This is a genomic window from Pseudomonas sp. B34(2017) (assembly GCF_002112915.1).
Lineage (GTDB): Bacteria > Pseudomonadota > Gammaproteobacteria > Pseudomonadales > Pseudomonadaceae > Aquipseudomonas > Aquipseudomonas pharyngis.
Window position 1 is genome coordinate 395,519 of record NZ_NEJA01000003.1, and the last position, 114,183, is coordinate 509,701.

Here is a 114,183-nt window from a genome sequence, read left to right on the forward strand (position 1 = left end):
GTGCTGGTGGCGGGGCAGCCGCAGAGCAAACCGGCGCTGGCGATCGTCAAGCTGATCGTGGTGCCGAGCGGCCCGGATGCGGCGGATGATTATCTGGTGGAGCATGCGGTGCCGGGTGAACTGGTGATCTGCAGCGACATTCCACTGGCCGACCGGCTGGTGAAGAAGGGCGTTGCAGCGCTGGACCCGCGCGGCAAGGAGTTCGACGCGCAGAACATGGGTGAGCGGCTGGCGACACGCAACCTGTTCACCGACCTGCGTGAGCAAGGCCAGGTCACTGGCGGCCCGGCGCCGTTCGGTGACCGCGAGAAGCAGGCGTTCGCCAATGCGCTGGACCGGATCCTCACCAGGCTCGCCCGCAAAACCTGAACATTGATCGTTCCCACGTCGAGGCGTCGAACCGTCTGCGTGGGAATGCCTCTCGGGACGCTCCGCGTCCCAGCCTCACCACCGATGCAAAGCAGACGCGGAGCGTCCAAGGCTGCATTCCCACGCGGAGCGTGGGAACGATCACGGTCTCAGGTCAGGCGTCGTTTTCGTGAGTCAGCTCTAGCACCCGATCCACCAGTTTGTTGATCCCTGAAGCCGCCTCGCTGATCGTCTGCGCCAGCATGTACGCCGGAGTGGTCACCAGTTTGCGCGCCTTGTCTTCAATGATGTCGGTCACCGCGCAGTCTTCGTGGTTGGCGCCCATCTTGTTCATGGCGGCGGCGGTGTTGGCGTCGTTGCCGATGGTGCAGGTCACGCCGGGGCCGTAGATTTTCGCGGCCAGCGCCGGCGAAATGCAGATCAGGCCCACCGGTTTGCCCGCTTCGGCAAAGGCTTCGGCCAGCGCCAGCACTTGCGGCTGCACGGTGCAGCCGGCGCCTTCGATGGCGAAGTTCGACAGGTTCTTCGCCGCACCGAAACCGCCTGGCACGATCAGCGCATCGAAGTCCTCGACATCGGCCTCACGCAGATCCTTGACGTTGCCCCGGGCGATGCGAGCCGATTCCACCAGTACGTTGCGCGACTCGGGCATTTCTTCACCGGTCAGGTGATTGATCACATGCAATTGCGCGATGTTCGGGGCGAAGCACTGCACCTGGGCGCCGCGCTGGTCGAGGCGCAACAGGGTAATGACGCTTTCGTAGATCTCGGCGCCGTCGTAAACGCCGCAACCGGACAGGATCACTGCAACTTTTTTGCTCATGGGTTTCTCTCCAGATTCATGGCGCTAAATGTCCTCTAATTTGTCGTTCGTTGCCATAGGATCAAGCCGCGGCTACACCTAGGATCTGAGCTACAGATTCCGACCAGGGCGCGTCATGAACTTCATCCTGTATGCGGTACCGTTTTTCTTCGTGTTGATTGCGGCGGAGCTCATCGCCGACCGCTGGCGCGGGGTGAGCAACTATCGCCTGGCCGATGCGGTGAACAGCATCAGCACCGGGGTGTTGTCGACCACCACCGGCCTGTTGACCAAGGGCGTGGGCCTGGTGACCTATGCGTTTGCCCTGGAGCATCTGGCGCTGGTCAGGTTGCCTGCGGACAGCGTCTGGGTCTGGGTGTTTGCCTTTGTCTTCTATGACTTCTGCTATTACTGGCTGCATCGCATGGGCCATGAACGGAACATTCTCTGGGCGGCGCATTCGGTGCATCACCAGAGCGAGGACTACAACCTTTCCACGGCCTTGCGCCAGACCAGCACCGGGTTCCTGCTGAGCTGGATCTTCTACCTGCCGATGGCCGTGCTCGGGGTGCCGCTGCTGGTGTTCGTCAGCGTTGCGGCGCTGAATCTGCTGTATCAGTTCTGGGTCCATACCCGGCACATTCCCAAGCTCGGCTGGTTCGAGTGGTGCTTCGTCACGCCGTCCAATCATCGGGCCCACCATGCACAGAACGCTCTCTACATGGATCGCAACTACGGCGGGGTGTTCATTATTTGGGACCGACTGTTCGGCTCGTTCCAGGAGGAGGACGACAACGAGCCGGTGATTTTCGGCGTGACCACACCGCTGGGGAGCTGGAATCCGTTGTGGGCCAACCTGCAGTTCTACGCCCAACTGTGGGACGACGCGCGCCGGGCCGAGCGTACGTGGGACAAGATCCGGATCTGGTTCATGCGCACCGGCTGGCGTCCGGCGGACGTTGCGGCGAAGTACCCGATGAACAAGCCGGACCTGAGTCAGTTCCGCAAATTCGAAGTGCCGCTGGACAGCCGTCAGCAGTGGTACGTGGGGTTGCAGTTCGGCGTGTATGTGGCGCTGGGCAGTTATCTGATGAATCTGGAACACAGTCTGCCCACCGGAGCATTGCTGCTCGGCTGGGGCGCGGTGGCGTTCGGTTTGTTCGTGTTGGGCGCGGCCCTGGAGAATCGCCCGTGGGCGGCGAAGCTTGAAGTGTTGCGGCTGGCATTGAACCTGCCGCTGGTGTGGCTGGCGCCGCTGGTCGGACTCTGGCCGGCCAGCCCGGGGATATGGGTCGGCCTGCTCAGTTACAGCCTGCTCAGCGGCATCGGGCTGTATGGCTGTCGCCAGCGACTTACTCGGCTGGCGTCTTAGGATCGGCGGTGTTGGTCATTTCGGCTTTGTGCCGTTCGGCCTTGGCCAGCAGCTCGGCCTGTTCTTCCTCGTAAACCTTTTTCGCCAGCCGGGCATTCTTGAACCGGCGGCGCAGCCATAGGCCCAGGCCGAGCACCAGCAGCGCGCCCAGCACCCACAACTCATACTTCTTGATGCTGCCGAGCATGCCTTCGAGCACGGCGCCGAAATGGTAAGCAGCGGCGGCCAGGGCGGTGGCCCAGATCGCGGCGCCGATACCGTTGAGTAGCAGATAACGTCCCGGCGGATAGCCCGAGAGGCCGATTGCCACCGGCATCACCGTGCGCAGGCCGTACACGAAGCGAAAGCTCAAGACCCAGATGTCCGGGTGCTTGCGGATGTGTTCCAGCGCGCGGTCGCCCATCATCTGCCAGCGCGGCTTGCGCGCCAGCAGCTTGCGCCCGTGCTTGCGGCCCAGGAAGTACCACAGCTGATCGCCGGCATAGCTGCCGAAGAACGCCACGACCACCACCAGTTTGATGTCCATGTATTCACGGAACGCGAGGAAGCCCGCGAGCACCAGGATGGTTTCGCCTTCGAAAAACGTCCCGAGAAACAGGGCAAAGTAGCCGAAGTCATGCAGAAATTGTTGGAGCATTGTCTGGGTGCTGGCGAAATGAACGCGCAGCCTAACCCTTCGGACACATTCAGGAAAGTGTCGAAATGTGTCTCGACGTGAACATTTCCTACACGGACAATGGAAAGCGACTACCTGTCGCAGGGGTGCACATAACTGTCATACGACCGTCATAATGGCCATCTATAACTGTCACGCTCGCCCGTTTGCGCGGGCTCAGGAGTCTGCCGTGAGCTTTACCCCAGCCAACCGTCTGTTCCCTGCCACCCGCCTGCGTCGCAATCGCCGTGATGATTTTTCCCGGCGGCTGGTACGTGAGAATGTGCTGACGGTCGATGACCTGATCCTGCCGGTGTTCGTGCTCGATGGTGAAAACCGCCGCGAAGCCGTGGCCTCGATGCCGGGTGTCGAGCGCCTGACCATCGACCTGCTGCTTGAAGAAGCCGCCAAATGGGTCGAACTGGGGATTCCGGCGCTGGCACTGTTTCCGGTTACCCCGCCCGAACTCAAATCCCTCGATGCCGCCGAAGCGTGGAATCCCGAAGGTATCGCCCAGCGCGCCACTCGCGCCCTGCGTGACCGATTCCCCGAGCTGGGCGTGATCACCGACGTCGCCCTCGACCCGTTCACCACTCACGGTCAGGACGGCATTCTCGATGAAGAAGGCTATGTGCAGAACGACATCACCGTCGATGCACTGGTCAAGCAAGCCTTGTCCCATGCTGCTGCGGGCGCCCAGGTGGTTGCCCCGTCGGACATGATGGACGGCCGCATCCAGGCCATCCGCGAAGCGCTGGAGCTGGCCGGTCACGTCAATGTGCGGATCATGGCCTACTCGGCCAAGTACGCCAGTGCCTATTACGGCCCGTTCCGCGATGCGGTGGGTTCGGCCGCGAACCTGGGCAAGGCGAACAAGGCCTCCTATCAGATGGACCCGGCCAACAGCGACGAAGCGCTGCACGAAGTGGGTGCGGACTTGTCTGAAGGCGCGGACATGGTCATGGTCAAACCCGGCATGCCGTACCTGGACATTTTGTTCCGGGTAAAAGATGCCTTCAAAGTGCCGACCTTCGTCTATCAGGTCAGCGGCGAATACGCCATGCACATGGCGGCGATCCAGAATGGCTGGTTGAGCGAAGGCGTGATCCTCGAATCCCTGACCGCCTTTAAACGTGCCGGCGCTGATGGCATCCTGACTTACTTTGCTGTCCGTGCCGCTCAATTGTTACGAGAGCAGAAATAGCCCTCCCAGGAACATTCGATGAATACCGAAGGACTCACTGAAGTTGCCGTAAAAGAAGCTCAACCCGTGGTCGAGCAGATTACCGAAACCCCGCCGGAACTGGAGCCTGCGCCACCCGCGCCGGCAACCGAGCCTGCCGCGGCGGTTCCGGCGATCGCGATTCCCGGCCTGGATGACAGCAGCCTGTACATCCACCGTGAATTGTCGCAACTGCAGTTCAACATCCGCGTGCTGGAACAGGCGCTGGACGAGTCCTACCCGTTGCTGGAGCGGCTGAAGTTCCTGCTGATCTTCTCCAGCAACCTCGACGAATTCTTCGAAATCCGCGTCGCCGGCCTCAAGAAGCAGATCACCTTCGCCCGTGAACAGGCCGGCGCCGACGGCCTGCAACCGCACCAGGCCCTGGCCCGGATCAGCGAGCTGGTGCACGGTCACGTAGATCGCCAGTACGCGATCCTCAACGACATCCTGCTCCCGGAGCTGGAAAAGCATCAGGTGCGTTTCATCCGTCGTCGCCACTGGACGACCAAGATCAAAACTTGGGTCCGCCGCTATTTCCGCGACGAGATCGCGCCGATCATCACTCCGATCGGCCTCGACCCGACGCACCCGTTCCCGTTGCTGGTGAACAAAAGCCTGAACTTCATCGTCGAGCTCGAAGGTATCGACGCCTTCGGTCGCGACTCCGGTCTGGCGATCATCCCGGCGCCGCGTCTGCTGCCGCGGATCATCAAGGTGCCGGAAGAAGTCGGCGGCCCTGGCGACAACTATGTGTTCCTGTCGTCGATGATCCACGCCCACGCCGATGACCTGTTCCAGGGCATGAAGGTTAAAGGCTGCTACCAGTTCCGTCTGACTCGAAACGCCGACCTGGCGCTCGACTCCGAAGACGTCGAAGACCTGGCCCGCGCCCTGCGTGGCGAGTTGTTCTCCCGCCGTTACGGTGATGCCGTGCGCCTGGAAGTCGCCGACACCTGCCCGAAACACCTGTCGGACTACCTGCTCAAGCAGTTCAACCTGAGCGAGACCGAGCTGTATCAGGTCAACGGTCCGGTAAACCTGACGCGTCTGTTCAGCATCACCGGTCTGGACAGCCATCCTGAGCTGCAATACACGCCGTTCACGCCGCAGATCCCGAAACTGCTGCAGAACAGCGAAAACATTTTCAGCGTGATCAGCAAGCAGGACATCCTGCTGCTGCACCCGTTCGAGTCGTTCACCCCGGTGGTCGACCTGCTGCGCCAGGCCGCCAAGGACCCGCACGTCCTCGCCGTGCGCCAGACCCTGTACCGCTCCGGCGCCAACTCGGAAATCGTCGATGCGCTGGTGGACGCCGCGCGTAATGGCAAGGAAGTGACGGCGGTCATCGAGCTGCGTGCGCGCTTCGACGAAGAATCCAACCTGCAACTGGCCAGCCGCCTGCAAGCGGCGGGCGCGGTGGTGATCTACGGCGTGGTCGGCTTCAAGACCCACGCCAAGATGATGCTGATCCTGCGCCGCGAGCAGGGAGAGATCGTGCGTTACGCGCACCTCGGCACCGGTAACTACCACGCCGGCAACGCCCGCCTGTACACCGACTACAGCCTGCTGACTTCCGACGACGCCTTGTGCGAAGACGTCGGCAAACTGTTCAGCCAATTGATCGGCATGGGCAAGACGCTGCGCATGAAGAAGCTGCTGCATGCGCCGTTCACCCTGAAGAAGGGCATGCTCGACATGATTACCCGCGAGACGCAATTTGCGCTCGACGGCAAGCCGGCGCACATCATCGCCAAGTTCAACTCGCTGACCGATCCGAAGATCATCCGCGCGCTGTACAAGGCCAGCCAGTCCGGCGTGCGCATCGATCTGGTGGTGCGCGGCATGTGCTGTCTGCGTCCGGGCATCGCCGGGGTTTCGCACAACATTCACGTGCGCTCGATCATCGGTCGCTTCCTTGAGCACACCCGGGTGTTCTACTTCCTCAACGGTGGCGAGGAGCAGATGTTCCTCTCCAGCGCCGACTGGATGGAGCGCAACCTCGACAAGCGCGTCGAGACCTGCTTCCCGGTGGAAGGCAAGAAGTTGCTGACCCGGGTCAAGAAAGAGCTGGAGCTTTACCTGACCGACAACACCCACAGCTGGAGCCTGCAATCGGACGGTCGCTATATCCGCAACACGCCGACCGGCAACCAGAACCCGCGCAGTGCGCAGGCGACTTTGCTGGAGCGGTTGGGCAGCCCGATTCTGCCGGTGAGCAGCTGACCGCAGGTTTCATAGCTATAAAAAAGGCGATCCATCCGGATCGCCTTTTTTGTGCCTGCCCGTTACTCAATGAACGGTCAGGACAATCCCGACCCGCGTCAGCCACTCGGCCTCAAGCCCGAAATCCGCCTGGGTCAGCTGGTTTTCATCCAGCCAGTTCTCCGGGAATTCCACGTCGAGGTGGTTGCCATTTGCATGCAGTGTCACTTGCGGCATCGCCTGGGTGCCACGGATGTGGTGGAACAGGATGGCGAAACGCAGCAGCACGCACAGGCGGATCAGCTTGTCGCCGTCGTCGCCGAACTCGGCGAACTTGTCCTTGGGGATGTTGCGACGGTGGCCGCGCACCAGCAGGGCGAGCATTTGCTGGTCTTCGCGGGAGAACCCGGCGAGGTCCGAGTGTTCGATCAGGTAGGCGCCGTGCTTGTGGTAGTGATAGTGCGCGATGTCGAGCCCGACTTCGTGCACTTTCGCCGCCCAGCCCAGCAGTTCGCGCCAGATGCCGTCGTCCAGCTCCCAATCCACGGCCACTTGATCGAAGGCGTGCAAGGCTTTGCGCTCGACCCGTGCGGCCTGTTCCTGATCGACGTGGTAGCGCTCCATCAGCGAGGTCAGGGTGCGTTCGCGCACGTCTTCGTGGTGATGTCGGCCGAGCAGGTCGTAGAGCACGCCTTCACGCAGCGCGCCTTCGCAGTGATCCATTCGTTGCAGTTCGAGGGCGTCGAAGATCGCTTCGAGAATCGCCAGACCGGCCGGGAAGATCGCCCGACGATCCGGCTTGATGCCTTCGAAATCGATCTTGTCGACATCGCCGAGCTTGAACAGACGGCGCTTGAGCCACGCCAGGCCTTCGGCATTTACCTCGCCGGTGCCATGACCGCCGGCCTTCAGCGCCAGACCGATGGCGCGGATGGTGCCCGAGGAGCCAATGGCTTCATCCCAGGTCAGGCGATGCAGGGCGTGTTCGATGCTCATGATTTCCAGGCGCGCCGCCGTGTACGCCTGGGCGTAGCGGGCCGGGGTGATCTTGCCGTCCTTGAAGTAGCGTTGGGTGAAGCTCACGCAGCCCATTTGCAGGCTTTCGCGCAGCAGCGGTTCGAAACGCTGGCCGATGATGAATTCGGTACTGCCGCCGCCGATGTCGGCGACCAGACGTTTGCCCGGAGTGTCGGCGAGGGTGTGGGACACGCCGAGGTAGATCAGGCGGGCCTCTTCACGGCCGGAGATGACTTCCACCGGATGGCCGAGGATTTCTTCGGCGCGACGGATGAATTCGCCACGGTTGCGCGCCTCGCGCAGGGCGTTGGTGCCGACGATCCGCACGGCGCCCAGCGGCATGCCATTGATCAGTTGGGCAAAGCGCTTGAGGCAGTCGAGACCGCGCTGCATGGATTCTTCGTTGAGCTGACGCTCATCGTCGATGCCGGCGGCCAGCTGAACTTTTTCTCCGAGCCGTTCGAGAATACGGATTTCGCCGTTCTGGGCCTTGGCCACGACCATATGGAAGCTGTTGGAGCCCAGGTCGATCGCGGCGATCAGGGACAGATTCTTGGCTTGGGATTGCGGCATGGTCTGGGGGTCTCGGTCGATAACCCCGACATCGTGCCACGATCAAACGCTGCCGCCAACGCGCATGGTTCAAACCCTTGATCCTGCGCATAAAAGCCAGGGACCGTTGCGCACTCAACGACGCTGATCGTTCCCACGCTCTGCGTGGGAATGCCTCAACGGACGCTCTGCGTCCGCTTTTGGGACGCGGAGCGTCCCGGGCTGCATTCCCACGCGGACGGTTCGACGCCTCGACGTGGGAACGATCGGGTAGCAGGCTGTTTCAGGCAGTCGCTTCCACGGTGCCAATAAAGTTCGCCAGCTCCGGCGTCTGCGGATCGGCAAACAGCACTTTCGGGTCACCCACCTCGTGCACCTTGCCCTGGTGCATGAACACCAGTTTGTCCCCGACCTCCCGGGCGAAGCGCATTTCGTGGGTGACCATGATCAGCGTCATGCCTTCCTTCGCGAGCTGGCGGACCACGCTGAGCACTTCGTTGACCAGCTCGGGGTCCAGCGCCGAGGTGATCTCGTCGCACAGCAGCACCTTCGGCGACATCGCCAGCGCCCGGGCAATCGCCACGCGTTGTTGCTGGCCGCCCGAGAGGCGTTCCGGGAACGCGTCGAACTTCTCGCCCAGGCCGACGCGCTCCAGCATCTGCCGCGCCAGTTCTTGTGCCTTGGCCTTGGGCACTTTCTGCACCACCTGCGGCGCGAGCATCACGTTCTCGCCGACGGTCAGGTGCGGAAACAGATTGAACTGCTGGAACACCATCCCGACTTTCTGCCGCAGGCTGCGCAGGTCGGCGCGGGCGGCGTCGAGGTATTCGCCGTCGACTTCGATCACGCCGTCGTTGATCGATTCCAGACCGTTGAGGGTGCGCAGCAGGGTGGACTTGCCCGAGCCGCTGCGGCCGATGATCGCCACCACCTGGCCTTCCTCGACGCTCAGGTCGATGCCTTTGAGCACGTGGTGATCGCCGTAATATTTATGCAGGGCAGAAATTCTAAGCAGAGGCATGCAGTCTCCTTTCCAGGTAGCGCGCACTGAGGGACAGGGGGTAGCAGAGCAGGAAGTAGCCCAGGGCGACGAGGCCGTAGACCATGAACGGTTCGAAGGTGGCGTTGGCGAGCATGCCGCCGGTCTTGGTCAGCTCGGTGAAGCCGATGATCGAGGTCACGGCGGTGCCCTTGACCACTTGCACCGAGAAACCCACGGTCGGCGCCACGGCAATTCGCAGCGCCTGCGGCAGGATCACGTAGCGCAATTGCTCGAGCGGATTCAGCGCCAGGCTCGACGAAGCTTCCCACTGACCGTGGGGAATCGCCTCGACGCAGCCGCGCCAGATCTCCGCCAGATAAGCACTGGTGAACAGCGTCAGGGCAATCGCCGCCGCCATCCACGGCGAAATTTCCACCCCGGCCAGGGCCACGCCGAAGAACACCAGAAACAGCTGCATCAACAGCGGTGTGCCTTGGAACAGTTCGATCCAGGTGCGGGCGATGCTGCTGGGCAGCGGGTTTTTCGAGATGCGCATGATCAGGATCAGCAACCCGACGATCCCGCCGCCGATGAACGCCACCAGCGACAGCGCCAGTGTCCATTGCAGGCCGGTCAGCAGATTGCGCAGGATGTCCCAGAACGTGAAGTCGCTCATTGGCTGCTCCTTGCGCTGCTTTTAGACAGATAACGCCGACCGAGCCAGTTCAACAGCTGACGGATCAGCAACGCCATGCACAGATAGATGAGGGTGGTCAGGGCGTAGGTTTCAAAGGCGCGGAAGTTGCGCGACTGAATGAAGTTGGCGGCGAAGCTCAATTCTTCGGTGGCAATCTGCGAACACACCGCCGAACCGAGCATGACGATGATGATCTGGCTGCTCAGCGCCGGCCAGACCTTGCCCAGCGCCGGCAACAGCACCACGTGGCGGAACGCTTCGAAACGGCTCATCGCCAATGCCGCTGCGGCTTCCAGCTGCCCGCGCGGAATCGCCTGGATACCGGCGCGGATGATTTCGGTCGAGTACGCACCGAGGTTGATCACCATCGCCAGCACCGCCGCCTGCCACTCGGAAATCTGCACGCCGAGGGACGGCAGGCCGAAGAAGATGAAGAACAGCTGCACCAGAAACGGCGTGTTGCGGATCAACTCCACATATACGCCGAAGATCGCCGAGAACGGGCGGATGTTCCACGCCCGCACCAGCGCCCCGACGATGCCCACGCCAACCCCGAAGAGTGCGCCGATGGCCGTCAGCTCAAGGGTGAACAGCGCCCCGCGCAAGAGCAGGTCGGTGTTTTCCACCACCGGCAAAAAATCGAACTGATAGGCCATGAAAGTCTCCCGCGTCGCCGGTCAGAGGTCGGCCGGCAGCGGCTCTTTGAGCCAGGTCTGCGCGTTCTTTTCCAGCGCGCCGTCAGCCTTGGCGGTGGTCAGGATCTCGTTGACCTTGCCCAGCAGCGCCGGCTCGTTCTTGTTCACGCCGACGTAGACCGGCGAATCCTTGAGCTTCACTTTCAGCGCGGGGACGCGTTTGGGGTTCTTTTCACTGATCGCGACCATTACCACGTTGCCGCTGGCGATCAGGTCGACCTGACCTGCGAGGTAGGCGGCGATGGTCGAGTTGTTGTCTTCGAAGCGTTTGATGGTCACGCCTTCCGGGGCGACCTTGGTCAGCTCGATGTCTTCGATGGCACCACGGGTGACGCTGATGGTTTTGCCCTTGAGATCGTCGAGGGTGCTGACCGCTGCGTCCGGCGGGCCGAACACGGCGAGGTAGAACGGCGCATAGGCGCGGGAGAAATCGATGACCTTCTCGCGCTCGGGGTTCTTGCCGAGGCTGGAAATCACCAGGTCGACCTTGCCGGTGGTCAGGAACGGGATGCGGTTGGTGCTGTTGACCGGGGTCAGTTCGAGTTTGACCTTGAGCTGCTCGGCCAGCAGTTTCGCGGTGTCGATATCGAGGCCGCGCGGCTTCATGTCCGGGCCGACCGAACCGAACGGCGGGAAGTCCTGGGGCACGGCAACTTTCAAGGTGCCGCGTTTGACCACGTCATCCAGACCGTCGGCATGGGCGGGGGTCTGGCTCAGCATCAGACCGGCAAGCAGGGCGGCGAGGAGGGCGCTGTAACGCTTCGTCATGGACAATCTCCGGATCGGCGGGAAGTGAATTCTGCGTTCGGACAGAGCACGGGCCGTGCCAAGACAGGGGTTCGGCGTCGCAAAGCCACGGGTTTGGCGGGTTTGTTCGGTCTTACTGGTCTGAACAGTCAGGTCGGATTTCGCACTGCGATAGCGCATCGACGCGCACCGTCGAACCCCGCTGGGGCACGACTTGCCTGATGCCTCGAATAGCTTTACAACTGGCCGCACCTTGGCCTGGTCCGTCTGGAAAACCATGAACTCGATCTCCCGCGCCGTACCCGAAGTGGCGCTGCAAGCGATCCGCAAACTGATTACCGAGCAGGGCTTCGGCCCCGGCGATGCGCTGCCCTCGCAACGGGATCTGGCGGTTCAGCTGGGCGTCAGCCGCGCCTCGTTGCGTGAGGCGTTGTCGTCCTTGAGTGCGCTGGGTGTGGTCAGCATTCAGCCGGGCAAAGGCGTGTTCGTGCAGGCGCCGGTCGAGTTGCCTCGTGGCGAGGGCGCACCGGCCTGGCCGTTCGCCGCCCAGGCTTCGCCGCTGGAAATCTTTCAGTTGCGCTATGCGCTGGAAGGGTTTGCGGCCGGTCTGGCGGCGGTGACGTTGAGCACGTTTGATCTGGACGAACTGGAAGACAACGTCGCCGCCATGCGCGAGCAACTGCGCGCCGGCGACTTCGAGGCAGCGGCGAAACTGGATTTCGAATTCCACCGGCGGATCCTGCTGGCCAGCGGCAATCAGGCGATGCTGAGCATCCTCACCGCCAGCGCCGACATCTTTCTGGAGAGCCAGAAACTACCGTTCATCCGCGCCGAACGGGCCATGGAAACCTGGCAGGAACACCGCAAGATCCTCCGCGCCCTTGCCCGCCGGGCCTCCGCTGCCGCGCAGAAGGCCATGCAGGAGCACGTGCGCAATGCGGCGCTGCGTACCGGAATCGCCTTCATCGCCCCCGCCGGCGCGTGACTTGAGCTATACCCAAACTCATCGAGTGCCATAGCAAGACTCAATCATCTGCGGCTTCCTGAACAAGGGAAGGGCGGCTATGATGGGCCACGTTTTTTTGCTTACAACCTGGAGAATTCCATGAGCAGCGATCTGATCAAACACGTTAGCGACGCTAGCTTCGAAGCCGACGTACTCAAGGCCGAAGGCGCTGTCCTGGTCGACTACTGGGCTGAATGGTGCGGCCCTTGCAAAATGATCGCTCCGGTTCTGGACGAGATTGCAGAGACTTACAAAGGCAAGCTGACCGTTGCCAAACTGAACATCGACGAAAACCAGGAAACCCCTGCCAAGCACGGCGTACGTGGTATTCCGACCCTGATGCTGTTCAAGAACGGCAACGTGGAAGCGACCAAGGTCGGCGCTCTGTCGAAGTCGCAACTGGCTGCTTTCCTCGACGCCAACATCTAAGCGTCGCGGTAAAGTTGTCCTCAAAAAGCCCCGCAAATTGCGGGGCTTTTTGCGTATTCAGGGCTAGACGCTCCGAAACTCAGGTGGTACATTCGGCCCCGCACTGGTTTCTCCACTGCCCCCTGCTAGCCGTCGCCGACGCACTTCCTTTCGAATAAGTACGCGATCCTGTCGCCTTCTCCGCGGCGCGGCCTCATTAAGCCAAAAGCTTAATTTCCCCCCTCCATAAATGATTACGTCATTCCTATATGAATCTGACTGAACTCAAGCAAAAGCCGATTACCGAACTGCTCGAATTGGCCGAACAGATGGGCATAGAAAATATGGCCCGTTCGCGCAAGCAGGACGTGATTTTCTCCCTGCTGAAAAAGCACGCTAAAAGCGGTGAGGAAATCTCCGGTGATGGCGTGCTGGAGATTCTCCAGGACGGCTTCGGCTTCCTGCGCTCCGCTGACGCTTCCTACCTCGCCGGCCCTGACGACATCTACGTTTCGCCGAGCCAGATCCGCCGTTTCAACTTGCGCACCGGTGACACCATCGTTGGCAAGATCCGCCCTCCGAAGGAAGGCGAGCGTTATTTCGCCCTGCTCAAGGTCGACACGATCAACTTCGATCGTCCTGAGAACGCGAAAAACAAGATTCTCTTCGAGAACCTGACCCCGCTGTTCCCGACCGTGCGCATGAAGATGGAAGCCGGCAACGGTTCCACCGAAGACCTGACCGGTCGTGTGATCGACCTGTGCGCCCCGATCGGCAAAGGCCAGCGTGGTCTGATCGTTGCACCGCCGAAAGCCGGTAAAACGATCATGCTGCAGAACATCGCAGCGAACATCGCCCGTAACAACCCTGAAGTTCACCTGATCGTGCTGTTGATCGACGAGCGTCCGGAAGAAGTGACCGAAATGCAGCGCACCGTGCGCGGCGAAGTGGTTGCCTCGACCTTCGACGAGCCGCCGACCCGTCACGTGCAAGTGGCTGAAATGGTGATCGAGAAGGCCAAGCGCCTGGTCGAACACAAGAAGGACGTGGTGATCCTGCTCGACTCCATCACCCGTCTGGCCCGTGCCTACAACACCGTGATCCCGAGCTCCGGCAAGGTGCTGACCGGTGGTGTCGATGCCCACGCCCTGGAGAAACCGAAGCGTTTCTTCGGCGCCGCGCGAAACATCGAAGAAGGCGGCTCGCTGACCATCATCGCCACCGCGCTGGTTGAAACCGGCTCGAAGATGGATGAAGTGATCTACGAAGAGTTCAAGGGCACCGGCAACATGGAACTGCCACTGGACCGTCGTATCGCCGAGAAGCGTGTGTTCCCGGCCATCAACATCAACAAGTCCGGTACCCGTCGTGAAGAGCTGCTGACTGCCGACGACGAACTGCAGCGTATGTGGATCCTGCGCAAACTGCTGCACCCGATGGACGAAGTCGCGGCCATCGAGTTCCTGGTCGACAAGCTGAAAACGACCAAGACCAACGACGAATTCTTCCTGTCGATGAAGCGCAAGTAACATCGTCGGTTGATTCAGAAAATGGCGTCCTTTCGAGGGCGCCATTTTTTTGCCTGTTTTTTGTCCGGCCGATAGGAGGTTTGCGATCTGGTAAGGTCAGTGACTGGGCAAAACAAGAAGCAGCGTTCGATGCTGTACAAAAAATAACCATCTGATTGGCATTAAAGATTTATGAGCACACTCGCTTATCGAAGGGATATCGACGGCTTGCGGGCAGTCGCGGTGATAGCCGTGGTGCTGTTCCATTTTGGCGTCCCTGGGTTTACCGGCGGTTTTGTCGGTGTGGACGTGTTTTTCGTGATCTCCGGTTACCTCATCACCTCGATCATCTGGAACCAGCGCCAGGCCGGCCGGTTCAGTTTCGTCGAGTTCTGGTCGCGGCGTGCGCGGCGGATCCTGCCGGCGCTGTTTGCGATGATCATCGCGGTGCTGGCGGTGGGCTGGTTTCTGATGGCGCCCAAGGACTACGAAGAACTCGGGCGCTCGGTGCGCTATCAGGTGCTGTTTGTCTCGAACATCCTGTTCATGCGCCAGGACGGCTACTTCGATGTCGCCTCGGATCTCAAACCGCTGCTGCACACCTGGTCACTGGCGGTAGAGGAGCAGTTCTACATTGTCTTCCCGCTGTTGCTGACCCTGATGTCGAGCCGCTTGAAGCACTGGCGGCTGGCGCTGTTCGGCGTGCTGCTCGTTTCATTCGGGTTGAGCGTCTGGGCGGTCCACCACCATCCGGAAAAAGCCTTCTTCCTGCTGCCGATGCGCGCATGGGAGCTGCTGGCGGGGGCGATGCTGGCGATCGCACCGAAGCATGCCTGGCGCCTCAAGCCGATGGCCGCGCAACTGTTGAGCCTGCTCGGCATGGGCCTGATTCTGTTGGCGGTGTTCGGTTTCGACAAACGTACGCCGTTCCCCGGTGCGGCCGCATTGCTGCCGGTGCTTGGCGTGGTGCTGTTGATCATGGCCAACGGTCATCGCCAGACCTGGGTAGGTCAATTCTTGAGCAGTCGGGTCATGGTCGGTCTGGGTCTGATTTCCTATTCCTGGTACTTGTGGCACTGGCCGGTGTTCGTGTTTTCCAGCTACGCCAGCGTCGACGAGCCGAGCGCCTTCGACAGCGCCGGGTTGATCCTGCTGACCCTGGTGCTGGGCTATCTGTCGTGGAAATTCGTCGAGACGCCGTTCCGCGAGCGGCGCTTGCTGGCCGGACGTCGGCAGATTCTGATCGCCGGTGCGTTCGGCGTGCTGATAATCGGACTGGCCGGGCAAACCCTGCGCTGGACCGACGGCCTGCCGTGGCGCCTGTCCGATCAGGCATTGCAATACGCCAAGGGGCGCGAGTGGCGGCCGGAGTTGATGGCATGTCTGGCGGACGACAAGACCCCGGATGACAAGTTGTTCTGTCATTACGGTCTGCAGAACCAGGCTTCGCGAGCGCTGGTCTGGGGCGACAGTCATGCCACGGCGTTGATTCCGGTCTTCGATGATGGTGCGCAAGCCCATGGCGTCAGTGTGATCCTCGCCAGTTCGCCGGGGTGCATACCGGTGGAAGGTCTGGAGCATGACGCCCGCTGCGCGCGGTTCAACCAACGTGTGGTGCAGGCAATCAAACCGCAAACCGTCAGTGATGTGGTGCTGGTTGCGCGCTGGAGTCTGTATCTCTATGGCGATGCCAGAGGTGATCTGGGCCATGTCTTGAGAACGCCTGACGGGCACTACGACCGTGCCGTCGCCGAGCAGCGTCTGGCTGACGGTCTGCGCGCGCGAGTGGCGCAATTGCGTGCGGGCGGGCATCGGGTCTGGCTGGTGAAAGAGGCGCCGTTGCAGGCTTTCAGTCCGCCGTACCGTCTGACGCGACTGGCGATGCTGGATCGTCCGGTGGATGACGTCGGGCTGAATGTCGCCGAACACCAAAAGCGCCAGGCCTTCATCAGTCAGCTGTTCGCCGAGCTGGCGAAAGACCCGGCGGTACGCGTGGTCGATCCGGCGCCGAAGCTGTGCGATGAAAGCGGTCTGTGCCGTGCCGAGCTCGGTGGGTACTCACTGTACACCGATGACAATCACCTGTCGGAGGTCGGCGCGCGTTTCGTTGCGCCGATCCTCGAACCGCTGTTTGTCGACCTGCAGGCCAGGGCAAATCTGGGAAAAGGTCAGGCGAATGCAGCCAAGTAAGCAGTGACGGGCTGCCAGCGACCGGCATAGCAGGTAGGATGTACGCCTATTTTGAGGGTGCCATCGTCAATGAAATTCAAGGATCTTCGGGATTTCGTGCAGCAGCTTGAGCAGCGCGGAGAGTTGAAACGCATCCAGATTCCCGTTTCGCCGGTGCTGGAAATGACCGAGGTGTGCGACCGCACACTGCGGGCCAAGGGCCCGGCGCTGCTGTTCGAGAAGCCGACCGGTTACGACATCCCGGTGCTCGGCAACCTGTTCGGCACTCCCGAGCGGGTGGCCATGGGCATGGGCGCCGAGTCGGTCAGCGAGCTGCGCGAAATCGGCAAGCTGCTGGCGTTCCTCAAGGAACCGGAGCCGCCGAAGGGTTTGAAGGACGCGTGGTCGAAGCTGCCGATCTTCCGCAAGATCATTGCGATGGCGCCGAAAGTCATCAAGGACGCGCCGTGCCAGGAAGTGGTCATAGAAGGCGACGACGTCGATCTGGCGATGCTGCCGGTGCAGACCTGCTGGCCGGGCGACGTGGCGCCGCTGATCACTTGGGGCCTGACGGTCACCAAAGGTCCGAACAAGGATCGCCAGAACCTTGGCATCTACCGTCAGCAAGTGATCGGCCGCAACAAGGTCATCATGCGCTGGCTCAGCCACCGTGGCGGTGCGCTGGATTTCCGTGAGTGGTGCGAGAAGCACCCGGGCCAGCCGTTCCCGGTGTCCGTGGCCCTCGGTGCCGATCCGGCGACCATTCTCGGCGCCGTTACTCCGGTGCCGGACAGCCTCTCCGAATACGCCTTCGCCGGTCTGCTGCGCGACAGTCGCACGGAGCTGGTGAAGTGCCGTGGCAACGACCTGCAAGTGCCGGCCACTGCCGAAATCATCCTTGAAGGCGTGATCCATCCGGGCGAGATGGCCGACGAAGGCCCGTACGGCGACCACACCGGTTACTACAACGAAGTCGACAGCTTCCCGGTGTTCACCGTCGAGCGCATCACTCACCGGATCAAGCCGATTTACCACAGCACCTATACCGGCCGTCCGCCGGATGAGCCGGCGATTCTCGGCGTGGCGCTGAACGAAGTGTTCGTGCCGATCCTGCAGAAGCAGTTTCCGGAGATCACCGACTTCTACCTGCCGCCGGAAGGCTGCTCGTACCGCATGGCCGTGGTGACGATGAAGAAGTCGTATCCGGGCCACGCCAAGCGCGTGATGCTGGGTGTCTGGTCGTTTTTGCGACAGTTCATGTACACCAAGTTCGTTATCGTCACCGACGACGACATCAACGCGCGTGACTGGAACGACGTGATCTGGGCCATCACCACGCGCATGGACCCCAAGCGCGACACGGTGATGATCGACAACACGCCGATCGACTACCTCGACTTTGCCTCGCCGGTGTCGGGACTCGGCTCGAAGATGGGCCTGGACGCCACCCACAAGTGGCCGGGCGAAACCACTCGCGAGTGGGGCCGCGTCATCGTCAAGGATGATGCCGTCACTCAACGGATCGATGCCATCTGGAATCAGTTAGGAATAGATTGATGCGTGTAACCCTGCAGCCCTCCGGAGCGGTGCTCGAGATACAGCCCGGAGAGCGGATTCTCGATGGTGCGCGGCGCCTGGGCTACGAATGCCCGCAAAGCTGTCGCAACGGCAATTGTCACGTGTGCGCGGCGCTGCTGGTGGAAGGCCGGATCGAACAGGCCGGCAAGGTGCACGACCACGGCGAGTTCTACACTTGCATAGCGGAGCCGCTGGAAGACTGCATCGTGCTGTGGGATGGCGTGCTCGCGCTGGGAGAACTGCCGGTGCGCAGCGTGTCGTGTCAGGTCATCGAATGCCGGGACGTCGGTGGCGATACCTTTCGTGTGCGTCTGCGGGCGCCGGCCGGCAAACCGCCGCGCTACCACGCTGGCCAGTATTTGATGATCGAGCGCGAGAACGGCGAGAAGTCGGCGTTCTCCATGGCCTCGGCGCCCCACGGCGGGCGCGATCTGGAAATCCATGTGCTGGCGCGCGAATCCAGTGCGCTGAGCCTGATCGATCAGCTCAAGCGCAACCCGATGGTGCGGGTCGAACTGCCGTTCGGCGACACCCATCTGGCGGAACTGCCGGACGGGCCGCTGGTGCTGATCGCCGCCGGCACCGGCATGGGTCAGATCCACAGCCTGATCGAACATTGCCGGGCTTCGGGCTTCAAACATCCGGTGCACTTGTATTGGGGCGTGCGTCGTCCGGAAGATTTCTACGAAATCGAACATTGGGACGAATGGCTGAAATTGCCCAATCTGTTCCTGCACAAAGTCGTCAGTGACCAGTGCGGCTGGGAGGGGCGCTGCGGGATGTTGCACGAAGCGGTGTGCGAGGATTTCCCTGATCTGAAACCGTTGCACGTCTATGCCAGCGGCTCGCCGGCCATGGTCTACGGCACGCTGGATGCGCTGGTGGAAGCGGGGATGGATGCCCATCAGATGCGTGCGGATGTGTTTGCTTACGCACCCCGCGCCTGAGTCCGTTATAACTCTTCATATAGCCGATCGGTATTTATGTAATTGCATAAATGCCGGTAGGTTATATATCAAACAGGCAATCAATTAAGAACTGTGCCATGGCACTCAAATTGCCTTAAAACATATGTGCCTTATTGTTACAGCGGTGCGTTCTATTAAGTAATTCTTCACCCGCGGGGAGCTGAACGCTATTCGCCATGAGCGCCATTGAAAACGCTTTTCTGAACCTGGCTTACCCTCCGCGGCTCGATCTTGGGCCGCAGCTGACGCACGAACAACTTCTCGCATCCATGCAATCGACCATGGCGCGCCACAAGGGCGGGCCGGTGTGGCTGTTCGCCTACGGTTCGCTGATCTGGCGGCCGGAATGCACAGCCGTGGAGCGGATGCGTGGGCGCGTGCATGGCTATCACCGTGGCTTGTACTTGTGGTCCCACGAGCATCGCGGCACGCCGGAAATGCCAGGTCTGGTCTTTGGTCTGGATCGTGGCGGCTCGTGCAGCGGCTTCGCCTACCGGTTGCCGGAAGACAATCTGGACAGCGCGCTGTATGCGTTGTGGAAACGCGAAATGCCGTTCCCGTCCTATCGGCCACACTGGCTCAACTGCCGACTCGAAGATGGCAGCCAGGTTCAGGCGTTGGGATTCGTATTGGAGCGACACCTGCCCAGCTATGCCGGCAACTTGCCGGATCATGTGCTGAGCCAGGTGTTCGAAAGCGCTTGCGGGCGGTACGGCACGACTCGCGATTATGTCGAGCAGACCGCTCTCGCCCTGCGCAGCCACGCCATGCCAGACCGGAATCTGGAGGCGCGGCTCAAGCGCTGTAAGTCAAAGGCTGATCAGGCGACTGCTTCGCGGCTCTGACTGGCGACTTGCTTGTGCCACAGGGTCGGGGCCAGGAAGGCCATCGACAGCAGGCAAGCGCCCACCAGCAGCACGAAACCGCCATCCCAGCCGAAGTGGTCCACGGTGTAGCCCATCGCTGCACTGGCCGCGACCGAACCACCCAGATACCCGAACAGACCGGTGAAGCCTGCGGCAGTGCCGGCGGCTTTCTTCGGCGCCAGTTCCAGCGCCTGCAGGCCGATCAGCATCACCGGGCCATAGATCAGGAAGCCGATGGAGAACAGAGCGATCATGTCGATGGTCGGGTGGCCGGCCGGGTTAAGCCAATACACCAGGGTCGCGACGGTCACCAATGCCATGAACACCATACCGGTCAGGCCACGGTTGCCACGGAAGATCTTGTCCGACATCCAGCCGCACAGCAGCGTGCCCGGAATCCCCGCCCACTCGTAGAAGAAATAGGCCCACGAGGTTTTATCCACGGTGAAACCCTTGGCTTCTTTCAGGTAGGTCGGCGCCCAGTCCAGCACGCCGTAGCGCAGCAGGTAGACGAAGACGTTGGCCATGGCGATGTACCAGAGCATTTTGTTGCGCAGCACGTATTTGACGAAGATTTCCTTGGCGCTGAATTCGTCTTCGTGGCTGGCGTCGTAGCCTTCCGGGTAGTCGTTCTTGTACTTCTCGATTGGCGGCAGGCCGACCGATTGCGGGGTGTCACGCATGGTCACGAAAGCGAACACCGCTACTGCCAGCGCCACGGCGGCCGGGACGTAGAACGCTGCGTGCCAGTCGTTGAACAGGCCCATGCCGATCAGGAACAGCGGGCCGATCAGACCGCCACCGACGTTATGCGCCACGTTCCACACCGACACCACGCCGCCACGTTCCTTCTGCGACCACCAGTGCACCATCGTGCGTCCGCTCGGCGGCCAGCCCATGCCCTGGGCCCAACCGTTGATGAACAGCAGGATGAACATCATGGTCACGCTGGAGGTTGCCCAAGGCGCGAAACCGAAAATGAACATGACCCCGGCCGATACCAGCAGGCCGAACGGCAGGAAGTAACGCGGGTTGGAGCGGTCGGACACCAGGCCCATGAGGAACTTGGACAGACCGTACGCGATGGCGATTGCCGACATCGCCAGACCCAGATCGCCACGGCTGTAGCCTTCGTCGATCAGGTACGGCATGGCCAGCGAGAAGTTCTTGCGCAGCAGGTAGTAACCCGCATAGCCAAAGAAGATGCCGGCGAAGATCTGCCAACGCAGGCGTCGGTAGGTGCTGTCGATTTTTTCTTCAGGCAATGGAGCCTGATGTGCGGCAGGACGAAAGAAAGCAAACATTCAAGAGCTCCAGATTTCTTGTTTTGACTGCGGATGCGAATGTTACAGTTTCGTTACCGAAAATAGCACCGCTTCCCATCGGCAAAACAGTGGAAATGTTGGATGTCGCACGTTCCTTTATGAACATGTCGCTCAGATATAAGTGCAGGGCGTTGTGGGAATGGTTACCTCCGCAGCTTCCTGCCGGGTTTCAGGATTTTGCAGGACGCAGGTTTGAGAAATGTCCTGCGAGCAATGCAGAAGGTGCTTTCTGTTTGAGGCTGCCGGCACATTTGCAGCCTGGAATGTTCTGAGGGGCGATCCGGAAGTGGGCATCAATTCCGGGTCGCCCGAGCAGGTCAGCGCACTTGCACCACAACCTTGCCTACAGCCTTGCGCTGCCCGAGATCATTGATCGCCTGCGCGGCATTGCCCAGCGGATAGACCTGCGACACCAGCGGCTTCAGCTTGCCCTCGGCAAACCAGCCGAACAATTGCTGGAAATTCGCCGCGTTGTCCTGCGGCTGGCGCTGGGCGAAGGAGCCCCAGAACACGCCGAGTACCGCAGCGCCTTTGAGCAGGGCGAGGTTGACCGGCAGTTCGGGAATGCGGCCGCTGGCGAAACCGACCACCAGCAGGCGGCCGTTCCAGGCGATGGCGCGGACAGCCTGATCGAAAAGGTCGCCGCCGACCGGGTCGTAGATCACGTCGGCGCCCTGGCCGTCGGTCAGGCGCTTGATCTCGTCCTTGAGGCTGGTTTCGCTGTAGTTGATCAGTTCGTCTGCCCCGGCAGCCTTGGCCACCGCGAGTTTTTCCGCGCTGCTGGCGGCGGCGATCACCCGCGCGCCCATGGCTTTGCCGATTTCCACGGCGGCCAGGCCAACGCCGCCGGAGGCGCCGAGTACCAGCAGGGTTTCGCCTGGTTGCAGATTGCCGCGCTGCTTGAGGGCGTGCATCGACGTGCCGTAGGTCATGCTGAAGGCGGCGGCGGTGTTGAAATCCATCGATGGCGGGATCGGCAGCACGTTGTAGCCCGGCACTGCGACCTGCTCGGCGAAGCTGCCCCAGCCGGTCAGTGCCATGACCCGGTCACCGACTTTCAGGTGACTGACCTTTTCCCCCACCGCGCTGACCACGCCGGAGGCTTCGCCACCCGGCGAGAACGGGAAGGGCGGCTTGAACTGGTACTTGCCCTCGATGATCAGCGTGTCCGGGAAGTTGACCCCGGCGGCGTGCACGTCCAGCAGGATTTCGTTCTTCTTGGCGACAGGACTGGCGACGTCTTCCAGCACCAGCGATTCGGCAGGGCCGAAGGCTTTGCACAGCACGGCTTTCATCAGGGCTATTCCTTTGGGAGTGATGGCCGATAAGTGTAGGTGTGGCAGTCAACGGGTCAACGAGCATGCCCGGCCCTGATAGTCCGCCATAAGCTTGTGCTTGCGCGGCGGGTCGTTATGCTAGGCCGCAAACCGGATAAGGAGCGAATTGTGAAAGCGTGGATCATGTTGTTGCTGGCCCTGTCTCTGCCTGTGGCAGCGCTGGCCGAAGAAGCCAAAGAGGGCGAGGCGCCGAAGGTCAACTACATCACCCTGAGCCCGCCGTTCGTGGGCAACTACGGGCTGGATGGCACCCCGAAACTCAAGGTCTACAAGGCCGACGTGGCACTGCGGGTGACCGGCGAAGAGGCGACCAAACTGGTCAAGGCCAATGAACCGCTGATCCGCAATCAGCTGGTGGCGCTGTTCACTCAGCAGACCACCGATGCGATGGGCAGCATCGAGGGCAAGGAAAAACTGCGTCAGGAAGCCTTGAAACAGACCCAGCAAGTGATGAACGACGAGACCGGCAAGCCGGTGGTTGAAGACCTGTTGTTCAACAACCTGATCATTCAGTAACAACTTTGCTGTCCGGCCCGGCCCCTTCGCGAGCAAGTCGAATCGTCGCACCGCAGCTCCCATAGGTATTTCTGGTGGTCACAAATTATGTGTTCACTAAAAATCCCTGTGGGAGCTGGCTTGCCAGCGAAGGCATCTTGTCAGGCGAAGGATGATTCAGGGTTTGAGCGCCATCACCGCCGCCCACTGCTCGGCGGTCACCGGCATCACCGACAGCCGCGAACCCTTTTGCACCAGCGGCATCTCGGCCAGCGCGGTCTGCTGCTTCAGATAATCCAGCTTCAAGACCCGGTTGAATGTCTCTACGTGGGCGACATCGATCGCGCTCCAGGCGTTTTTCTCCGGCGTGGCTTTCGGATCGAAGTAATGGCTTTCCGGTTCCAGTGCGGTGGGATCCGGGTACGCGGCTTCGATTATTTTGCCGATTCCGGCAATCCCCGGCTCCGGGCAGCTGGAATGGTAGAAAAAGAATTCATCCCCGACCGCCATGGCCCGCAGGAAATTGCGCGCTTGATAGTTGCGAACCCCGTCCCAGCGCGCTTTGCCGAGCTTTTCCAGGCCCTTGATCGAGAGCTCGTCGGGCTCGGATTTCATCAGCCAGTAGGCCATGGTGTGTGCTCCTCAAGCGGTCATTGGGCAGGTTGTCCGGCAATTTTATGACAAACCGACGGTCGGTTGACGTCAGCATTTGCGCGACGGTTCACGTTGTCGCAAAATGCCGGCCTTTAAAGCTTGACGCTGCTGCACGGCCTACGAATGGAAACCGCTGCTGTCATCGTGATGATGTGCCTTGAGGGGGGCAATCGATGAAACGCAAACCGGATTTGCTGTGGACTTTGGTAATTTTGTTCGGTCTGGGCGTCGTGACCACCGGTTATGCGCAAAGTCTGTGGGCCAACAAGGCCGATGCACCGATTGAAGTGGCGCAACAAGTACAACAGTCGACAGCCTTCAAACGCTGAAACTGCTTTTTCGACGCCGCTGATCCGCGCGGCGTCTATCCCGCGAAATACCACGCCTTGTCTGTCACCGTTCCCTGCAACGGCACATCCCAGCTCGCTTGCGCGAGACGTTCGACTTTCTGACATTCATGGGCCAGTCCCAATAGCGTCGGCTTGCGCCAGTTCTGGCGTCGGGCCAGATAGGCCAGGCTGCGATCGTAGAATCCGCCGCCCATGCCCAGGCGCCCGCCGACATCGTCGAATCCCACCAGTGGCAACAACACCAGATCCAGTGCCCAGACCTTGCGCTGACGGGCCAGATTGGCGCGCGGCTCAAGAATGCGGAAACGGTTGGGTTTGAGCTTTTCGCCGGGGCGGATCTGCTGAAAGACCATTTTGGTCCGTGGCCAGGCACTGAGCACCGGCAGGTAGGTTTTCTTGCCGCGACGCTGGGCAGCGCTGAGCAACAGGCGCGGGTCGATTTCACCGTCGGTGGGCAGGTACAGGGAAATGTGTTTCGCCCGGCGAAAGTGCGGGTCTTGTGCCAGTTGTTTATACAGGCCTTCGGCGGCCTGGCGTTGTTCGCTTCGCGTCAGCGAGCGGCGGGCCTTGCGCAACAGGCGGCGCAGTTGGGGGCGGGGCAGCAACGCGGGTTCGGTCATGGTTCGGCTTCGGCAGGGTGGGACGAAAACGTACGCATAAAAAATCCGATGCCGGCATGCACCGGCATCGGATTCGAATCAGGCTCCCCGGATGAGCCGCTGTCGACTTAGCCCTTGAACCCGAGAGTTCAAGGTGGAGGATGCAGTAGGCTTTAAGGCTTTCCGTCTGGCGGACATGCACACCAGCCCAACGTGCAACCCCCAGGGTAGTGCAAATCGGCTCAGGGACATCGTCAACTGGCAAGCACCCCAGGGAGTGCGGCGAGTATAACTCAAGCGGCCTGGCGAATCAGCCCTTGCTGATGTCCGGATCGTCGGCCAGCACCAGATCGACACGATCGAGCAAGTCTCGCACCTGTTCACGGGTCGAACCGCTGGCCTGGATGTCCGGGCGCTCTTCTTTGTGCAAGAGATCGTGGGTGATGTTCAGCGCGGCCATCACGGCGATGCGGTCGGCGCCGATGACTTTGCCGCTGCTGCGGATCTCGCGCATCTTGCCGTCCAGGTAGCGGGCGGCGCTGATCAGATTGCTGCGCTCTTCCTGGGGGCAGATGATCGAATACTCTTTGTCGAGGATCTGCACGGTAACGCTATTGCTTGAACTCATGAGTCTTGCTCCAGGGCCTTGAGGCGCGAAATCATCGATTCGACCTTACGCCGGGCGATTTCGTTTTTTTCAATGAGGTGCGCGCGTTCCTCGCGCCAGGTCTTTTCCTGAGCAAGTAAGAGTGCATTTTGACTCTTTAGTTGCTCGACTCGGGTAATCAGCAGTTCGAGTCTGGCCATCAGCGCTTGCAGGTCGGTGTCTTCCATTGTGTCCACTGATTCGGTCTGATGGGTTTGGCTGGCGGACAGCCTTTAATGGTCTTGGCGAGTCTGTCGATGTAGGATACAAGGCCTTCATTCTAGACATAGCGCCGTCTGGCGCCTAGCTGCCCATGCCCATTCAGAATTCCCCGTACCAAGGCTTTGCCACCCTGCTGAACTCCAGCGGTCACTCCGTTTCGCCTGCCGAACTGCACGGCCTGTTGCTGGGCCGCAGTTGCGCTGGCGCCGGCTTCAATGCCGAAGAGTGGCTGATCGATGCCGCCGAGCTGCTCGAGAGTGAGCCGCAGGACAACGTCCGCAACGCGCTGATCGGTCTGCAGGAAATGGTCAAGAGCGAACTCACCGGCGATGACGTCACCGTGGTTCTGCTGTTGCCGAACGATGACACGCCTCTGGCCGAGCGTGCCGCCGCGCTGGGCGAATGGTGCCAGGGCTTCCTCACCGGGTTCGGCCTGAACTGCCGCGACAGCAGCATGCTGAGCACCGAGGCCACGGAAGTGTTGCAGGATCTTGCAGCGATCTCCCAGGTGCAAGACGCACTGGAAGAATCCGAAGACGGCGAAAGCGACTATATGGAAGTCATGGAGTACCTGCGTGTCGCTCCGCTGCTGCTGTTCTCCGAAACCAAAAAGGCCGACGTGCCGCCAGCGGCCAAGCCGTCGCTGCACTGATCGCGTGCCAGGGAAAGCCATCTGCCCATGATCCATATCCCGAAAGCGGAATACGCCCGGCGCCGCAAGGCGCTGATGGCGCAGATGGAACCCAACAGTATCGCGATCCTGCCGGCCGCCGCGGTCGCCATCCGCAACCGCGACGTCGAGCACGTCTATCGCCAGGACAGCGACTTCCAGTACCTCAGCGGTTTCCCCGAGCCACAGGCGGTCATCGTCCTGATGCCCGGTCGCGAACACGGCGAGTACGTGCTGTTCTGCCGTGAACGCAACGCCGAACGCGAACTCTGGGACGGCCTGCGCGCCGGCCAGGAAGGCGCGATCCGCGATTTCGGCGCCGATGACGCTTTCCCCATCACCGACATCGACGACATCCTGCCGGGCCTGATCGAAGGCCGCGACCGGGTGTATTCGGCCATGGGCAGCAACCCGGAATTCGACCGCCACCTGATGGACTGGATCAACGTGATCCGCTCCAAGGCGCACCTCGGCGCCCAGCCGCCGAACGAATTCGTTGCTTTGGATCACCTGCTGCACGACATGCGCCTGTATAAATCGGCGGCAGAAGTGAAGGTGATGCGCGAGGCCGCGCGGATTTCCGCCCAGGCCCACATCCGGGCGATGCAGGCCAGCCGGGCCGGGCTGTACGAGTACAGCCTCGAAGCCGAACTGGATTACGAGTTCCGCAAGGGCGGGGCGAAGATGCCGGCCTACGGTTCGATCGTCGCTGCCGGGCGCAACAGCTGCATCCTGCATTACCAGCAGAATGACGCGCTGCTCAAGGACGGCGATCTGGTGCTGATCGACGCCGGTTGCGAGATCGACTGCTACGCCAGCGACATCACCCGCACCTGGCCGGTCAACGGTAAGTTTTCCGCCGAGCAGAAAGCGATCTACGAACTGGTGCTGGCTTCGCAGGAAGCGGCATTCGCCGAAATCGCTCCGAACAAGCACTGGAACCAGGCGCACGAAGCCACGGTTCGGGTCATCACCACCGGGCTGGTGAAGCTGGGGTTGTTGCAGGGCGAAGTCGACGAGTTGATCGCCTCCGAGGCCTACAAGGCGTTTTACATGCACCGCGCCGGTCACTGGCTCGGGATGGATGTGCATGACGTCGGCGAATACAAGGTCGGCGGCGAATGGCGGGTGCTGGAAGTCGGCATGGCGCTGACCGTGGAGCCGGGCATCTACATCGCCCCGGACAATCAGAACGTAGCGAAGAAATGGCGCGGCATTGGCGTGCGCATCGAGGATGACGTGGTAGTGACCAAGAGCGGTTGTGAAATCCTGACCGGCGGCGTGCCGAAAACCGTCGCCGAGATCGAAGGCCTGATGGCGCAAGCACGGACCTGCGCGGCATGAGTCGGGTCAATCTGGCAATCATCGGTGGCGGTCTGGTCGGCGCCAGTCTGGCGTTGGCCTTGCAGGCCGGGGCCAAGGCCCGTGGCTGGAAGATCGTGCTGATCGAACCGTTCGCCCCCGGTGACACCTGGCAGCCAAGCTACGACGCGCGCTCCTCGGCGCTGTCCTTCGGCTCGCGGCAGATTTATCAGCGGCTGGGCGTGTGGCAGGAAATCTCCCGCCGCGCCGAGCCGATCAAACAGATTCACGTGTCCGACCGTGGTCGGTTCTCCACTGCTCGCCTGTCGGCGATGGAAGAGGGCGTCCCGGCGCTCGGCTATGTGGTGGAAAACGCCTGGCTCGGCCAGTGCCTGTGGCAGCACCTCGACAAAGACGTGATCAGTTGGCGCTGCCCGGCGGAAGTTTCCCGCATGGAGCCGCTGCCCGACGGCTATCGGCTGACCCTCAACGATGAAACCACGGTCGAATGCGATCTGGCGGTGCTCGCCGATGGCGGCCGTTCCGGTCTGCGCGAGCAACTGGGCATCAACGTGCGCAAGCGCCCGTACAACCAGAGCGCGCTGATCGCCAACATCACCCCGAGCGAAGCGCACAACGGCATGGCCTTCGAGCGCTTCACCGACGAAGGCCCGATGGCCCTGTTGCCGCTGCCGGAAAACCGCTGCGCGCTGGTCTGGACCCGTCTGGGCATGGACGCGCAACGTCTGGCCGACCTGAGCGAGCGTGATTTCCTCAGCGAGCTGCAAGGTGTGTTCGGCTACCGTCTCGGCACTCTGAAACAGGTTGGCGCGCGGCATCTGTATCCGCTGTCGCTGGTGGAGGCGGAAGAGCAGGTGCGTTCGCATCTGGCCGTTCTCGGCAACGCCGCCCACAGCCTGCATCCGATTGCCGGGCAGGGTTTCAACCTGTCCCTGCGCGATGCCGATGCGTTGGCCGCCGCGCTGTTGGCCAGCGACAAACCGCTGGGGGATTTCGCCACGTTGCAGGCCTATCGCGAGCGTCAGCGCCTCGATCAGGACCTCACCGTCGGTTTCTCCGATCAGGTCACGCGCCTGTTCGGCAGTACCCAGCCGCTGGTATCGCTGGGGCGCAACATCGGCCTGCTCGGCCTTGATCTGCTGCCGCCGGCCAAACGCTGGTTCGCCCGTCAGGCCATGGGACTGGGGACGCGGCCGGATGCGTGAGTGGCTGATCAAACAGTTTGGCAAGGCGCGGCTGATGCGCTGGATCATGACGTTTTACCCGCCGTACTTCGGCGCCGGTGTCCGGGTGCAGCACATCAGCGATGACTTTCGTGACATCCGGGTCTCGATGGGCCTGGGCTGGTACAACCGCAATTACGTTGGCACCCAGTTCGGCGGCAGTCTGTATTCGATGGTCGACCCGTTCTTCATGTTGATGCTCATGGAAAACCTCGGCTCGCGGTACATCGTCTGGGACAAGGCTGCCGACATTGATTTCATATCGCCGGGCAAAGGCCCGGTGTTCGCCCGGTTCAACATCGACGACACCCTGCTCGGCGAGATCCGTCGGCAGACCGCCAGTGGCGAGAAATACCTGCCGCAGTTGCAGGTCGACATTCATGACGGCGCCGGCAACCTGGTGGCGCGGGTCGGTAAAACCCTTTACGTGCGGCTCAAGCCGCCAGCGAGACAGGCTTAAAGCATGGAAATGCGCGCGGATGTGCTGATTGTCGGAGCCGGAATGGTCGGCAGTGCCCTGGCGCTGGCGTTGCAGGGCAGCGGGCTGGAAGTCCTGTTGCTCGACGGCAGCCCGCTGAGCGTCAAACCCTTCGACGGCGATGCGCCGTTCGAGCCGCGGGTGAGCGCGCTGTCGGCGGCCAGCCAGCGGATCCTCGATCGCCTCGGCGTATGGGACGGCATCGTCAACCGACGCAGCAGCCCGTACACCGACATGCACGTCTGGGACGGCAGCGGCACCGGCCAGATTCACTTCTCGGCCAGCAGCGTGCACGCCGATGTGCTCGGCCACATTGTCGAAAACCGCGTGGTCCAGGATGCCTTGCTCGACCGTCTGCACGATTGCGACCTGGGTCTGCTGGCCAACGCGCGGCTGGAGCAGATGCGCCGTTCCGGTGACGACTGGCTGCTGACCCTGGCCGACGGCCGCACTTTGCGCGCGCCGCTGGTGATCGCGGCGGACGGCGCCAATTCTGCCGTGCGCCGTCTGACCGGTGTCGCCACCCGCGAATGGGACTACTTGCACCACGCCATCGTCACCAGCGTGCGCAGCAGCAAGCCGCACCGTATGACCGCGTGGCAGCGTTTCACCGATCACGGGCCGCTGGCGTTTCTGCCGCTGGAGCGTGACGGTCAGCAGGACTGGTGCTCGATCGTCTGGTCGACCACGCCGAGCGAAGCCGAACGGCTGATGGCGCTGGATGAGGCGGATTTCTGCCGCGAGCTGGAGCGCGCGTTCGAAGGTTGCCTCGGCGAGGTCATCAGCGCCGACCCGCGCCTGTGTGTGCCGTTACGTCAACGCCACGCCAAACGCTACGTGGCCGAAGGCCTGGCGCTGATCGGCGATGCCGCGCACACCATTCACCCGTTGGCGGGGCAGGGCGTGAATCTCGGCTTCCTTGACGCCGCGGTGCTGGCTGAAGTGCTGCTGCAAGCGCACGAACGCGGCGAACGCCTGGCGGACGTGAAAGTCCTGAGCCGCTACGAACGCCGGCGCATGCCGCACAATCTGGCGCTGATGGCGGCGATGGAAGGCTTCGAGCGGTTGTTCCAGGCCGATCCGCTGCCTCTGCGCTGGTTGCGCAACACCGGACTGAAAATCGTTGAGCAGATGCCTGAGGCCAAGGCGTTGTTCGTGCGTGAAGCATTGGGTCTGACCGGCGACTTGCCGGCCTTGGCCAAGGCCTGACAAATGTTGTGCAACATCTGGTAACTCCTTGGGAAAGTGTTCGATTGAGCTGGTAAATGTGAGTCCTTATCATTTGGGCCACTTTTCCCGACCGAGAGACCGCTCCCATGTTGGCATCCAAGCGTGTTCTGACCGCACTGGCCCTGACCCTGATCGGCAGCACCGCCGCCCAGGCCGCCGACGAGGTGGTGGTCTACTCCTCGCGTATCGATGAGCTGATCAAGCCGGTGTTCGATGCCTACACCGCCAAGACCGGGGTGAAGATCAAGTTCATCACCGACAAGGAAGCGCCGCTGATGCAGCGGATCAAGGCCGAAGGCGAGAACGCCACCGCCGACCTGCTGCTGACCGTCGATGCCGGCAACCTCTGGCAGGCCGAGCAGATGGGCATTCTCCAGCCGTTCACCTCGAAAACCATCGACACCAACATTCCCCTGCAATATCGCTCGTCCAGCCACGCCTGGACCGGCCTGAGCCTGCGCGCACGGACCATCGCCTACTCCACCGAACGGGTGAAACCGGGCGAACTGACCACCTACGAAGCACTGGCCGACAAGAACTGGGAAGGTCGCCTGTGCCTGCGCACGGCGAAGAAGGTCTACAACCAGTCGCTGACCGCCACCATGATCGAAGTCCACGGTGCCGAAAAGACCGAGAAGATCCTCAAGGGCTGGGTCAACAACCTGTCCACCGACGTGTTCTCCGACGACGTCGCGGTGCTGGAAGCGATCAACGCCGGCCAGTGCGACGTCGGCATCGTCAACACCTACTACTACGGTCGCCTGCACAAGCAGAAGCCGGAACTGCCGGTGAAACTGTTCTGGCCGAACCAGGCGGATCGTGGTGTGCACGTCAACCTGTCGGGCATCGGCCTGACCAAACATGCGCCGCACCCGGAAGCGGCCAAGGCTTTGGTCGAGTGGATGACCACGCCTGAGGCGCAGAAGATCTTTGCCGACGTGAACCAGGAGTTCCCGGCCAATCCAGCGGTGAAGCCTTCGGAAGAAGTGGCGGCGTGGGGACAGTTCGTGGCTGATACGCTGCCGGTTGAAGTGGCGGGCAAGCGTCAGGCTGAAGCGATCCGGATGATGGATCGGGCGGGTTGGAACTGAGTCATTCCTGACAGCACTGTTTGATCGTTCCCACGTCGAACCGTCTGCGTGGGAATGCAGCCCTCGGCGCTCTGCGTCGCATCATCGACAGCGTGACGCGGAGCGTCACAGAATGTGTGCCCACGCAGAGCGTGGGCACAATCATTTGAACGAGACTGTTTCCTTGGCCCACCCCGCCCAACGCCGCTGGTACCCCATCGTCTTCGCCATCGCCGCGTTGGTGCTGCTCCCCCTCAGCGTGCTCCTGCTCTCATGGCAAACCATCGATCACCAGATCTGGTCGCACCTCTGGGAAACCCAGATGCCACGCCTGCTGGGCAACACCCTGACACTGGTCTTCGGCGTAGGCATCGGCGTAACCCTGCTGGGCGTAAGCCTCGCCTGGCTCACCAGCCTTTGCGAATTCCCCGGCCGCCGCTGGCTCGACTGGGCGCTGATGCTGCCGTTCGCAATCCCGGCCTACGTGCTGGCATTCGTCTTCGTCGGACTGCTGGACTTCGCAGGCCCCGTGCAAACCCTGCTGCGCGAATGGTTCGGCAGCGGCCTGCGCCTGCCGCGAGTGCGCTCCACCGGTGGCGTGATTCTGGTGCTGGTGCTGGTGTTTTATCCCTACGTTTATCTATTGGCGCGTACTGCGTTCCTGGCTCAGGGCAAGGGCCTGATGGAAGCGGCGCGAGTGCTCGGTCAGTCACCGTGGCAAGCGTTCTGGCGCGTGGCATTGCCGATGGCGCGGCCGGCCATCGGTGCTGGTGTGGCGCTGGCGCTGATGGAAACGCTGGCGGATTTCGGCGCGGTATCGGTGTTCAACTTCGACACCTTCACCACCGCGATCTACAAGACCTGGTACGGCTTTTTCAGTCTGCCCAGCGCTGCGCAACTGGCCAGCCTGTTGCTGCTGGTGGTGATGTTGGTGCTGTACGGTGAACGTCGCGCGCGCGGCGCCAATCGGGCGAGTAACGAGCGGCCACGGGTCAAGGCGCTGTATCACCTGCGCGGGCCCAAGGCCTGGGCGGCGACCGGCTGGTGCGGTCTGGTGTTCGCCTGTGCATTTGTCATTCCGGTGCTGCAACTGGTGGTCTGGTTCTGGCAGCGCGGGCGCTTCGACCTGGATGAGCGCTACGCCGGGCTGATTCTCCATACGCTGTATCTGGGCGGCATGGCCGCGTTGATCACAGTCAGCGTGGCGATGTTGTTGGCCTTCGCCCGGCGTCTGGCGCCGACCCGGACGATCAATTCGGCGGTCGGTCTGGCCAATCTCGGTTATGCCTTGCCAGGCTCGGTGCTGGCGGTGTCGATCATGCTCGCGTTCAGTTATCTGGACCGGGAGCTGGTGATTCCGCTGTCCGGCTGGCTCGGCGGTGCGGGCAAACCGCTGCTGCTGGGCAGTCTGGCGGCGTTGCTGCTGGCGTATCTGGTGCGGTTCGTGGCGGTGGCCTATGGTCCGCTGGAAAGCAGTCTGGCGCGTATACGGCCATCTTTGCCTGAAGCGGCACGTAGCCTGGGTGTCAGTGGGCCGCGACTGTTTTTCAAAGTGTATCTGCCGCTGTTACTGCCCGGCACGCTCAGCGCGGCGTTGCTGGTGTTCGTCGATGTGCTCAAGGAAATGCCCGCGACCCTGCTGATGCGCCCGTTTGGCTGGGACACACTGGCGGTGCGGATCTTCGAAATGACCAGCGAAGGCGAATGGGCAAGGGCGTCGTTGCCGGCGCTGACCCTGGTGCTGGTCGGTCTGTTGCCGGTCATCGGACTTATTCGCCGTTCGGCGCATCGAAACACTTAGTCGTCAGTCCTGAATCATGCGGCTACAATGCGCGGCATTCGGTGCGGTCCGTCTGACAGACCCTGTCGCTGAAATCGGCTGAAAGCCCTTTTTTACAGGGCTTTCCGATCCGTGCAGCAGCGCTCCGCACCTTCGCCACGCCCGGAAGGAGAAACCCATGGGACAGCGTACGCCTCTGTATGACCTGCATCTCGCCCTCGGCGCGAAGATGGTCGATTTTGGCGGTTGGGACATGCCCCTGCATTACGGCTCGCAGGTCGAGGAGCACCACGAGGTGCGTCGCGATTGCGGGGTGTTCGATGTTTCCCACATGACCGTGATCGATGTCACCGGCCCCCAGGCCAAGGCCTGGCTTCAGCATTTGCTGGCCAATGACGTCGAACGCCTGCACAGCCCCGGCCGTGCGTTGTACAGCACCATGCTCAACGAGCGCGGCGGCATCGTCGACGACATGATCGTTTACCGCCTCGAAGACGGTTATCGTCTGGTGGTCAACGCCTCCACTCGCGATCAGGATCTGGCCTGGATGCAGGCACAGTTGGGCAGCTTCGATGTGCAAATGCACGAACGCTCCGAGCTGGCGATGCTTGCCATTCAAGGCCCCCATGCCCGGCACAAGATTGCCGAACTGGTGACCCAGTCCCGCGCCAACCTGATCCAGATGCTCAAGCCTTTCGAGGGCCACGTCGACGGCGACTGGTTCATTGCGCGCACCGGCTACACCGGTGAGGACGGTCTGGAAATTGCCCTGCCGGCCGATCAGGCCCCCGGATTTTTTAACGATCTGGTGGGCGCCGGTATTTCCCCCATTGGCCTCGGCGCTCGCGACACGCTGCGGGTCGAAGCCGGCATGAACCTTTACGGTCAGGACATCCACCAGGACGTTTCGCCACTGGCCTCGAACATGGCCTGGAGCATCGCCTGGGAGCCGGCCACGCGTCGGTTCATCGGTCGCGATGCGCTGGAAGCGGAAAAAACCGCCGGCGTGGAGCACAAACTGGTCGGTCTGGTGCTTGAGGAACGCGGGGTTTTGCGGGCTCATCAGGTGGTTCGTATCGCTGATGTTGGCGAAGGGGAGATCACCAGTGGTAGTTTCTCTCCTACGCTTAGCAAGTCGATTGCCCTGGCGCGTGTACCGATGGCGACTGCCGACCGCGCCGAAGTGGAAATCCGTGGCAAGTGGTATCCGGTACGCGTGGTCAAACCGACCTTCGTACGCCATGGTAAAACCCTGATCTAAACCTTTTCCGGCGGGCACGACCGCTGACAATTTCTTGAGGACACCGAGCATGAGCAACATCCCAGCTGAACTGCGTTTTGCCGAAAGTCATGAATGGGCGCGCCTTGAAGCCGACGGCACCGTCACTGTGGGCATCAGCGATCACGCCCAGGAAGCGTTGGGTGATGTGGTGTTCGTTGAACTGACCGAAGTGGGTAAGGTTTTCGCCGCCGAAGACCAGGCCGGTGTCGTTGAGTCGGTGAAAGCCGCTTCCGATATCTACGCTCCGATCAGCGGTGAAGTGATTGCCGTCAACGAAGAGCTGAGCGGCTCGCCGGAGCTGTTGAACTCTGATCCTTACGGTGCCTGGATCTTCAAGCTCAAGCCAAGCGACAAGGCCGAGCTGGACAAGCTGCTTGACGCTGCCGGCTACAAGGCTGCCATCGGCGAATAAGCTGCACGCCAGCCCCCAAAGCCCCGACCCGTCGGGGCTTTTTTCTGCCCGGGACTTTGGCTTTCGGGGTGGCTGCTATGCTGGTTTGACCGTGTTGCATTGACGCTGAGCCGCCAGCCAAGAGAGAGCCCGTCATGTCCCAGTTGCCATCCCTGAGCCAGTTACGCGATCCCCATGCCTTTCTGCGCCGCCACCTCGGCCCCGATGCCGCCGAGCAACAGGCGATGCTCGACAGCCTCGGCCTCGGCAGCCGGGTCGAACTGATCGAACAGACCGTGCCGCCGGGCATTCGCCTCAACCGCGAGCTGGACCTGCCGCCGGCGCTGGACGAGCAGGCAGCGCTGGCCAAACTGCGTGGTTATGCCGAACAGAACCAGGTCTGGACCAGCCTGATCGGCATGGGCTACCACGGCACCCTGACCCCGACCGTCATCCTGCGCAACGTGCTGGAAAATCCCGGCTGGTACACGGCTTACACGCCTTATCAACCGGAAATCGCCCAAGGCCGGCTCGAAGCGTTGCTCAACTTTCAGCAATTGACCATCGACCTCACCGGCCTTGAGCTGGCCAACGCTTCGCTGCTTGATGAAGCCACCGCCGCCGCGGAAGCCATGGCCCTGGCCAAGCGCGTGGCGAAGTCGAAAAGCAATCTGTTCTTCGTCGACGAAAACTGTCATCCACAAACCATTTCCGTGGTGCAGACCCGCGCCGAAGGCTTCGGCTTTGAGCTGATCGTCGACGCTGTGGATAACTTGAAGCAGCACCAGGTATTCGGCGCACTGCTGCAATACCCCGACACCCACGGCGAGATCCGTGACCTGCGACCCTTGATCGATCACCTGCACGCGCAGCAGGCGCTGGCCTGCGTGGCGACCGACCTGCTGAGTCTGTTGCTGCTGACCCCGCCGGGCGAACTGGGTGCCGATGTGGTGTTCGGCTCATCCCAGCGCTTCGGGGTGCCGATGGGTTACGGCGGCCCGCACGCGGCGTTTTTCGCCAGTCGCGAGGAATACAAACGAGCGATTCCCGGGCGGATCATCGGCGTGTCGAAAGATGCCCGTGGCAACGTCGCGCTACGCATGGCCCTGCAAACCCGCGAGCAGCATATTCGTCGGGAGAAGGCCAATTCGAACATCTGCACTGCCCAGGTCCTGTTGGCCAACATCGCCAGTTTCTATGCGGTCTATCACGGCCCGGAAGGACTGAAACGAATCGCCCAGCGCGTGCACCGGCTGACCTGCATTCTCGCCGCCGGGCTCGAACGCCATGGCATCCAGCGCCTCAACCAACACTTCTTCGACACGCTGACGCTGGACGTGGGCGGGGCGCAAACCGCGATCATCGAAAGCGCCCGGGCCGCGCAGATCAACCTGCGCATCCTCGGTCGTGGCCGACTGGGTCTGAGCCTTGACGAGACCTGTGATGAAAGCACCGTGGCCAGACTGTTCGATGTGCTGCTGGGCGCCGATCACGGGTTGAACGTCGCTGATCTCGACGCTGAAACGCTGGCCTCCGGCATTCCCGACGCGCTGCAACGCAGCACGCCGTACCTGCGTCATCCGGTGTTCAACGCCCACCACAGCGAAACCGAGATGCTGCGCTACCTCAAGCAGCTGGAGAACAAGGATCTGGCGCTTAACCAGTCGATGATTCCGCTGGGTTCCTGCACCATGAAACTCAATGCCACCAGCGAGATGATCCCGATCACCTTGCCGCAATTCGCCAACCTGCACCCGTTCGTGCCCCAGGAGCAGGCGGTCGGTTACACGCTGATGATCGAAGAGCTGGAGCGCTGGCTGTGCGCGATCACCGGGTTCGATGCGATCTGCATGCAGCCCAACTCCGGCGCCCAGGGCGAGTACGCCGGGTTGCTGGCGATCCGCAAATATCACGAGAGCCGCCAGCAGGGTGGGCGCGACATCTGCCTGATTCCTTCTTCGGCCCACGGCACCAACCCGGCCTCGGCGCAGATGGCCGGGATGCGCGTGGTGATTGTCGAGTGTGACGACGCCGGCAACGTCGATCTGGAGGACTTGAAAGCCAAGGCGTCCGAGGCCGGGGCCAAGCTGTCGTGCCTGATGGCGACCTACCCGTCGACTCATGGTGTGTACGAGGAAGGCATCAGCGAAATCTGCGAAGTTATCCACCAGCACGGCGGCCAGGTGTACATGGACGGCGCCAACCTCAATGCCCAGGTCGGGTTGGCGCGGCCGGCGGACATTGGCGCCGACGTGTCACACATGAACCTGCACAAGACCTTCTGCATACCCCACGGCGGAGGCGGGCCGGGCATGGGGCCGATTGGTGTGCGTGCGCATCTGGCGCCGTTCGTTGCCAACCATCCGGTGGTGCCGATCGACGGGCCGCAACCGCAGAACGGAGCGGTCAGTGCCGCGCCGTGGGGCAGTGCGAGCATTCTGCCGATCAGCTGGATGTACATCGCGATGATGGGGCCGCAACTGGCGGATGCCAGCGAGGTGGCGATCCTCGCGGCCAATTATCTGGCGCAGCATCTATCCGGTGCTTTCCCCGTTCTGTACACCGGCCGCAACGAGCGGGTCGCCCACGAATGCATTCTGGATCTGCGGCCACTCAAGGCTGCCACCGGCATCAGCGAGGAAGACGTCGCCAAGCGCCTGATGGATTACGGCTTCCACGCGCCGACCATGTCATTCCCGGTGCCAGGCACCTTGATGGTCGAGCCGACCGAGAGCGAGTCCAAGGCCGAACTGGATCGCTTCATCGGCGCGATGCTGAGCATCCGTGCAGAAATCACCGAGGTGCAGAACGGCAACTGGCCGGCCGAGGACAACCCGCTCAAACGGGCGCCGCATACCCTGGCCGATATCACCGGCGTGTGGGAGCGGCCGTACAGCATCGAGCAGGGCATCACGCCGGATGCACACACCAAGGCGCACAAGTATTGGCCGGCGGTGAACCGGGTGGATAACGTCTACGGCGACCGCAACCTGTTCTGCGCTTGCGTGCCGGTGGACGATTACCGCTGATCAGCGGGCAAAAAAATGCCGCTCATGTAGAGCGGCATTTTTTTTGAGCCTCTTATTCCGACGCCACGGCATTCTTCGCCAGGATCGCGTTCGCCAGTTCCATATCGGTGGCCTGCAGGCCCGGGTTGTCGGCGCGGACTTTCTGCATCGCCGCTTCCAGGTACGGGCCACGGATACCGCCGTCGCTGGCGACGAAGCTGCCCGCGTCGTCCTGGGCGGCAACGATCAGTTTGTGATCCTTGAAGGTCAGGTAGGTCGAGCCGGTGGTGGCACCGGACGAAATGACGTTACGCCAAAAGCTGTCGGCCATCGCTGAACCAACAGGGAGGGACAGCAAGGCGAGGGTGGCGACAGCAAGTTTGAGACGCATGTTGGGTGACTCCACTGGTGTTGAATAACCGCTTGGATCGCCGTTTCCCCGATCCGGTTCCGTGAGCGGCTATTTCTGCTCGCTCTGTGGTGTCACCCGCAATACTTCTTCAAGAGTTGTCAGCCCCGCCGCGACTTTCTGCGCGCCGGACAATCGCAGGCTGCGCATGCCTTCCTTGAACGCCTGCCGACGGATCGCGGTGAGATCGGTGTCGGGGCTGATCAAGGCCTTGAGGCTGTCGCTCAGTTGCATGATTTCGTAGACCCCGGCGCGCCCGTGATAACCGGTGTCGCGACACTCCAGGCAACCGATGGCCCGTTGCGCATTGCCCGGCAGCGGCGCCTGCCACGGCCGGGTCAGGGTTTGCCAGTCTTCTTCATCAAGAGTCAGCGGCGCCTTGCAGTGCGGGCACAGGGTTCGCACCAGTCGTTGCGCCATCACACCGAGCACGGTGGCCTTGATCAGGTAATGCGGCACGCCGAGTTCCAGCAGACGGCTGATGGCGCTCGGCGCGTCGTTGGTGTGCAGGGTCGAGAGCACCAGGTGCCCGGTCAGCGCCGCCTGGATCGCCATTTCGGCGGTTTCCAGGTCGCGGATCTCGCCGATCATGATGATGTCCGGGTCTTGTCGCATCAGCGCGCGCACACCGGCGGCGAAGGTCAGGTCGATGTTGTGCTGGACCTGCATCTGGTTGAAGGCCGGCTCGACCATCTCGATCGGGTCTTCGATGGTGCAGAGGTTGACCTCCGGGGTCGCCAGTTTTTTCAGCGTGGTGTACAGCGTGGTGGTCTTTCCGGAACCGGTCGGGCCGGTGACCAGGATGATGCCGTTGGGCTGGCGGGTCATGTCCTGCCAGCGGCGCAGGTCGTCGGCGGAAAAGCCAAGTTGATCGAAATCCTTGAGCAGCACCTCCGGGTCGAAGATCCGCATCACCATTTTTTCGCCGAACGCGGTGGGCAGGGTCGACAGCCGCAACTCGACTTCACCGCCGTCCGGAGTCTTGGTCTTGACCCGGCCGTCCTGGGGTTTGCGTTTCTCGGCGACGTTCATCCGGCCAAGGCTTTTCAGGCGGCTGACGATGGCCATCGTCACCTGCGGCGGGAATTGATAGACGTTGTGCAGCACGCCGTCGATGCGAAAACGCACCGTGCCTTGTTCGCGCCGGGGTTCGATGTGGATATCGCTGGCCCGTTGCTGGAAGGCGTACTGGAACAGCCAGTCGACGATGTTGACGATGTGCGCATCGTTGGCGTCCGGCTCCTGATCGCTGGCGCCGAGGTTGAGCAGTTGCTCGAAGTTGCCGAGGTTGCCGCCCTGCGCATCGGCATTGCTGGCGCCGCTGACCGATTTGGCGAGGCGGAAGAACTCGACGCTGAAACGCTGAATGTCCGCCGGGTTGGCCACCACTCGCTTGATCGGCAATTTGAGGACGTGAGTCAGATCCGCCTCCCAGCCGCTGACATAGGGCTGGGCGCTGGCCACGGTCACCGCGTCGCGGTCGACCGACACCGCGAGGATCTTGTGGCGCTGCGCAAAAGCATAGGACATCAGCGGCGTGATGGCGGCGACGTTGATCTTCAGCGGATCGATTCGCAGGTACGGCTGGCCGGCCTGCTGCGCCAGCCACAGGGTCAGGCTTTCCAGGTCGAGGTGTTTGCCCGGACGGCTGAGATCGTCCAGTTGCTGGCTGGCGATGAATTCCAGCGGGTGCTTCTGGCCGTGGGCGGCATGCCGGCGCCGGGCATTCAGCGCCTGCTCGGCCGAGTCCTGGCTGATGAAACCCTGGGCGACCAGTTCACGCAGTACCTCATTGAGATCCAGCCAGCGGTCCTGAGTGGCGAGTTGAACGGACATGCGGGCTCCTTTTGAACGACAGTGCGCAAAGGATAGTCGTGGCCCCGCCGACCGTTGGGCCACTACCCGACGAAGACGTTTCGGTTCTTGTCAGCCGGCCGCCTGTGCCGGCGCATCCCACGCCGCTTCGGGGTTTTGCAGGTCCACCGAGCAGACGCTGATCAGGTTACGAAGTTTTTCCGCGATCACCTGGGCGCGGTGCCAGCTCAGGCCACCCATGACGATGTCGATCGACAGCAAGTCGTCCAGCCGCTGGACATTGAGCTGTTCCGGGGTGAGGCACTGCAAGGCGAACAGGTTCAGCACCCGCACCAGCAAATCCGGCTCGGCCTCGGCCAGGATCTGGTACTGCGCAAGGCAATGGGCGTTGCTGGCGTTCCACACATCGGCACGGGGCGCAGGGGTGTTGACGGCTTCGAGGTGTGGCATGACAGGTCTCCGGAATCAGTGGAGGAATTTTTACATTCGATGCCGGGCATTTCTTATCTAAGATGAGCCGATTACGCTATTGATCGGGTAGATCAATTCGGGTTTGGCTGAATTTGAGGATTATTTATGCACAGCGAGCTGGACAGCTACGACCGGCGCATTCTCGCCCTGCTGCAAGAGGACGCTTCCTTGTCCAGCGCACAGATCGCCGAACAGGTGGGCCTGTCGCAATCGCCGTGCTGGCGGCGGATTCAGCGGATGAAGGAGGAGGGGATCATTCGCGGCCAGGTGACCTTGCTCGATCGCAAGAAAATCGGTCTGAACACGCAGATTTTCGCCGAGATCAAACTCAACGCCCACGGCCGTTCGAACTTCACTGAGTTCACCGAGGCGATTCGCGGCTTTCCCGAAGTGCTGGAGTGTTACGTGCTGATGGGGGCGGTGGATTTTCTGTTGCGGATTGTCGCGGCGGACATCGAGGCGTATGAGCGGTTCTTTTTCGAGAAGCTGTCACTGGTGCCGGGGATTCAGGAAGTGAACTCGATCGTGGCGTTGTCGGAGATCAAGTCGACGACGAGTTTGCCGGTACTGCGTTGATTGCGCGGTGATGATCGTTCCCACGCTCCCGCGTGGGAATGCCTCAATGGACGCTCTGCGTCCGCTTTGGGACGCGGAGCGTCCCGGGCTGCATTCCCACGCAGACGGTTCGACGCCTCGACGTGGGAACGATCACACAGCTGGCTTGCCAGCGATGGCGGTGTTACATGCGCAGCAGCATTTTCCAGGCACGGTTCTGGTAAACCGCAATCGCCTGATGCTTGCGTGCATCGAGCAGTTCGTCGGTGATGGTCGGTTCGTTGGCCAGTTGCGCCAGTTTGTTCAGCTCGCCGTACAGACGATCCATTTCCGGGATCTCCAGCACGTTGCGCGCGTGGTGCAGCCAGACCTGGATGCGTTCGATGCGCGGCAATTGCTCGGCCAGATCTTCCGGCTGCTGCTGATAACGCTGCAGTTGCAGCGAAGTGGCTTCTTCGCCCAGCAGGCGCGGCAGCCAGCTTTGCAACTGCGCGGCACCCTGACGATTGCCACGGGTGTTGCGGTCAGCCGTCCAGGTACGGGCCAGCAACCAGCGCGAAGCGTTCAGCGAGAACAGGCCCCAGCGCGGGTCTTCCAGTTCTTCGAGGAACTGCTCCGGCGCGGCCTTGCGCACGTCTTCGTCTTCGATGCCGACTTGTACCAGCGGGCGCCAGTCTTCCAGCAGGGCATCGAGGGCAACGCGCAAGTCGTGGGTCGACGGACGCGGTGCGGCCTGGCCGAGGCTGCTCAGCAGGGCGCGCATTTCCGCGAGGTTCTCGACCCAGTCCTGCAGCAGGCGCCAGTGGCCGTTGAAGCGATACTGTTCGGCCAGACGCTGGCTGCTGCCGAGCAAGTGCCAGGCCAGGGCGGCGAAGGCGTCGTCCAGCGGGGTTTCAGTAGTGATGGCCGGCGCCGGCAGGCTCAGCGAGTAGCTGTTGGCGTCGTACAGGCGATAGCCGCGCTCGGCCTTGCTGATGTCGCACGGCATCAGGGCCAGGGTTTCGGCCAGTTCGGCGGCCAGTTCCAGCAGCGCGGCAGGTTCGCCTTCGCGCAGTTCCAGTTCCAGCTCGCAGATTTCTTCTTTCTGTTTGCCGACTACCACGTGGCCCAGGTCCAGCGCGGCTTCGATGACCACTTTGGTCTTGCCACGGCCCCAGGCGATTTCGGCACGCTCGCGGACGAAATCGGTGGTGAAGATCGGCTTCAGGGTTTTCTTGTCCAGCTCGGCGAGGGACTCGGGCCAGCACTCGCCGTCGAGTTTCTTCACGTCGAGCTTGGCTTTGGGCAGGTTCCAGTCGTACTCGTTACGCTCGGACAGGCCGGCGACGCTCTGGCCACGGGTCTTGAGGGTCTGAATGACTTCTTCGCCGTCCTTGCGCAGGCGCAGGGCAACCTTGGCCCGGGCCAGGTCACGCTCAGGCGTGTCGAAGTACTGATTCATCAACTCACGGCGTTCCCAGCCACTTTTGTTGCGTTTTTTCAGGAGAGGGTGCTCGCGCAGGGCGGCGAGGGTTTCGCGGCTGACGCGGAGTTTGATTTCGGTTTCTTTCTGCATGGCCGGAAAATCCAGGATCGGGAGCGCAGCCGGGGGAATGTGTGGCTGCCAAGGCCGTGCAGTGTACAGGACTGAACCTTCCTACGCTTTGCGGCGGTTTATTCTCGGCGCCGGATGGTTCTATGATGAACCTCAATCCGGGAGTTGGAGTCAGCGATGCCTTTGCCGTCCATGCAAGACCAGTTCGCTGCACTGATCGCCGCGCCGTCGGTCAGTTGCACCCAGCCGGGCCTCGACCAGTCCAACCGGGCGGTGATCGATCTGCTCGCGGGCTGGCTCGGCGACCTGGGTTTCAGCTGCGACATCCAGCAGGTCAACCCCGGCAAATTCAATCTGCTCGCCAGTTTCGGCAGCGGCCCCGGCGGGCTGGTGCTGGCCGGACACAGCGACACGGTGCCGTACGACGATGCGCTGTGGAAAACCGACCCGCTGAAACTCACCGAAGTCGACGGCCGCTGGGTCGGCCTCGGCAGTTGCGACATGAAGGGCTTCTTCGCCCTGATCATCGAAGCCGTGCAACCGCTGCTCGATCAATCGTTCAAGCAGCCGCTGCTGATCCTCGCTACCTGCGATGAAGAAAGCTCGATGTCCGGTGCCCGGGCGCTGGCCGAAGCGGGGCGACCGCTGGGCCGGGCGGCAGTGATCGGCGAGCCGACCGGGCTCAAGCCGATCCGCATGCACAAGGGCATCATGATGGAGCGCATCGATATCCTCGGGCAGAGCGGCCATTCGTCGGATCCGCGCCTGGGGCACAGTGCACTCGAAGCGATGCACGATGCCATCGGCGAACTGCGCGGCCTGCGCCTGCTGTGGCAGCGCGAATTCAACAACCCGCAGTTCAGCGTGCCGCAACCCACCATGAACTTCGGCTGTATCCACGGGGGCGACAACCCGAACCGCATCTGCGGCCAGTGTTCGCTGGAATTCGATCTGCGGCCGTTGCCGGGGATGGACCCGAACGTCTTGCGCAGCGAGATCCTGCGCAAACTCAACCCGGTCGCCGAGCGGCATAAAGTGAAGATCGATTACGCGCCGCTGTTTCCCGAAGTGCCGCCGTTCGAGCAGGCCGAAGACGCGGAACTGGTGCGAATTGCCGAAAAACTCACCGGCCACAAGGCCGAAGCGGTAGCGTTCGGCACCGAAGCGCCTTATCTTCAGCGCCTTGGCTGCGAAACCATCGTACTCGGCCCCGGCGACATCGGCTGTGCGCACCAACCGGGCGAGTACCTCGAAATGTCACGTTTGCAGCCTACCGTGCATCTATTGCGGCAGTTGATCGAACATTACTGTCTCAAAGCTGTATAAATTGCCCAAACACCCACCCGTATTCATGAGGAGAGCGCGCGTGTCGCCAAGCCTGTTCCGACGATAACCATCAGCCCGCTGTGCGTTTTCCGTTCTGCCCTTTTTCCGGCTGCTATTTATTACAGGCCCAGGTTCATGCCCGAATACGTCAATTGGCTTCGCCACGCGTCTCCTTATATCAATGCTCACCGCGATTGCACCTTCGTTGTCATGCTTCCGGGCGACGGCGTGGAGCATCCGAATTTCGGCAACATCGTCCATGACATCGTATTGCTGCACAGCCTCGGCGTGCGGCTGGTGCTGGTTCACGGTTCCCGTCCACAGATCGAAACTCGCCTCGCCGCACGCGGGCTGACCCCGCATTACCACCACGGCATGCGCATCACCGATGCCGCGACGCTGGAGTGCGTGATCGACGCGGTCGGCCAGTTGCGTATCGCCATCGAAGCGCGGCTGTCGATGGACATGGCCTCCTCGCCGATGCAGGGCTCGCGCCTGCGGGTGGCCAGCGGCAACCTCGTGACGGCGCGGCCGATCGGCGTGCTGGAAGGTGTCGACTATCACCACACCGGCGAAGTGCGCCGGGTCGACCGCAAAGGCATCAACCGTCTGCTCGACGAGCGCTCCATCGTGTTGCTGTCGCCGCTGGGTTATTCGCCGACCGGTGAAATCTTCAACCTGGCCTGTGAAGACGTCGCCACCCGCGCCGCCATCGATCTAGGCGCCGACAAGCTGCTGCTGTTCGGCGCCGACCTCGGTCTGATCGACGAAAACGGCAAACTGGTGCGCGAGCTACGTCCGCAGCAAGTGCCGGCGCATTTGCAGCGTCTGGGCAGCAACTATCAGGCGGAACTGCTGGATGCCGCCGCCGAAGCCTGTCGTGGCGGCGTGGCGCGCAGCCATATCGTCAGTTATGCCGAGGACGGCGCGCTGCTGACCGAACTGTTCACCCGTGACGGTGGCGGTACGCTGGTGGCCCAGGAGCAATTCGAACTGGTACGCGAGGCGGCGATTGAAGACGTCGGCGGCTTGCTCGATCTGATCAGCCCGCTGGAAGAGCAGGGGATTCTGGTGCGTCGCTCGCGCGAAGTGCTGGAGCGCGAGATCGAGCAGTTCAGCGTGGTCGAGCGTGAAGGGATGATCATCGCCTGTGCGGCGCTGTATCAGATTGCCGATTCGGATGCCGGCGAGCTGGCGTGCCTGGCGGTGAATCCTGAGTATCGCCATGGCGGTCGCGGCGACGAACTGCTCGAGCGCATCGAGACCCGTGCCCGGGCGCAAGGCCTGAAAACCCTGTTCGTTCTCACCACCCGCACCGCCCACTGGTTCCGCGAGCGTGGCTTCGAACCAAGCAGCGTCGAACGTCTGCCGGCGGCTCGGGCTTCTCTTTATAACTATCAGCGCAATTCGAAGATCTTCGAAAAGTCTCTGTGATGTGACGCCCTCATCGCGAGCAGGCTCGCTCCCACAAAGGTTCACCGAGCCTGTGGGGGAGCGAGCCTGCTCGCGATAGCGTTTATTCGGCTACAAACTTCGCACTGACATACGGCGAGTAGTCAGGCAAAACGCTTTCGACCTTGCCCTGCTCCTTCAAAAACTTCGCCGTCTCACCAATCGCCTTCGCCGTGCCGCCGTCCAGCAGCGCCGTGGTCTGTTGCGCCTTGGCGTCCGGGAACGCCGAGCCCGCGAGCAATTCCGGAACGTCGGCAGGATTGGCACCGGTCAGTTTGGCGATTTTCTGTACAGGTACGGAATCGGCTGTCCAGCTGTCTTTATGGGCGGCGTAATCAGCGAACGAGTCCAGAGTCACCTTGGCGAATTTGGCCACGGCTTCAGGATGCTTCTCGGCAAAGTCCTTGCGCGCTACCCAGACTTCAAAGGTCGGCGCGCCCCACTGGCCGACCTGCGCGGCATCGGTCAGGGTCTTGCCGGTTTTGCGGATTTCACCCAGCGCCGGCGACCAGACAAAGGCGCCGTCGATGTCGCCACGTTTCCAGGCGGCCGCGATTTCTGCGGGTTGCAGGTTCACCACTTTGACTTTCGAAGTGTCCAGGCCCCAGTGCTTGAGCGCGCCGAGCAGGCTGTAGTGGGAGGTGGAAACGAACGGGGTGGCGATGGTCTTGCCGATCAGGTCTTCGGGCTTGTTGATACCGCTGCCGTTGCGCACCACCAGCGCTTCGGCGGCATTGATCTGCGCCGAGACGATAAAGGCCACGATTGGCAGATTGCGCGAAGCGGCGGCCGCCAGCGGGCTCGAGCCGAGGTTGCCGATCTGCACATCGCCGGAGGCGATGGCTGTCACAACTTCCGGGCCGCTGTTGAACCGACGCCAGTCGATTTTCTCGCCGATGGCCTTCTCGTACACGCCGTCGGCCTGGGGGACTTTGCTTGGGTCGATACCGGTCTGGTAGCCCACGGTGAGGTTGGCGGCATGGGCTGAAAAAGAAATCAGCGCCGACACACAAACTGTAACAAATTGACTAGATAGTGCGCGTTTGGCCATCATGGCGTCGCCTTTTCGATAGGGTTTGACGAATCGGGGTTGCGTCAAAGCTAATCGATCTAAAAAAAGGCTAACAAATACCATTTAGTAATGAGCTTAGTCGCCGATACGCTGTATCCCGGTGCAGATGGCAATTGGCTGGCCATATAGCCGAATGGTATGAAAAAGAATGAATAAATTCTTTTTGGGTTTATCAGGAAGTCTTTACCCTGCAGGGACCAAATCACTGCGATTAGACCTTGGTCGTAGACATACAAGGTTACGATTGACTTGTCAGTCACGGTCTGGCGCTAATCGCGCATCTTAGGATCCAGGGGCATCAGACCCCGGACCAGGAACACAAGAATTAGAAACGAGAGGAGCGAAACATGAACAAGTCCACCTTGGCCCTGGCCGTGGCCGTAGGGGTTTTGGCGCAGCAGGCAGGCGCCGCCGGTTTCATCGAAGACAGCAAGGCCACTCTGGGTCTGCGTAACTTCTACATCAACACTGACAACCGCGATGGCGCTGGTGCCAACAAGAACGAAGAGTGGGGCCAAGGCTTCGATCTGCGTTTCATCTCCGGCTACACCCAAGGCACCGTAGGCTTCGGTATTGATGCCATCGGCCTGCTGGGCGTGCGTCTGGATTCGGGCGGCGGCACCAACGGCAACAGCGGCACCGCTTACGGCGGCACTGTGTTCCCGAGCGAGTCCAACGGCAAAGCAGTGGACAACTTCTCCAGCCTGGGTCTGACTGCCAAAGCCAAGATCTCCCAGACCGAACTGAAGCTGGGCACCCTGCAGCCGAAAAACCCGGTGATCGTGACCAACGACGGTCGTCTGCTGCCACAAACCTGGCAGGGCGGTCAGATCACTTCCGGCGAAATCAAGGACCTGACCCTGGTCGGTGGTCAGATCGAAGCCGTGAAAGGCCGTAACTCCAGCAACAACGAAAACTTGTCCATCGGCGGTGCAAACACCCGTGGCACTGGCTTCCGTGACAGCAACAAATTCATCTATGCCGGTGGCGACTACAAGATCACCAAAGACCTGACTGCCCAGTACTACTACGGCAACCTGGAAGACTTCTATAAGCAGCACTTCCTGGGTCTGGTACACAACTGGGCCATCGGCCCGGGTGTCTTGAAGTCTGACTTCCGTTACTTCAACAGCTCCGACGACGGCAAGAACGGCACTGATCCGGCCTACTACAGCAGCGGCAACTACACCGGTTTCCGTTCCGGTCGTGGCGAAGTCGACAACAACCTGTACAGCGGCCTGTTCCTGTACACCGTTGAAGGTCACACCTTCGGTGGCGGTTACCAGGTTTCCAACGGCAGCTCCGACTTCCCTTGGCTGAACCAGGGCGACGGTTCGTCGAACTACACCATCACCGACATGCAGATCCAGAAGTTCGGTCGTGCCGGCGAGAAAACCTGGCAGGCCCGCTACTCGTATGACTTCGCTAAAGTCGGCGTACCTGGCCTGACCGCTGGTGTGGTTTACCTGAAAGGCGATTCGATCGACACCGTTGGCACCAACGGCCGCGAAAACGCTTCGAACCGTTCCGAGTGGGAACGCGACTTCACCATCGGTTACGTCGTACCGGAAGGTCCGTTCAAGAACGTCGGCCTGATGTGGAAAAACGCTGTATGGCGCACCGACCTGCCGAACACCCGTTCGCAGGACGAAAACCGCCTGATCGTCAGCTACTCGATCCCGCTGCTGTAATAGCGCGCTCCTGCATTGATGTAAAAAAAGCCCCGTCCGGCATCGCGCCGGACGGGGCTTTTGCGTTTTCGGGTCCGGCTCACCCCCGTAAGCCTTTCCCGATGTTCCCCTCTTTACAGCAACTCAAGGCCTTCTCGAACCTTGAGGGCGATGTTCGTCGCGATGCTGCGGGGCGTCCAGTGAACAGATGTTTAATATTCAATAAAGATATAGATATCTAGTTATTTATTCTTTTTCAGAAGAACGAATCACAAGCTACAGTTGAGGTCTCCAACAACTCATCAGGAGCCGCACCATGAGCCTCAGACTTGGCGATATCGCCCCCGATTTCGAACAGGATTCCAGCGCCGGCAAGATTCGTTTCCACGAATGGCTGGGCGATAGCTGGGGCGTGCTGTTTTCCCACCCGGCAGACTTCACCCCGGTGTGCACCACCGAGCTGGGCTTCACCGCCAAGCTCAAGGACGAGTTCACCAAACGCGGCGTGAAGGCCATTGCACTGTCGGTCGACCCGGTGGATTCGCACCACAAGTGGATCGAGGACATCAACGAAACCCAGAACACCATCGTCAACTTCCCGATCCTGGCCGATGCCGATCGCAAGGTGTCCGATCTGTACGATCTGATTCACCCGAACGCCAACGACACCCTGACCGTGCGTTCGCTGTTCGTGATCGATCCGAACAAGAAGATCCGCCTGACCATCACCTACCCGGCGAGCACCGGGCGCAACTTCCACGAGATCCTGCGGGTGATCGATTCGCTGCAGCTCACCGACAACTACAAGGTAGCCACCCCGGCCAACTGGCAGGACGGTGAAGAAGTGGTGATCGTGCCGTCGCTCAAGGACGAAGACGAAATCAAGCAACGCTTTCCGAAAGGCTACCGCGCGGTGAAACCGTACCTGCGCCTCACCCCACAGCCGAACAAATAACCTATCTCGGATCGTTCCCACGCTCCGCGTGGGAATGAATACATGGACGCTCCGCGTCCACTGTGACGCAGAGCGTCACGGGCGGCATTCCCACGCGGACGGTTCGACGCCTCGACGTGGGAACGATCAGTCACTAGGAACCACGATGCAGGGTTTCAGGCCGTTTTCACGGCCTGTTTTTTTTGCCGCAAGAAAGGGAAATGCATATCTCCATAAAGAATAACCAAATGAATAAATATGATTTATGGATATATAAATCAGCTGGTAAGGTCACTCACATCGAAGCGAGATCGCAACCCGCGAATCGCCTGTAACGCGCAAGGAATTTTCTGAATGCTGGTCGTCTCACTCGGTGGCAGTCCCAGTCAACGTTCCCGCTCAGGGGTGTTGCTGGAACGCTCGCAACGCTGGTTGCAGCAGCAAGGGGTGGAAGTGGTGAGTTATCAGGTGCGGGACTTCCCGGCCGAAGACCTGCTTCACGCCCGCTTCGACAGCCCGAAGGTGCTCGACTTGCTGCAACAGATTGAAAACGCCGATGGCCTGCTGATCGCTACGCCGGTGTACAAGGCGTCGTTTTCCGGTGCCCTGAAGACCGTACTGGATCTGCTGCCCGAGCGTGCGCTGAACCACAAGATTGTTTTACCGATGGCTACCGGCGGCAGCATCGCTCACATGCTGGTGGTCGATTACGCCCTCAAACCGGTGCTGTCGGCGTTGAAGGCCCAGGAAATGCTGCAAGGGATTTTTGCCGAGGACAGCCAGATCGCCTACGGCGAAGGCAGCGCCCAGGCGCAGTTGGCACCGGCGCTGGAGCAGCGGTTGCATGAAGCGCTGGACCAGTTTGTCAGCGCCATGGCCCGCCGGCCGAAGCCGCTGGAGCCGGGGCTGCTGAACGAACGTTTGTTGAGTGCTCGCTGGAGCATTTGAGCCACACCGAAACTTGAAGTACTCACCTTACTCAGCCGCCAACGGCCAAGCAGGTGCAGCCACAACCCAACAGCAAAAAGGAGAGCGCTATGCGCACTGTATTTTTGCGTCGTGGTCTGGTCGCTCTGTTTGCTGCGGCTGTGTCCTTCGGCGCCATCACTCAAGCTCAAGCCGAGACGCTACGAATCGGTTACCAGAAGTACGGCACGCTGGTGCTGCTCAAAGCCAAGGGCACCCTGGAAAAGCGTCTCGCCGCCCAAGGCGTTGACGTGCAATGGACTGAATTTCCCGGCGGCCCGCAACTGCTGGAAGGCCTGAACGTCGGTTCGATCGACTTCGGCGTCACTGGCGAAACCCCGCCGGTCTTTGCCCAGGCGGCCGGTGCCGATCTGCTCTACGTCGCCTACGAGCCACCAGCGCCGAACAGCGAAGCGATCCTCGTGCCGAAAGATTCGCCGATCAAATCGGTGGCGGATCTCAAGGGCAAGAAAGTCGCCCTGAACAAAGGCTCCAACGTCCACTACCTGCTGGTGCGTGCGCTGGAAGATGCCGGCCTCAAGTACACCGACATTCAAACCGTATTCCTGCCGCCGGCGGATGCCCGCGCCGCGTTCGAACGTGGCAGCGTCGACGCCTGGGTCATCTGGGACCCGTACCAGGCCGCCGCCGAGAAGCAACTGCAAGCGCACACCCTGCGTGACGGTAAAGGCATCGTCGACAACCACCAGTTCTACCTGGCGACCAAACCCTACGCACAGAAAAATCCCGAGGTGATCAAGACCCTCGTGGAAGAAGTGCGCGCCGTCGGTGAGTGGTCCAAGGCCAACCCGGAAGACGTGACCCAACAGGTGTCGCCGCTGCTCGGCCTGCCGGCAGACATCACCCTGACCTCGGTGAAGCGCCAGGGCTACGGCGCGCTGTTCCTGACCCCGGAAGTGGTCGCCGCGCAACAGAAAATCGCCGACACCTTCTACCAGCTCAAGCTGATTCCCAAGCCGTTGAGCATCAAGGACGTGATCTGGACCCCACCGGCCGCTGTGGCCCAAAGCTCGGTCACCCAAGCCCAGTAAATCGAATCCCCAAGGAGACCACTCCATGAGCCTCAACATCTTCTGGTTCCTGCCAACCCACGGCGACGGCCATTACCTTGGCACCGCCGAAGGCGCCCGCGCCGTCGATCACGGCTATCTGCAACAGGTCGCGCAAGCGGCGGATCGCCTGGGCTTCGGCGGCGTGCTGATTCCCACCGGCCGCTCCTGCGAGGACTCGTGGCTGGTGGCGGCATCGCTGATCCCGGTGACCCAGCGTCTGAAATTCCTTGTCGCCCTGCGCCCCGGGATCATTTCCCCGACGGTGGCGGCGCGTCAGGCGGCAACGCTGGATCGGTTGTCCGGCGGTCGTGCGCTGTTCAACCTGGTGACCGGTGGCGATCCGGAAGAGTTGGCCGGCGACGGTCTGTTCCTCGATCACGAAGCGCGCTATCAGGCCTCGGTGGAATTCACCCGGATCTGGCGTCGGGTGCTGGAAGGCGAAACCGTGGATTACGACGGCGAGCACATCAGCGTGAAGGGCGCCAAATTGCTCTATCCGCCGATCCAGCAACCGCGTCCGCCGCTGTATTTCGGTGGCTCGTCGGAAGCCGCGCAGGATCTGGCCGCCGAACAAGTGGAAATGGTCCTGACCTGGGGCGAGCCGCCCGCAGCCGTGGCCGAGAAGATTGAACAGGTGCGCGCCAAGGCCGCCAAGCTCGGCCGCACCGTGCGCTTCGGCATTCGTCTGCATGTGATCGTGCGGGAAACCAATGCCGAGGCCTGGCAAGCGGCAGATCGCCTGATCTCGCACCTGGACGACGACACCATCAAACGTGCCCAGGCTTCGCTGGCGCGGTTCGATTCGGTCGGCCAGCAACGCATGGCTGCGCTGCACGGTGGCAGTCGCGACAACCTCGAAGTCAGCCCGAACCTGTGGGCCGGCGTCGGTCTGGTGCGCGGTGGTGCCGGGACGGCGTTGGTCGGCGACGGCCCGACCGTGGCGGCGCGCGTTAAGGAATACGCGGATCTGGGCATCGATACTTTCATCTTCTCCGGTTATCCACACCTCGAAGAATCGTATCGGGTGGCCGAACTGCTGTTCCCGCACCTCGACGTCGAGCGCCCGGAATTGCCGAAAAGCGCCGGTTACGTCAGCCCGTTCGGGGAGATGGTGGCCAACGACATTCTTCCCAAAGCCGCGTCCCAGAGCTGAGGCGCCGCCATGAAGAAATTTATCCACAGCCTCGCGCCCTGGGCGTTGCCGGTGTTGTTGCTGGCGGTGTGGCAGTTGTCGGTGTCGGCCGGTTGGCTGTCGACGCGGATTCTGCCGGCGCCGGTGGCGGTGATCGAAGCCGGCGTGAGCCTGGTACGCAGCGGCGAAATCTGGACGCACCTGGCAATCAGCGGCTGGCGCGCCGCGCTGGGCTTCACTATCGGTGGCAGCATCGGCCTGGTGCTGGGGTTCATCACCGGCCTGTCGAAGTGGGGTGAACGCCTGCTCGACAGCTCGGTGCAGATGATCCGCAACGTGCCGCACCTGGCGCTGATTCCGCTGGTGATCCTGTGGTTCGGCATCGACGAGTCGGCGAAGATTTTCCTGGTGGCATTGGGCACCTTGTTCCCGATCTACCTCAACACCTATCACGGCATCCGCAACGTCGATCCGGCGCTGGTGGAAATGGCGCGCAGTTATGGCCTGTCCGGTTTCAGCCTGTTCTGGCAGGTGATTCTGCCGGGCGCGCTGCCTTCGATTCTGGTCGGCGTGCGCTTCGCCCTGGGCTTCATGTGGCTGACGCTGATCGTGGCGGAAACCATCTCCGCGAGCTCCGGCATCGGTTACCTGGCGATGAACGCCCGCGAGTTCCTGCAGACCGACGTGGTGGTGCTGGCGATTCTGCTGTACGCGGTGCTCGGCAAACTGGCCGACCTCGCGGCCCGTGGACTTGAACGTGTGTGGCTGCGCTGGCATCCGGCGTATCAAGTGGCGAAAGGAGGTGCGGCATGACCGCTCAACAACCTCCACGCCTGCTGCGCGGGATTCCGCTGGCGGTGCGCAACCTGCAAAAGACTTTCGGCTCGCGGCAGGTACTGCGTGACATCGATCTGCACATTCCGGCAGGGCAGTTTGTCGCCGTGGTCGGGCGCAGCGGATGCGGCAAGAGCACATTTCTGCGCTTGCTCGCCGGCCTCGATCAACCCACTGGCGGCGATCTGCTCGCCGGTGCCGCACCGCTCAGCGATGCGCGGGATGACACCCGGTTGATGTTCCAGGAAGCGCGGCTGCTGCCGTGGAAAAAGATCATCGACAACGTCGGTCTCGGTCTCAAGGGCGACTGGCGTCCGCAAGCCTTGCAGGCGCTGGATGCAGTAGGCCTCGCCGATCGCGCCAATGAATGGCCGGCGGCATTGTCCGGTGGGCAGAAGCAGCGCGTGGCGCTGGCCCGGGCGCTGATCCATCAACCGCGTCTGTTGCTGCTCGACGAGCCGCTGGGCGCACTGGATGCGCTGACCCGGATCGAGATGCAGCAACTGATCGAGCGTCTCTGGCAACAGCACGGGTTCACCGTGTTGCTGGTGACCCACGACGTCAGCGAAGCGGTGGCGATTGCCGACCGGGTGATTCTGATCGAGGACGGCGAAGTCGGCCTCGACCTGCAAGTGGAGCTGCCGCGTCCTCGGGTGCGTGGCTCCCATCGCCTGGCCGCGCTGGAAACCGAAGTGCTCAACCGAGTGTTGTCCCTGCCCGGCGAGCCGCCGGCGCCGGAACCCGTTTCACCCTTGCCTACGCAACTGCGTTGGGCGCAATGAAGCAGCTGCGAGCAGCAAGCTACAAGCTGCAAGTAGAAGCTCAGTGCTTTTGCTTGCAGCTTGAAGCTCGCAACTTGCGGCTTATTTCGACCTCAGGAGAAATATCATGACTATCAAAGCCATCAACGTACGCAACCAGTTCAAAGGCGCGATCAAGGAGATCGTTCTCGGCGACGTGCTGTCGGAAATCGACGTGCAGACCGCTTCCGGCATCGTCACGTCGGTGATCACCACCCGTTCGGTCAAGGAGCTGGAACTGGAGGTCGGCAGCGAAGTGATCGCCTTCGTGAAGTCCACCGAGGTGTCCATCGCCAAGTTGTAAGCCTGTGAGTAAAAAACAACCCCGAAGGGTGTGAGCCCTTCGGGGTTTTTTGTTGATCGCTGATGTTGGTCGTTCCCACGTCGAGGCGTCGAACCGTCCGCGTGGGAATGCCTCTGGGGACGCTCCGCGTCCAGTGACGCGGAGCGTCACGGGCTGCATTCCCACGCAGAGCGTGGGAGCGATCATCGCTAGAGAATCCGTTTGGGCAGATAGGGCGGCAGATACAGCCCGATATAGGCATCAAACACCCGCATGCCTTCCTCGGCCATGCGCGGGGTGATCTGCCCGTGCTGCTGCACCGAGCGGGCGTAGACGCGGTCGCCCAGTTCCATGGCCAGTGCGAACACATCGACGTCATCCGGCAGTCGCGGCAGTTCGAAGTGATGATCGAACAGCTTGTGCATCAGGTCGCCGAGTTCGAGGTCGTGCTGGCGGTCGGCCTGGGTGACTTCGGTGAGGCCGTGCTGCGCGAGGATCAGTTGGCGGGCGGCGGCATCCTCGCCATAGATCTCCAGCATCCGCTCTTCGACCAGCCGCGACAGGTCGCGCCAGTCGCGCAGGGCATCGTGATCGATCGGTGCTTGCAGGCAGGCACGGAAGGCCGCGTGCACATCCGCCGTCAGCGCTTCGAGCAGCGCCGGAACACTGGCGAAGAAGTGGTAGACCGAGGAGGGCGGAATCTGTGCGCGCTCGGCCACGCTGTAGATCGACAGGCTCGCCACGCCCTCGGCGGCCAGCAGCGTGCGCGCGGCGTCGAGTATCGAATCGATCCGCGCCTGACTGCGGGCACGAGGTTTGCGAACGGGGGCGGGACGCGTCATGAAAGTCTCCTGCGGGGCAGCGGGCATTGTACGAGCCGGCTCTTGCGTTGTCTTGTCGGCCGCCATCGCTGGCAAGCCAGCTCCCACAGGTATCTGTGTCGAACACAAGATTTGAGTACACAACAGAACCCTGTGGGAGCTGGCTTGCCAGCGATCCGCCGCAGGCGGCCATAAAAAAACGCTGCGGGCTGATGAAGCCGGCAGCGCTTTTTATTCCTGCAATCCGCTTAAACGGTATGCAGGTACCAGTTGTACTCGAGGTCGGAGATGGAGTGTTCGAACTCCTCCAGCTCGCTCTCTTTACAGGCGACGAAGATATCGATGTATTTCGGATCGATGTACTTGGCCATCACCTCGCTGTCGTCCAGCTCGCGCAGGGCATCGCGCAAGTTGTTCGGCAGGCTCTGCTCGTTCTGCTCGTAGCTGTTGCCTTCGGTGGGAGGCGGCGGCTCGATCTTGTTGGTCAGGCCGTGATGCACGCCCGCCAGCACCGAAGCCATCAGCAGGTACGGGTTGGCGTCGGCGCCGGCCACGCGGTGTTCCAGACGGACCGCGTCGGCGGAGCCGGTCGGTACGCGCAGGGCCACGGTGCGGTTGTCCAGGCCCCAGCTCGGCGAGTTCGGCACGTAGAACTGTGCGCCGAAACGACGGTAGGAGTTGACGTTCGGGCAGAGGAAAGCCATCTGCGCGGGCAGGGTCTCGAGCACACCGCCGATCGCGTGACGCAGCGCGGCGTTCTGCTCGGGATCCTCGCTGGCAAAAATGTTTTTGCCTTCTTTGTCGAGAACCGAAATGTGGACGTGCAGACCGTTGCCTGCCTGGCCCGGATACGGCTTGGCCATGAAGGTGGTGTCCATTTCATGGTCGTAGGCGATGTTCTTGATCAGACGCTTGAGCAGGACCGCGTAGTCGCATGCCTTGATCGGGTCGGCGACGTGGTGCAGGTTCACTTCGAACTGCGCCGGGGCACTTTCCTTGACGATGGCGTCGGCCGGGATGCCTTGCTCTTTGGCGCCTTCCAGAATGTCCTGGAGGCAGTCGACGTATTCGTCGAGGTCGTCGATCAGGTAAACCTGGGTCGAATGCGGGCGTTTGCCGGAGATCGGCGAGCGTGGCGGCTGAGGGCGGCCGTTCACGTTTTCCTGGTCGATCAGGTAAAACTCGAGTTCGAACGCGGCGCAGATGGTCAGGCCGAGCTCGTCAAACTTTGCAACAACTTGACGGAGCACTTCGCGCGGGTCGGCGAAGAAAGGGTCACCTTCCAGTTCGTGCATGGTCATCAACAGTTGCGCGGTCGGGCGCTTCTGCCATGGCTCGTTGCACAGGGTATCGGGGATTGGATAGCAGATACGGTCGGCGTCGCCGATGTCCAGGCCCAGGCCGGTGCTTTCCACCGTGGAGCCATTGATATCCAGAGCAAATAGAGAGGCCGGCAGGTTGATGCCTTTCTCGTAAACCTTGTGGAGGCTGGTGCGTTCGATGCGCTTGCCGCGCACCACACCATTCATATCCGCAATCAGAAGGTCAACGTACAGAACCTCAGGATGTTCCTTAAGGAACGCGTTCGCTTCGTTAAGCTGAACGGCACGCGGGGGTACCGACATGATGCAACACCTTTGTTGTTAAAAATATCAATCATTGATCTTTTCTGGTTTCAGTCAACCCGAACGGCCTGCCGAAGTCAAGCGAGGCCTTTTGTGCCCTGAAAAAGCGCCGCGAGGGCGTTTATGGGGCACTTTGGGGCATTTTTTTATCCGTGAAGGACGCGCCACCCGCAGGCTTGAGCAGGCCGTGTTGTATTTTTTACGGGGGTGTTGTGTAAAAAAATGAACAAGGCTAAGCTCCGATCAAACCCATAACAGCAATAATACCGGGGTGCTTCATGTCTCGCCTGCCGTTAATCGGCGTCACCGACTGCTCTTTGCAGTCCGGTCTGCATGCTTACCACATCAGTGGCGACACGTCCGTCCGCAGCGCGGCCAGCAAGGCCTGCAACGTGTCAGCGATCTCCAGATCCATGGCAGATCGAGCGGCAGCGTCCGATATTCTGGACGTGTGCGAAGGCATCCTCTTTAGCGGTTCTCCTTTCAATATAGATCTCTTTCCCTCTCCCGGCCCGCACCGCGCCCGTCGTCGTGCCCGTGATTCTGCACGCCCGGGATGTGCACAGGAAATGCAACGCCAGCGTAAAGGGCAGGTAAGCTCCTCCTTCATTGTCTATGCGCGGTGCCGGGCGTAAGCCGGCACTGCGCGCAAGCAAGGCCCTTTAACGCGACGCCTGGTGCGTCAAACATTGCCTGACATCTGTCAGGAGACTCAGCCCAGAGGCATTTATGAGTAACAACCTCGACCAGCTCACCGATTGGTTGAAAGACCACAAGATCACAGAAGTCGAATGCATGATCGGCGACTTGACCGGCATTACCCGGGGCAAGATCTCGCCGACCAACAAATTCATCGCCGAAAAAGGCATGCGCCTGCCAGAGAGCGTTCTGTTGCAGACCGTGACCGGCGACTACGTCGAAGACGACATCTATTACGAACTGCTCGACCCGGCCGACATCGACATGATCTGCCGCCCCGACCAGAACGCCGTGTACCTGGTGCCGTGGGCCATCGAGCCGACCGCCCAGGTGATCCACGACACCTACGACAAGCAAGGCAACCCGATCGAGCTGTCGCCGCGCAACGTCCTCAAGAAAGTCCTGAAACTCTATGCCGACAAGGGCTGGCAGCCGATCGTGGCGCCGGAAATGGAGTTCTACCTGACCAAGCGCAGTGACGACCCCGATTATCCGCTGCAACCGCCAGTCGGCCGTTCCGGGCGTCCGGAGATCGGTCGTCAGTCGTTCTCCATCGAAGCGGCGAACGAATTCGATCCGCTGTTCGAAGACGTCTACGACTGGTGCGAATTGCAGGAGCTGGACCTCGACACGCTGATCCACGAGGACGGCACGGCGCAGATGGAAATCAACTTCCGTCACGGCGATGCCCTGTCGCTGGCCGACCAGATCCTGGTGTTCAAACGCACCATGCGTGAGGCCGCGCTCAAGCACAACGTGGCCGCGACCTTCATGGCCAAGCCGATGACCGGCGAGCCGGGCAGTGCGATGCACCTGCACCAGAGCATCATCGACATCGAGACCGGCAAGAACGTGTTCTCGAATGAAGACGGGACCATGAGCCAGCTGTTCCTGCACCACATCGGTGGCCTGCAGAAACTGATCCCTGAGCTGTTGCCGCTGTTCGCCCCGAACGTCAACTCGTTCCGCCGCTTCCTGCCGGACACCTCGGCGCCGGTGAACGTGGAGTGGGGCGAAGAAAACCGCACCGTGGGCCTGCGCGTCCCGGATGCCGGCCCGCAGAACCGTCGGGTGGAAAACCGCCTGCCGGGCGCCGACGCCAACCCGTACCTGGCGATTGCCGCGAGCCTGCTCTGCGGCTACATCGGCATGGTCGAAGGCATCAACCCGAGCGCGCCAGTCGTGGGCCGTGGTTACGAGCGCCGCAACCTGCGCCTGCCGCTGACCATCGAAGACGCCCTGGAACGCATGGAAAACAGCGCGACCATCGAGAAGTACCTGGGCAAGACCTTCATCACCGGCTACGTCGCGGTCAAGCGGGCCGAGCATGAAAACTTCAAGCGCGTGATCAGTTCCTGGGAGCGTGAGTACCTGCTCTTCGCCGTCTGATACGCCGGGCGCGGTGGTCAGCCGCCGCGCCTTCACCGATAACAAGGAGAATTGGCATGACCAGCAACAACCCGCAAACCCGTGAGTGGCAAGCCCTCAGCAGCGATCACCACCTGGCCCCGTTCAGCGACTTCAAGCAGCTGAAAGAAAAGGGTCCACGGATCATCACCAACGCCAAGGGCGTGTACCTGTGGGACAGCGAGGGCAACAAGATCCTCGATGGCATGGCGGGTCTGTGGTGTGTGGCGATCGGTTATGGACGCGATGAGCTGGCGGATGCTGCCGCCAAACAGATGCGCGAACTGCCTTACTACAACCTGTTCTTCCAGACCGCGCACCCGCCGGCGCTGGAACTGGCCAAGGCCATCGCCGACGTGGCGCCAGAAGGCATGAACCACGTGTTCTTCACCGGCTCCGGTTCCGAAGGCAACGACACCATGCTGCGTATGGTTCGCCACTACTGGGCGATCAAGGGCCAGCCGAACAAGAAAGTCATCATCAGCCGCAAGAACGGCTACCACGGTTCCACCGTGGCCGGCGCAAGCCTGGGCGGCATGACCTACATGCACGAACAGGGCGACCTGCCGATTCCGGGCATCGTCCACATCGCCCAGCCGTACTGGTTCGCCGAAGGCGGCGACATGACCCCGGAAGAGTTCGGGATCTGGGCGGCCAATCAGCTGGAAGAAAAGATTCTGGAAGTCGGCGTGGACAACGTCGGTGCCTTTATTGCCGAGCCGATCCAGGGCGCCGGCGGTGTGATCATTCCGCCAGACACCTACTGGCCGCGCATCAAGGAGATCCTCGCCAAGTACGACATTCTGTTCGTGGCTGACGAAGTGATCTGCGGTTTCGGCCGTACCGGTGAATGGTTCGGCAGCGATTTCTACGACCTCAAGCCACACATGATGACGATCGCCAAAGGCCTGACGTCCGGCTACATCCCGATGGGTGGCCTGATCGTGCGTGACGAAGTGGTGGCGGTGCTCAACGAGGGCGGCGACTTCAACCACGGCTTCACCTACTCCGGTCACCCGGTGGCGGCGGCGGTGGGTCTGGAAAACATCCGGATTCTGCGCGAAGAGAAAATCATCGAACGCGCCCATGAAGAAACGGCACCGTATTTGCAGAAACGTCTGCGCGAACTGAACGATCACCCGTTGGTGGGTGAAGTGCGCGGAGTCGGTCTGCTGGGGGCCATCGAGCTGGTGCAGGACAAGGCCACTCGCAAGCGTTACGAAGGCAAGGGTGTGGGCATGATCTGCCGCCAGTTCTGCTTCGACAACGGGCTGATCATGCGTGCCGTGGGCGACACCATGATCATCGCGCCGCCGCTGGTGATCAGCAAGGCGGAGATCGACGAGCTGGTGACAAAGGCACGCAAGTGCCTGGACCTGACCCTGAGTGCGTTGCAGGGCTAAGTGCTAGGCTCTGAGCGATGGAGCTGTTGCGCTGTCGCTCGGAGCTGTCAGAAAGGCTGGTCTTTTCTTGAAAGACCGCCTCGGATCTTGCCAGACTAGCCGCGGTTCCAGTTGTCCGGGTTCGGCCGCTGAACAAAGTGGTTCAAAAAAGAAAAATTTGGAGCATTAACGCATGAAGGCATTAGGCAAAAAGCTCGCTGGCAAGACTCTGCTCGCCATGTCCCTGATGGGCGTGATGGCGGGTGCGGTTCAGGCGGACGACAAGGTGTTGCACGTTTACAACTGGTCCGACTACATCGCGCCGGACACGGTTGCCAATTTCGAAAAAGAGACGGGCATCAAGGTCGTCTATGACGTTTTCGACAGCAACGAAACCCTGGAAGCCAAGCTGCTGGCCGGCAAATCCGGTTACGACATCGTGGTGCCTTCCAACAACTTCCTGGCCAAACAGATCAAGGCCGGCGTTTATCAGGAACTGGACAAGTCCAAGCTGACGAACTGGAAGAACCTCGACGAAGACCTGCTCAAGGCCGTTGGCGACGCCAGCGACCCGGGCAACAAGCACGCGTTCCCGTACATGTGGGGTTCGATCGGCATCGGCTACAACCCGGCCAAGGTCAAGGCTGCACTGGGCATCGACAAGATCGATTCCTGGGACATCGTGTTCAAGCCTGAAAACATCGAGAAGCTGAAAAGCTGCGGCGTGAGCTTCCTCGACGCGCCGACCGAAATGATTCCGGCGGCTCTGCACTATCTGGGCAAACCGACCAACAGCAAGGACAAGGCTGACCTGAAAGCCGCCGAAGACCTGTTCCTCAAGATTCGTCCTTCGGTGGCTTACTTCCACTCCTCGAAGTACATCTCGGACCTGGCCAACGGCAACATCTGTGTAGCGGTCGGCTACTCGGGTGACCTGGAGCAATCCAAGACCCGCGCCAAGGAAGCCGGTGACAAGGTCAAACTGGCCTACACCATTCCAAAAGAAGGTGCCGGTACTTTCTACGACATGGTCGCCATTCCAAAGGATGCCGAAAACGTCGAAGCCGCCTACAAGTTCATGAACTACCTGCTCGAGCCGAAAGTGATGGCCGAAATCACCAACGCCGTGCGTTTCCCGAACGGCAACAAGGCGGCCACCGCCCTGGTGGACAAGGAAATCACCAGCGATCCGAGCATCTACCCTTCGGCTGAAGTGAAGAAGCAGCTCTATGCGATCAGCGATCTGGACGCGGCCACCCTGCGCCTGATCACTCGCAGCTGGACCAAGATCAAATCCGGTAAATAAGCCGGTTTGAAGCGGCCACCGTTGGCCGTCGCCTTCAACCGGGCGGTCAGCGGTGCAATTAAATGACGGAAAGTTTTGCTGGAACGGTTTTTCGAAGGTAAGTTGCGCGCCGGTTTTGTTGCCGGGCAACCGTGACTGTCATGCAGCACGGGGCAACTTGGGCCCAACTAAATCAGAGGACCTCCACTTGCCTGTTTTTTCTTCTTTGCGCAATGCCCTGCTGGCCGCTGCCGGCCTGACGTTCGCTGTCGGTGCCCACGCCGCCGGTACTGTGCATATTTATAACTGGTCGGATTACATCGGCGAGACCACCCTGGCCGATTTCCAGAAAGAAACCGGGATCAAACCGGTCTACGACGTGTTCGACTCCAACGAAACCCTGGAAGGCAAACTGCTCGCCGGGCGTACCGGTTACGACGTGGTCGTGCCGTCGAACCACTTCCTCGGCAAGCAGATCAAGGCGGGCGCTTTCCAGAAGCTCGACAAGGCGCAGCTGCCGAACTATTCCAACCTTGATCCGGTGCTGCTCAAGCGTCTGGAGCAGAACGATCCGGGCAACCTGTACGCCGTGCCGTACCTGTGGGGCACCAATGGCATCGGCTACAACGTCGACAAAGTGAAGGCCGTGCTCGGCGTCGACAAGATCGACTCCTGGAGCGTGCTGTTCGAGCCGGAGAACATCAAGAAGCTGCACAGCTGCGGCGTGGCGTTCCTCGATTCGGCCGATGAAATGATGCCGACCGTGCTCAACTATATGGGCCTGAACGCCAACAGCACCAATCCCAAGGATTACGAGAAGGCCACGGCCAAGTTGTTGGCGGTGCGTCCTTACGTGACCTACTTCCATTCTTCGAAATACATCGGTGATCTGGCCAACGGCGACATCTGCGTGGCCATCGGTTTCTCCGGCGACATCTTCCAGGCGAAGAATCGCGCCGAAGAAGCCAAGAAGGGCGTGAACATCGCCTACTCGATCCCGAAAGAGGGTGGCGCGCTGTGGTTCGACATGCTGGCGATTCCGAAGGATTCGGCCAACGTCAAGGAAGCCCACGCCTTCATCAACTATTTGCTGAAACCTGAGGTGATCGCCCAGGTCAGTGATTACGTCGGTTACGCCAACCCCAACCCGGGTTCGGACAAGCTGATGGAGCAGTCCATCCGCACCGATGAGTCGGTTTATCCACCGCAGGCGGTGCTCGACAAGACCTACGTGTCGATCGAGCTGCCACCGAACATTCAGCGTTTGATGACCCGCAGCTGGACCAAGGTCAAGTCGGGTAAATAGCGTCAACGTACCAACTATCCTGGGTTCGTCTTGCGTGGGCGGACTGCACTCTTTTTTTCTGGGAGTTTCGTAAATGGCAGTTGCCTCCGGCGCCTATAAGAAAGCCCTCGAGGGCGACCAGACACCGAAACAGGTGCTGGTCAAAATCGACCGGGTCACGAAGAAGTTCGACGAGACGGTTGCCGTGGACGATGTGTCCCTGGAAATCAAGAAGGGCGAAATCTTTGCCCTGCTCGGCGGTTCGGGATCGGGCAAATCCACTCTGCTGCGGATGCTGGCAGGGTTCGAACGGCCCACGGAGGGGCGCATTTTCCTCGACGGCGTCGACATCACCGACATGCCGCCGTACGAGCGACCGATCAACATGATGTTCCAGTCCTACGCCCTGTTCCCGCACATGACCGTGGCGCAGAACATCGCCTTCGGCCTGCAACAGGACAAGATTCCCAAGGCCGAGATCGACGCCCGCGTGGCCGAGATGCTCAAGCTGGTGCAGATGAGCCAGTACGCCAAGCGCAAGCCGCACCAGTTGTCCGGCGGCCAGCGTCAGCGTGTGGCACTCGCGCGTTCGCTGGCCAAGCGGCCGAAACTGCTGCTGCTCGACGAGCCGATGGGCGCACTGGACAAAAAATTGCGTTCGCAGATGCAGCTGGAGCTGGTGGAGATCATCGAGCGCGTCGGCGTGACCTGCGTGATGGTGACCCACGACCAGGAAGAGGCCATGACCATGGCCGAGCGCATCGCGATCATGCACCTGGGCTGGATCGCCCAGATCGGCAGCCCGATCGACATCTACGAAACGCCGACCAGCCGCTTGGTCTGCGAATTCATCGGTAACGTGAACATCTTCGAAGGCGAAGTGATCGACGACGCCGAAGGCCACGCGACCATCACCTGCAAGGATCTCGACCGGCAGATCTACGTCGGCCACGGCATCAGCACCTCGGTGCAGGACAAGTCCGTCACCTACGCGATCCGTCCGGAGAAACTGCTGGTCACCGCCGACCAGCCGACCTGCGAATACAACTGGTCGAGCGGCAAGGTGCATGACATCGCCTACCTCGGCGGCCACTCGGTGTTCTACGTCGAATTGCCGAGCGGCAAGCTGGTGCAGTCGTTCGTGGCCAACGCCGAGCGCCGTGGCGCACGTCCGACCTGGGGCGATCAGGTCTACGTGTGGTGGGAAGACGACAGCGGCGTGGTACTTCGCTCATGAACATGCGCAAATTCAAACGCCGGCTCAATCGAATAATTCCCGGTGGCCGCCAACTGGTCATCGGGGTCCCGTTCATCTGGCTGTTCCTGTTCTTCATGCTGCCGTTCTTCATCGTCCTGAAGATCAGCTTCGCCGAAGCGGACGTGGCCATTCCGCCGTACACCGAGATCTACACCTACGCCGAGCAGAAGCTGCAACTGCTGCTGAATCTGGGCAACTACGCGATGCTCGGCGACGACGAGCTGTACATCGCCGCCTACCTCGGCTCGCTGAAGATGGCGTTTTTCAGCACGCTGCTGTGCCTGTTGATCGGTTACCCGATGGCCTACGCCATCGCCAGCGCCCGCAAAGAGCTACAAACGGTGCTGGTGCTGCTGATCATGATGCCGACCTGGACCGCGATCCTGATCCGCGTCTATGCGTGGATGGGCATCCTCAGCAACAACGGCCTGCTCAACGGTTTCCTGATGAGCATGGGCCTGATCGATGAGCCGCTGCAGATCCTCAACACCAACCTCGCGGTGTACATCGGCGTCGTCTACTCGTACCTGCCGTTCATGATCCTGCCGCTGTACGCCAACCTGGTGAAGCACGACACCAGCCTGCTGGAGGCCGCTTCCGACCTCGGTTCGAGCACCTTCAACAGCTTCTGGAAAATCACCGTGCCGCTGTCCAAGAACGGCATCATCGCCGGCTGCATGCTGGTGTTCATCCCGGTGGTGGGCGAGTTCGTGATCCCGGAACTGCTCGGCGGTCCGGAAACCCTGATGATCGGTAAAGTGCTCTGGCAAGAGTTCTTCAACAACCGTGACTGGCCGGTGGCGTCCGCCCTGGCGGTGGTGATGCTGGCGATCCTGATCGTGCCGATCATCCTGTTCAACCGCAGTCAGGCCAAGGAAATGGAGGGTAAAGAATGAAGCGCTTCCGTTTCTCCAGCCTGATGCTGGTGCTCGGCCTGTTGTTCATCTACCTGCCGATGCTGATCCTGGTGATCTACTCGTTCAACGCCTCGAAACTGGTGACGGTGTGGGGCGGCTGGTCGGTGAAGTGGTACGTCGGCCTGCTCGACAACTCGCAGCTGATGGGCTCGGTGGTGCGCTCGCTGGAAATCGCCTGCTACACCGCGATTGCCGCCGTGGCGCTGGGTACGCTGGCAGCCTTCGTGCTGACCCGCATCACCCGCTTCAAGGGCCGCACGCTGTTCGGCGGCCTGGTCACCGCGCCGCTGGTCATGCCTGAGGTGATTACCGGTCTGTCGCTGTTGCTGCTGTTCGTGGCGATGGCGCAGATGATCGGCTGGCCACAGGAGCGTGGCATCGTCACCATCTGGATCGCCCACACCACGTTCTGTGCGGCGTATGTGGCGGTGGTGGTGTCGGCGCGTCTGCGTGAGCTGGACCTGTCGATCGAAGAAGCGGCGATGGACCTCGGTGCGCGTCCGTGGAAGGTGTTCTTCCTGATCACCATCCCGATGATCGCGCCGTCGCTGGCGGCGGGCGGCATGATGTCGTTCGCGCTGTCGCTGGATGACCTGGTATTGGCGAGCTTCGTCTCCGGCCCGGGTTCGACGACCCTGCCGATGGAAGTGTTCTCGGCGGTGCGCCTGGGCGTGAAGCCTGAGATCAACGCCGTGGCCAGTCTGATTCTGCTGGCGGTGTCGCTGGTGACCTTCCTGGTCTGGTTCTTCAGCCGCCGTGCCGAAGAAGCCCGCAAGAAAGCGATTCAGCAGGCCATCGAAGAGGGCGCTGCGGATTCGTGGAAGCAACCGGACGTGCGCCGGGCGCCGACGCCGGAAGCGGCTTAAGTCTGCGGATACAAAAAACCTCGCGACCGGTCACGGCCGCGAGGTTTTTTTATGCCGGTCAGGAAACCCAGGGCGACTGGCGAATCACCTCGACGAAGTTCATCGGCTTGAACCCCGGCACCTGATCCTTCAGCACATCGGTCTTCACATTGCCGAACGTGGTCTGCGGACGATGACGCAAGCCGTCGGCGAACGCGCAGATGATGCATTCCTTGAAGCTCTCGCCCCGTGGGTGCGCATGCACCACCGCCTCACGCTGCACCGTGGTGAACGCCGCGTAGTCCATGCCCAGCACGTCCATCTCGACGCCTGCGGTCACCAGCGCCACGGTCGGGCGCAGATGCTTCGGCACCCCCGGCGTGGTGTGCAGGGCGATCGACAGCCACACCTGCTCGATGTCGTCGTCGCTCAGCCCATACGGTTTTAGAAACGCTGCGGCTGCGTTGGCACCATCGACCTCGAAGCGCTCGTCGTCGCTGCGGTGGCCTTCGACCAGACCCAGGTCGTGGAACATCGCGCCGACGTACAGCAGCTCCGGATCGTAGGCCAGTTGCTGGCGTTCTCCACTCAAGGCACCGAACAGAAACACCCGGCGCGAGTGGTGGTAAAGCAGGTCGGATTCGATGTCGCGGATGTATTCGGTGGTGGCCCGGGCGAGGGCGCTGTCGGGGATCCGGATACCGGCAATGGTCGTGGTCATGTTGAGCTTCCTCGTCGAAAACGCCGTCACGGCGCTGATGGAGAAAGTCTGTTCCCGGGGGCCAGACCGGACAATCGATCCATGGCTGCGATCCTTGCCATTGCACCTGCAAATCGTGCCAGCTCGCTTCTGCGGCGAGGATTGGCTAGGGTTGGCGCTGATCCGCCATTCCCCGGGAGCTGACATCGTCATGAACAGAACCGTCGCCATCGTGGTATTTCCCGGCGTGCAGGCGCTGGATGTAAGCGGGCCGATGGACGTGTTTGCCGAGGCCAACCGCTTCCTGGCGCCGGAGGATCATTACCGGCTCGACGTGATCGGCGTCGAGCGCGGGCCGATGGCGTGTTCCAACGGGCTGACCCTGAGTGCGCATCGGCATTTCAGCGAAGCGTCGCAGGTCTACGATTTGCTGCTGGTGGCGGGCGGACCGCAGTTGCCGTTTCTGGATTTCGGCGAGGCATTCGATGCCTGGTTGCGTGAGGCCTGTGGTCGGGCGCGGCGTTTTGGCTCGATCTGCAACGGCGCGTTCATGCTCGCCCGTGCCGGGTTGCTGGATGGGCGCACGGTCACCACCCACTGGAACGACGCCGAGGCACTGGCGCAGTTGTGCCCGTCGAGCCGGGTTGAGGCCGATCGGTTGTACGTCGAGGACGGCCAGCTCTACACCTCGGCGGGGGTGACGGCGGGGATCGATCTGTCGCTGTACCTGCTGGCGCGTGATCACGGGGCCGAGGTGGCGCTGAGTGTGGCCAAGCGGCTGGTGGTGTTCACCCAGCGCTCGGGCGGGCAGTCGCAGTTCAGTCCGTTCCTTACGCCCCACGCCGAACCGACGTCGGCGGTGGCGATGGTGCAGCTGTATGTGCTCACCGGCGACCTGACCATCGCTGATCTGGCGAATGCCGCGAACATGAGTGCGCGGAATTTCTCTCGGGTGTTTGCCAGGGAGGCGAAAGTCACCCCGGCGGAATTCGTCGAACGGGCGCGGGTGGATGCGGCGCGGGTGATGCTCGAAAGCACCAGGGCGCCGCTGAAGACGGTGGCGTATCAGTGCGGGTTTCGTGATGCGCAACATATGCGCAGCGTGTTCAGCCGGCGGTTGGGGGTGACGGCGCAGCAGTTTCGGCTGAATTTTGCGGCGATGGTTTGAGCCGAGGGCGGCTTTTATGGCTCAGCCCGCTTTGGCAGCAGCTTCAGCGTACTCCGCGTATTCGCCGTCACCTCTTCCTCACTGAAATGCGCCTGCACATACATCCCGTCCACATACGCCTCTGCCTGATCGTCATAGTGACTGTCGAACGGCACGCCGCTCTGGCCCACCGGGTTGATGGTCAGGCTGTGAGCCGGGTCGGCGAAGTCCACCAGCCGGCGGGTCGACGGGCCGTAGGTCACCGGCCACGGCGCGGGACCGATCTTCGCCGAGAGGTTGTTCGGCACTTCATGGGAGCCCGGTGCGGCGAACGGGCCGACGTTGAAAATGCGATCCAGCGGTTTCTGCTGACCCAGCGGATGACCATGGGTCAGCGTATGCGCCTTGCCCCATTGCCAGCCGGAAGCGTCGTCGCCGAGGGTCGACTTCAGGTGCGCCATGCTCGCCTGCCACGCAGCGCGCACGGTGTCGGCGCGGGTCTCCTTGTTCGGCGTGCTGCGGTTGTCCCACCACGGTGAATCGGCATTCGCCGCGAGCCGGGGCAGCGCCGCATCGATCACTCGGGTCGACAGCAGGGTTTCGAAGAAATCATTGCCCAGCTCATCGCGCATTGCTGCGTCGGCGAGGTTGAACAGGAACTGGTTGAACACCGTCGCACTGACCGAATCCAGCGGGTAGTCGCCTTGCCATTGGGCCAGTTGCTCGACCAGTTTCAGCTGCGCCGGATCACTCACCACTTCACGCAATACCGGCAGCAACGGCGCCAGCAGACGCGGGCCATAACCGGTGGCGGTACCCAGTTGCAGCTTCTGGTTGGCCTCGTTGTCCCACTTCACGTTCTTGTCGGCGAGCTGGCGGTTGAGCTGCTGGCCACGGTCGGCGAGGTTGTAGTAACCGGGAATCTCCATGCCGGTCGGTGACACCGGCTGGAAGTTGGCCGAGACGATATAGCCCCGCGCCGGGTTCTCTTCCTGCGGGTTGGCGCTGAACGGGAAGTAGCCGTCCTTGTCCGCCTGATTGCCGCTGCCGTCGAGAATGAAGCCAGGCTTCACCCCGGTCGGACGCTTGGGCAGCAGCGCCGAGGCCCACCACGCGATATCGCCCTTGGCGTTGGCGTAGACGATATTCAGTCCCGGCGCCTGCACCTTGGCCGCTGCGGCGCGAGCCTTGGCCAGGGTGTCGGCGCGGTTGAGCTGGTAGAAACCTTCAAGGATCGGATTCGGTGTTTCGAGAAACGCCCACCACATCGCAATCGGGGTTTTTCCGGCGGCGCTGCCGAGGGCGTCGTTGACGATCGGGCCGTGGGGCGACTGGCGCAGGGTGATGGTCACCGGGGCCTGGCCTTTCACCGCGATCTGCTGCTCGGTCTTGACCATGTCGGTCCACTGGCCGCGATACCAGACCTGATCCGGGTTGTCCGGATTGACCTTCTCGGCGATCAGATCCAGGTCATCGTTCTGGAACATGGTCAGGCTCCAGCCAAAATCCAGGTTGTGGCCGAGAAACGCAAACGGCACCAGCGCCTGATGATGGCCGTAGAGTTCAAAACCCGGCGCCGACAGCTGCGCCTCGTACCACACCGACGGCACCGAAAAGCGAATGTGCGGATCGCCGGCCAGCAACGGCTTGGCGCTCTTGCTGTGGCTGCCGGCGATCACCCAGGCGTTGCTGCCTTCGAACTGCGGCAGGCCGTTGTCGATCAGCGCCTGTTCGCTGACGCGGGCGAGGGTGTTCAGGTCTTTCCAGTCTTCGGCGGCGAGGGTCGGTGCGCTGCTGGTGTGGCCCTTGGCGAGCACGCCCTTGGGCTGCCAGTCGAGGTCGAAGACGTTGAGGTAGTCGGCGCCCAGTTGATCGCGCACGTAGGTCAGCAGCGGTTCGGTGCGAAACGCGGCGGCAAAGCTGTAGGCCATGTAGCCGGCGACGCTGATGCTGTCCTCGGCGGTGAACGGCCGCTTGGGGATGCCCAGCACGTCGAACTCGATCGGCGCGGCATGCGAGTCCTGATATTGATTGATGCCGTCCAGATAGGCTTGCAGGGCCTTCCACGCCGGGGACTGCTTGTCGAGGCCGGCCACGTAACTGGCGGCCCGCTCGCGGATGCGCAGGCTGCGGAACAGTTTGTCGGTGTCCAGCAGTTTCGGCCCGAGCACTTCGGCCAGTTCGCCCCGGGCCAGGCGGCGCATGGCCTCCATCTGAAACAGGCGATCCTGGGCGTGCACATAACCGAGGGCGCGGTAGAGGTCGGTCTCGTTTTCGGCACGGATGTGCGGCACACCGCGCTCGTCGTAACGCACAGTCACTGAACCTTGCAGGTTGCGCAATTCCACCTGGCCCTGACGCGTTGGTTGCTTGCTGTAGACATACCAGCCGCCGGCGGCGAGCAGGACAACGATGAGCAAGGCAAGAACGGTGAAGACGCGTTTCATGGTGACTCCTTGTGCATTCGGGGTTGCCGCCCGTGCGGGCTGCAAACAATTAGCACACGCCTCGTGTGCTGCGCATCGCCGTCCTTGAAATGTCCGGAATGCCTTACTTCGTCTCCGCCGGCCACGGACAGTAGCAACCGACCGCCAACGTATGAGTCGCATTGACCGGGCGATCATCACTCAACGCTTGCAGGATCGGTTCGATAAAACTGTTGCTGGAGTTGCACGTCAGGCCTTCGCTGTACGGGCCGAAGTACGCCAGTTTGCCGCTGCGGTCCCAGATCGCCACGGCCGGGCTCGCGGGAATCTGTTCGGAGCCGGGCAGCACCGCGATGGTTTTGAGATTGCTGAGGGTGGCGGGCAACTGGCCGTGGCTGCCGGCCTTCTGCACGGCGAAGAACTCCACGCCCTTGGGGCCGAACTGTTCGACCATTTCGGTCAGGTGCTGTTGATTGCCGACGTTGCATGGGCAGGCCGGATCCCAGAAGTGCACAAGACGGATGTTGCCGGGGCCGGCGAGGTCGTCGGGCAGGCGCAGCGGATCGCCGGAAAATACGGCGGTGTGTTCGCTGAAGGCCCGCAGGTAGCGGCCCTGAAACCAGTCGTACGCGGCCCACAGCACGCCGGCACACACGATGGCGAGCAGGCTGGCAAGCAGTGCGGTGCGGTAGGGCGAGCGCATGGATTTGATTCCTCGAAGGCCGGCTAGCTTGCCATGCTTGCCGCGACAGATGAATATCGCAGGCCGATAAAGTCCGTTTACCGTTCTGGAATTGCCCATGTCTGTTGCTTTCGATCCCGATCATCTGCGTGCGAGCCTCAAGCCTTTGGCCGAGTGGCAGCCGTTGTCCGAGGAGGCGAAGGCGTATCAGCGGTTCTACAAGACCGACTTTCCGGAACGTGATGTATGGCGCGGCATGGGCCGGTTCGACATCAATGGCTATCAACTGGTCAGCCATTGCTGGTGGCCGGCGGAAACGGCCAGGGCCACGCTGTTTCTGGTGCACGGTTTTTATGACCACACCGGCCTGTACCGGCATGTGATCGAGTGGGCGCTGGATCAGGGGTTCGCGGTGATTGCCTGCGATCTGCCGGGGCATGGTCTGTCCAGCGGCGAGCGGGCGAGCATCCGTGACTTCTCGGAATATCAGGATGCGCTGCAAGGCCTGTTCGCCGAGGCGCGCTCGATGGCCCTGCCGCAGCCTTGGCACCTGTGCGGGCAAAGCACCGGCGGCGCGATCATTGTCGATCACGTGCTCAATCATGGTGAAAACAGCCCGGCGCAGGGGCAGTTGATTTTGTTGGCGCCGTTGGTGCGTCCGCGTGCCTGGGGCTGGTCGCAGTTCAGTTATTACCTGCTCAGGCCTTTTGTCAGGGGTATCGCCCGGCGTTTCAGCGAGAACTCCAACGACCCGGATTTCCTGCCGTTCCTGCAGGCCGATCCGTTGCAGCCAAAACGCTTGCCGACCGCGTGGGTCGGGGCGTTGTCACGCTGGATCAACCGGGTGGAATACGCGAAGAAAAGTCCGCGCCGGCCGCTGATTGTTCAAGGCCAGGCGGACATGACCGTGGACTGGCAGCACAACCTGCAGGTGTTGAAGTGGAAGTTCGACCGGCCACAGATTCTGTTGCTGGCCGAGGCGCGGCATCACCTGGCCAACGAGACGGCAGAAATGCGCGAGGAGTATTTCGAGTTCTTGAGCAAGCGGATCAAGGGCCGCAACCCCTAGATCACTGACTGAGGTTCGAGGTGCTCTGGCCTACGGCCAGCCCGGCGCGGATCGCGGCCAGCGCGGCCTGGTAGTAGGCCTTGCCTTCGGTGGATTCGGCAAAGGTCGCGAACTCTTCCAGTTCTTCATCCGACAGGTCGCGATAGACGTACAGCAGCGTGTTGTTCAGGTCGGCACCGATCTGATCCATCAGGCGCTGGCGTTGACCGTTCAACATGCCCTGGGCCTGACCGCCGCCGAGCAGGCCGGGGATCATCGAACTCAGGCTGTCCGCCGCCACGCCGGCAATCGCCAGGCTGACTTCGGCGCCGGCTTCACGGGCGGGAAGGGCCTGGGCGAGGTGGCCGATGATCAGCAGGCGGCTGTCGCTGGCCGGCATCTTCGGCAGGCCCTTGGCGTTTTTTGCCAATTGATCGCGGCGGGTCGCCAGCAGTTCGGCGGCGACGATCTTCTTGCCCAGCGGTGACTGAAAGAACGAGAGGGCCGGTTGCGGATCGGCGAGGTTCTTGCGCAGTTGCGCTTCGGCGCGTTGATCCACGGCCTGGGGGGCGAAGCGCTGGTTGCTGTTGTTCACCAGCGCCTGAAACACCGCCGGCGGCAGGCTGTTCTGGTAACGCTGCTGCGCGGCACTCAGGGCGTCGTTGAAATGCGCGCGTTGTTCTGGCCAGCCGGCGACCTTGTACAACTGGTCGTGGCCGTCCGCCCAGGCGGGCAAAACGCAGAACATCAACAGTGAAAAAAGCAAACGGCGCATAAGGACTCCTGTCGGCAGCCGACTATTCTCCGTGCGGTGCCAGTACTTGTCGAGAATTCGTATCCAGCCGCCGCGTGGCTCTGTCGGATTTCTTGCCGCAGGCATACTATGCGCGCCATGCAAATATCCTCTGATCACCCGCTGCTGTTACGTATCGTCGACGACCTGGCCGAGCGCGGCTGGTCGCAGCAGAACATTTTCCTGCCTGCGGATTTGACCCGCGCACTGGCGGCCGAGTGCCGCAAACGTGACGCCGAAGGTGAACTGGCGCCGGCGGGGGTCGGACGTGGCCCGTTTTCGGAGATCCGCGAGGGGATTCGTGGCGACCATATCCAATGGATCGACCCTGGTCAGGCCGAGGCCAGCGACCGTTACCTGAACCTGATGGACAGCTTGCGTGAAGCGCTCAACCGGGGCCTGTTCCTGGGGCTTGAAGACTTCGAGTGCCACTTCGCCCTGTACCCGCCGGGTGCTTTCTATCGCAAGCATGTCGACCGTTTCCGCGACGATGACCGGCGCATGGTCTCGGCGGTGATCTACCTCAATGACGGCTGGCTGCCGGAGGATGGCGGGCAACTGCGCATGTATCTGGAGAATGATCGCGTTCATGACGTACAGCCTACGGGCGGTTGTCTGGTGGTGTTTCTCTCCGGCGAAGTCCCTCATGAAGTGTTGCCGGCCAATCGCGAGCGGCTGTCGCTGACAGGCTGGTTCCGCCGCCGTGGCAACGAGCCGTTCTGAGATGCACAGGATTCTGGTCAGTCGCTGCCTGCTGGGCCATCGCGTGCGTTACGACGGTGGAGCCAGCGGGCCGTTCGATCTGCTGGAACAGTGGATTGCCGAAGGGCGCGTAGTGCCGCTGTGCCCGGAAGTCGCCGGTGGTTTGCCGACGCCACGCGCGGCGGCGGAGATTCCGGGCGGGCAGGGCAGCGAAGTGCTGGACGGGCTCGCCTCGGTGATCACCACCGACGGCGAAGACGTCAGTGCGCAGTTTCTCGACGGTGCGCGGCAGGCGCTGGCGCTGGTGCAAAAGCACGGGATTCGGGTGGCAGTGCTCAAGGCCAACAGTCCTTCGTGCGGGAATCTGCTGACCTATGACGGCACGTTCAGTGGGGTGAAGGTGAGTGGCGAGGGGGTTACCGCCGCGTTGCTGAAGCGCCATGGGGTGCAGGTCTTCAGCGAACTCGAACTGCCGCAAGCCGCACAGGCCCTCAGCTTGCTCGACTAGCCACGCTCACTTCAGTTTTCCGTAGCCTGCACACTCAACCATTTCTGCCTCAACGCCTCAAGCCGCCCATCCGCCCTGATCCGCTGCAAGGCATTCTCCAGACTCGCGTGAAACGCCGGGTTACCCTTCTGAAACGGAATCGCCAGATCCATCGGCGGCCCGACCTTCGGTTTCTCCTCGGTCAGCGTCTGCACCAGCACCATCGGCCGAGGTTGCTCGTCCTTTTTCGCCAACAACTGCGCATTGACCTGCGTGTAAGGCTCGCTCACGTCGAAACGATCCTTGAGTTCCGGGGTCAGTGCTATGTGGTTGAGCGCGACGTCGTACTTGCCGCTTTCGACGCCCTGGAGCAGATCAGCCTCGTCGGTGACGATGAAGTCGGCGCGCACATCCAGCTCGTTGGCCAGCAGTTGCCCAAGCTCGACCTCGAACCCCGTGAGCGTGTCGCCGTCCTTGAAATTGAAGGGCGGTGTATTAGCCTCAAGGGCTATGCGCAACTCGCCACGGTCGTAGACGTCATCAATCAGTTCGGCGTGAGCCAGAGGGCTCAGAAGGGGAAGCAGGCAGATCAGGCCAGGCAGAAAACGCATGGTCACTCCTTTGAAATCGATATCGGCCTGTTTTCCAGGCTCGCTTTGCTATGGTTGTCGAGTGCCTTCGACAACGAATGGTCATGAAGTTGTCATGACCGTGCGGATTTTACGGAAAAACTGGAGAAGAAAATGAAAAGCTTTATGTCACGTGCAGCGTTGGCCGGTGTGCTGATGGGTGTTTCGGTACTGGCCAGTGCGGCCACACCGGCACCGAAGGGCGCCGAAGTGTTCATCGTTTCTCCCGAGGACGGAGCCACGGTTCCGCAGACCTTCACGGTCAAGTTCGGTGTAAAGGACATCGCGCTGGCACCGGCCGGTGACGTCACCAAGAACACCGGTCATCACCACCTGCTGATCGATGCCAAGGAAATCGTTCCGGCCGGCTCCGTCGTGCCGACCGACGCCAACCACATGCACTTCGGCAAGGCGCAGACCCAGGCCGACATCAAACTCGCGCCGGGCAAGCACACCCTGCAGCTGGAGCTGGGTGACAGCGGCCACATGGCGTTCGATCCGCCGATCGTGTCGAAGAAGATCACCGTCAACGTCGAATAAAAAAGGGAGCCCTTCGGGGCTCCCTTTTTTATCAGTGGCGAGTTGCGAGCTTCAAGCTTCAAGCAAAAGCGCTGTTCACTTGCCGCTTGAAGCTTGCTGCTCGCAGCTGCTCTTAAAACAGCACGCGGCTACGGATGGTGCCGTTGACGTGTTGCAGCTTCTCTTGCGCCAGCTCCGAGTACTCGGCGTCGACGTCGATCACCACGTAGCCGACCTTCTCGTTGGTCTGCAGGAACTGACCGGAGATGTTGATGCCGTTTTCGGCGAAGACCTTGTTGATCTCGCTCATCACACCCGGGATGTTCTCGTGGATGTGCAGCAGGCGGTGCTTGCCAGGGTGAGCCGGGAGGGCCACTTCCGGGAAGTTCACCGACGATACCGAAGTACCGTTGTCGCTGTACTTGACCAGTTTCTCTGCCACTTCCAGACCGATGTTGGCCTGTGCTTCAGCGGTGGAACCGCCGATGTGCGGGGTCAGGATCACGTTGTCCAGGCCACGCAGCGGGCTTTCGAACTCTTCGTCGTTGGAACGCGGCTCGACCGGGAACACGTCGATGGCGGCGCCGATCAGGTGCTTGTCCTTGATCGCAGCGGCCAGGTGATCCAGCTCGACCACAGTGCCGCGTGCAGCGTTGATCAGGATGCCGCCCTTCTTGATGGCGCGGATTTCCTTCTCGCCGATCATCCACTGGGTCGCAGCGGTTTCCGGAACGTGCAGGGTGACGATGTCGGACATGCCCAGCAGCTCGTGCAGGTTGCCGACCTGGGTCGCGTTGCCCAGTGGCAGCTTGGTCACGGTGTCGTAGAAGAACACCTGCATGCCCAGGCCTTCAGCCAGGACCGACAGCTGAGTGCCGATCGAGCCGTAGCCGACGATGCCCAGTTTCTTGCCACGGATCTCGAAGGAGTTGGCTGCGGACTTGATCCAGCCGCCACGGTGGCAGGAAGCGTTTTTCTCAGGGATGCCGCGCAGCAGCAGGATCGCTTCGGCCAGCACCAGCTCGGCCACGGAGCGGGTGTTGGAGTACGGCGCGTTGAACACGGCGATGCCGCGCTCGCGGGCCGCTTCCAGGTCAACCTGGTTGGTGCCGATGCAGAAACAGCCGACCGCGACCAGCTTCTTCGCGTGATCGAAGATCTCTTCGGTCAGTTGGGTGCGCGAACGAATGCCGATGAAGTGAGCGTCAGCGATCTTTTCCTTGAGCTGGGCTTCCGGCAGGGAGCCTGTCAGGTATTCGATGCTGGTGTAGCCCGCCGCCTTGAGGACGTCGACAGCCGATTGGTGGACGCCTTCGAGAAGAAGGAACTTGATCTTGCTCTTATCGAGAGAAGTCTTGCTCATCTGCGTAAACCTGTATCCCGGAGAAAAATGGCAGGAAATGGTCAACAGACATTGACCTGGACGACAAGAAAGCCGTCACCGCAGAACCGGCCTTGGGCACTGGCCTGCGGGGTCGGTATGCTAGCATAGCCACCCCGCTAAACACTCATTCCTGCGACGTGAAGCGTTCTCAGGATGACCATGAATTGTTCGAGAGTTCCGTCGATGACCAATCCTGCCCTGATTGATGAACTGAAGACCCTGGTCGAGCCTGGCAAAGTCCTGACCGATGCCGACTCCTTGAACGCTTACGGCAAGGACTGGACCAAACACTTCGCCCCGGCGCCCAGCGCCATCGTGTTTCCCAAGACCATCGAGCAGGTTCAGGCCGTCGTCCGCTGGGCCAACGAACACAAAGTGGCGCTGGTGCCGTCGGGCGGGCGCACCGGGCTTTCCGCCGCAGCCGTGGCCGCCAATGGCGAAGTGGTCGTGTCGTTCGACTACATGAACCAGATTCTCGACATCAACCTGACCGACCGCACCGCCGTCTGTCAGCCGGGCGTGGTCACCGAGCAATTGCAGAACGCCGCCGAAGAACATGACTTGTACTACCCGGTGGATTTCGCTTCGGCAGGTTCCAGCCAGATTGGCGGCAACATCGGCACCAATGCCGGCGGAATCAAGGTCATTCGCTACGGCATGACCCGCAACTGGGTGGCGGGCATGAAAGTCGTGACCGGCAAGGGCGATGTGCTGGAACTGAACAAGGACCTGATCAAGAACGCCACCGGTTATGACCTGCGGCAGCTGTTCATCGGCGCTGAAGGCACTCTGGGTTTTGTGGTCGAGGCCACCATGCGCCTGGATCGCGCGCCGAAAAACCTGACCGCGATGGTCCTCGGCACCGCTGATTTCGATTCGATCATGCCGGTGCTGCACGCCTTCCAGGGCCGGCTCGACCTGACCGCGTTCGAATTCTTCTCTGACAAGGCGCTGGCCAAGGTCATGGGCCGTGGCGATGTCCCGGCGCCATTCGAAACCGACTGCCCGTTCTATGCTTTGCTGGAATTCGAGGCGACCACCGAAGAAGTGGCCAACACCGCCCTGGAAACCTTTGAACATTGCGTGGAGCAGGGCTGGGTGCTGGACGGCGTGATGAGCCAGAGCGAAACCCAGTTGCAGAACCTGTGGAAGCTGCGCGAGTACATCTCCGAAACCATCTCCCACTGGACCCCGTACAAGAACGACATCTCGGTTACCGTCTCGAAAGTCCCGGCATTCCTGCAGGAAATCGACGCGATCGTCGGTGAACACTATCCGGACTTCGAAATCGTCTGGTTCGGCCACATCGGCGATGGCAACCTGCACCTGAACATCCTCAAGCCGGACAACCTGAGCAAGGACGAGTTTTTCGCCAAGTGCGCCACCGTCAACAAATGGGTGTTCGAAACCGTCGAGAAGTACAACGGTTCGATTTCCGCCGAACACGGGGTGGGCATGACCAAGCGCGACTACTTGACCTACAGCCGCTCACCGGTGGAAATCGAATACATGAAAGCGGTCAAGGCGGTGTTCGACCCGAACGGCATCATGAATCCGGGCAAGATTTTCGCGGTTTGATTGGCAATCCCTGATGAATCAATAAAGGCAGGAGTCGGTAATGAGCTATCAGCACCAGTATGTCGACGGTACGCGGATTCATTTTCCGCTGGGGAAAGTGGTGTGCATCGGCCGTAACTACGCCGAACACGCCAAGGAACTGGACAACCCGGTGCCTACCGAGCCGTTGCTGTTCATCAAACCGGGCAGTTGCGTGGTGCCGCTGGAAGGCGGTTTCAGCATTCCGACCGAGCGTGGCTCGGTGCATTACGAGGCGGAAATCGCCGTGTTGATCGGCAAACCGCTGTCGACCAAACCGAGCCGTGAAGAAGTGCTGGACGCGATCTCCGGTTTCGCCCCGGCGCTGGACCTGACCCTGCGTGACAAGCAGGCCGAGCTCAAGTCCAAGGGCCTGCCGTGGGAAATCGCCAAGTCGTTCGACGGCGCGGCGGTGATTGCGCCATTCGTGGTGGGCAGCACCTTTGCCGACCTGACCGACATCGGCATTCGCCTGACCATCAACGGCGAAGTGCGCCAGGACGGCAACAGCAGCGCAATGCTCAACCCGATCGTGCCGATGATCCAGCACATGGCCGGCTGCTTCTCGCTGCAGGCCGGTGACGTGATCCTGACCGGCACGCCGGTGGGCGTCGGCCCGCTGAATGTCGGTGATGAGATCGTGCTGGAGCTGCCGGGCGCCAGTCGTTTCACCAGCAGCGTTCGCTGACTGCAACTCTGAAATACCTTTGTGGGAGCCAGCCTGCTGGCGATGACGGACTGTCAGTTGATGTTTCATTCGACTGATACACCGCCATCGCCAGCAGGCTGGCTCCCACGTTTGTTTTTGTGTTGTAGCCCGCAAACACATAAGGCATTCCGGCCATTTACCGTTTTTTTCACATTCTGTCCGGATAATTCCGGCCATTCTGGCGTCTGAGCCGGCCTCTTTGTGCTATTACCCGTAGCCTGAATTTTCGGAACGCGTCCTTTGATGTCATCTCAAACTCAGCTCAAACCCGCCCGCCGTTCACGCTTCGCCCTGCGCTGGTATTCCTGGCTGTTGCTGGCAGCCGCCGCTGCGTACGGGCTGGCGTTTGCCATGCATTGGGATGATCGGGGTGTGCTGTGGCTGCTGGAGCGCTTCGAAAGTACGGCCGAGAAGCAGGAAAGCGTCTGGCTCCCGGACTACCGGGTGGTCATCGACGCCAAGCTGTTGCCGGGCATGGAAAAGGACGAAGCTTCGGACCTTTCCTATAACCCGCAGACCAAAACCCTGTTTTCGGTGATGGGCAAGAATCCGTTCCTGGTCGAGCTGACCCTGCAGGGCGACGTGTTGCGCAAGATGCCCCTGGTGGGCTGGAGCAATCCGGAAGGCCTTACGGTGATGGAAAACGGCTTGATGGCGATTGTCGATGAGCGCGAGCACTTGCTCTCCATCGTCAAGGTCGATGCCGAGACTCGTGAACTGAAGCGTGACGATTTCCCTAAATACGACCTCGGCCCGTCAAAGGACCAGAACAAGGCCTTCGAAGCCATCACCTGGGACGCCCGTAACCAGCAACTGCTACTGGGCGAAGAGCGTCCACCCGCGCTGTTCACCTGGAAAAGCGACGGCAGCCAGACGCTCAAGGGCGACAAGCAGAAACTCGACAGCGACGAACTCGATATTCGTAACCTGTCGGCCCTGGCGATCGATCCGCGCACCGGTCACACCCTCGTTCTGTCCGCTGATTCGCACCTGTTGCTGGAGCTGGACGAGAAGGGCGAACAGGTCAGCTTCATGACCCTGCTCGGCGGTTTCAACGGTTTGAAGAAAACCATTCCCCGCGCCGAAGGCGTAACCATGGACGACTCGGGCACGCTGTACATGGTCAGCGAGCCGAACCTGTTCTACCGCTTCGAAAAGCAGAAGTAATCTCTCCTACAGCAATTGCAGATCTGTGCAGTTGTGGCCTGAGGCAAGTGGCCATTAAGCTTCAGTTCAGACAGGCGTGATATTTCATCCGCCTGTTTTGACTCCGAGCCTGCCTGAATGCGTCGACTTGCCCGTCCCAAGCCTCTGTTCATAATCCTGTCGATGATTGCCCTGGTCGCATTGATTGCGATCGGCCAATACATGCGCCTGTTCGAGCGTGCCTGGTTCAACCTGCATACGCTCTGGCAGCCGATGAGCAGCCAGTCCATCGGGCTGGATCAATATCGGGCAGAGATTGAAGCGAAAGTCATTGATGGGCTGAACGACGACGTCTCGGCGCTGACCTACGACCCGGTGCGCAAAAGCCTGTTCACCGTGACCAACAAGAATGCCGAACTGATCGAGCTGTCGCTGGATGGCACGATCCTGCGCCGTGTCGCCTTGATCGGCTTCGGCGATCCGGAGGCGGTGGAGTTCATCAGCGCCGACACCTATGTGATTACCGACGAGCGCCAGCAGCGCCTGATCAAGATCCATCTGGAGCATGACACCACGTTCCTTGATGCGGCGGACGCCGAGCAAATGACCCTCGGTGTGCACATGAGCGGCAACAAGGGCTTTGAAGGCCTGGCGTACGATTCGGTGGGCAAGCGCCTGTTCGTGGCCAAGGAGCGGGACCCGATGCTGATCTATGAAGTGCACGGTTTCCCGCACTTCAATCCGGAAAAATCCTACGCAGTACACGTGATCAACAATCCCAAGCGCGATGCCGGGATGTTCGTGCGCGATCTGTCGAGCCTGCAATACGACGAGCGCAGCGGTCATTTACTGGCGCTGTCCGACGAGTCGCGGCTGATTCTGGAGCTGGATGTGGACGGGCGCCCGTTGAGCACCATGTCGTTGAGCGGTGGCCGGCAGGGTCTGAAGAAAACCGTGCCGCAGGCGGAAGGTATCGCGATGGATGACGATGGGGCGTTGTATCTGGTGAGCGAGCCGAATCTGTTTTATGTCTTCAGGAAGCCTGTGCAGAATTAACCAACACCACAAAACACTGTGGGAGCGAGCTTGCTCGGGATGAGGGAGGGTCAGTCGCCAAACATGTCGACTGACACACCGCTATCGCTAGCAAGCTAGCTCCCACAGGTTTTTCATCTGCCCACAAATATGTGGGCAGCCTGGTTTATTCAGCTTTGAGGGTCTTCACGCCTTCGCTGGTACCCAGCAACAACAGATCCGCCGGACGCGCCGCGAACAGGCCGTTGGTGACCACGCCGACGATCGCATTGATCTGCGCTTCCAGCTCCACCGGATTGGTGATCTGCAGATTGTGCACGTCGAGGATGATGTTGCCGTTGTCGGTCAGCACGCCTTCGCGATAGACCGGGTCGCCGCCCAGTTTCACCAGTTGGCGGGCGACGTGGCTGCGGGCCATCGGGATCACTTCCACCGGCAGCGGGAACGCGCCGAGCACCGGCACCAGTTTGCTGGCGTCGGCGATACAGATGAAGGTCTGGGCCACGGCCGCGACGATCTTCTCGCGGGTCAGGGCTGCGCCGCCGCCCTTGATCAGGTTCAGGTGTTCGTCGCTTTCATCGGCGCCGTCGACGTAGAACTCCAGGTTGCTCACGGTGTTCAGCTCGTACACCGGAATCCCGTGGCCCTTGAGGCGCGCGGCAGTGGCTTCGGAGCTTGCGACCGCGCCATCGAACGCGCCCTTGTGCTGGGCCAGGGCGTCGATGAAGCAGTTGGCGGTGGAGCCGGTGCCGACGCCGACGATGCTCTTGTCGTCGAGTTTCGGAAGGATGAAGTCGACGGCAGCCTGGGCCACGGCCTGTTTGAGTTGATCCTGGGTCATGCGGGCTCCGGAAGCGGGCAAGGTAAGAACGGAAAGGCCGGCATTATAGCCTCAAGCCGGGCTAAAACCTCTGGATTCGTGTGGTCGTGCGCCCAAAAGCCGGGTTAGACTCGCTGGTCCCGCCCAATCGCCAGTGATGCTTTCCGATGCTCGAACAGTACGTCAAAAAGATCCTCACCTCGCGCGTTTATGACGTTGCCGTAGAAACCCCGCTGCAGAACGCCCGCCAGCTCTCCGAGCGGCTGGGCAACGACATCTGGCTCAAGCGTGAAGACTTGCAGCCAGTGTTTTCGTTCAAGATTCGCGGCGCCTACAACAAGCTGACCCAGTTGAGCGACGAAGAGCGCGCTCGCGGCGTGGTCACCGCGTCGGCGGGCAACCATGCACAGGGCCTGGCCCTGGCGGCGAAAGTGTTGGGCGTGAAAGCGACCATCGTGATGCCCAAGACCACCCCGGAGATCAAGGTCGAAGGCGTGCGCTCCCGCGGTGGCAAAGTGGTGCTGCACGGCGATTCTTTCCCGGAAGCGCTGGCCTACTCGCTGAAACTGGTCGATGAAAAAGGCTACGTCTACATTCACCCGTACGACGATCCGCACACCATTGCCGGGCAGGGCACCGTGGCGATGGAGATTCTGCGCCAGCACCCGCAGCCGCTGGATGCGATCTTCGTTCCGGTGGGCGGCGGCGGTCTGATCGCCGGCATCGCGGCCTACGTGAAATACCTGCGCCCGGACATCAAGGTCATCGGCGTCGAGCCCGACGACTCCAACTGTTTGCAAGCGGCGATGGCGGCACGCGAACGCGTGGTGCTGCCGACCGTAGGCATCTTCGCCGATGGCGTGGCGGTGGCGCAGATCGGCCAGCACACCTTCGACATCTGCAAGGATTACGTCGACGAAGTGATCACCGTCAGCACTGACGAAATCTGCGCGGCGATCAAGGACATCTACGACGACACCCGTTCGATCACCGAACCGGCCGGCGCCCTGGGCGTGGCCGGGATCAAGAAGTATGTCGAGCAGCGCGGCGTCAGCGGCCAGACCTTCGTGGCCATCGACTCCGGGGCCAACGTCAACTTCGACCGCTTGCGCCACGTCGCCGAGCGCGCCGAGCTGGGTGAAGGCCGCGAAGCGATCATCGCTGTGACCATCCCCGAGAAGGCCGGCAGCTTCAAGGCCTTCTGCGAGGCCATCGGCAAGCGCCAGATCACCGAATTCAACTACCGCTATAACAATGGCAGCGAAGCGCACATCTTCGTTGGCGTGCAGACCCACCCGGACAACGACCCGCGCAGTGCGTTGCTGGCGAGCCTGACCGAACAGGGTTTCCCGGTGCTTGACCTGACCGACAACGAACTGGCCAAGTTGCACATCCGTCACATGGTCGGCGGGCGCGCGGCGCACGTGGTCGATGAAGTGGTGCTGCGCTTCGAGTTCCCGGAGCGTCCGGGCGCGCTGTTCAACTTCCTCAACAAGCTCGGCGGTCGCTGGAACATCTCGATGTTCCACTACCGCAACCACGGTGCTGCGGACGGCCGCGTGGTGGCGGGCCTGCAAGTGCCCCACGACGAACGTCATCTGGTTCCCGCAGCCCTTGAGGAAATCGGCTACCCGTACTGGGACGAAAGCGACAACCCGGCCTATCAGCTGTTTCTTGGCTGAACGGCTACGCTGATGGGTATGGCCTAAGGAAAGAGAAATACATGGAAACCCTGACCACCCTGAAAGTCCTTCACGTCGCGGCGACCGTGGTAATCCTGGCGAGCGGGCTGGGGCTCGCCGCTGCTTCCTGGCGTAATCGCAGCGAAGGGCCGGCCAGCACGATGCAGCGACCCTGGCTGTTCGTCTGGTGTCTGATGCTGATCGGCGTGCTCAGCATGCCTTTCACCGGCTGGTGGCTGGTGCACCTGGTTGGCTGGCCACTGGGGCAGTTCTGGATTCTGGGGTCCAGCGTGATCTATGCCGTGGCCACCTTTAGTGCGGTCTGGCTGCTTGTTCGGCTTAATCGGCTGTGGACAAGCGGGGTCGGCAACCGGAAATTCAATCTGGCGCTGGCGATTGTCAGCGGCGTCGGATTTCTGGCCATTGCGGCGTTGATGGGGGCCAAGCCGGTTTAAGGCTTGGGGCCGTGTCGATCCGTTCGCGAGCAGGCTCGCTCCCACATTGATCTGAGGCGTTCACACATCCCCTGTGGGAGCTGCGGTTGCCTGCGACGCGATATCAGCCGCGCAGGCTGATGACGGGCCAACCGCGCTTCTCGGCTTCGGCCAGCAGGTTCGGGTCAGGGTCGACCGCCACCGGATTCGTCACCTGCTCCAGCAGCGGCAGGTCATTCATCGAGTCGCTGTAGAAGTAGCTGCCTTCCAGCGAATATCCGGTTTCCTCCAGCCAGCGGTTCAGGCGCGTCACCTTGCCTTCGCGGAAGCACGGCACGTCGGTGCTGCGTCCGGTGTAGCGACCGTCCTGCATCTCGCACTCGGTGGCGATCAGGGTTTCGACGCCCAGGCGCACCGCAATCGGCGCGGTGACGAAGCGGTTGGTGGCGGTGATGATCACCAGTTTGTCGCCGGCATCGCGGTGCTTTTTCAGCAGATCGAGCGCCTTGGGCAGGACGATCGGCTCGATGCAGTCGCGCATGTAATCGCTGTGCCACTGCTCAAGCACGGCCATCTCGGTGCGGCCGAGGATTTCCAGGCAGAAGTTCAGGTATGCGGCGTTATCCAGTTTGCCGGCCAGGTAATCCTGATAGAACTCGTCGTTGCGCGCCTTGTAGGCGATCGGGTCGAGGAAGCCGCGTTCGCACAGATAATCGCCCCAAGCGTGATCGCTGTCGCCGCCCAGAAGGGTGTTGTCCAAATCGAATAAAGCCAGGCGCATTGCAGTTACCCGCTGAAAAGTCAGTAAAAAGGCCACAAGAATACGGTCTTTTCACAAGAGTGCACATAAGCTCGGAACCTTCGTTGCCGCCTTCACAACCTTTGTGGAACAATGCGGCGACATGCGTTTGCGAGGTTGTTGCCGTGATCGACCCCGATGGTTTCCGCCCTAATGTCGGGATCATTCTGACGAATGACGCCGGCCAGGTGCTATGGGCTCGCCGTATCAATCAGGATGCCTGGCAGTTTCCGCAAGGGGGAATCAACCCCGAGGAGACGCCCGAAGACGCCTTGTACCGCGAGCTGAACGAAGAAGTTGGCCTGGAACGCGAAGATGTTGAAATACTGGCCTGCACTCGGGGCTGGTTGCGCTATCGTTTGCCGCAACGTCTGGTGCGAACCCACAGCCAACCGCTGTGCATCGGCCAGAAACAGAAATGGTTTCTCCTGCGCCTGATCTCCAACGAGCAGCGGGTGCGGATGGATTTGACCGGTAAACCGGAGTTCGATGGCTGGCGCTGGGTCAGTTATTGGTATCCGTTGGGCCAGGTGGTGACATTCAAGCGCGAAGTGTATCGCCGCGCTCTCAAAGAGCTTGCCCCGCGCCTTTTAGCGCGCGACTGACGACGGAGTTCGACCCCGAGCCATGCTCAATACGCTGCGCAAGATCGTCCAGGAAGTTAACTCCGCCAAGGATCTCAAGGCGGCGTTGGGGATTATTGTGTTGCGCGTCAAAGAGGCCATGGGCAGCCAGGTCTGCTCGGTCTACCTGCTTGATCCAGAGACCAACCGCTTCGTGCTGATGGCCACCGAGGGCTTGAACAAGCGCTCGATCGGCAAGGTCAGCATGGCACCCAACGAAGGTCTGGTCGGCCTGGTCGGCACGCGTGAAGAACCCCTGAACCTCGAAAACGCCGCGGATCACCCGCGCTACCGCTACTTCGCCGAGACCGGCGAGGAGCGCTACGCCTCGTTTCTCGGGGCGCCGATCATTCACCACCGCCGCGTCGTCGGCGTGTTGGTCATCCAGCAGAAAGAACGCCGCCAGTTCGATGAGGGTGAAGAAGCCTTCCTCGTGACCATGAGCGCGCAGCTCGCGGGCGTAATCGCCCACGCCGAGGCCACCGGCTCGATCCGTGGTCTGGGCCGTCAGGGCAAGGGCATCCAGGAAGCCAAGTTCGTCGGCGTCCCGGGTTCGCCGGGCGCAGCGGTCGGTACCGCGGTGGTCATGCTGCCACCGGCGGATCTGGACGTGGTGCCGGACAAGACCATCACCGACATCGACGCGGAACTGGCGCTGTTCAAGACCGCCATCGAAGGCGTGCGCGCCGACATGCGTGCGTTGTCGGCCAAACTGGCGACCCAGCTGCGCCCGGAAGAGCGTGCGCTGTTCGACGTCTACCTGATGATGCTCGACGATGCCTCGCTGGGCAGCGAAATCACCAACGTGATCAAGACCGGCCAGTGGGCCCAGGGCGCGTTGCGTCAGGTCGTGACCGATCACGTCAACCGTTTCGATCTGATGGACGACGAGTACCTGCGTGAGCGGGCATCGGACGTCAAGGACCTCGGCCGCCGGCTGCTCGCCTATTTGCAGGAGGAGCGTCAGCAGAATCTGGTCTACCCGGAAAAAACCATTCTGGTCAGCGAAGAACTGACGCCGGCGATGCTCGGCGAGGTGCCGGAAGGCACGCTGGTCGGTCTGGTGTCGGTACTCGGTTCGGGCAACTCCCACGTCGCGATCCTGGCCCGGGCCATGGGCATCCCGACAGTAATGGGTCTGGTCGATCTGCCGTACGCCAAGGTCGACGGCATCGAAATGATCGTCGACGGCACACGGGGCGAGGTTTACACCAACCCCAGCGAAGTGCTGCGCAAACAGTTCACCGAGGTGGTGGAGGAAGAGAAGCAACTGGCGCTGGGGCTCGATACCCTGCGCGACCTGCCGTGTGTGACCCTGGACGGCCACCGCATGCCACTGTGGGTCAACACCGGCCTGCTGGCGGACGTGGCGCGAGCGCAGAAGCGCGGCGCCGAAGGTGTCGGTCTTTACCGCACCGAAGTGCCGTTCATGATCAACCAGCGCTTCCCGAGCGAGAAGGAACAACTGGCGATTTACCGCGAGCAGCTCGCTGCATTCCACCCGCAACCGGTGACCATGCGCAGCCTGGACATCGGCGGTGACAAGTCGCTGTCGTACTTCCCGATCAAGGAAGACAACCCGTTCCTCGGCTGGCGCGGGATCCGCGTCACCCTCGACCACCCGGAAATCTTCCTGGTGCAGACCCGCGCGATGCTCAAGGCCAGCGAAGGCCTGAACAACCTGCGGATCCTGCTGCCGATGATCTCCGGCATCCACGAGCTCGAAGAGGCACTGCACCTGATCCACCGGGCCTGGGGCGAAGTGCGCGACGAAGGCACCGACGTGCCGATGCCGCCGGTGGGCGTGATGATCGAAATTCCTGCGGCGGTTTACCAGACCAAAGAGCTGGCGCGGATGGTGGACTTCCTGTCGGTCGGCTCCAACGACCTGACCCAGTACCTGCTGGCGGTGGACCGCAACAACCCGCGGGTGGCCGATCTCTACGACTACCTGCACCCGGCGGTGCTGCAAGCCCTGCAAACCGTGGTGCGCGACGCCCATGCCGAAGGCAAGCCGGTGAGCATCTGCGGCGAGATGGCCGGTGACCCGGCGGCCGCGGTGCTGTTGATGGCGATGGGTTTCGACAGCCTGTCGATGAACGCCACCAACCTGCCGAAGGTGAAGTGGATGCTGCGTCAGATCAACCTGAGCAAGGCCAAGGACCTGCTGGCGGAACTGATGACCATCGACAACCCGCAGGTCATCCACAGCTCGCTGCAACTGGCGCTGAAGAATCTTGGGTTGGCGAAGATGGTCAATCCGGCGGCGGTCAAGGTCTGAAGTCAAAAGCCTGAGATCAAAAGCTTACCCTCACCCTAACCCTCTCCCGGAGGGAGAGGGGACTGATTGGGGGTTGCTGCAGAGATCCGTCGACCTGGAGTTGCTGTAGTGAATCCATAATCGACACAGGTTTTTCAGGTCGATGTCTAGCTCAAGACACCTCGGTCGGCCCCCTCTCCCTCCGGGAGAGGGCTGGGTGGGCGGCGTTCCGATGAGGGCTTGCTTTTAAAGGTAAATCTCAACTTCCCCCAAGTGCCCGCCATACGGCCCGAAACTCCGCTCCACCATCCGCCGCGTCCCATCCGCCTGCACAATCAACGCCGTACTCGCCCGAGTCCCGTAACTCTGGCTGGCAATAAACACACTCGACAACAACGACTCGGTCGCCAGGCCCACGCCGGTGTCCGGCAGATCAGCAAACGGCGCCGTTTGCGTATCCCCCAACAACGCCAACAATCGCTCGGGCTGCGGATCATCCAGCACCGCACTCAATGCCGCCTTGGCCTTGAGCAGTTTCGGCCACGGCGTATCCAGCCCGGCGTTGGACAGGCCATAGACGCCGGGCTGCAACATCACCGGTTCCGAAGACCGCGCATTGAAGTGCCACAGCTCGTTGGCATTGCCCAGCAGCAGGTTGAAGCCGGCATAGTCCGGCGAACGGGCGACAACGTCGGACAAATAGTCATCGATCGACAGGTTTCCGGTCAGAAACCCTGCCACCAGCTCGCCCCGAGAGCGTCGGGCCGGCGGCTGATGCGGATCACGAATATTGGTCAGCGCCGCAAAACGACCGTTGGCGCCCAGACCGAGCCAGGTTCCCCCAGCCTCAAGATCGCGACCGGCGTGAACGTGCGGCGACTCGGGCCACTGCGCCAGCGGCAGGCTGGGCCGCGCGTAGAACTCGTCACGGTTGGCCGCGACGATCAGCGGCTGGGCATGCCCCGGCCGCCAGGCGAAAACGATCAGGCACATAAGGTGGTCCTTGTGTGTTTTTGGCCCACTCTACGCAGACATCGTCCGTGCATCCATCGCCAGTGGAGCCGAAGGGTATCCATCCGTTACCATGCCGCTCCGGTTTTGGGGACGCGCCTTGGGAGGCAGTCATGGAATTTCTGCTCTATCTGGCGCTGGGCGCCTGTGCGGGCGTACTGGCCGGGCTGTTCGGGGTGGGCGGCGGGATCATCATCGTCCCGGTGCTGGTGTTCAGTTTCACCTTGCAGGGCTTCGATCCGTCGATCCTGACCCATCTGGCGGTCGGCACGTCCCTGGCGACGATCATCTTCACTTCGGTCAACGCCGTGCGCGAACACCATCGACGCGGCGCCGTGCGCTGGCCGATTTTCCGCTGGATGACCGTGGGCATTCTGCTCGGCGCCGGTTTCGGTGCATTGACCGCCGAAGCGATCTCCGGCCCGAACCTGCAAAAGATCATCGGTGTGTTCGCCCTGGTGATTGCGGCGCAGTTGGCGCTGGACGTCAAACCCAAGGCCAGCCGAACGGTGCCGGGTAAACTCGGTCTGACCGTGGCCGGCAGTGTGATCGGCTGGGCGTCGGCGATTTTCGGGATTGGCGGCGGTTCGCTGACCGTGCCGTTCCTGACATGGCGCAGCGTGCCGATGCAGCAGGCGGTGGCGACCTCGTCGGCCTGTGGCCTGCCGATTGCTGTGGCCAGTGCAATAAGTTTCATGATTCTGGGCTGGCATGATCCGTTGCTGCCGGCCCATAGTCTCGGTTTTGTGTATTTGCCGGCGCTGTTTGGCATTGCCCTGACCAGCATGGTGTTCGCCCGTCTCGGCGCGCGGCTGGCGCACAGGTTGTCGCCGAAGTTGCTGAAACGGCTGTTCGCGGCTTTGCTGTTTTGCGTGGGCCTGAGCTTTCTGTTCTGAGCCGTGTGTTTTGGCAGGTCGCAATCCTGGCTTAATCCTGAGGTGACAGCGTCGCCCGGGAATTTTTGAAGATTTGAACGCTAACGAGGAGTCGCAATGCTGCCTTACCCGCAGATCGATCCGGTGGCTTTGGCCATCGGTCCGCTGAAAATCCACTGGTACGGCCTGATGTACCTGGTCGGCATCGGCGGCGCGTGGCTGCTGGCATCGCGCCGGCTCAACCGTTTCGACCCGACCTGGACCAAGGAAAAGCTGTCCGACCTGGTGTTCTGGCTGTCGATGGGGGTGATTGTCGGCGGGCGTCTTGGTTATGTGCTGTTCTATGACTTGAGCGCTTACCTGGCCAACCCGACACTGATTTTCGAAGTGTGGAAGGGCGGCATGTCGTTCCACGGCGGTTTCATCGGCGTGATGCTGGCCGCGTTGTGGTTCGGCAAGCGTAACGGCAAGTCGTTCTTCCAGCTGATGGACTTCGTCGCGCCGATGGTGCCGATCGGCCTGGGCGCCGGGCGTATCGGCAACTTCATCAACGCCGAGCTGTGGGGCAAGGCCACCGACGTGCCGTGGGCCATGGTGTTCCCGCCGTTCAGCGACCCGGCGCAACTGCCGCGTCACCCGTCGCAGTTGTATCAGTTCGCACTGGAAGGCGTGGCGCTGTTCCTGATCCTCTGGCTGTTCTCGCGCAAGCCACGGCCGACCATGGCGGTCTCGGGCATGTTCGCGCTGTTTTATGGCATCTTCCGTTTCATCGTCGAATTCGTCCGCGTGCCGGACGCGCAACTGGGCTATCTGGCCTGGAACTGGCTGACCATGGGTCAGGTACTCTGCGTACCGATGATCATCGGCGGGCTGTTCCTGATCTGGCTGGCCTACCACCGCGCCCCGGCGGCGCCGGTTGCACCGACAGCTTAAATATTCGAACCCCGGCGATGTCTGCCGGGGCTCAAGGACACAGGTAACTCATGAAGCAATATCTCGATCTGGTGTCGCACGTCATCAACAACGGCACCAAACAGGCCAACCGTACCGGCGTGAACACCATCAGCTTTCCGGGCGCCATGCTGCGCTTCGATCTGCAGGAAGGTTTCCCGGCGATCACCACCCGCAAGATGGCCTTCAAATCGGCCATCGGCGAGATGTGCGGCTTTCTGCGTGGCGTGAACAACGCCGCCGAATTCCGTGCGCTGGGCTGCAAGGTCTGGGATCAGAACGCCAACGAAAACGCTCAGTGGCTGGCCAATCCGTTCCGTCAGGGCGAAGACGACCTCGGCGAAATCTACGGCGTGCAATGGCGCAAATGGCCGGCGTACAAGCAGATCCCGCTGAGCAACACCGCCGCCATCGAACAAACCCTGAGCAACGGCTACAAGCAGATTGCCCAGGGCGAAGAAGACGGCCAGGCCTACGTGGTGCTGTACAAGGCCATCGATCAGGTGCGCCAGTGCGTCGACACGATCATCAAGGATCCGGGCAGCCGGCGCATCCTGTTCCACGGCTGGAACTGCGCCCAGCTCGATGAAATGGCCCTGCCGCCGTGCCATCTGCTGTACCAGTTCCACCCGAATGTCGAGACCAAGGAAATCTCCCTGACCCTCTACATCCGCTCCAACGACCTGGGCCTGGGCACGCCGTTCAACCTCACCGAAGGCGCCGCGCTGCTGAGCCTGATCGGTCGCCTGACCGGCTACACGCCGCGCTGGTTCACCTATTTCATCGGTGACGCCCACGTCTACGAAAACCACCTCGACATGCTCAACGAACAGCTCAAGCGCGAGCCGTTCGCCATGCCGAAACTGAAGATTTCGGACCGCGTGCCGGAGTTTGCCAAGACGGGTTTGTATCAGCCGGAGTGGCTGGAGCTGGTTGAGCCGAGTGATTTTTCGCTGGAAGGCTACGAGCACCATGCGCCGATGACCGCGCCGATGGCGGTCTAGTCGGCAGGATCGTTCCCACGCTCTGCGTGGGAATGAATCCCGTGACGCTCCGCGTCACTTTGGACGCGGAGCGTCCATGGCGGCATTCCCACGCGGAGCATGGGAACGAGCGTCAATCGTTAGTGGCCGTGACTGCGGCCCACATGCGAATGCTCAACCTCCGCCGCCACAACCCCGCCACTCACTTCCAGCCGCTGCAGGATCCCGCACTGATCCGCCTCCGGCCCTTCGCCACAACGCTGGCGCAGGTCGAGCAGTTGCGTCTGCAACGCCAGTAGCCCGTCGATCCGCGCCTTGACGTGCTGGATGTGTTCGTCGATCAGCGCATTCACGCTTTCGCACTGATCCTGCGGGCTGTCGCGCAGGGCGAGCAGGCTGCGGATTTCTTCGAGGGTCATGTCGAGTGTGCGGCAGTTGCGGATGAAGGTCAGGCGCTCGGCATGCGCCTGGGTGTAGACGCGGTAGTTGCCGTCGCTGCGGGCCGGTTCCGGCAGCAGGTTTTCACGCTCGTAGTAGCGGATGGTTTCCACGGCGCAATCGGTCTGTTTCGCCAGTTCTCCGATCTTCATGACGGCAATCTCCAAAAGGGTGCTTGACCCTATAGTGGCTACAGGGTCTTTACTTGGCAACAGGCACCTTCATGGACGCGACCAATGAGCGATTCCCTGCACACCCACAAGCCCGGCGACGGGCACGATCACAGTCACAAACTGCAGCCTGTGCATAAACATGCCCACGGCGGCGATTCCTGCTGTGGGTCGAAAACCGTTACGCCTGCGCCGGTTCATTCGAGTGAAGACTCGTGCTGTTCGTCGAAAGTCGCCGCACCTTCGCTTGTTCAACTGAGCGAGGCAAAAAGCGCCGACGCCCGGCTGAGCAACTTCCGCATCGAGGCGATGGACTGCCCGACGGAGCAGACGCTGATCCAGAACAAGCTTGGCAAACTGGCCGGGATCCAGCAGCTGGAATTCAACCTGATCAACCGCGTGCTCGGCGTGACTCACAATCTGGCGGACACCGCGCCGATCATCGACGCGATCAAATCCCTCGGCATGCAGGCCGAGCCGCTGGAGGCGGGCGTCGAAGCGCCAACGCCGGCGCCGGTGAAAAAACACTGGTGGCCGCTGGCGCTTTCCGGCGTCGGTGCGCTGGCTGCTGAAGTTATCCACTTCACCAGCGCCGCGCCGACCTGGGTGGTGGCGATCATCGCGTTGATCTCGATCCTCAGCGGCGGCCTGACCACCTACAAGAAGGGCTGGATCGCCCTGAAGAACCGCAACCTCAACATCAATGCGCTGATGAGCATCGCCGTGACCGGCGCCGTGTTGATTGGCCAGTGGCCGGAAGCGGCGATGGTGATGTTCCTGTTCACCGTGGCCGAGCTGATCGAAGCGCGCTCGCTGGATCGCGCGCGCAACGCCATCAGCGGCCTGATGCAGATGACTCCGGAGCAGGCGACGGTGTTGCGGGCTGACGGCAACTGGGTCGAACTGGACGTCAAAAGTATCGATCTCGGCGCCCGCGTGCGGGTCAAGCCCGGTGAGCGTATCGCGCTGGACGGTGAAGTCGTCAGCGGCAGTTCGACCATTGATCAGGCGCCGATCACCGGTGAAAGCCTGCCGGTGGAAAAAACCGTTGGCGACAAGGTGTTCGCCGGCACCATCAACCAGGCCGGTTCGCTGGAATATGCGGTGACCGCTGCGGCGAACAATTCCACCCTGGCGCGAATCATCCACGCCGTGGAACAGGCGCAAGGTGCACGGGCGCCGACTCAGCGCTTCGTCGATCAGTTCTCGAAAATCTACACCCCGGTGGTCTTCGTCCTGGCCCTGGCCGTGGCGATCATCCCGCCGCTGTTCATGGGCGCCGCGTGGTTCGACTGGATCTACCGCGCGCTGGTGCTGCTGGTCGTCGCGTGCCCGTGCGCATTGGTGATTTCCACCCCGGTGACCATCGTCAGTGGCCTCGCCGCAGCGGCGCGCAAAGGTATTCTGGTCAAGGGCGGCGTGTACCTGGAGGGCGGTTTCAAGCTCGACTATCTGGCCCTCGACAAGACCGGCACCCTCACCCACGGCAAACCGGTGCAGACCGATTACCTGTCCCTCGACCCGACCGCCGACGCCACGGCCCCGGCGATTGCCGCCGCGCTGGCCGGGCGTTCCGATCATCCGGTGTCGCTGGCCATCGCCAACGCGGCTGTGGATAAAGGTTTCGCGGCTCTGGTTGTGGACAACTTCGAAGCGCTGGCCGGCCGTGGGGTAAAAGGCGAGGTCAACGGTCAGGTCTACCATTTGGGCAACCACCGTCTGGTCGAAGAGCTGGGCCTGTGCTCGCCGCAACTGGAAGAAAAACTGTTCGCGCTGGAGAAACAGGGCAAGTCCGTGGTGCTGCTGCTCGACCGCTCCGGCCCGCTGGCGCTGTTCGCCGTGGCCGATACCGTCAAGGAAACCAGCCGCGAGGCGATCCGCCAATTGCACGAACTGGGCGTGAAAACCCTGATGCTCACCGGCGACAACGTCCACACCGCCCAGGCGATTGCGGCGCAGGTCGGGATCGATCAGGCCAAGGGCGACTTGCTGCCCACCGATAAACTGCAAGCCATCGAAGACCTGTATGCGCAGGGCCGTCGGGTCGGCATGGTCGGCGACGGCATCAACGATGCGCCGGCACTGGCTCGCGCCGAAATCGGTTTTGCGATGGCGGCGGCAGGCACCGACACGGCGATCGAAACCGCCGATGTCGCCCTGATGGACGACGATCTGCGCAAGATACCGGCGTTCATCAGCCTGTCGCGCCATACCGCCGCTATCCTCAAACAGAACATCGCGCTGGCGCTGGTGATCAAGGCGATCTTTCTTGGGGTAACCTTCGCCGGGCTCGCCACCATGTGGATGGCGGTGTTTGCCGACATGGGCGTGAGCCTGCTGGTGGTGTTCAACGGTTTGCGCCTGCTGCGCAAATAGAGGAAGAGGGACGGTTGTGCTGAGTGCCGAGCTGAAGGCTTTTTACATGGTGGCCCGCTTGGGCAGCATCACGCTGGCGGCGAAAAAGCTCGGCCTCAGCCAACCGACCGTGACCACCCAGATCCGCAATCTGGAAAGCCAGTATTCGGTTGAGCTGTTCTACCGTGGCGGCCGGCGTCTGAGCGTCAGCGACGAAGGCGCGCGGCTGTTGCCGATGGTCAAGGCGCTGTTGCAGCAAGAAGCCGATATCGAATTCTTCCTGCGCAACAGCGGCCAGGTCCAGGGCACGCTGCGCATCGCCGCCACCGCGCCGTATTACATCCTCGATCTGGTGAAGACCTTCCGCGAGCGCCTGCCGCAGGTGGAAGTCTCGGTGGAAATCGGCAACTCGCAGCAGGTGCTCGAAGCGCTGGAGGATTACCGGGTGGATGTCGCGGCGTCGTCGCAACTGCTCGACGATGCGCGGCTGATCCGCCGGGTGCTCGGCAGCGATCCGCTGGTGCTGGCGGTGCATCGCAATCATCCGCTGGCGGCGCACGACCATGTGGCGCTGAGCGCGCTGGCCGGGCATACCTTGCTGATGCGTGAATCCGGCTCGACCACTCGGCGGCTCACCGAAGAATTGCTCGCCAGTGCAGGCGTCAGTTTCGGCCCGTTGCTGGAGATCGGCAGCCGCGAGTCGATCCGCGAAGCGGTGCTGCGCAACATCGGCATCAGCATCATCGCCCGCCAGGAAGTGCCGCACGATCCGCAGTTGCGGGTGCTGACCCTCGAAAATGCGCCGCAGATTCCCGAATACCTCTACTGCCTCAAGGAACGCAAGAACGCTCGCTTGCCGGCCGCGTTTCTCGGCCTGGCGCAGGAAATGTCCCCGGCTTGATCGTAATGATCGTTTCCACGCTCTGCGTGGGAATGCCTCATTGGACGCTCTGCGTCCGCTCTTGGGACGCGGAGCGTCCCGGGCTGCATTCCCACGCAGAGCGTGGGAACGATCCGCGATCCGCGGTGAACCAAAATCCCTGAATACCACTATCGGTCGATTTTGCCTTGTTGCCATATGACCGACGCATTACAACTCTAGGATTCGTCTCATCTGCTTGATGAGGCCTGTCCATGAACCCTGCAATCGCAACTGCCCTGACCAACCCCGGCGCACCGATGAAAGTGCGCGGCGTGCAGAAGCGCTTCGGCGCTTTCACGGCGCTGGATAACGTCTCCCTCGATGTCGCGGCCGGTGAGCTGGTGTGCCTGCTCGGCCCGTCGGGCTGTGGCAAAACCACTTTGTTGCGTTGCATCGCCGGTCTGGAGAAACAAGACAGCGGCGAGTTGTACCTCGGCGAGCGCGACGTTTCCCACCTCGCGCCCCAGGCTCGGGATTACGGCATCCTGTTCCAGTCCTACGCGTTGTTCCCCAATCTGACCGTCGAAGCGAACATTGCCTACGGCCTCGCCGGCAGCGGTCGCGATGAAGTGCGCCGTCGCGTCGGTCAGATGCTGGAACTGGTCGGCCTCAGCGGCAGTGAGAAAAAGTACCCGGGCCAGTTGTCCGGTGGCCAGCAGCAACGGGTGGCACTGGCCCGCGCCCTGGCTCCCGCGCCGTCGTTGCTGTTGCTCGACGAACCGATGTCGGCCCTCGACGCCCGGGTCCGCGAGCATCTGTGCACCGAGCTGCGCCAACTGCAACGCAACCTCGGCATCACCACCCTGATGGTCACCCACAATCAGGACGAAGCCATGCTGATGGCCGATCGCATCGCCGTGATGAACAACGGCAAGGTCGAGCAGTACGCCACCCCGCAGGAAATCTACAACCGCCCGGCCACACCGTTCGTGGCCGAGTTCGTCGGCCAGGGCAACTGGCTGCCGTTCCAGCGCAGCAGCGACAGCCACGCCAAGGTCGGCGGGATGAACCTGCGCCTGGCCGACGGCAGCGTCCATAGTCCGTCGGGCCGGTTGTTCTGCCGTCCGGAAGCGATCAACGTCAATCCGTTGGTGCACGAAGAAAACCTGTTCCCGGCCAAGGTTCGCGAGATCACCTTCCTCGGCAACCGCTGCCGCATGAGCTTCGAACTCGATCAATTGCCCGGTCATGCCTTGCTCGCCGAACTGGCACCGGAAGCCATGCCACGCCTCGGCGCCCAGCAGATCATGGTCGCCTTGCCGCCACGCAGCCTGCAGGTGTTTGCCTGATGAACAGCAACCTCGCACTGCCGCTACCGCAAAAGCAGGCGCGGCAGGTGTCCGGGGCCGAGGTCGGCGACCGGATCTTCGTCCTCGGCGGCAAACTCCTGCTGTTGGTGCTGCTCGGTGTGGCGGTGCTGTTGCCATTGCTGGCGATCTTCTGGCGCGGCTTCAGCAGCGAAGCCGGGCAGGGCGGTGGCTGGCTCGCTGCGAAGGAACTGGTGACCAGCGACAATTTCCACTGGCTGCTCGGCAACAGCCTGAAAGTTTCCCTCAGCGTCGCGGCGATCGTCGTACCGCTGGCCTACCTGTTTGCCTACGCCTTGCAGCGCACGATGATTCCGGCAAAAGGCATCTGGCGCGGGGTTTCGCTGCTGCCGCTGATGGCACCTTCGATGTTGCCGGGGATCGCGCTGGTCTATCTGTTCGGCAATCAGGGCATGTTGCGCGGGCTGCTGTCGGACAACATCTACGGTTTCTGGGGGATTGTTCTGGGCGAGGTGATCTACACCTTCCCACACGCCTTGATGATTTTGCTGTCAGCCCTGTCGCTGGCGGATGCGCGATTGTTCGACGCTGCGTCGAGCATGGGCGCCAGTCCGGCGAAAGCCTTCCGCAGCATCACCTGGCCCGCGACCCGCCAGGCTGTGTTCGCCGCGTTCTGTCTGGTGTTCACCCTGACCATCACCGATTTCGGTGTGCCGGTGGTGGTCGGTGGCGACTATCAAGTGCTGGCGCTGGAAGCCTACAAAGCGGTGGTCGGCCAGCAGCAATTCGGGCGCGGTGCGCTGATCGGCATGGTTCTGTTGCTGCCGGCACTGTTCAGCTTCGGCGTCGATGCCTGGCTGCGTCGGCGTCACGGTGATTCCATGAGCGGCCGCGCCCAGGTGTTCAAACCGGCACCGTCGAAGAAGCGCGATGCCTTTTATCTCAGCGTGGTCCTGCTGATCAGCGCCGCGTTGCTGCTGGTATCCGGCATGGCGGTGTTCTCGTCGCTGGTGAAGTTCTGGCCGTACAACCTGTCGCTGTCGCTCAACCACTATCAGTTCAACGAGACCGCTGGCGGTGGCTGGCTGGCCTACGGCAACAGTTTGAAGATGGCGCTGGGCACGGCGTTGATCGGCAGCATGCTGATCTTCACCGGCGCCTATCTGATGGAAAAGACCCGCAGCCAGCGCGGGCTGAATCTGACACTGCGCATGCTCAGTTTCGTACCGATGGCGGTGCCGGGGCTGGTGCTCGGTCTGGGTTACGTCTTCTTCTTCAACCTGACCGGCAACCCGCTGCACGTGTTGTACGGAACCATGACCCTGCTGATCGTCTGCACCATTGCTCACTATTTGACCACTGCGCAGATGACCGCCACCACCGCGCTGCGTCAGCTCGACGCCGAATTCGAAGCCGCCGCGCTGTCGCTCAAGGCGCCGCTGTACCGGCATTACCTGCGGGTCACCGTGCCGATCTGCCTGCCGGCGCTGCTGGACATCGTGCGCTACCTGTTCGTCTCGGCCATGACCACCGTGTCCGCCGCGATCTTCCTCTACAGCCCCGACACCATCCTCGCGGCGGTAGCGGTATTGAACATGGATGACGCCGGCAACGTCGGCGGCGCGGCGGCGATGTCGACCCTGATTCTGTTCACCTCGGCGGGCGTGTCCTTGCTGCTGGCGTGGGCTTCGCGCGGCTTGCTGCGCCGTTCCCAGGCCTGGCGGCAAACGGCGCCCGGTCACTGATCTACGACTTATCCCTATCGCCTCAACTCACCTACAGGAAAACGATCATGTTCAAGCCTATGGCCCTGGCCGCTGCTGTGCTCGCTGCTTTCAGCCTGAATGCCTTCGCGGCAAAAACCGAGTTGACGGTGTACACCGCCCTCGAAGCCGAGCAGTTGAAGTCCTACAAAGAGGCCTTCGAAAAGGCCAACCCGGACGTCGAGATCAAGTGGGTGCGCGATTCCACCGGGATCATCACCGCCAAACTGCTGGCCGAAAAGGATCGCCCGCAGGCTGACGCAGTGTGGGGCCTGGCGGCGTCGAGTCTGGCGATCCTCGATCAGCAAGGCATGCTGCAAAGCTATGCACCGAAGGATCTGGGCAAGATCGGCGCGAACTACCGCGACGCCGCCAACCCGCCAGCCTGGGTCGGCATGGACGTCTGGGCCGCAACCATTTGCTTCAACACCGTCGAGGCCGAAAAACAGGGCCTGACCAAACCGGTGAGCTGGCAGGACCTGACCAAGCCTGAGTACAAGGGCAAGATCGTGATGCCGAACCCGGCCTCGTCCGGCACCGGTTTCCTCGATATCAGCGCCTGGCTGCAAACCTTCGGCGAGAAGCAGGGCTGGGCCTACATGGACGGTCTGCACCAGAACATCGGCCAGTACGTTCACTCCGGTTCCAAGCCTTGCAAACTGGCGGCGGCGGGCGAGTTCCCGATCGGGATTTCCTTCGAATACCCGGCCGTTCAGCTCAAACGTCAGGGCGCACCGCTGGACATCATCCTGCCGAAGGAAGGCCTGGGCTGGGAGATCGAGGCGACTGCCGTGATCAAAGGCACGCCGCATGAAGAAGCCGCGAAGAAACTGGCCGACTTCTCCGCCAGCGCCCCGGCGATGGATCTGTACAAGGAAAACTTCGCTGTCCTCGCCCAACCGGGCATCGCCAAGCCACAGACGGAGCTGCCGGCCGACTACGAGCAGCGCCTGATCAAGAACGACTTCGCCTGGGCCTCGAAGAACCGCGACGAGATCCTGACCGAATGGCGCAAGCGCTATGACGGCAAGTCCGAGAAAGTCGCTGCCAAGTAAATCTTCTTACCCGATTGTTCCCTGACGGAGCATTGATCGTTCCCACGCTCCGCGTGGGAATGCAGCCAAGGACGCTCCGCGTCCTCTGTGACGCAGAGCGTCACGGTATTCATTCCCACGCAGAGCGTGGGAACGATCAGCGTGGGAACGATCATTGAGGTAGCTGCATGACACAACACAAAGACTTGCTGATCGTCGGCGCCGGCATCCTGGGCCTGTCCCACGCCTATGCCGCCGCCCGGCGCGGTCTCAAGGTCACGGTTTTCGAACGCACTGCCACGCCACTCGGCGCGTCGGTGCGCAACTTCGGCCAGGCACTGGTCACCGGCCAGCCACCGGGTCCGATGCTCGAACTGGCCAAGGCCACCCGCGACATCTGGGGCCAGTGGGCGCAGCTCGCCGGCCTGCAACTCAAGCGCAACGGCTCGTACCTGTTCGCCCGCACCGAGGCCGAAGAGCACTTGCTCGAAACCTTCTGCGCCGGGCGCGCCGTGGAGCACGACTACCGCGTCGAACTGCTGCGCGGTGCCGCGCTGCGCGATCTGTACGGCGGCCAGTTCAGCCATCACCGCGCCGCGCTGCACGGGATGGACGATCAACAGCTGTATTCCCGGGAAGCGATTCCGGCGCTGATCGAATACCTGCGTCGCGAACTCGACGTCGAGTTTCACTTCTCGACGCTGGTGCGCGACGTCGAGCCTGGGCGCCTGCACAGCACCGCCGGGATCTTCTCCGCCGAACAGATCATCGTCTGCTCCGGCCACGACTATCAGACCTTGCTGGCCGGGCCGATTGCCGCCCTCGACCCGCAAATCTGCCGCCTGCAAATGCTCCGCGTCCGGCCGCAGATCGACCTGAACTTGCAACACGCCTTGCTCACCGGCCTCAGTTGCGTGCATTACGGCGCTTTCGCTGACTTGCCGGAAGCGGCGGCGGTGCAGGCGCAGATCCTGCGCGAGCAACCGCACTTGCAGGAAAACGGCATTCACCTGCTGATCAGCCCGACGCCGTATGGCGAACTGATCATTGGCGATTCTCACCATTACGGCAGCGATCCATCGCCGTTCAACGCCGAGCAGGTCGATGACTGGATGCTCGAACTGGCCGAGCACACCCTCGGTTGCAAGGTGCAAGTGGTCGAGCGCTGGCAGGGTGTCTATGGTGCCCGGGGGCCGGGGCCGTTTTCATTCCTGCGTCCGGCGCCGGGGCTGAGTGTTGCGCTGATGCACAGCGGCGTCGGCATGAGCGTCGGCCCGGCCATGGCCGAGCGCAATGTGGCACAGCTTTTTGGAGAGAACTGATGTTGAGTCACGAACAAGTCATCGACCGGGTGTTCGGCCTCTATGAGCGCTTCGGCGCCAGCGACTACATCGGCGAACCGGTGTCGCAGATCGAGCACATGTCCCAGGCAGCGCAACTGGCCATCGCCGAAGGCTTCGACGACGAAGTGGTGCTCGCCGCATTCTTCCACGACATCGGTCATTTGTGTGCCGTAGGCGCAGAGAACATGGGCGGTTACGGCGTGGTCAGCCACGAACGCCTCGGCGCGGATTACTTGCGTGAGGCCGGCTTCAGCGAACGCATGGCGCGGCTGGTGGAATATCACGTCCAGGCCAAGCGCTATCTGACGCTCAGGGAATCGGGTTATTACGACCGGTTGAGCGAGGCCAGCCGCCGCACCCTGGACTATCAAGGCGGTGTGATGACCGAGGCTGAAGCCGATGCGTTCGAGCAGGATCCGTTGTGCGCCGTCAGTCTGCGGATGCGCCAGTGGGATGAGTTGGCGAAGGAAATAGCGGTGCCGGTGATGGATCTTGCGGTGTTGAAGGATAAGGCCTTCACGTTGCTGTCCCGCGAGGCGCGCTGAAGCTTCTTACGTTAATCCGGGAAACGGTGCATGGCGCGTGTTGCCCCTTCGGCCCAGACTGGTCTTTTTGCCGAAGGAGCGCACGGATGCGTTTTTTGAAAGTGATTGCCCGGGATCGATCCGGCAGCGGCGCAGGGGACACTGTCCAGTTGCGCTTTCATGACAGCGAACAGGATTGGCGCGAAGCCTCTGCCCGTGAAGTCGCGCAACTGCGCAGCTTCACCCGAACCTATCTGAAATGTGCCTGGTTCAACGCGGCCGATGAGGACACGCGGCATCTGCGGATCTTCGCTCTGAACCCCGGCCGCGATGGAACGCCGGAATCAGTGAGGCTGCACTTTCATAAGGGCGAAACCATCGCTTACAAGGCCGCCGTCCACGACCTGGATAACGATGGCGGTTTCGAGGTTGTCCTGTGTTCGGACGTCGACAACGACGGGCGCGCCAATCGCACCGATCGCAGCCGGGTGACGGCGCTGGTCAAACAGTTCCTCAAGCTCGGCTGGTTCTAGAGTTCGAGGACTTTGCTCACCAGTTCATCGATCTGTTCCTGACGCTGGGCCTGATTCAGTTTCGGATGCGGGTTGAGCGACGACCATTGCGGGTGGGCCCGGGCGATGTTCAGCGCCTCCGGCAACTTGCCCTCGCGCCAGGTCTTGTCTTGCGGCGTCGCCACCTGAATGCTGTCCAGCGCCGCATGGCCGCGGGCATTCAGCGCTTGCAGCAGTTGCCGCTGACGCAGGGCCAGCAGGCGCAGCACGTTGTCGTCGACTGTCAGTTCCCGCTGCCCTTTGATCTTGCCCAGCAGGCGATTGCCATAGCTGCGGGCGGTTTGCAGGGCACCGCCGGCAATCGCGCCGGCCAGGGCTGCTGCCCCGAGGGTGATGCCGCCGACCAGCAAGTCCACACCCGCACCGGCGGCTGCACCCGCGGCAATCCCGCCGCCGACTCGCACGCCAAGCTGCTTAAGGGTTTCCGGGTTGAACAGGTCATCGCCCCAACGCCCGTCGAGCAGCGGCAGATCACTGGCGGCGGCGTCCTGCGGGCGGAAAGCGTAGAGCTTGAGCAGCGCTTCGACGCAGCGTTGTTCGCGTTGGCGCACGGCTTTGCGCAGTTCGCTGATGGCCTGTTGTTCCTGTTCAGCGTTGCTCGCCACACTGCGTCGGCACGCGGCGCAGTCGATCAACAGTTCGGCGATCAAGCGCGCGGCGCTTTGCTCGCGGGCGAGGCGCTGGGCCTGTTGATCGGCGATCAGCCGTTCCAGTTGTGGGCGGGCGTTTTCCAGCAACAGTGCGAGGCTTTCATACAGCCGCCGCTCGCCATCTTCCGGCGGGGCGACGCTGTCGAAACGCACCAGCGCGTGCAGTCCCAGACGCGCCAGTGCTTCGCGCCAGTCCGGCTCGCGGTGGTTGGCGCTGCTGACGAAATTCAGCACCGGCAGCAACGGTTTGCCGCAACTGGCCAACACTTCCAGTTCGTCGCGGTACTTGGCCAGCACCGGTTCGCGGGCGTCGATCACGTACAGGCCGGCATCGGAATCGAGCAGTTGCCGCAGCACCTTGGCTTCCTGCTCAAAACGCTGGCGCGCTTCGCTCCCATCGAGAAACCGCGCCAGCCGTGCCGGGCCGTCGAGGCGTTCGCCGGGACGTTCCAGACGCTCGAGAAAATCCAGCAGGGCGATGGCATCTTCCAGACCGGGTGTGTCGTAGAGGTCGAGCAACGGCTCGCCATCCACCGACAACCGCGCGCCTTCGACATGCCGCGTGGTGCTCGGGCGATGGGAGACTTCGCCGAAGCCGACGTCGCGGGTCAGTGTGCGCAACAGCGAAGTCTTGCCGACGTTGGTGTGGCCGACCACCGCCAGTTTCAGCGGCGCTTTCCAGGCATCAGTCATGTCCGTGCTCCAGCCAGTTCAACGGGGCGCAATCGGCGAACGGCAGTTCCAGCTGATGCAATGCCACGTGCCAGTCACCGAGGCGTTCGGCGTCCAGCGCTTGTCCTTGCGGCGCTTGCAACAGCCAGACACGGGTTGCGGCGGCGTTGCGCGCCAGCTCGGCAATCAGCGCCAGGCTGCCGCGATCCGGCGAACGCCGTGGGTCGCAGGCAATCGCGAGGCGCGCCGGCGGGAAGCGGCTGAGCTGTTCGAGCAGTTTGTTGCGCGATTCACGGCTGTCGAGGATGCCGGCGTTGCTGACGTTTTTCGGCAGCGTCGGCGGCCATGAGTGTTGGTCATCGAGTTCGATTGCCACCAGCAGCGCGCCGTCGCTGGCGTGTTCGCCCACGGTGCTTTCGACGCGGTGCAATTGCGCAGGCTCCGGGTCGGTGATGCCGAGGCGTTCGCTGGTCGGCATCAGGCGTTCGCGCAGTTGGGCGTAGCCGGGCAGGTTCAGGTCCAGGCGCAACGCAGCCTTGCCGCTGTTCCAGCGCCAGAAGCAAAAAAGCGCCAACAGCAGGCGCGGCAGCACGCCGTACACCACCAGCACGCCGACCAGCCAGGTCGCCCAGGCCTGACGGGCGCTTTCGATGTTCAGCGCGGTGTCGCCGCTGGCGCGGATCATTTCGACTGTGGGCACGTTAAAGCCCAGCAGCGCCGGCAATGCGCCGAGGGCCTGGGTCATGTTGATGAACGTGTCGGCACTGAGAATCGTGGTTTCCCAGACGAAGCCGTAGCGCCGGGTCGCCATCAGCGTCAGCAGCAAAAACAGCGCGCTGACCATCGCCAGCAACCACAGGCCATTGACCAGCGTACCGAGTGCCCAGCGATTGAGCTTCTTGCGTTGCAGCATCAGCAGCAGAGCCGGCGCCAGTTGCGCCGCCTTGGCGTCGCGGGCGAGTTTTTCACTGAGCCACAGCCACAAGCGGCCGAGGGTGGCGCCATGTTCGCCAGCGAAGATCAGCCCCAGCGCCCAGCTCAACAGCAGAATCAGGTTCAGCCCGAGCAGACTGCCCAGGGCCCAGAACACATTGACCGGCGTCTGGCCCAGTGCGGCGAAGGCCAGCCCTGCGCCGCTCAGTACCGCGAAGATCGCCAGCAGCACCAGCGCCAGACGCGCGCCTTGCAGCCAGTGCTTGAGCGCGGCGGTCAGGCCGTCGCGCTCGGCCAGCCACAGGGCGCGGCGCTGAATGCGTCCCGGCAGATCGCCGCCGGCCGCGCGGGCCAGGCGATTGGCTTCCAGATCGTCCAGCGGGCCTGCGTGTTCTTCGCGCAGGCGCACGGTTTCGGTGAGCCAGAGGTTTTGCAGTGAAGTCAGTTCAGTCACGCGGCATCCCGTTGCTTGATTGAGCCGTGAGCATAACCGCTGTGGCGCTTATCGGGGTAAGGGCGGCTCTGGTATCCTCGCCGGCATGACTAAATCACTCCCCCTCAGCCTGATCGCAGCCCTCGGTGAAAACCGTGTGATCGGCGTCGACAACAGCATGCCCTGGCACCTGCCGGGGGACTTCAAATACTTCAAGGCCACGACGCTCGGCAAGCCGATCATCATGGGCCGCAAGACCTGGGACTCGCTGGGTCGTCCGTTGCCGGGGCGTTTGAATATCGTGGTCAGCCGCCAGACCGGTCTGGTGCTGGAAGGCGCGGAAGTCTATCCGTCGCTGGAAGCGGCCGTGGTTCGCGCCGAAGCGTGGGCGAAAGAGCAGGGCGTCGACGAATTGATGCTGATTGGCGGGGCGCAATTGTATGCGCAGGGGCTGGCGCAGGCGGATCGTCTGTATCTGACTCGCGTGGCACTGAGCCCGGAAGGGGATGCGTGGTTTCCGGAGTTCGATCTGAACCAGTGGACGCTGGTGTCGAACGTGCCGAATCCGGCTGAAGGCGATAAACCGGCTTACAATTTCGAAGTCTGGGAAAGAAGATAGCTACAAGCTTCGAGCTGCAAGCCGCAAGTAAAAGCTGGAATGCTCTTCTTGCAGCTTGCAGCTTGCAGCTTGCAGCTTGCAGCTTGCAGCTTGCAGCTTGCAGCTTGCAGCTTGCAGCTTGCTAGCTCGCTAGCTCCGCATGCTCATCGGCATCCAGCAGTGCCTTGTCGGTCTGCTGCATCACCTGGCTGGTAATCGCGCCAGCGGTGATCGAACCGCTCACGTTCAGGGCCGTACGACCCATGTCGATCAGCGGCTCGACCGAAATCAGCAACGCCACCAGCGAAACCGGCAAGCCCATGGCCGGCAGCACGATCAGCGCGGCGAAGGTCGCACCGCCACCCACGCCCGCCACACCGGCCGAACTCAAGGTCACGATCGCCACCAGCGTCGCGATCCACAGCGGATCCAGGGGGTTGATGCCGACGGTTGGCGCAACCATCACCGCCAACATTGCCGGGTACAGACCGGCGCAGCCGTTCTGGCCGATGGTCGCACCGAACGATGCGGCGAAGCTTGCCACCGATTGCGGAATGCCCAGACGACGGGTCTGCGCTTCGATGCTCAGCGGGATGCTCGCCGCACTGGAGCGGCTGGTGAACGCGAAGGTCAGCACCGGCCAGATCTTGCGGAAGAAACGCAGCGGATTGATCCCGGCGGCCGATACCAGCAAGCCATGCACCACGAACATCAGGCCCAGGCCGAGGTACGACACCACCACGAAACTGCCGAGCTTGATGATGTCCTGCAGGTTGGAACCGGCCACCACTTTGGTCATCAACGCCAGCACGCCGTAAGGGGTCAGCTTCATCACCAGACGCACCAGACGCATCACCCAGGCTTGCAGGGTGTCGATGGCGTTGATCACTTTCTGACCTTTCTCGACGTCATCCTTGAGCAGTTGCAGCGCGGCAACCCCCAGGAACGCGGCGAAGATCACCACGCTGATGATCGAGGTCGGTTTGGCCCGCGCCAGGTCGGCGAACGGGTTCTGCGGGATGAACGACAACAGCAGTTGCGGCACATTCAGGTCGGCGACCTTGCCGGCGTAGTCGGTCTGAATGGTTTGCAGACGGGCCATTTCCTGAGTGCCGGCGACCAGGCCTTCGGCGGTCAGGCCGAACAGGTTGGTCAGGCCGATGCCGATCACCGCCGCAATCGCGGTGGTGAACAGCAGCGTGCCGATGGTCAGGAAGCTGATCTTGCCCAGCGAAGAAGCGTTGTGCAGACGGGCCACGGCGCTGAGGATCGAGGCGAATACCAGCGGGATCACGATCATTTGCAGCAGTTGCACGTAACCGTTGCCGACCAGATCGAACCAGCCGATCGAGGCTTTCAGTACCGGGTTGCCGGCACCGTAAATCGTGTGCAGCGCGACACCGAATGCCACGCCCAGCACCAGCGCGAGCAGGACTTTTTTCGCCAGGCTCCACGAAGTGTGGCGGGTTTGCGCCAGGCCGAAGAGCAGGGCGAGGAACACCAGCAGGTTGAGAATCAGGGGCAGATTCATGAGGACTCCAGAAAAGACTGTGCCAACAGCCTTCCGGGGCTGCTGCGAACCGGCAAGCCTAACAGTTTGATTTGCAATGATTTAATACCGAAATCAGAGGTCGTCCGTCGTTTTTGGAATAAGCGGGTGTCGCTCTCGGGGATGCAGCTGGCGCGAAACGGACGTGGACGGTCGCTGACAGACGAGGACTGTCACACATATTTGTTAGCGTCGATTTCTTTGACCCAGGGAGAAAGCGCCAATGAAGTTCACACCGAAATTTCTGGCTGTCGCACTGACTGTGGGGATGGGCCTGGCCACTCAGGCATTCGCCACCGACCTGAAACACTGGCCGGCGGATCAGGCCAAGGCATTGGACGCGATGATCGCTGCCAACGCCAACAAGGGTAACTACGCGGTGTTCGACATGGACAACACCAGTTACCGCTACGACCTCGAAGAGTCGTTGCTGCCGTTCATGGAAAACAAGGGCCTGATCACCCGCGACAAGCTCGACCCTTCCCTGAAACTGATGCCGTTCAAGGACACCGCCGACCACAAGGAAAGCCTGTTCAGCTATTACTACCGCCTCTGCGAAGTCGACGACATGGTCTGCTATCCATGGGTGGCTCAGGTGTTTTCCGGCTTCACCCTCAAGGAACTCAAGGGCTACGTCGATGAGCTGATGGCCTCGGGCAAACCGGTGCCGGCGACCTATTACGAAGGTGACGTGGTCAAGAATCTGGATGTGAATCCGCCGAAGATCTTCACTGGCCAGAAAGAGCTGTACAACAAGCTGATGGAGAACGGCATCGAGGTCTACGTGATGACCGCCGCCTCCGAAGAACTGGTGCGGATGGTCGCGGCCGATCCGAAGTATGGCTACAACGTCAAACCGCAGAATGTGATCGGCGTGACCACGTTGCTGAAGAACCGCGAGACCGGCGAGCTGACCACCGCGCGCAAGCAGATCACCGCCGGCAAATATGACGAGAAAGCCAACCTCGGCCTCGAACTGACCCCTTATCTGTGGACCCCGGCGACCTGGATGGCCGGCAAGCACGCGGCGATCCTGACCTACATCGACGAGTGGAAAAAACCGGTACTGGTGGGTGGCGACACGCCGACCAGCGACGGCTACATGCTGTTCCACGATGTGGACGTGGCCAAGGGCGGCATTCACCTGTGGGTCAACCGCAAGGACAAATACATGACCCAGATCCAGGGCATGATGGCCAAGCACGCGGCGGCCCAGGCGAAAGAAGGTTTGCCGGTGACGGCGGACAAGAACTGGGTGATCGTCAAACCTGAAGAAATCCAGTAATTGCTACGGTGATCGCTCTCGAGCAGAGCGCGATGATCGTTCCCACGCTCCGCGTGGGAATGCAGCCCGTGACGCTCCGCGTCACTGGACGCAGAGCGTCCCTTGAGGCATTCCCACGCGGGAGCGTGGGAACGATCAAACGATCAAACTGAAGGCAAAAAAATGCCCCGCACTTGGCGGGGCATTTTTGTTTCTGCGATTTGACGCTTACAGCCCGTCGAGCATCGCCTTGTTGCGCACCGCACCCTTGTCGGCGCTGGTCGCCAGCAGGGCGTAGGCCTTGAGGGCGGTGGTCACTTTGCGTGGACGCTGTTCGACCGGTTTCCAGCCCTTCTTGTCCTGCTCGACCCGGCGGGCAGCCAGTTCTTCGTCGCTGATCAACAGGTTGATCGAGCGGTTCGGAATGTCGATCAGCACCTTGTCGCCGTCCTGTACCAGACCGATCGCGCCGCCGGCCGCAGCTTCTGGCGAAGCGTGGCCGATGGACAGACCGGAAGTGCCGCCGGAGAAACGGCCGTCGGTCAGCAGGGCGCAGGCTTTGCCCAGGCCTTTGGATTTCAGGTACGAGGTCGGGTAGAGCATTTCCTGCATGCCCGGGCCGCCTTTCGGGCCTTCGTAGCGAATGATGACGATGTCGCCTTCCTTCACTTCGTCGGCGAGGATGCCACGTACCGCGCTGTCCTGGCTTTCGAAGATCTTCGCGTTGCCTTCAAAGACGTGAATCGACTCGTCGACGCCGGCGGTTTTCACCACGCAGCCGTCCAGGGCGATATTGCCGTACAGCACGGCCAGGCCACCTTCTTTCGAATAGGCGTGTTCGAAGCTGCGGATGCAGCCGTTTTCACGGTCGTCGTCCAGGGTTTCCCAGCGGGTTGACTGGCTGAACGCGGTTTGCGTCGGAATGCCCGCCGGGCCTGCCTTGAAGAAATGGTGCACGGCTTCATCGTCGGTCTGGGTGATGTCCCACTTGGCGATGGCTTCTTCCATGCTGCGGCTGTGCACGGTCGGCAGGTCGGTGTGCAGCAGGCCGCCACGGGCCAGCGAACCGAGGATGCTGAAGATGCCGCCGGCGCGGTGAACGTCTTCCATGTGGTACTTCTGGATGTTCGGCGCAACTTTGCACAGTTGCGGCACCTTGCGCGACAGACGATCGATGTCACGCAGGTCGAAGTCGATCTCGGCTTCCTGGGCAGCGGCCAGCAAATGCAGGATGGTGTTGGTCGAACCGCCCATGGCGATGTCGAGCATCATCGCGTTCTCGAACGCCTTGAAGTTGGCGATGTTGCGCGGCAGTACCGACTCGTCGTTCTCGCCGTAGTAGCGTTTGCACAGCTCGACGATGGTGCGGCCGGCCTGCAGGAACAGCTGTTCGCGGTCGCTGTGGGTGGCCAGGGTCGAACCGTTGCCCGGCAGTGCGAGGCCCAGGGCTTCGGTCAGGCAGTTCATCGAGTTGGCGGTGAACATGCCGGAGCACGAACCGCAGGTCGGGCAGGCGCTGCGCTCGTACTCGGCAACCTTCTCGTCAGAAGCGCTGGAGTCGGCGGCAATGACCATGGCGTCGACGAGGTCGAGACCGTGGCTGGCCAGTTTGGTCTTGCCGGCTTCCATCGGGCCGCCGGAGACGAAGATCACAGGGATGTTCAGGCGCAGAGCGGCCATCAGCATGCCCGGGGTGATCTTGTCGCAGTTCGAGATGCAGACGATGGCGTCGGCGCAGTGGGCGTTGACCATGTACTCGACGGAGTCGGCGATGATCTCGCGGCTCGGCAGCGAATAGAGCATGCCGTCGTGGCCCATGGCGATGCCGTCGTCCACGGCGATGGTGTTGAATTCTTTGGCAACGCCGCCAGCGCGTTCGATCTCGCGGGCAACCAGTTGGCCCAGGTCCTTCAGGTGCACATGGCCCGGTACGAACTGGGTGAAGGAGTTGGCAATGGCGATGATCGGCTTCTTGAAGTCGTCATCTTTCATCCCGGTGGCGCGCCACAGTGCGCGGGCGCCGGCCATGTTGCGGCCGTGGGTGGATGTTTTCGAGCGGTAATCTGGCATGGAGCACTCCGGGCGGCTAATCAGGTATCAAAGGGGAGTGAGCTTCTATTGACGTCTGGAACACTCAGAAATGGCCGTGTGTCCTGATGTTGCCGATGACGTTGCGGGATCGCCGCTGGTCTCAGCCTGAGCTCATAAACCCGCCGGGGATGAATGGCGATGAATCTCGCGATTCTACACCGCTGGCGTCAGGAGGGAATGGCGCAAAGCGTTGTTCCAGTGCTGACGAAGCGTGCGGGATGACGACCGGCAGGATTAATCGCTGTCCGGTTGCCCCACCAGATCGTTGCGCCGACTGATCCGCGCGTTCAACGCCAGTGCCACCCCGCTGAGTATCACGAAGCTGTAGCCCAGCGTGGATTGCAGATTGGTGGGGCTCAGGCTGATCAAGGCACTGATCAAGCCTCCGCAGATGAAAATGATCGTGCTGCCGGCCGAGGCCGAGGTGCCGGCGTTTTCCGGAAACAGACTCATGGCTCGGGACGTGGCCGCCGGCCGGGCAATGGTGGTGCCGGCGGTACAGATCAGCATCGGGATCAGCACGGTCGCCGGAGCCAGTGCAAAGCTTGACGACAGGTACACCAGGGTCACGCCGGCGAACAGGATCAGACTCAAGCCGACGACCATCTGCTGGCCGCTGTTGATGCGCCTGCTCAGCACGCTGGCGAGGATACCCCCGGTGACGTAAGCCGCACCGTAGATCAGCAGGATCAACGAAAATTCGTAAGCGGACAGTTGCAGCCGATCCATGAAGATCAGCGGCGAGATCACGATGAATGAAAAGTGGCAGGCGAACGCAAATGCCGAAATCAGCCAGTAGCCGACGAAGTCGAAATCTCCCAGAACCTGTCGATAGGCCGTGAGGAAGTTCGTCCGGGTGCCACTGGCGATCGGTCGGGTGTTCTCCAGAAACAGCCAGGCCTTGAGCAGTACTGCGGCTGATAATGCGATGAACACCCAGAAACTGCCGCGCCAGCCCAATGTCGCCTGAAGAAAGGTGCCAGCCAGCGGCGATATCGAGATGAAGATTCCGCCGGCGGTCACCATCAGGATCCGCAGGCGATCACGTTGCTCGCCTTCAAACAGGTCCTGCACCAGCGCCTGTGACAGCACGAAGCAACCGCACCCCAGCGCCTGCACCACCCGAAAAATCAGAAACAGCGAATAGTCCGAGGTCATCACGCACCCGAGGGCGCCGAATATGGAAACGCTCATGCCGGCGAGCAGCAGCCCCTTGCGGCCGATCACATCCGACAGCGGCCCGATCAGCAACTGGGCGAAGGCAATCCCGACCGCAAACAGGCTGATCGACAGGGCGATGTCCGCCGGGGTGCGGCGAAAGTGTTCGGCCAGGGCCGGAAACGAGGGCAGCAGGACATCCAGTGGAAAGACGCCGAGCAACACCATTGCCAGCAAAAGACTGACAGCCCCGCGCCGCTGTCGTCGGGTCACCACAGATTGTCCGTCATCCATCGATCAGTCCTGCCCTGGCAAATAGTGTCTGGTTTTGAGGTTCGGCGAAAAATCCGGCTTTTTTCAATGCATTCAATGTAGCGAGGCTGCCGGCGCGAGCCCGCTGCCGACTGGCCTGGGTCGTTGTCATCGTGCCGAGAATGTCCATCACCGTCGTGTTTGCAATGCCCGCGCCACCGAGGCTTTCCTGCAGCCAGTGCTCATCCACTTCGAAGAAGATTTGCAGAATGTCGAGCAAGGTCGTCGCGGCAAACGTTCGCTGTCGCGGATTCAAGTGCAGCCAGAGGTAGTGGAACACTTCGGTGAAATAGCGGCTGTGGCGCGCTTCATCGGTGAGGTGATCGCGCAACATGTCGTTGACGCCGGACACCAGACTGTCGCGGCAGACATCCAGCAGTTCACGGGCAATGATGGTTTCCGAGACGAAACCCAGAAGAAAGCACGCCAGTGGCCGTTGCTCCTGACTGGTGCGAGCTATCAGCAGGTTCATCCGGGTGATCCGTCTGGGCATCACCGGGCGCCCGGTGATGGCGTAGAGGCTGGCGATCTGCTCGGCCACCTGACTGGAAAACAGGGCGTGGTAGCCCTCGTCGGTGTAGAGCTGGAGCGCGGCGGTTTTCATCGGCGCCGGCACCGCGACGGGCAGCTCGCCGTGGACGATGGTTTCGACGGCGCGATTGACGATCCGGTGTTCGAGCAGCGTGGTGTAGTCGAGAAAATGCACCAGATGTCGAGCCGTAAGTCGATGCAGCATCGAACGGCCCGCCGCTTCGATGGCTGGATGGGCCAGATACGGCAGGAACGCCGGCGGAAACCAGTGCCGGGTCTCCAGTTGTTCCTGCACGTTGTCCGGCAAGCGGTAATCGTGAGGACTGGTGCGAACCGAGGCGCGGCTGTTCCAGTCGCTCAGGGTGAACTGAAAGACCGGCTCCGGGGCGAGGGCGTTCATGGCTGTGCCTCACGCAACAGGTCGCGCATTTCCTCACACATCGCCTGGCCGTCGCTTTCCCCGCAACCGACAAAGAACAAGGGTTGTTCCGCACTGTTCTCGAGCTTCAGCAACGCTTCGACCTGCTCATCGGAAAACGCGCCTGTGAGCCAGGTGTTCATGCCGAGCGCTGTCGCCACCAGTTGAAACGTCTGCGAAAGGTGCCCGGCTTCGACGAACGCCATTCGATAGGCGCGCGAATGCGGGTATTTCCACCAGAGCCGGTCGAAGCGGGCGGTGATGAACAGGCCCAATGGCAGGTTGTTGATGAAGTGCTGGCCCCCCAGCAGATTGCCAAATTCGCTGTCGGGCAAGGGACTGATAAAGCTCAAGGCGTGTTCGGCAGGGTGGTAGGCATACGCGCCAGGCGCCAAAGCGTCGACGTTCTGCACCAGCACGAACCCGGCGCAGGCATTGAGGCCGCCTCCGGAAGGGCTGCTGCGTCGTGCGCTCAGTCCATCGGCAATGCTGTCGTCGCGGTCGGCTTCGCGTTCTCGCAGGTAACCGAGTGACAGGTAAAGCAATGTGCCGACATCGTCCAGCGAAACGGCGGCACCGGTGAAGGAGCGGCAGGTTTTTCGCCGGGTCAGTGAGTTCAACAGGCTGTCGTCATTCAGTGCCAGCGGTTCGGGCAGTGCGATAAGTGCGTTCGGACCGGTATCCACAGGGGCATCGGCCGGCGGTGGAATGGTAAGCACTGTGTTGCAGTGTTCCAGGTACTGCCGAGACCATTCCTGAATATTTCGGGGAGTGTGTTCGCAGGGGATATCCCGGGTCCCGATATGGTAGATCCTGGACAGTTCATCCCAGCCCCAGACAGGCGCTGAGATTTTTGAAGAAGTCAGTATTCCGGCATTTAATAGCTGTGTGTCTATTATGTTGCTGTTGTCATATAGGTCAGGGTTGTGGACAAGTTGTGCCAGTCGAGAAGCGTACTCAAGATCAAGTTCGTGTTGAGTATGGTCTTTGTAATTCCAGACTATCTGGCCGGGCGTTTGTGGCAGTATGAATAAATAAGGATTTATATGCATGTTGGATCGCGCTGCTCTGGACAGGTAAATTCTCAGAGGCGCTGGGTAGCCGGCTATACCCAGCGCCAACCTTACTTAACGAGCTTTAGGTGCGACCAGAAAAGCCAGGTTTGCGAGGGTGCGGGATTCCAGAGTAATTGCTTTCATGATTGAACTCCTTGTTCATTTTGCTTCGTGGTTAGTTGGTGCCACCTTCGTGGTGACGACTTAATAATAGTTTGTAATGGATTAATCGCAAGCAAATATTAAGTAGGAATAATCCAGTAATTCTGTCGGAGTGATCTTTGGTATAGGGGTGAGTGTGTAAGTTAAATTCCGTAAATAAAATATTTAAGGAAATTTCCTGCGCGTCGGCAGGACGATAAATGTAGGAAAGTTCAGGACAAAAAGAAGGGGGGCCCCGTGGGCCCCCCTTCCGATAGCGTCAAAGCCTTGCGTCTGTCAGCTGTTCGGCAGCAGGCGGCAGGTGATGCTCTTGATGTAGCGGGTTTCCGGGATGGCCGGGTGTACCGGGTGATCCGGGCCCTGACCGCCACGCTCCAGCAGCTGAATGTTGCGGTCCAGGTGACGGGCGCTGGTCAGCAGGATGTTCTGCAGGTCGTCTTCCGGCAGGTGCATCGAGCACGAAGCGCTGAACAGGATGCCGTCCTTGTTGAGCAGGCGCATGGCTTGCTCGTTCAGGCGGCGGTAGGCGCCTTCACCGTTTTTCAGGTCTTTCTTGCGCTTGATGAACGCAGGCGGGTCGGCAACGATCACGTCGAAGCGCTCTTCGCTGGCCTTGAGTTCCTTGAGGGCTTCGAAGACGTCGCCTTCGATGCAGGTCATCTTGTCGGCGAAACCGTTCAGCGCAGCATTGCGCTCAACACCATCGAGGGCGAAGCCCGAAGCGTCGACGCAGAACACTTCGCTGGCGCCGAACGCAGCGGCCTGCACACCCCAGC

Annotated in this window: 105 protein-coding genes and 1 other RNA gene (2 of these 106 only partly in view); 67 read left to right on the forward strand and 39 right to left on the reverse strand. The window is 61.6% G+C overall.

The window, feature by feature from the left end:
- A protein-coding gene (locus tag CAF80_RS11470) for a YaiI/YqxD family protein (RefSeq protein WP_039765442.1) crosses the window boundary here: on the forward strand, positions 1–369 show its 3' portion. It extends 87 nt beyond the left edge of the window; only the last 369 of its 456 coding nucleotides appear in the window; its start codon lies off the left edge, out of view; its stop codon occupies positions 367–369.
- 154 nt (positions 370–523) lie between these two features.
- Here the strand turns inward: CAF80_RS11470 and elbB are convergent, their stop codons facing one another.
- Positions 524–1,192, reverse strand: a complete 669-nt coding sequence (gene elbB, locus CAF80_RS11475; protein ID WP_039765316.1) for an isoprenoid biosynthesis glyoxalase ElbB — start codon at positions 1,190–1,192, stop codon at positions 524–526.
- 115 nt (positions 1,193–1,307) lie between these two features.
- On the opposite strand from elbB, the gene CAF80_RS11480 reads away from it, so the two are divergent.
- Positions 1,308–2,543: a sterol desaturase family protein gene (locus CAF80_RS11480; protein WP_074690047.1), complete on the forward strand. Its 1,236-nt coding sequence runs from the start codon at positions 1,308–1,310 to the stop codon at positions 2,541–2,543.
- On the opposite strand, the gene CAF80_RS11485 is transcribed toward CAF80_RS11480, so the two are convergent.
- Positions 2,524–3,180 carry a DedA family protein gene (locus CAF80_RS11485; protein WP_039765319.1) on the reverse strand — a complete coding sequence of 219 codons (657 nt, stop codon included), beginning with the start codon at positions 3,178–3,180 and terminating at the stop codon, positions 2,524–2,526. The genes CAF80_RS11480 and CAF80_RS11485 overlap by 20 nt on opposite strands.
- Positions 3,181–3,388: 208 nt before the next feature.
- Here CAF80_RS11485 and hemB point away from each other — a divergent pair, with 208 nt between their 5' ends.
- Positions 3,389–4,402: a porphobilinogen synthase gene (gene hemB, locus CAF80_RS11490; RefSeq protein ID WP_007951836.1), complete on the forward strand. Its 1,014-nt coding sequence runs from the start codon at positions 3,389–3,391 to the stop codon at positions 4,400–4,402.
- Between the two features lie 18 nt (positions 4,403–4,420).
- Positions 4,421–6,646, forward strand: coding sequence for a polyphosphate kinase 1 (ppk1, locus tag CAF80_RS11495; RefSeq protein ID WP_039765322.1), 2,226 nt, complete (start codon positions 4,421–4,423; stop codon positions 6,644–6,646).
- Between the two features lie 66 nt (positions 6,647–6,712).
- On the opposite strand, the gene ppx is transcribed toward ppk1, so the two are convergent.
- The 5 genes from ppx to CAF80_RS11520 form a co-directional block, all read right to left on the reverse strand.
- Positions 6,713–8,215, reverse strand: coding sequence for an exopolyphosphatase (ppx, locus tag CAF80_RS11500; RefSeq protein ID WP_039765323.1), 1,503 nt, complete (start codon positions 8,213–8,215; stop codon positions 6,713–6,715).
- Between the two features lie 262 nt (positions 8,216–8,477).
- On the reverse strand, positions 8,478–9,215 hold the full coding sequence (locus tag CAF80_RS11505) for an amino acid ABC transporter ATP-binding protein (RefSeq protein ID WP_064600296.1): 738 nt from the start codon (positions 9,213–9,215) through the stop codon (positions 8,478–8,480).
- Positions 9,202–9,852: an amino acid ABC transporter permease gene (locus tag CAF80_RS11510; protein WP_011336490.1), complete on the reverse strand. Its 651-nt coding sequence runs from the start codon at positions 9,850–9,852 to the stop codon at positions 9,202–9,204. The genes CAF80_RS11505 and CAF80_RS11510 overlap by 14 nt, the downstream gene beginning before the upstream one ends.
- On the reverse strand, positions 9,849–10,529 hold the full coding sequence (locus CAF80_RS11515) for an amino acid ABC transporter permease (protein ID WP_039765327.1): 681 nt from the start codon (positions 10,527–10,529) through the stop codon (positions 9,849–9,851). Before CAF80_RS11515 ends, CAF80_RS11510 begins: the two co-directional genes overlap by 4 nt.
- 21 nt (positions 10,530–10,550) lie before the next feature.
- Positions 10,551–11,336 (reverse strand): transporter substrate-binding domain-containing protein, encoded by a 786-nt coding sequence (locus tag CAF80_RS11520; RefSeq protein WP_039765329.1) that lies wholly within the window; start codon positions 11,334–11,336, stop codon positions 10,551–10,553.
- 256 nt (positions 11,337–11,592) lie between these two features.
- Between CAF80_RS11520 and CAF80_RS11525 the strand changes: the two genes are divergently transcribed.
- The 7 genes from CAF80_RS11525 (at position 11,593) to CAF80_RS11555 (ending at position 19,797) form a co-directional block, all read left to right on the forward strand.
- Positions 11,593–12,300 carry a FadR/GntR family transcriptional regulator gene (locus tag CAF80_RS11525; RefSeq protein WP_039765330.1) on the forward strand — a complete coding sequence of 236 codons (708 nt, stop codon included), beginning with the start codon at positions 11,593–11,595 and terminating at the stop codon, positions 12,298–12,300.
- 120 nt (positions 12,301–12,420) lie between these two features.
- On the forward strand, positions 12,421–12,750 hold the full coding sequence (gene trxA, locus CAF80_RS11530; RefSeq protein WP_003206727.1) for a thioredoxin TrxA: 330 nt from the start codon (positions 12,421–12,423) through the stop codon (positions 12,748–12,750).
- A gap of 248 nt (positions 12,751–12,998) precedes the next feature.
- Entirely contained in the window at positions 12,999–14,258 is a 1,260-nt protein-coding gene (gene rho / locus CAF80_RS11535) for a transcription termination factor Rho (RefSeq protein WP_011336486.1), read from the forward strand.
- Between the two features lie 171 nt (positions 14,259–14,429).
- Complete coding sequence (locus CAF80_RS11540) at positions 14,430–16,427, forward strand: acyltransferase family protein (RefSeq protein WP_085667358.1); 1,998 nt, start codon at positions 14,430–14,432, stop codon at positions 16,425–16,427.
- A gap of 69 nt (positions 16,428–16,496) precedes the next feature.
- Positions 16,497–17,963 (forward strand): 4-hydroxy-3-polyprenylbenzoate decarboxylase, encoded by a 1,467-nt coding sequence (gene ubiD, locus CAF80_RS11545; protein WP_064379935.1) that lies wholly within the window; start codon positions 16,497–16,499, stop codon positions 17,961–17,963.
- The gene (locus tag CAF80_RS11550; protein WP_039765335.1) at positions 17,963–18,931 is read left to right on the forward strand and encodes a CDP-6-deoxy-delta-3,4-glucoseen reductase; all 969 of its coding nucleotides are present in this window, start codon (positions 17,963–17,965) and stop codon (positions 18,929–18,931) included. Before ubiD ends, CAF80_RS11550 begins: the two co-directional genes overlap by 1 nt.
- 197 nt (positions 18,932–19,128) lie before the next feature.
- Positions 19,129–19,797, forward strand: coding sequence for a gamma-glutamylcyclotransferase (locus tag CAF80_RS11555; RefSeq protein WP_085667359.1), 669 nt, complete (start codon positions 19,129–19,131; stop codon positions 19,795–19,797).
- Here the strand turns inward: CAF80_RS11555 and glpT are convergent.
- Positions 19,773–21,122, reverse strand: coding sequence for a glycerol-3-phosphate transporter (gene glpT, locus CAF80_RS11560; protein ID WP_039765339.1), 1,350 nt, complete (start codon positions 21,120–21,122; stop codon positions 19,773–19,775). The genes CAF80_RS11555 and glpT overlap by 25 nt on opposite strands.
- Before the next feature lie 338 nt (positions 21,123–21,460).
- Complete coding sequence (locus tag CAF80_RS11565) at positions 21,461–22,438, reverse strand: NADPH:quinone oxidoreductase family protein (protein ID WP_039765341.1); 978 nt, start codon at positions 22,436–22,438, stop codon at positions 21,461–21,463.
- Between the two features lie 150 nt (positions 22,439–22,588).
- Between CAF80_RS11565 and CAF80_RS11570 the strand changes: the two genes are divergently transcribed.
- Complete coding sequence (locus CAF80_RS11570; RefSeq protein ID WP_007951814.1) at positions 22,589–22,996, forward strand: flagellar basal body-associated protein FliL; 408 nt, start codon at positions 22,589–22,591, stop codon at positions 22,994–22,996.
- A gap of 156 nt (positions 22,997–23,152) precedes the next feature.
- On the opposite strand, the gene CAF80_RS11575 is transcribed toward CAF80_RS11570, so the two are convergent.
- A complete protein-coding gene (locus CAF80_RS11575) occupies positions 23,153–23,605 on the reverse strand; it encodes an EVE domain-containing protein (RefSeq protein ID WP_039765343.1) in 453 nt (150 codons plus the stop codon).
- 197 nt (positions 23,606–23,802) lie between these two features.
- On the opposite strand from CAF80_RS11575, the gene CAF80_RS28865 reads away from it, so the two are divergent.
- The gene (locus CAF80_RS28865; protein WP_007911192.1) at positions 23,803–23,958 is read left to right on the forward strand and encodes a hypothetical protein; all 156 of its coding nucleotides are present in this window, start codon (positions 23,803–23,805) and stop codon (positions 23,956–23,958) included.
- Between the two features lie 35 nt (positions 23,959–23,993).
- Here the strand turns inward: CAF80_RS28865 and CAF80_RS11580 are convergent, their stop codons facing one another.
- The 4 genes from CAF80_RS11580 to CAF80_RS11595 all read right to left on the reverse strand — a co-directional run bounded on the left by CAF80_RS11580 (position 23,994) and on the right by CAF80_RS11595 (position 25,412).
- A complete protein-coding gene (locus CAF80_RS11580; RefSeq protein WP_085667360.1) occupies positions 23,994–24,599 on the reverse strand; it encodes a 5-formyltetrahydrofolate cyclo-ligase in 606 nt (201 codons plus the stop codon).
- A gap of 80 nt (positions 24,600–24,679) precedes the next feature.
- Positions 24,680–24,858, reverse strand: a non-coding RNA gene (ssrS, locus tag CAF80_RS11585) — 6S RNA.
- A 30-nt stretch (positions 24,859–24,888) separates the two neighbouring features.
- Positions 24,889–25,206: a cell division protein ZapA gene (locus CAF80_RS11590; protein ID WP_007951811.1), complete on the reverse strand. Its 318-nt coding sequence runs from the start codon at positions 25,204–25,206 to the stop codon at positions 24,889–24,891.
- Positions 25,203–25,412 carry a TIGR02449 family protein gene (locus CAF80_RS11595; protein ID WP_007940359.1) on the reverse strand — a complete coding sequence of 70 codons (210 nt, stop codon included), beginning with the start codon at positions 25,410–25,412 and terminating at the stop codon, positions 25,203–25,205. Before CAF80_RS11595 ends, CAF80_RS11590 begins: the two co-directional genes overlap by 4 nt.
- A 125-nt stretch (positions 25,413–25,537) precedes the next feature.
- Between CAF80_RS11595 and CAF80_RS11600 the strand changes: the two genes are divergently transcribed.
- From CAF80_RS11600 to gcvP, 10 genes are all read left to right on the forward strand, one after another.
- On the forward strand, positions 25,538–26,098 hold the full coding sequence (locus tag CAF80_RS11600) for a YecA family protein (protein WP_039765349.1): 561 nt from the start codon (positions 25,538–25,540) through the stop codon (positions 26,096–26,098).
- A gap of 27 nt (positions 26,099–26,125) precedes the next feature.
- Positions 26,126–27,460 (forward strand): Xaa-Pro aminopeptidase, encoded by a 1,335-nt coding sequence (gene pepP, locus CAF80_RS11605; protein ID WP_085667361.1) that lies wholly within the window; start codon positions 26,126–26,128, stop codon positions 27,458–27,460.
- Positions 27,457–28,644 (forward strand): 2-octaprenyl-6-methoxyphenyl hydroxylase, encoded by a 1,188-nt coding sequence (gene ubiH / locus CAF80_RS11610; RefSeq protein WP_011336470.1) that lies wholly within the window; start codon positions 27,457–27,459, stop codon positions 28,642–28,644. Before pepP ends, ubiH begins: the two co-directional genes overlap by 4 nt.
- Positions 28,637–29,122, forward strand: a complete 486-nt coding sequence (locus CAF80_RS11615; RefSeq protein WP_085667362.1) for a DUF4442 domain-containing protein — start codon at positions 28,637–28,639, stop codon at positions 29,120–29,122. The genes ubiH and CAF80_RS11615 overlap by 8 nt, the downstream gene beginning before the upstream one ends.
- Positions 29,123–29,131: 9 nt before the next feature.
- Positions 29,132–30,349 carry a 2-octaprenyl-3-methyl-6-methoxy-1,4-benzoquinol hydroxylase gene (locus CAF80_RS11620; RefSeq protein ID WP_166742337.1) on the forward strand — a complete coding sequence of 406 codons (1,218 nt, stop codon included), beginning with the start codon at positions 29,132–29,134 and terminating at the stop codon, positions 30,347–30,349.
- Between the two features lie 107 nt (positions 30,350–30,456).
- On the forward strand, positions 30,457–31,461 hold the full coding sequence (locus CAF80_RS11625; RefSeq protein WP_007951802.1) for an extracellular solute-binding protein: 1,005 nt from the start codon (positions 30,457–30,459) through the stop codon (positions 31,459–31,461).
- 163 nt (positions 31,462–31,624) lie between these two features.
- Positions 31,625–33,241: an iron ABC transporter permease gene (locus tag CAF80_RS11630; RefSeq protein WP_039765360.1), complete on the forward strand. Its 1,617-nt coding sequence runs from the start codon at positions 31,625–31,627 to the stop codon at positions 33,239–33,241.
- A 157-nt stretch (positions 33,242–33,398) separates the two neighbouring features.
- Positions 33,399–34,481: a glycine cleavage system aminomethyltransferase GcvT gene (gene gcvT, locus CAF80_RS11635; protein WP_085667363.1), complete on the forward strand. Its 1,083-nt coding sequence runs from the start codon at positions 33,399–33,401 to the stop codon at positions 34,479–34,481.
- 49 nt (positions 34,482–34,530) lie between these two features.
- Positions 34,531–34,914 (forward strand): glycine cleavage system protein GcvH, encoded by a 384-nt coding sequence (gcvH, locus tag CAF80_RS11640; RefSeq protein WP_039765364.1) that lies wholly within the window; start codon positions 34,531–34,533, stop codon positions 34,912–34,914.
- 134 nt (positions 34,915–35,048) lie between these two features.
- Positions 35,049–37,922 carry an aminomethyl-transferring glycine dehydrogenase gene (gcvP, locus tag CAF80_RS11645; protein WP_085667364.1) on the forward strand — a complete coding sequence of 958 codons (2,874 nt, stop codon included), beginning with the start codon at positions 35,049–35,051 and terminating at the stop codon, positions 37,920–37,922.
- A gap of 52 nt (positions 37,923–37,974) precedes the next feature.
- Here the strand turns inward: gcvP and CAF80_RS11650 are convergent, their stop codons facing one another.
- From CAF80_RS11650 to CAF80_RS11660, 3 genes are all read right to left on the reverse strand, one after another.
- Entirely contained in the window at positions 37,975–38,292 is a 318-nt protein-coding gene (locus CAF80_RS11650; RefSeq protein ID WP_007951791.1) for a DUF2388 domain-containing protein, read from the reverse strand.
- A gap of 69 nt (positions 38,293–38,361) precedes the next feature.
- Complete coding sequence (locus tag CAF80_RS11655; protein WP_039765369.1) at positions 38,362–40,146, reverse strand: GspE/PulE family protein; 1,785 nt, start codon at positions 40,144–40,146, stop codon at positions 38,362–38,364.
- Positions 40,147–40,236: 90 nt separating this feature from the next.
- A complete protein-coding gene (locus CAF80_RS11660; RefSeq protein ID WP_085667365.1) occupies positions 40,237–40,575 on the reverse strand; it encodes a hypothetical protein in 339 nt (112 codons plus the stop codon).
- A gap of 126 nt (positions 40,576–40,701) precedes the next feature.
- Between CAF80_RS11660 and CAF80_RS11665 the strand changes: the two genes are divergently transcribed.
- Positions 40,702–41,172: an Lrp/AsnC family transcriptional regulator gene (locus CAF80_RS11665; protein ID WP_007951785.1), complete on the forward strand. Its 471-nt coding sequence runs from the start codon at positions 40,702–40,704 to the stop codon at positions 41,170–41,172.
- A gap of 163 nt (positions 41,173–41,335) precedes the next feature.
- Here the strand turns inward: CAF80_RS11665 and CAF80_RS11670 are convergent, their stop codons facing one another.
- Positions 41,336–42,706 carry an inorganic triphosphatase gene (locus CAF80_RS11670; protein ID WP_085667366.1) on the reverse strand — a complete coding sequence of 457 codons (1,371 nt, stop codon included), beginning with the start codon at positions 42,704–42,706 and terminating at the stop codon, positions 41,336–41,338.
- Positions 42,707–42,862: 156 nt separating this feature from the next.
- On the opposite strand from CAF80_RS11670, the gene argE reads away from it, so the two are divergent.
- The gene (argE, locus tag CAF80_RS11675; RefSeq protein WP_085667367.1) at positions 42,863–44,011 is read left to right on the forward strand and encodes an acetylornithine deacetylase; all 1,149 of its coding nucleotides are present in this window, start codon (positions 42,863–42,865) and stop codon (positions 44,009–44,011) included.
- A gap of 135 nt (positions 44,012–44,146) precedes the next feature.
- Entirely contained in the window at positions 44,147–45,445 is a 1,299-nt protein-coding gene (gene argA / locus CAF80_RS11680) for an amino-acid N-acetyltransferase (protein WP_007951778.1), read from the forward strand.
- An 82-nt stretch (positions 45,446–45,527) separates the two neighbouring features.
- On the opposite strand, the gene tauA is transcribed toward argA, so the two are convergent.
- On the reverse strand, positions 45,528–46,517 hold the full coding sequence (gene tauA / locus CAF80_RS11685; protein ID WP_039765377.1) for a taurine ABC transporter substrate-binding protein: 990 nt from the start codon (positions 46,515–46,517) through the stop codon (positions 45,528–45,530).
- A 365-nt stretch (positions 46,518–46,882) separates the two neighbouring features.
- On the opposite strand from tauA, the gene CAF80_RS11690 reads away from it, so the two are divergent.
- The 8 genes from CAF80_RS11690 (at position 46,883) to CAF80_RS11725 (ending at position 54,248) form a co-directional block, all read left to right on the forward strand.
- Complete coding sequence (locus CAF80_RS11690) at positions 46,883–48,226, forward strand: OprD family porin (protein WP_039765378.1); 1,344 nt, start codon at positions 46,883–46,885, stop codon at positions 48,224–48,226.
- Between the two features lie 295 nt (positions 48,227–48,521).
- On the forward strand, positions 48,522–49,160 hold the full coding sequence (locus CAF80_RS11695; protein WP_011336455.1) for a peroxiredoxin: 639 nt from the start codon (positions 48,522–48,524) through the stop codon (positions 49,158–49,160).
- Positions 49,161–49,493: 333 nt separating this feature from the next.
- Positions 49,494–50,087, forward strand: coding sequence for an NADPH-dependent FMN reductase (gene ssuE / locus CAF80_RS11700; protein ID WP_011336454.1), 594 nt, complete (start codon positions 49,494–49,496; stop codon positions 50,085–50,087).
- A gap of 89 nt (positions 50,088–50,176) precedes the next feature.
- Positions 50,177–51,157, forward strand: coding sequence for a sulfonate ABC transporter substrate-binding protein (locus tag CAF80_RS11705; protein ID WP_007953529.1), 981 nt, complete (start codon positions 50,177–50,179; stop codon positions 51,155–51,157).
- 25 nt (positions 51,158–51,182) lie between these two features.
- Complete coding sequence (ssuD, locus tag CAF80_RS11710) at positions 51,183–52,331, forward strand: FMNH2-dependent alkanesulfonate monooxygenase (protein WP_011336452.1); 1,149 nt, start codon at positions 51,183–51,185, stop codon at positions 52,329–52,331.
- A gap of 9 nt (positions 52,332–52,340) precedes the next feature.
- The gene (gene ssuC, locus CAF80_RS11715) at positions 52,341–53,123 is read left to right on the forward strand and encodes an aliphatic sulfonate ABC transporter permease SsuC (RefSeq protein WP_011336451.1); all 783 of its coding nucleotides are present in this window, start codon (positions 52,341–52,343) and stop codon (positions 53,121–53,123) included.
- Positions 53,120–53,926 (forward strand): aliphatic sulfonates ABC transporter ATP-binding protein, encoded by an 807-nt coding sequence (ssuB, locus tag CAF80_RS11720; RefSeq protein WP_039765381.1) that lies wholly within the window; start codon positions 53,120–53,122, stop codon positions 53,924–53,926. The genes ssuC and ssuB overlap by 4 nt, the downstream gene beginning before the upstream one ends.
- A gap of 106 nt (positions 53,927–54,032) precedes the next feature.
- Complete coding sequence (locus CAF80_RS11725; RefSeq protein WP_007953520.1) at positions 54,033–54,248, forward strand: molybdopterin-binding protein; 216 nt, start codon at positions 54,033–54,035, stop codon at positions 54,246–54,248.
- A 188-nt stretch (positions 54,249–54,436) separates the two neighbouring features.
- On the opposite strand, the gene CAF80_RS11730 is transcribed toward CAF80_RS11725, so the two are convergent.
- Both CAF80_RS11730 and CAF80_RS11735 read right to left on the reverse strand, forming a co-directional pair.
- Positions 54,437–55,069, reverse strand: coding sequence for a TetR/AcrR family transcriptional regulator (locus CAF80_RS11730; RefSeq protein WP_039765384.1), 633 nt, complete (start codon positions 55,067–55,069; stop codon positions 54,437–54,439).
- 227 nt (positions 55,070–55,296) lie between these two features.
- Positions 55,297–56,673 (reverse strand): glutamine synthetase family protein, encoded by a 1,377-nt coding sequence (locus tag CAF80_RS11735; RefSeq protein WP_039765386.1) that lies wholly within the window; start codon positions 56,671–56,673, stop codon positions 55,297–55,299.
- A gap of 729 nt (positions 56,674–57,402) precedes the next feature.
- Here CAF80_RS11735 and CAF80_RS11740 point away from each other — a divergent pair.
- From CAF80_RS11740 to CAF80_RS11770, 7 genes are all read left to right on the forward strand, one after another.
- Positions 57,403–58,761 (forward strand): glutamine synthetase family protein, encoded by a 1,359-nt coding sequence (locus tag CAF80_RS11740; protein ID WP_007953514.1) that lies wholly within the window; start codon positions 57,403–57,405, stop codon positions 58,759–58,761.
- Positions 58,762–58,817: 56 nt separating this feature from the next.
- Positions 58,818–60,182 (forward strand): aspartate aminotransferase family protein, encoded by a 1,365-nt coding sequence (locus CAF80_RS11745; RefSeq protein WP_039765388.1) that lies wholly within the window; start codon positions 58,818–58,820, stop codon positions 60,180–60,182.
- 172 nt (positions 60,183–60,354) lie between these two features.
- Positions 60,355–61,467 carry a polyamine ABC transporter substrate-binding protein gene (locus tag CAF80_RS11750; RefSeq protein WP_011336446.1) on the forward strand — a complete coding sequence of 371 codons (1,113 nt, stop codon included), beginning with the start codon at positions 60,355–60,357 and terminating at the stop codon, positions 61,465–61,467.
- Between the two features lie 187 nt (positions 61,468–61,654).
- Positions 61,655–62,752 carry a polyamine ABC transporter substrate-binding protein gene (locus tag CAF80_RS11755; RefSeq protein ID WP_085667368.1) on the forward strand — a complete coding sequence of 366 codons (1,098 nt, stop codon included), beginning with the start codon at positions 61,655–61,657 and terminating at the stop codon, positions 62,750–62,752.
- Between the two features lie 73 nt (positions 62,753–62,825).
- The gene (locus CAF80_RS11760) at positions 62,826–63,968 is read left to right on the forward strand and encodes an ABC transporter ATP-binding protein (RefSeq protein ID WP_007953506.1); all 1,143 of its coding nucleotides are present in this window, start codon (positions 62,826–62,828) and stop codon (positions 63,966–63,968) included.
- Positions 63,969–64,003: 35 nt separating this feature from the next.
- Positions 64,004–64,885, forward strand: coding sequence for an ABC transporter permease subunit (locus CAF80_RS11765; protein WP_170844921.1), 882 nt, complete (start codon positions 64,004–64,006; stop codon positions 64,883–64,885).
- Complete coding sequence (locus CAF80_RS11770) at positions 64,882–65,772, forward strand: ABC transporter permease subunit (RefSeq protein WP_007953503.1); 891 nt, start codon at positions 64,882–64,884, stop codon at positions 65,770–65,772. Before CAF80_RS11765 ends, CAF80_RS11770 begins: the two co-directional genes overlap by 4 nt.
- A gap of 58 nt (positions 65,773–65,830) precedes the next feature.
- Here the strand turns inward: CAF80_RS11770 and CAF80_RS11775 are convergent, their stop codons facing one another.
- Positions 65,831–66,472, reverse strand: coding sequence for an HD domain-containing protein (locus tag CAF80_RS11775; RefSeq protein WP_085667369.1), 642 nt, complete (start codon positions 66,470–66,472; stop codon positions 65,831–65,833).
- A gap of 190 nt (positions 66,473–66,662) precedes the next feature.
- Here CAF80_RS11775 and CAF80_RS11780 point away from each other — a divergent pair, with 190 nt between their 5' ends.
- Entirely contained in the window at positions 66,663–67,619 is a 957-nt protein-coding gene (locus CAF80_RS11780; protein ID WP_085667444.1) for a GlxA family transcriptional regulator, read from the forward strand.
- Positions 67,620–67,633: 14 nt separating this feature from the next.
- On the opposite strand, the gene CAF80_RS11785 is transcribed toward CAF80_RS11780, so the two are convergent.
- Positions 67,634–70,045 (reverse strand): penicillin acylase family protein, encoded by a 2,412-nt coding sequence (locus CAF80_RS11785; protein WP_085667370.1) that lies wholly within the window; start codon positions 70,043–70,045, stop codon positions 67,634–67,636.
- 103 nt (positions 70,046–70,148) lie between these two features.
- The gene (locus CAF80_RS11790; protein WP_085667371.1) at positions 70,149–70,727 is read right to left on the reverse strand and encodes a DUF6436 domain-containing protein; all 579 of its coding nucleotides are present in this window, start codon (positions 70,725–70,727) and stop codon (positions 70,149–70,151) included.
- Between the two features lie 97 nt (positions 70,728–70,824).
- On the opposite strand from CAF80_RS11790, the gene CAF80_RS11795 reads away from it, so the two are divergent.
- Positions 70,825–71,775: an alpha/beta hydrolase gene (locus tag CAF80_RS11795; protein ID WP_085667372.1), complete on the forward strand. Its 951-nt coding sequence runs from the start codon at positions 70,825–70,827 to the stop codon at positions 71,773–71,775.
- A gap of 1 nt (position 71,776) precedes the next feature.
- Here CAF80_RS11795 and CAF80_RS11800 read toward each other — a convergent pair whose 3' ends face one another.
- Entirely contained in the window at positions 71,777–72,529 is a 753-nt protein-coding gene (locus CAF80_RS11800; protein WP_011336435.1) for a DUF2059 domain-containing protein, read from the reverse strand.
- Positions 72,530–72,637: 108 nt separating this feature from the next.
- Here CAF80_RS11800 and CAF80_RS11805 point away from each other — a divergent pair, with 108 nt between their 5' ends.
- Entirely contained in the window at positions 72,638–73,270 is a 633-nt protein-coding gene (locus CAF80_RS11805) for a 2OG-Fe(II) oxygenase (protein WP_085667373.1), read from the forward strand.
- Between the two features lies 1 nt (position 73,271).
- Positions 73,272–73,757, forward strand: a complete 486-nt coding sequence (locus CAF80_RS11810; RefSeq protein ID WP_085667374.1) for a DUF523 domain-containing protein — start codon at positions 73,272–73,274, stop codon at positions 73,755–73,757.
- Between the two features lie 11 nt (positions 73,758–73,768).
- Here CAF80_RS11810 and CAF80_RS11815 read toward each other — a convergent pair whose 3' ends face one another.
- Positions 73,769–74,347, reverse strand: coding sequence for a transporter substrate-binding domain-containing protein (locus CAF80_RS11815; protein WP_085667375.1), 579 nt, complete (start codon positions 74,345–74,347; stop codon positions 73,769–73,771).
- Positions 74,348–74,479: 132 nt separating this feature from the next.
- On the opposite strand from CAF80_RS11815, the gene CAF80_RS11820 reads away from it, so the two are divergent.
- Entirely contained in the window at positions 74,480–74,905 is a 426-nt protein-coding gene (locus tag CAF80_RS11820; RefSeq protein ID WP_007953489.1) for a DUF4399 domain-containing protein, read from the forward strand.
- 112 nt (positions 74,906–75,017) lie between these two features.
- Here the strand turns inward: CAF80_RS11820 and serA are convergent, their stop codons facing one another.
- On the reverse strand, positions 75,018–76,247 hold the full coding sequence (gene serA, locus CAF80_RS11825; protein ID WP_007953487.1) for a phosphoglycerate dehydrogenase: 1,230 nt from the start codon (positions 76,245–76,247) through the stop codon (positions 75,018–75,020).
- A gap of 204 nt (positions 76,248–76,451) precedes the next feature.
- Between serA and CAF80_RS11830 the strand changes: the two genes are divergently transcribed.
- From CAF80_RS11830 to CAF80_RS11845, 4 genes are all read left to right on the forward strand, one after another.
- A complete protein-coding gene (locus tag CAF80_RS11830) occupies positions 76,452–77,846 on the forward strand; it encodes an FAD-binding oxidoreductase (RefSeq protein ID WP_039765411.1) in 1,395 nt (464 codons plus the stop codon).
- A 40-nt stretch (positions 77,847–77,886) separates the two neighbouring features.
- Positions 77,887–78,552 carry a fumarylacetoacetate hydrolase family protein gene (locus tag CAF80_RS11835; RefSeq protein WP_007953483.1) on the forward strand — a complete coding sequence of 222 codons (666 nt, stop codon included), beginning with the start codon at positions 77,887–77,889 and terminating at the stop codon, positions 78,550–78,552.
- A gap of 264 nt (positions 78,553–78,816) precedes the next feature.
- Positions 78,817–79,740 carry an SdiA-regulated domain-containing protein gene (locus CAF80_RS11840; protein ID WP_074690097.1) on the forward strand — a complete coding sequence of 308 codons (924 nt, stop codon included), beginning with the start codon at positions 78,817–78,819 and terminating at the stop codon, positions 79,738–79,740.
- Between the two features lie 117 nt (positions 79,741–79,857).
- Positions 79,858–80,775, forward strand: coding sequence for an SdiA-regulated domain-containing protein (locus CAF80_RS11845; protein ID WP_074690099.1), 918 nt, complete (start codon positions 79,858–79,860; stop codon positions 80,773–80,775).
- 145 nt (positions 80,776–80,920) lie between these two features.
- Here the strand turns inward: CAF80_RS11845 and rpiA are convergent, their stop codons facing one another.
- Complete coding sequence (rpiA, locus tag CAF80_RS11850) at positions 80,921–81,595, reverse strand: ribose-5-phosphate isomerase RpiA (RefSeq protein ID WP_007953476.1); 675 nt, start codon at positions 81,593–81,595, stop codon at positions 80,921–80,923.
- A gap of 146 nt (positions 81,596–81,741) precedes the next feature.
- Between rpiA and ilvA the strand changes: the two genes are divergently transcribed.
- Positions 81,742–83,256 carry a threonine ammonia-lyase, biosynthetic gene (gene ilvA / locus CAF80_RS11855; RefSeq protein ID WP_085667376.1) on the forward strand — a complete coding sequence of 505 codons (1,515 nt, stop codon included), beginning with the start codon at positions 81,742–81,744 and terminating at the stop codon, positions 83,254–83,256.
- Positions 83,257–83,297: 41 nt separating this feature from the next.
- Positions 83,298–83,711: a DUF2269 family protein gene (locus CAF80_RS11860; RefSeq protein WP_039767881.1), complete on the forward strand. Its 414-nt coding sequence runs from the start codon at positions 83,298–83,300 to the stop codon at positions 83,709–83,711.
- A gap of 103 nt (positions 83,712–83,814) precedes the next feature.
- On the opposite strand, the gene CAF80_RS11865 is transcribed toward CAF80_RS11860, so the two are convergent.
- Complete coding sequence (locus tag CAF80_RS11865; protein ID WP_039767882.1) at positions 83,815–84,471, reverse strand: HAD family phosphatase; 657 nt, start codon at positions 84,469–84,471, stop codon at positions 83,815–83,817.
- Positions 84,472–84,614: 143 nt separating this feature from the next.
- Here CAF80_RS11865 and CAF80_RS11870 point away from each other — a divergent pair, with 143 nt between their 5' ends.
- Both CAF80_RS11870 and ptsP read left to right on the forward strand, forming a co-directional pair.
- Entirely contained in the window at positions 84,615–85,094 is a 480-nt protein-coding gene (locus CAF80_RS11870) for an RNA pyrophosphohydrolase (protein ID WP_003229203.1), read from the forward strand.
- 22 nt (positions 85,095–85,116) lie between these two features.
- Positions 85,117–87,393 carry a phosphoenolpyruvate--protein phosphotransferase gene (gene ptsP / locus CAF80_RS11875; RefSeq protein WP_074690101.1) on the forward strand — a complete coding sequence of 759 codons (2,277 nt, stop codon included), beginning with the start codon at positions 85,117–85,119 and terminating at the stop codon, positions 87,391–87,393.
- Positions 87,394–87,618: 225 nt separating this feature from the next.
- On the opposite strand, the gene CAF80_RS11880 is transcribed toward ptsP, so the two are convergent.
- Positions 87,619–88,365: an NRDE family protein gene (locus tag CAF80_RS11880; RefSeq protein ID WP_074690105.1), complete on the reverse strand. Its 747-nt coding sequence runs from the start codon at positions 88,363–88,365 to the stop codon at positions 87,619–87,621.
- A 131-nt stretch (positions 88,366–88,496) separates the two neighbouring features.
- On the opposite strand from CAF80_RS11880, the gene CAF80_RS11885 reads away from it, so the two are divergent.
- The 3 genes from CAF80_RS11885 to CAF80_RS11895 all read left to right on the forward strand — a co-directional run bounded on the left by CAF80_RS11885 (position 88,497) and on the right by CAF80_RS11895 (position 91,213).
- A complete protein-coding gene (locus CAF80_RS11885) occupies positions 88,497–89,279 on the forward strand; it encodes a sulfite exporter TauE/SafE family protein (protein ID WP_074690107.1) in 783 nt (260 codons plus the stop codon).
- A 96-nt stretch (positions 89,280–89,375) separates the two neighbouring features.
- Positions 89,376–90,191, forward strand: coding sequence for a prolipoprotein diacylglyceryl transferase (gene lgt, locus CAF80_RS11890; protein ID WP_039767887.1), 816 nt, complete (start codon positions 89,376–89,378; stop codon positions 90,189–90,191).
- A gap of 50 nt (positions 90,192–90,241) precedes the next feature.
- Positions 90,242–91,213 carry a thymidylate synthase gene (locus CAF80_RS11895; RefSeq protein WP_074690109.1) on the forward strand — a complete coding sequence of 324 codons (972 nt, stop codon included), beginning with the start codon at positions 90,242–90,244 and terminating at the stop codon, positions 91,211–91,213.
- A gap of 119 nt (positions 91,214–91,332) precedes the next feature.
- On the opposite strand, the gene cadR is transcribed toward CAF80_RS11895, so the two are convergent.
- The gene (gene cadR, locus CAF80_RS11900) at positions 91,333–91,782 is read right to left on the reverse strand and encodes a Cd(II)/Pb(II)-responsive transcriptional regulator (protein ID WP_007953454.1); all 450 of its coding nucleotides are present in this window, start codon (positions 91,780–91,782) and stop codon (positions 91,333–91,335) included.
- An 84-nt stretch (positions 91,783–91,866) separates the two neighbouring features.
- Here cadR and CAF80_RS11905 point away from each other — a divergent pair, with 84 nt between their 5' ends.
- The 8 genes from CAF80_RS11905 (at position 91,867) to CAF80_RS11940 (ending at position 101,542) form a co-directional block, all read left to right on the forward strand.
- A complete protein-coding gene (locus CAF80_RS11905) occupies positions 91,867–94,176 on the forward strand; it encodes a heavy metal translocating P-type ATPase (RefSeq protein WP_074690111.1) in 2,310 nt (769 codons plus the stop codon).
- A 16-nt stretch (positions 94,177–94,192) separates the two neighbouring features.
- A complete protein-coding gene (locus tag CAF80_RS11910) occupies positions 94,193–95,056 on the forward strand; it encodes a LysR family transcriptional regulator (protein WP_039767890.1) in 864 nt (287 codons plus the stop codon).
- Between the two features lie 233 nt (positions 95,057–95,289).
- On the forward strand, positions 95,290–96,366 hold the full coding sequence (locus CAF80_RS11915) for a putative 2-aminoethylphosphonate ABC transporter ATP-binding protein (RefSeq protein ID WP_074690113.1): 1,077 nt from the start codon (positions 95,290–95,292) through the stop codon (positions 96,364–96,366).
- Positions 96,366–98,090 carry a putative 2-aminoethylphosphonate ABC transporter permease subunit gene (locus tag CAF80_RS11920; RefSeq protein ID WP_074690115.1) on the forward strand — a complete coding sequence of 575 codons (1,725 nt, stop codon included), beginning with the start codon at positions 96,366–96,368 and terminating at the stop codon, positions 98,088–98,090. Before CAF80_RS11915 ends, CAF80_RS11920 begins: the two co-directional genes overlap by 1 nt.
- A 47-nt stretch (positions 98,091–98,137) precedes the next feature.
- Positions 98,138–99,163 (forward strand): putative 2-aminoethylphosphonate ABC transporter substrate-binding protein, encoded by a 1,026-nt coding sequence (locus tag CAF80_RS11925; protein ID WP_085667377.1) that lies wholly within the window; start codon positions 98,138–98,140, stop codon positions 99,161–99,163.
- A gap of 167 nt (positions 99,164–99,330) precedes the next feature.
- Positions 99,331–100,464 (forward strand): TIGR03364 family FAD-dependent oxidoreductase, encoded by a 1,134-nt coding sequence (locus CAF80_RS11930; RefSeq protein ID WP_085667378.1) that lies wholly within the window; start codon positions 99,331–99,333, stop codon positions 100,462–100,464.
- Positions 100,464–101,030, forward strand: a complete 567-nt coding sequence (locus CAF80_RS11935) for a phosphonate degradation HD-domain oxygenase (protein WP_085667379.1) — start codon at positions 100,464–100,466, stop codon at positions 101,028–101,030. Before CAF80_RS11930 ends, CAF80_RS11935 begins: the two co-directional genes overlap by 1 nt.
- An 86-nt stretch (positions 101,031–101,116) precedes the next feature.
- Positions 101,117–101,542: a hypothetical protein gene (locus CAF80_RS11940; RefSeq protein WP_085667380.1), complete on the forward strand. Its 426-nt coding sequence runs from the start codon at positions 101,117–101,119 to the stop codon at positions 101,540–101,542.
- Here the strand turns inward: CAF80_RS11940 and CAF80_RS11945 are convergent.
- Positions 101,539–102,924, reverse strand: a complete 1,386-nt coding sequence (locus CAF80_RS11945) for a GTPase/DUF3482 domain-containing protein (RefSeq protein ID WP_074690123.1) — start codon at positions 102,922–102,924, stop codon at positions 101,539–101,541. The genes CAF80_RS11940 and CAF80_RS11945 overlap by 4 nt on opposite strands.
- Positions 102,917–104,290 (reverse strand): DUF2868 domain-containing protein, encoded by a 1,374-nt coding sequence (locus CAF80_RS11950; RefSeq protein WP_074690125.1) that lies wholly within the window; start codon positions 104,288–104,290, stop codon positions 102,917–102,919. The genes CAF80_RS11945 and CAF80_RS11950 overlap by 8 nt, the downstream gene beginning before the upstream one ends.
- Positions 104,291–104,375: 85 nt before the next feature.
- Here CAF80_RS11950 and CAF80_RS11955 point away from each other — a divergent pair, with 85 nt between their 5' ends.
- Complete coding sequence (locus CAF80_RS11955) at positions 104,376–104,888, forward strand: dihydrofolate reductase (protein WP_081353123.1); 513 nt, start codon at positions 104,376–104,378, stop codon at positions 104,886–104,888.
- 121 nt (positions 104,889–105,009) lie between these two features.
- On the opposite strand, the gene CAF80_RS11960 is transcribed toward CAF80_RS11955, so the two are convergent.
- Positions 105,010–106,398, reverse strand: coding sequence for an L-cystine transporter (locus tag CAF80_RS11960; RefSeq protein WP_039767903.1), 1,389 nt, complete (start codon positions 106,396–106,398; stop codon positions 105,010–105,012).
- 241 nt (positions 106,399–106,639) lie between these two features.
- On the opposite strand from CAF80_RS11960, the gene CAF80_RS11965 reads away from it, so the two are divergent.
- Positions 106,640–107,701, forward strand: a complete 1,062-nt coding sequence (locus tag CAF80_RS11965; protein WP_011336406.1) for a phosphorylcholine phosphatase — start codon at positions 106,640–106,642, stop codon at positions 107,699–107,701.
- A gap of 207 nt (positions 107,702–107,908) precedes the next feature.
- On the opposite strand, the gene ilvD is transcribed toward CAF80_RS11965, so the two are convergent.
- The 5 genes from ilvD to CAF80_RS11990 all read right to left on the reverse strand — a co-directional run.
- On the reverse strand, positions 107,909–109,750 hold the full coding sequence (gene ilvD, locus CAF80_RS11970; protein ID WP_011336405.1) for a dihydroxy-acid dehydratase: 1,842 nt from the start codon (positions 109,748–109,750) through the stop codon (positions 107,909–107,911).
- Between the two features lie 255 nt (positions 109,751–110,005).
- A complete protein-coding gene (locus CAF80_RS11975) occupies positions 110,006–111,223 on the reverse strand; it encodes a multidrug effflux MFS transporter (protein ID WP_074690129.1) in 1,218 nt (405 codons plus the stop codon).
- The gene (locus CAF80_RS11980) at positions 111,216–112,172 is read right to left on the reverse strand and encodes a diiron oxygenase (RefSeq protein ID WP_074690131.1); all 957 of its coding nucleotides are present in this window, start codon (positions 112,170–112,172) and stop codon (positions 111,216–111,218) included. Before CAF80_RS11980 ends, CAF80_RS11975 begins: the two co-directional genes overlap by 8 nt.
- Complete coding sequence (locus CAF80_RS11985; protein ID WP_039767906.1) at positions 112,169–113,242, reverse strand: SagB family peptide dehydrogenase; 1,074 nt, start codon at positions 113,240–113,242, stop codon at positions 112,169–112,171. Before CAF80_RS11985 ends, CAF80_RS11980 begins: the two co-directional genes overlap by 4 nt.
- Before the next feature lie 441 nt (positions 113,243–113,683).
- A protein-coding gene (locus tag CAF80_RS11990; protein ID WP_085667381.1) for a class I SAM-dependent rRNA methyltransferase crosses the window boundary here: on the reverse strand, positions 113,684–114,183 show its 3' portion. The gene runs 697 nt beyond the window's last position; the window shows 500 of its 1,197 coding nt (coding positions 698–1,197); the start codon falls outside the window, past its right edge; it ends in the stop codon at positions 113,684–113,686.

Coding starts and splice junctions, on each gene's coding strand:
- elbB (WP_039765316.1), bottom strand. CDS start 1,192: ATGAGCAAAAAAGTTGCAGTGATCCTGTCCGGTTGCGGCGTTTACGAC.
- CAF80_RS11480 (WP_074690047.1), top strand. CDS start 1,308: ATGAACTTCATCCTGTATGCGGTACCGTTTTTCTTCGTGTTGATTGCG.
- CAF80_RS11485 (WP_039765319.1), bottom strand. CDS start 3,180: ATGCTCCAACAATTTCTGCATGACTTCGGCTACTTTGCCCTGTTTCTC.
- ppk1 (WP_039765322.1), top strand. CDS start 4,421: ATGAATACCGAAGGACTCACTGAAGTTGCCGTAAAAGAAGCTCAACCC.
- ppx (WP_039765323.1), bottom strand. CDS start 8,215: ATGCCGCAATCCCAAGCCAAGAATCTGTCCCTGATCGCCGCGATCGAC.
- CAF80_RS11505 (WP_064600296.1), bottom strand. CDS start 9,215: ATGCCTCTGCTTAGAATTTCTGCCCTGCATAAATATTACGGCGATCAC.
- CAF80_RS11510 (WP_011336490.1), bottom strand. CDS start 9,852: ATGAGCGACTTCACGTTCTGGGACATCCTGCGCAATCTGCTGACCGGC.
- CAF80_RS11515 (WP_039765327.1), bottom strand. CDS start 10,529: ATGGCCTATCAGTTCGATTTTTTGCCGGTGGTGGAAAACACCGACCTG.
- CAF80_RS11520 (WP_039765329.1), bottom strand. CDS start 11,336: ATGACGAAGCGTTACAGCGCCCTCCTCGCCGCCCTGCTTGCCGGTCTG.
- CAF80_RS11525 (WP_039765330.1), top strand. CDS start 11,593: ATGAACTCGATCTCCCGCGCCGTACCCGAAGTGGCGCTGCAAGCGATC.
- trxA (WP_003206727.1), top strand. CDS start 12,421: ATGAGCAGCGATCTGATCAAACACGTTAGCGACGCTAGCTTCGAAGCC.
- rho (WP_011336486.1), top strand. CDS start 12,999: ATGAATCTGACTGAACTCAAGCAAAAGCCGATTACCGAACTGCTCGAA.
- CAF80_RS11540 (WP_085667358.1), top strand. CDS start 14,430: ATGAGCACACTCGCTTATCGAAGGGATATCGACGGCTTGCGGGCAGTC.
- ubiD (WP_064379935.1), top strand. CDS start 16,497: ATGAAATTCAAGGATCTTCGGGATTTCGTGCAGCAGCTTGAGCAGCGC.
- CAF80_RS11550 (WP_039765335.1), top strand. CDS start 17,963: ATGCGTGTAACCCTGCAGCCCTCCGGAGCGGTGCTCGAGATACAGCCC.
- CAF80_RS11555 (WP_085667359.1), top strand. CDS start 19,129: ATGAGCGCCATTGAAAACGCTTTTCTGAACCTGGCTTACCCTCCGCGG.
- glpT (WP_039765339.1), bottom strand. CDS start 21,122: ATGTTTGCTTTCTTTCGTCCTGCCGCACATCAGGCTCCATTGCCTGAA.
- CAF80_RS11565 (WP_039765341.1), bottom strand. CDS start 22,438: ATGAAAGCCGTGCTGTGCAAAGCCTTCGGCCCTGCCGAATCGCTGGTG.
- CAF80_RS11575 (WP_039765343.1), bottom strand. CDS start 23,605: ATGGCCTACTGGCTGATGAAATCCGAGCCCGACGAGCTCTCGATCAAG.
- CAF80_RS28865 (WP_007911192.1), top strand. CDS start 23,803: ATGAAACGCAAACCGGATTTGCTGTGGACTTTGGTAATTTTGTTCGGT.
- CAF80_RS11580 (WP_085667360.1), bottom strand. CDS start 24,599: ATGACCGAACCCGCGTTGCTGCCCCGCCCCCAACTGCGCCGCCTGTTG.
- CAF80_RS11590 (WP_007951811.1), bottom strand. CDS start 25,206: ATGAGTTCAAGCAATAGCGTTACCGTGCAGATCCTCGACAAAGAGTAT.
- CAF80_RS11595 (WP_007940359.1), bottom strand. CDS start 25,412: ATGGAAGACACCGACCTGCAAGCGCTGATGGCCAGACTCGAACTGCTG.
- CAF80_RS11600 (WP_039765349.1), top strand. CDS start 25,538: ATGCCCATTCAGAATTCCCCGTACCAAGGCTTTGCCACCCTGCTGAAC.
- pepP (WP_085667361.1), top strand. CDS start 26,126: ATGATCCATATCCCGAAAGCGGAATACGCCCGGCGCCGCAAGGCGCTG.
- ubiH (WP_011336470.1), top strand. CDS start 27,457: ATGAGTCGGGTCAATCTGGCAATCATCGGTGGCGGTCTGGTCGGCGCC.
- CAF80_RS11615 (WP_085667362.1), top strand. CDS start 28,637: ATGCGTGAGTGGCTGATCAAACAGTTTGGCAAGGCGCGGCTGATGCGC.
- CAF80_RS11620 (WP_166742337.1), top strand. CDS start 29,132: ATGCGCGCGGATGTGCTGATTGTCGGAGCCGGAATGGTCGGCAGTGCC.
- CAF80_RS11625 (WP_007951802.1), top strand. CDS start 30,457: ATGTTGGCATCCAAGCGTGTTCTGACCGCACTGGCCCTGACCCTGATC.
- gcvT (WP_085667363.1), top strand. CDS start 33,399: ATGGGACAGCGTACGCCTCTGTATGACCTGCATCTCGCCCTCGGCGCG.
- gcvH (WP_039765364.1), top strand. CDS start 34,531: ATGAGCAACATCCCAGCTGAACTGCGTTTTGCCGAAAGTCATGAATGG.
- gcvP (WP_085667364.1), top strand. CDS start 35,049: ATGTCCCAGTTGCCATCCCTGAGCCAGTTACGCGATCCCCATGCCTTT.
- CAF80_RS11650 (WP_007951791.1), bottom strand. CDS start 38,292: ATGCGTCTCAAACTTGCTGTCGCCACCCTCGCCTTGCTGTCCCTCCCT.
- CAF80_RS11655 (WP_039765369.1), bottom strand. CDS start 40,146: ATGTCCGTTCAACTCGCCACTCAGGACCGCTGGCTGGATCTCAATGAG.
- CAF80_RS11660 (WP_085667365.1), bottom strand. CDS start 40,575: ATGCCACACCTCGAAGCCGTCAACACCCCTGCGCCCCGTGCCGATGTG.
- CAF80_RS11665 (WP_007951785.1), top strand. CDS start 40,702: ATGCACAGCGAGCTGGACAGCTACGACCGGCGCATTCTCGCCCTGCTG.
- CAF80_RS11670 (WP_085667366.1), bottom strand. CDS start 42,706: ATGCAGAAAGAAACCGAAATCAAACTCCGCGTCAGCCGCGAAACCCTC.
- argE (WP_085667367.1), top strand. CDS start 42,863: ATGCCTTTGCCGTCCATGCAAGACCAGTTCGCTGCACTGATCGCCGCG.
- argA (WP_007951778.1), top strand. CDS start 44,147: ATGCCCGAATACGTCAATTGGCTTCGCCACGCGTCTCCTTATATCAAT.
- tauA (WP_039765377.1), bottom strand. CDS start 46,517: ATGATGGCCAAACGCGCACTATCTAGTCAATTTGTTACAGTTTGTGTG.
- CAF80_RS11690 (WP_039765378.1), top strand. CDS start 46,883: ATGAACAAGTCCACCTTGGCCCTGGCCGTGGCCGTAGGGGTTTTGGCG.
- CAF80_RS11695 (WP_011336455.1), top strand. CDS start 48,522: ATGAGCCTCAGACTTGGCGATATCGCCCCCGATTTCGAACAGGATTCC.
- ssuE (WP_011336454.1), top strand. CDS start 49,494: ATGCTGGTCGTCTCACTCGGTGGCAGTCCCAGTCAACGTTCCCGCTCA.
- CAF80_RS11705 (WP_007953529.1), top strand. CDS start 50,177: ATGCGCACTGTATTTTTGCGTCGTGGTCTGGTCGCTCTGTTTGCTGCG.
- ssuD (WP_011336452.1), top strand. CDS start 51,183: ATGAGCCTCAACATCTTCTGGTTCCTGCCAACCCACGGCGACGGCCAT.
- ssuC (WP_011336451.1), top strand. CDS start 52,341: ATGAAGAAATTTATCCACAGCCTCGCGCCCTGGGCGTTGCCGGTGTTG.
- ssuB (WP_039765381.1), top strand. CDS start 53,120: ATGACCGCTCAACAACCTCCACGCCTGCTGCGCGGGATTCCGCTGGCG.
- CAF80_RS11725 (WP_007953520.1), top strand. CDS start 54,033: ATGACTATCAAAGCCATCAACGTACGCAACCAGTTCAAAGGCGCGATC.
- CAF80_RS11730 (WP_039765384.1), bottom strand. CDS start 55,069: ATGACGCGTCCCGCCCCCGTTCGCAAACCTCGTGCCCGCAGTCAGGCG.
- CAF80_RS11735 (WP_039765386.1), bottom strand. CDS start 56,673: ATGTCGGTACCCCCGCGTGCCGTTCAGCTTAACGAAGCGAACGCGTTC.
- CAF80_RS11740 (WP_007953514.1), top strand. CDS start 57,403: ATGAGTAACAACCTCGACCAGCTCACCGATTGGTTGAAAGACCACAAG.
- CAF80_RS11745 (WP_039765388.1), top strand. CDS start 58,818: ATGACCAGCAACAACCCGCAAACCCGTGAGTGGCAAGCCCTCAGCAGC.
- CAF80_RS11750 (WP_011336446.1), top strand. CDS start 60,355: ATGAAGGCATTAGGCAAAAAGCTCGCTGGCAAGACTCTGCTCGCCATG.
- CAF80_RS11760 (WP_007953506.1), top strand. CDS start 62,826: ATGGCAGTTGCCTCCGGCGCCTATAAGAAAGCCCTCGAGGGCGACCAG.
- CAF80_RS11770 (WP_007953503.1), top strand. CDS start 64,882: ATGAAGCGCTTCCGTTTCTCCAGCCTGATGCTGGTGCTCGGCCTGTTG.
- CAF80_RS11775 (WP_085667369.1), bottom strand. CDS start 66,472: ATGACCACGACCATTGCCGGTATCCGGATCCCCGACAGCGCCCTCGCC.
- CAF80_RS11780 (WP_085667444.1), top strand. CDS start 66,663: ATGAACAGAACCGTCGCCATCGTGGTATTTCCCGGCGTGCAGGCGCTG.
- CAF80_RS11785 (WP_085667370.1), bottom strand. CDS start 70,045: ATGAAACGCGTCTTCACCGTTCTTGCCTTGCTCATCGTTGTCCTGCTC.
- CAF80_RS11790 (WP_085667371.1), bottom strand. CDS start 70,727: ATGCGCTCGCCCTACCGCACCGCACTGCTTGCCAGCCTGCTCGCCATC.
- CAF80_RS11795 (WP_085667372.1), top strand. CDS start 70,825: ATGTCTGTTGCTTTCGATCCCGATCATCTGCGTGCGAGCCTCAAGCCT.
- CAF80_RS11800 (WP_011336435.1), bottom strand. CDS start 72,529: ATGCGCCGTTTGCTTTTTTCACTGTTGATGTTCTGCGTTTTGCCCGCC.
- CAF80_RS11805 (WP_085667373.1), top strand. CDS start 72,638: ATGCGCGCCATGCAAATATCCTCTGATCACCCGCTGCTGTTACGTATC.
- CAF80_RS11810 (WP_085667374.1), top strand. CDS start 73,272: ATGCACAGGATTCTGGTCAGTCGCTGCCTGCTGGGCCATCGCGTGCGT.
- CAF80_RS11815 (WP_085667375.1), bottom strand. CDS start 74,347: ATGCGTTTTCTGCCTGGCCTGATCTGCCTGCTTCCCCTTCTGAGCCCT.
- CAF80_RS11820 (WP_007953489.1), top strand. CDS start 74,480: ATGAAAAGCTTTATGTCACGTGCAGCGTTGGCCGGTGTGCTGATGGGT.
- serA (WP_007953487.1), bottom strand. CDS start 76,247: ATGAGCAAGACTTCTCTCGATAAGAGCAAGATCAAGTTCCTTCTTCTC.
- CAF80_RS11830 (WP_039765411.1), top strand. CDS start 76,452: ATGACCAATCCTGCCCTGATTGATGAACTGAAGACCCTGGTCGAGCCT.
- CAF80_RS11835 (WP_007953483.1), top strand. CDS start 77,887: ATGAGCTATCAGCACCAGTATGTCGACGGTACGCGGATTCATTTTCCG.
- CAF80_RS11840 (WP_074690097.1), top strand. CDS start 78,817: ATGTCATCTCAAACTCAGCTCAAACCCGCCCGCCGTTCACGCTTCGCC.
- CAF80_RS11845 (WP_074690099.1), top strand. CDS start 79,858: ATGCGTCGACTTGCCCGTCCCAAGCCTCTGTTCATAATCCTGTCGATG.
- rpiA (WP_007953476.1), bottom strand. CDS start 81,595: ATGACCCAGGATCAACTCAAACAGGCCGTGGCCCAGGCTGCCGTCGAC.
- ilvA (WP_085667376.1), top strand. CDS start 81,742: ATGCTCGAACAGTACGTCAAAAAGATCCTCACCTCGCGCGTTTATGAC.
- CAF80_RS11860 (WP_039767881.1), top strand. CDS start 83,298: ATGGAAACCCTGACCACCCTGAAAGTCCTTCACGTCGCGGCGACCGTG.
- CAF80_RS11865 (WP_039767882.1), bottom strand. CDS start 84,471: ATGCGCCTGGCTTTATTCGATTTGGACAACACCCTTCTGGGCGGCGAC.
- ptsP (WP_074690101.1), top strand. CDS start 85,117: ATGCTCAATACGCTGCGCAAGATCGTCCAGGAAGTTAACTCCGCCAAG.
- CAF80_RS11880 (WP_074690105.1), bottom strand. CDS start 88,365: ATGTGCCTGATCGTTTTCGCCTGGCGGCCGGGGCATGCCCAGCCGCTG.
- CAF80_RS11885 (WP_074690107.1), top strand. CDS start 88,497: ATGGAATTTCTGCTCTATCTGGCGCTGGGCGCCTGTGCGGGCGTACTG.
- lgt (WP_039767887.1), top strand. CDS start 89,376: ATGCTGCCTTACCCGCAGATCGATCCGGTGGCTTTGGCCATCGGTCCG.
- CAF80_RS11895 (WP_074690109.1), top strand. CDS start 90,242: ATGAAGCAATATCTCGATCTGGTGTCGCACGTCATCAACAACGGCACC.
- cadR (WP_007953454.1), bottom strand. CDS start 91,782: ATGAAGATCGGAGAACTGGCGAAACAGACCGATTGCGCCGTGGAAACC.
- CAF80_RS11905 (WP_074690111.1), top strand. CDS start 91,867: ATGAGCGATTCCCTGCACACCCACAAGCCCGGCGACGGGCACGATCAC.
- CAF80_RS11915 (WP_074690113.1), top strand. CDS start 95,290: ATGAACCCTGCAATCGCAACTGCCCTGACCAACCCCGGCGCACCGATG.
- CAF80_RS11920 (WP_074690115.1), top strand. CDS start 96,366: ATGAACAGCAACCTCGCACTGCCGCTACCGCAAAAGCAGGCGCGGCAG.
- CAF80_RS11925 (WP_085667377.1), top strand. CDS start 98,138: ATGTTCAAGCCTATGGCCCTGGCCGCTGCTGTGCTCGCTGCTTTCAGC.
- CAF80_RS11930 (WP_085667378.1), top strand. CDS start 99,331: ATGACACAACACAAAGACTTGCTGATCGTCGGCGCCGGCATCCTGGGC.
- CAF80_RS11935 (WP_085667379.1), top strand. CDS start 100,464: ATGTTGAGTCACGAACAAGTCATCGACCGGGTGTTCGGCCTCTATGAG.
- CAF80_RS11940 (WP_085667380.1), top strand. CDS start 101,117: ATGCGTTTTTTGAAAGTGATTGCCCGGGATCGATCCGGCAGCGGCGCA.
- CAF80_RS11945 (WP_074690123.1), bottom strand. CDS start 102,924: ATGACTGATGCCTGGAAAGCGCCGCTGAAACTGGCGGTGGTCGGCCAC.
- CAF80_RS11955 (WP_081353123.1), top strand. CDS start 104,376: ATGACTAAATCACTCCCCCTCAGCCTGATCGCAGCCCTCGGTGAAAAC.
- CAF80_RS11960 (WP_039767903.1), bottom strand. CDS start 106,398: ATGAATCTGCCCCTGATTCTCAACCTGCTGGTGTTCCTCGCCCTGCTC.
- CAF80_RS11965 (WP_011336406.1), top strand. CDS start 106,640: ATGAAGTTCACACCGAAATTTCTGGCTGTCGCACTGACTGTGGGGATG.
- ilvD (WP_011336405.1), bottom strand. CDS start 109,750: ATGCCAGATTACCGCTCGAAAACATCCACCCACGGCCGCAACATGGCC.
- CAF80_RS11975 (WP_074690129.1), bottom strand. CDS start 111,223: ATGGATGACGGACAATCTGTGGTGACCCGACGACAGCGGCGCGGGGCT.
- CAF80_RS11980 (WP_074690131.1), bottom strand. CDS start 112,172: ATGAACGCCCTCGCCCCGGAGCCGGTCTTTCAGTTCACCCTGAGCGAC.
- CAF80_RS11985 (WP_039767906.1), bottom strand. CDS start 113,242: ATGCATATAAATCCTTATTTATTCATACTGCCACAAACGCCCGGCCAG.